The sequence below is a fragment of the Corynebacterium sp. UMB6689 genome (genome assembly GCF_030215295.1).
Lineage (GTDB): Bacteria > Actinomycetota > Actinomycetes > Mycobacteriales > Mycobacteriaceae > Corynebacterium > Corynebacterium aurimucosum.
Window position 1 is genome coordinate 1 of the sequence record NZ_JASOLS010000007.1, and the last position, 115,343, is coordinate 115,343.

Here is a 115,343-nt window from a genome sequence, read left to right on the forward strand (position 1 = left end):
ATCGCTGGTTGGCTACGTACGGAAGGGATAACCGCTGAAAGCATCTAAGCGGGAAGCCTGTTTTAAGATGAGGTTTCGTATTTGAGGTCCCCCACAGACGATGGGGTTGATAGGCCAGACCTGGACGCACCGCAAGGTGTGAAGGCTACTGGTACTAATAGACCAAAACAAACACACACACTCCTTTTCGAGTGTGGAAACAACAAACACAAATAAAGACACAATTATTCACACTGTCGCTTCGCGTCCACTACACAGTATCTGACACAACACACGCAACCAGGCATCAGATTGCCTCGAGTGTTTGTCGGTGGCCTATAGCAGCAGGGAAACGCCCGGACCCATTCCGAACCCGGAAGCTAAGCCTGCTAACGCTGATGGTACTGCAACCGGGAGGTTGTGGGAGAGTAAGAAACCGCCGACACCAAACAAAACAAACAACTCAATACAACCCTTCAGGGCCCTAGACAACACCCACTGTCTAGGGCCCTAAAGGCGTTTTCCAACCCTCATAAAACCCAGCCGCACCAACTGTAGCTACCGGCCAGAGGATTCTAAAACTACAGACCCGAAAGTACAGACCCGCTAGTCGCAACCAAACACAGGCCCGGGCCTGCTGATCAGTCACGCTGCAGGTATGTACTTCCACGTCTGCACTTATAAAACACGCAACAACCAAGCCCAAGTAGCCAAGCACAGGCCCGGGCTCTTCCACCAAAACCCCGCCGAAAGCGGCCGAGCCGTCCTCAACAACAACGCTTACCCTGCCATCTAAGACACAACCCCACAACCCCGAAGTTGAGAACATCAAGCACCAAACTGCTTTCCAGGGTTCAGGCCATAGCCACTGCTCAGAGGCGATGTTATTTTCGTTTATCTATTTATGGATTCAATAGATGATAGGTCTGTAATGGTAATTGTGATGAGAATTCACGGTCGGCACCAGTTAAGGGGTCAACAAATGAAATGTGCGTTGCCGTCAAATGCATTGGTATCCGCATGTCTTCGGCCTCGGCAGGGTAAATGACCGGGTATATGGGGTCGCCAATAATGGGTGCTCCGGCTTGGAGCATATGGAGCCGTAATTGATGAGTCTTCCCGGTCTGTGGTTTGAGTGTGTACTTCGCTAGCTCAGGTAGTGCTCCGTGGATAGCTTCGTACGGGGCCTTATCTACTGGCTCCACGCCGGCGACTTCGGTGATGGCGTTGACTTCACCTTCGACGATGCGTCCTTGTAGTTCCCCCGGGGTCTTCTCCATGCGGGAGCGCCAGACGGTGCCGGGGGAGACGTCGGCAAGCGGCGCGATGGCTGCGTAGGTCTTGGTGACGCGGCGCTCGGCAAACAGCGTTTGGTAGGCGCCCCGTATGGAGCGGTCCTTGGTAAAGACGAGGATGCCGGAAGTGAGACGGTCGAGGCGGTGCGCGGGGGATAACTCGTTGTTTCCGGTTTTCCGACGCAGGCGCACGGTGGCAGTCTCCGTGATGTGGCGGGCGCGGGGCATGGTGGCCATGAAGGGCGGCTTGTCTACGACCAAAAGGCGTTCGTCTTCAAAGAGAATCGGTATTTCGTATGGGACGGGCGTTTCTGGTGCCGGCATGCGGTAGAAATACACCACGGCGTTGGAAGCCAGGATGCTGTCGGGGCGTAGGGGTGAAGCGTCTTGGCGTACAACTTCGTTGGCATCGAAGCGTGCCTGTAGCGCGGCCTCGTTGTCTTCGGGGTGCCGGTGGCGCTGCGTGGTGATGAGGTTGTGTACGAAGTCCCACGCAGTGATTGGCCCGTCGGATACGCGAGCGTGAGTGGGGTTTAGTCCATCGCGGATAGGAAGTGGTGTTGCGCCACGCCTTTTTTGCGATATTCTTTGTCCCATGGATTTCAACTCTATTCTCGCACCCGTCATCGATTTCTTCTCTAATGGTATCGGTGCCGTCATTCGTGACATTGTCGTGGCCGCCTACAACATTCTCTTCCCTGCCAACGCAGATGCTGCGACCACCCCACAGGTCTAATAATAGGTATTAGACTGGAAGTGTAAGCACTTCGAAAGGAAAGGTCATGGCAAAGGAAGACATTGTCGTCGTAGCCGTCGATGGTTCGGAAGCGTCGAAGAACGCCGTCCGCTGGGCTGCCAACACTGCGGTGAAGCGGGGTATCCCACTGCGTATCGCATCGAGTTATACGATGCCGCAGTTCCTCTACGCCGAAGGCATGGTCCCGCCGAAGGAGCTTTTCGATGACCTCCAGGCGGAAACCTTGCAAAAGATTGAGGAGGCCCGCGCCGAGGCCCACAAGGTTGCCCCGGATCTGAAGATTGGCCACACCGTGGCTGAAGGTTCCCCGATCGATATGCTGTTGGAGATGTCTAAGGACGTCACCATGATTGTGATGGGCTCCCGCGGCATGGGCGGTCTTTCCGGAATGGTCATGGGTTCGGTTTCTGCCTCCGTGGTCTCCCATGCCTCCTGCCCGGTGGTCGTAGTCCGTGAGGATAACCACGTCACTGAGTCCACCAAGTACGGTCCTGTCGTCATCGGTGTCGATGGCTCCGAGGTCTCCCAGAAGGCAACTGATTACGCCTTCAAGGAAGCGGATGCCCGTGGCGCAGAGCTGATTGCTGTTCACACGTGGATGGATATGCAGGTTCAAGCTTCCCTGGCTGGCCTCTCGGCAGCCCAGGCGGAGTGGGCTGAGGTGGAGAAGGAGCAGGCAGAACTGCTGACCGAGCGCCTTGCAGAGTTCCAAGAGAAGTACCCGGATGTACAGGTGAAGAAGGTTATCGCTCGTGACCGTCCTGTCCGTGCGCTGACGGAAGCTTCCGAGGGCGCTCAGCTGCTCGTCGTGGGTTCCCACGGTCGAGGTGGCTTCAAGGGTATGCTGCTTGGTTCTACCTCCCGCGCGTTGCTGCAGTCCGCTCCCTGCCCGATGATGGTGGTACGTCCGGACTCCGAGTAACCTTCGCATAACTCCGCTATAACGATTCGGGCCCATTTATTGGATAAATGGTGGGCCCGGGTCGTTTTGATGTTTTAACGCGTACGGTGGGAAGTGCGTAAATAAAAGCTATTTACTGTTGAGAGAAGGAGTGAGTGACATGGGACTTGGTCTCGGTTTCTTTGGATCGATTGTTGTTGGCATCATTGCGGGTTGGCTCGCAGAGAAGATTATGAAGCGTGACCAGGGGCTGTTCACCAACCTCATCGTTGGTGTTATCGGCGGCCTCATTGGTGGCGGTTTGCTGGCGCTGTTTAATAAGGATGTCGGCGATAGCTGGTTCCTGATGATTATTACTGCGACCGTCGGTGCTTGCATCCTGCTGTGGATCGTGGGGGCCATTACGGGCCGCAAGAAATAATAATTCGCATACATACCGGTTTGTCTATATTGTATAGATGAACCGGTTTTGTCATGTGAGGAGAAGAAATGGCCGAAAAGAAGTCGCGCCGTAATCGCCCGAGCCCGCGTAGCCGACTACTCGAATCCGCCACGCGGCTCTTTACCACCGAAGGTATCCGCGTCATCGGAATTGACCGCATCTTGCGCGAGGCAGATGTGGCAAAGGCTTCGCTCTATTCTCTTTTCGGCTCCAAGGATGCCCTCGTCATCGCCTATGTCGAGGCCCTCGATGAGGAATACCGCGCAGATTGGCAAAAGCGCACCGAAGATGCCACTGACCCGGAGAACAAGATCCTGGCTTTCTTCGACAAGGCCATCGAAGAGCAGCCAGCCATGGAGTTTCGCGGCTCGCACTTCCTTAACGCGGCTGGCGAATACCCACGCCCAGAGACAGACGCCGAGCGGGGCATCGTGGCCGCCTGCGTGGAGCACCGAACGTGGATTCATTCCACCATCACGGCACTTCTTAACGCCAAGAATGGCTACCCCTCAGAGGAGCAGGCGAGCCAGATTCTTATCTTCCTTGATGGTGGTCTCGCCGGCGCCCGCCTGACCCGTGACGTCGCCCCGCTCGTCACCGCGAAGCAGTTGGCTATTCAGCTTCTGTCGGCGCCTCCGGCCGATTATTCGATTTAAGAATTTTGCGTGCCTCCGCCACAATCGCAGAGTGGCGTTTGCGGGCAGCAGCCAACTCCTCCTTGTACGCAGGGTTGTCCTTGAGGCGCTGTTTGGCGGCTTTCTTCTCTTTCTTCTTTTCCTTAGCCCGCCAGCGTCGAATGCTCTCCCGCCGCTGTTCGTGGACAGCTTCCGGTAAGGGATAGCGCTTGTGCAGGATGAATTCGTACGCCAAAGTCTGTAGCAAGGTGAAGAGGTAGGAGCAGCCCCAGTAGAAAATGATGGTCACGGGGATGGGACCGTTCCACGCTACCGCCCACAGCATCCAGGGAATGAGAAAGACCGTGAGCGCCATGAACCACAACAAGCGGCGCGGAATCTTCTGATCGAAAAGAGTGGTGAGGTAGCCGCGGTAGAGCGTGATAAGGGTGTTCAGCGAGGTGAACGCGAGTGCCGCCACGAGCATCGGCAGGATCAAGTCGTGATGCTCGCGGGCGAAGTCGGTGAGGGGGACGCCGAAGACGGTGGAGGCGCGGAAGGAGGAGACGTCGTCAAGCGTGAGCATTCCCACCGGTTCATTCGCCGAGCCCGAGACCCTAAGGACCACCTGGTAGAGGCCGATGAAGGCTGGGAAGATGAGGAAAACCGGGAAACAACCCACCATGGGGTTGTGCTGGAAGCGTTCCTTAAGATCGCGCTGCTTGGTCAGGATAGTGACGGCATCATCGACAGAATCGGCCTGCTTGAGTCGTTCGTTGAGCTCGGTCATCTCCGGGCGCATGAGTGCGCCGATGCGGCCCTGCTTCACGGAAAGCCAATTCAGCGGAGCGATGATTCCCCGGACTGTGAGTACCAGGAAGACGATGGTGAGGATCCACGCCATCGAACCGTCCAGGAAAGAAGCAAATAGCAGGTGCCAGAGTTTCATGATTCCGGAGACCGGGTACATGAAGATGCTGATCATCGCCTACTCCTCTTCCTGCAGGGTGGTGGGGCACTTACACGTTACAGGGAGTCTAAGATGCTGGTATGCCTCACCCCACTGCACGCACTCGACCGACCGTAGGTACCGTCATCGGTGAGCTCATGCTGACGGCCGGCGTGCTGCTGCTGCTTTTCGCTTTCTATGAGTCCTATTGGACCAACATCAAGTCTGGCCAGATGCAGAACCAAGCCAATGAGACGCTGCAGGAAGAATGGCACAACCCGCGAGGAGGGGGCCACGCCCCGAAACTTGGTGAGGCCTTTGCGCGCCTCTACATACCGGCCTTTGGATCGGATTTCGCTTTCGCGGTTCTGGAAGGCACCAACGAGGATGATCTGTTGCGCGGACCAGGGCGCTACACGGAGACACAGATGCCCGGTGAGCCGGGAAATTTTGCCGTCGCCGGGCACCGCGTGGGCAAGGGCGCTCCCTTTAATGATCTGGGAAACCTGGATACCTGTGATGCCATCGTCATCGAAACCGAAACGGAGTGGATCACCTACCGTGTTTTGCCCATTGATGGTGTCCCGGGCGGCTGTTTCAGCCCAGAGCAGCAAGCCAAACCGGAGTACCATTCGGTGCAGGGCCGCCATATCACGCTGCCGGGCGATGTCAGTGTGCTCCACCCCGTCCCCGGTGCGGAGGGGGTTGAGCCCAGCGAATCCCTACTCACCCTCACCACGTGCCACCCGCAGTTTTCCAATGCGGAGCGCATGATCATTCACGCGATGGAGACTGACCGGGAGGCCAAAGCGCCCGGCACGGATGACAATGACCGCCCTGCCGTCTTGGAGGAGAACTAATGTATCGCGCACTCTGGAACTTGTTGCCCGGCCCTACCGCGGTGAAGGCGGTGCTGGCGCTGGCGCTGGCTGTGGGTGTTTTCTTCCTGCTCATGGAGGTTATTTTCCCTTGGGTGGCAGCGCAGATGCCCTATAACGACGTCGCCGTTTAGGCTTTTACACGCTTAGGTCTTTATAGACCTAAGCTCTTGATGGCTTCCTGGGCTATGAGCTGGGGCTTGAGGGTCTGCAGCTGGTTCGACCACACCACCACGGCGTGGTTGTCCTTCTGCACGGCAAAGACCGTGTGGTCCTCAAAGACGCCGCGCCCACCTGACCAGCCATCGAATTCGGCCAGCTCCGTGTCCTCTACCGGTGCGGCCCAATCCACGACGGCCCGGGCCTCCTCCACGCTGGGCATCTGGCGAACCAGGACGGTGGCCTGTGGATCCTCGGGGTAGGACCAGAACACGCAGGCGGGGGTGCTAAAGCGCTTGTCGACGCCCCACCGGGTCATCCTCTGCCCGTTGGTATCGGCCACCCATTGGGTATCCAGATAGGGGCAGTCTTCCCAGTCGCTGACTTCAGCCGTGGCGTCGATAGGTAGGCCATCGCCTGCGTCGGTGTGTGGCACCGAACTTACGACTGGGGTGCTGGGCGTGGGGTTGGATGCATCCGAGCATCCCGCGACGGCGAAGCCGATGCCGATCAGGCAGGCAGTAAGCGAGGGAAGTAGGCTGTGGCGCATGACGTCCACACTAGACCAGCGCTCGGTTGAATCGGATGCCCTGCGCAACGGTATCCACGTCCTGACAGCGACGCTGCTGGTGGTGGCAATTTTTACCACGGTACGCCTTCCTCTGTGGCAAGGTGTGTTGAACCTTTTGCTCTTGGTGTCCTTTGCCGTGGTGTACTTCGGGGGCTCCGCCTACTTAGAGACCCTGCCGCGCATCGCGCGTTATGGCTGGATAGTCATTCTCACGGTGTTGTGGCTAGCGGATATGGCGGTGGCGCCCGCGGCCATCTACCTGGTGTTTTCCCTGTACTTTGTGTACCTCTACGTACTGGAGATGATCCCCGGCATCATCTGCGTTATCGCGGCCACGGTGATGACCGTGCTGGTGCAGATACCGGGTGGGTTGTCCTTCGGCGGCATCATGGGCCCCGCGGTATCGGCCTTGGTGACAATCGCGATTACCTACGCCTTCCGCGCGCTGAGCCGTATGAACCAGGAATTGGTGAAGACCCGTTCGCAACTTGTAGAGTCTGAGCGCACGGCAGGCATGACGGCTGAGCGCCAGCGCATCGCCCACGAGATCCACGACACCCTGGCGCAGGGCCTGTCCTCCATCCAGATGCTGCTGCATGCCGCTGACCGAGACCTCGACCAAGAGAATATCCCCAAAGCACAAGAGCGCATTGAGCTCGCGCGGCGCACCGCAGCGGATAACCTCCATGAAGCGCGCGCCATGATTGCGGCACTTCAGCCGGCGGCACTCTCGGAAACTTCCCTGGGAGCTGCCATGACGCGGATGGCGGATAATTTCGCGGCAACCGGTGGGGTCGACGTGTCTGTGGACGTTGAGGGCGATACGCAGCAGTTGCCCATGAAGGTGGAAGCAGCACTGTTGCGGATTGCGCAGGGGGCGATGGGGAACGTCGTCAAGCACGCTCACGCCAGCAAGGCGCGGGTCACCGTGACCTATGCGCCGGATGAGGTGCGCGTGGACGTCGTGGACAATGGAGAGGGCTTTGATGTCGCGGCGGTGGAGAATAAGCCGGCGGGTTTGGGCCATATTGGTCTATCGGCGATGCGCAGGCGCGCAGAGGAGCTCGGCGGAGAAGTCGTGATTGAATCCACGCCAGGCAGCGGCACGGCGGTCTCAGTTAGTGTGCCCTTAGATAACGATGTAGATTAGGAAATTGTCCACACTGTACCAATGAGGAGGAAGCCCGTGATTAGGGTCTTGCTTGCCGACGACCACGAGATCGTACGCCTAGGTCTACGCTCGGTGCTCGAGGGAGCAGAGGATATCGAGGTCGTGGGCGAGGTAGCTACGGCCGAGGCCGCTGTTTCCGCGGCACAGGCGGGTGGCATCGACGTCCTCCTCATGGATCTGCGTTTCGGCGCGGGCATCGAAGGCACGCGCGTCATGGGCGGCGCGGAAGCAACCGCTGCTATCCGCTACTCCATGGAGAATCCCCCCAAGGTGCTCGTGGTGACCAACTATGACACCGATGCGGATATCCTCGGAGCCATCGAGGCCGGAGCGGTGGGCTACCTGCTGAAGGATGCGCCACCGGTGGAGTTGCTCGCGGCGGTACGTTCGGCGGCCGAAGGAGATTCGGCACTCTCGCCCGTGGTGGCCGATAAACTGATGACCCGCGTGCGTACCCCGCGCACCTCCCTTACCCCGCGCGAGCTTGAAGTATTGAAGCTGGTGGCGGCGGGTTCCTCCAACCGTGAGATCGGTGTGGAACTGATGCTGTCAGAGGCGACGGTGAAGTCTCACCTAGTTCACATCTACGACAAACTAGGCGTGCGCTCCCGCACCTCCGCCGTGGCTGCTGCCCGCGAGCAGGGCGTTCTTTAAAGATTGTTGGCGTTGCGGTACGCCAAAATCACCTCGTTGGGGATCTTGCCGCGCTCAGCTACCTGGTAGCCGTGCTTGGCGGCCCACGCGCGGACATCGGCTGGCTTATAGCGGCGGGTGTCCTTTTTAACGGGGTGGCGGGCCGCCTTGATGAAGGGGTCCAGCGCAGCGTGGAATTTGTCGGCGTTTTCTTGGGATACGTCGAGAAGATAGTCCTTACCGTCAACGCTGAAGCGGATGACGATCAGTTCTTCCTCACTGAGGGGCTTGTTATCGATATCATCAAAAAACTGAGTGATTTCGCGGCGGGCCATGAATCTCCATTCCGGCTGAACGATGTGGATACGCGACGAGTGTCCTCCCCGCTTGGGGGAGGGTAGTGCGGCTTGAAGGGTAGACGTCTGCGCGCTGAGAGGCTAAGCGCCCAGCTTGGCCTGGATTTCGTCGTTCAGTGAGTCAATCTCGCCGGAAATAGAGCGGTGCGCGCGCTGACGCTGCTGATCAGTCATGTACTCGGCATTGTCAATCGCGGAGTCAAGCTCGTTGAGGCGCTCCTTGACGTCGCGCTTGAAACCAGCGGGAAGCTGCGCGTCCTTGAGAGAGTTGCGGATACCCGCGGTGCGGGCCTTGAGCGGCGCGCCGTGGCCGGAGAAGGACGCCAGCTGTTCGGCGCTGACACCGGCTTTCTGCGCGCGCTTCTTTTCCACCTCGCGCTGGGCGGCAGTGATGCCGCGGTAGATCAAGGGCAAAAGAAGCGGTGCTGCGGTGCGCAGGGCACCGGCATAGCGCTTGACATTGTCCTTATTAAAACGGCCCTGCTTGATGCGTTCGAGTTCTTTCTTGGCCATTTTGTACTCGTGTTGGCGGCGCTTCTTTAAGCCCTTTTCCTCAGACTTAATAAGTGCCTTTTCTTGCTTGGCCAGCAGCTTCTGCTGGCGGTGCTTGGCCTTATCTGCAGCCTTGACCTCTGCCTTTGCGCGGGTCTTAGCGGCCTTGATCTCAGCGCGGGCCTCACGGCGGGCCTTGCGGATTTTCTTCATAATGCCCATTGAAACGTCCTTTTATTAATCTATCTTTAGGGTCTCGCTACAACTCTAGCAAGGTGGTCTACTAAGCTCACCTGCTGTGAAGGATGTGCTCGTTGCCACGGATCTTGTGGGCTGCCGTTATCGCTTAGTGCAGCGCCGCGCGCATCCCGAGATCCCACGCACCGCGGTGAGCCAAGCCCGCGCGGAGCGCCACGCGGCCGCCATCGATGCTGCGCTCAGCCGCCTTCCCAAGAAGGGGCCGGGGCGTTTCCGCCGGATTGACCTGGAGGGGGATGATTTCGAGCGAGCGCTTGCCACACTGGAAGCACTTGTTCACGGCTATACGCACATTACGAACGCTGTGTTTTCTACTTCCGAGTGGATGGTGCGCGTGGAGCTCCTAGTGCGGGATGGGGACAAATACAGTCCTGTCATCGTTTCTGATCACCGCGTGGCCCGCCCGCACGAGAGCTCGCGTACGCTGGTTGTGCCTACCCATCGTTTGGGGTTGAGTGAGCCGCTACCGGCAAAGTACAAGATTCGGCACCATGCCGTCGATGGCTACCGGTTGGCCTTGGCCGCGCGGGGCTTGGAAGAAGTAGGCCTGAATTCCGGCAGGGGCGCTGCGATTGGCCAGGATCGCAGCCAAGCTTTTGTTACGGATACCTCGCGTTTTGCCATCGATGAGGCGTTGGCGCAGCCACTACCAGCGGGCCCACGCCGCGTTAAAGAGTGCGCCTCCTGCCGCTTTTGGCCTTTGTGCCGGGAGGAGCTGGAAGCCCGCGATGACATCTCGCTCTTTCTGCCGGGCGACCGCGCGAAGCCCTATCGTGAGCGCGGTATCACGACAGTGCAAGGGCTTATTGATGCCTCCCTCGGCACCCCTTCCGCCCTTGCCGCTGCCTGGCGTGAAGGCGTCCCACTGTTGCGCCGTGACCGGGTCAGCGTTCCCCGCGCGGATGTCGAGGTTGATGTGGATATGGAGGCCTACCTGGATCAGGGGGCCTACCTGTGGGGTGCGCTACTGGACGGTGAATACCATTCCTTCGTGACGTGGGAACTGCTCGGTGGCCGCGCGGAAGCGGAGAATTTCGCTGAGTTCTGGGACTGGCTCATGCGGGTGCGCGCTGAGGCACATGAGGCAGGAAAGACCTTCGCAGCCTACTGCTACTCCGCCCATGGTGAGAACCATTGGATGCGCAGATCCGCCCAACGTTTTTCTAAGCCCAGTCTCCAGGAGGTGGAAGAGTTCATCTCCTCGGAAGAATGGGTGGATATGTTCGCCCACGTCAAGCGCAGTTTCGCTGGCACTGCGGGGCTGGGCCTGAAGACCGTGGCCCCCGTTGCGGGTTTCGAATGGCCGGAAGAGTTTGATGGTGAGGAATCCGTCAATGCCCGCCGCGCCGCCGTTGCCGGGGATGCCGCCGCGCGGGCGCAGATTCTGCGCTACAACGCGGGCGATGTGCGCGCTACCCACGCCGTCCGCGAGTGGATGACCGATGGCGCGCCGGGAGTGTCCCCCCTCGAGCCCTAGCTTCTCTCTGCCTTCCTGTGTGCAAGGCCCCAGACTTGAAACCCGCAACCTGCAGGTGGGCGTCGCCAAGCGCTTGCCGACGCCCACCGCTCACCAGGAGGTTGCGGGATCGAGGTCTGGGGATCTACAGGATGAGGCTGAGTCCGCCGAGGATGATGAGTACTGCAAGGGCCACCCACGCCTGGTCCCAGTCTGTGGTGGTCGTCGGGGCTGGGCCCTCGGCCCTCTTGAGCAGCACGGCTTTCTGGGCCTTGACCGCGCGGGCGGTGAGGATGGGGAAGCTGGCCATGGAGCCGAGGCAGAGCAGCGAGGCGGCAACCATGATGAGGGAATTAGAGGTGGCCAGCCACAGGGCGAGCCCGCCGTTGACGAACGCAGAGCGCCCGAGCCCCCAGCGGTTGTATTCGCGCAGGCCAGCCCGCACCGCTGAGGGGCCGCCGCCCATAGTGGTCGGCAGCATATAGCCCATGACGCCGATGAGCAGTTGGGCGCCAAAGCCCACGACGAGCGCGAGCATAGGAATCTTTGGCTCGCTGGAGAAGAAGTGCTGGGTGGTGTAATAGATCAGACCGCCGAGCAGCCAGAAAGAGGAAAAGAGCACGGAAAGTGCCGGGAAGCTAATGCGTCCACGCGGATTACGCACCACGGTGAGGACGTTGACGAGCCAGCCCTGCAGGCTGAGCGCCCAGCCCACGCAGTAGAGGATGAGGCCTACCTGCGGAACATTCCAGATGCTGCCCACCACAGTAGCGATGACGCCTAGGCCCAGCAGGGTGAAGCTTAAGCTCATGCGCGGATTGATTCCTTTGGTGCGCCAGATGGAGGGGAACAAGATGGTCAGTGAGCCGGCTGCCGCAAGGCCCACGAAGCCGCCAATATTGGCGGCCACGTGGGCGATGAGTAGGCGCGGATGGGAGGGATGCGTCGCGAGGAAAGCGCCCAGGGTGGCGCCCACGGCAAGAAAGAAGGCGGAGGCCACATAAGCAGCAACGACAGGGCGGAATCGTTTGGATTCCGCGCGGCGCCATAAGGCAAAGAGGGCCGCGCCGTGCCAAGCCACGGCAGTCGCAACAAGTGTGGCACCCACCTGCGTAAGTAGCCAGTGCCGTTCCCAGGCTTCGACGAGCATCTGACCTACGAGGGTGAAAACGACGCCTGAGTTCAGCAGATAAATGCGTGCGAGCTGCCGGGGGCGGGCAGAAAGAGGTACTTTGAGCTGCACGAACTTCTCGGTGAGATGTTGGGACCACACCACGATGCTGTTGCTGAGGATGCCGAGCGTGAAGAGGTGGATGAGGACCCAGCGGTAGTTCGGAATAAAGGTATGGGTCGCGCCCGCGATGAGGAAGACCATCATCCACAGGCTGACTGGGCGGGATGCCTTCCGGTGCCATGTACGCGGTGACCACTTATCCATAAAACACGATTTTATCCGGTTTTTCTCACGGCCCAACTCAGCGCCGCGATACCCGCTGCGAGGGCTGCGTAGACGGTGATGAAGCCGGTCCACGACAGGGAGTCAAAGAGCACGCCGGCCAGCGCGCCCAGGATAGAACTGCCCAGGTAGTAGAAGAAGACATAGAGGCTGGAGGCCTCCGCGCGGTCGTGGGTGGCAATGTGTCCGACCCAGCCCGAGGCAGTGGAGTGCGCCGCGAAGAAGCCGATGGTGAAGAGCACGATGCCCAGCAGGGTGGGGATCAGCGAACCCATGCACAGTGCGATGCCCACGGCAAAGAGCGCGCAGGAGAGCAGAAGCGTGTTGGCGTGGCCCACTTGGGTCACCAGCCGGCCTGCGCGCGCCGAGGACCAGGTTCCGGTGAGGTAGAAGAGGAAGACCAAGCCAGCCAAGCCCGGTGAGAGGTGGAAGTGGTCGATGAGCCTAAAAGCCAGGAAGTTATAGAGGGAGACGAAGGTGCCCATCGCCACGAAGGCCACGATGAATAAGGGGATCAGGCGTGTGTCCCGGGCATGGCGGAAGATGGCGCGCAGCTCCGAGCGGAAGTGGATCTCCTTCGGGGTGAAATTCTGTTGGTAGGGCAGCAAGATCGCTGCGATGATGGCCAGGATGAGTGTGACCAGGCTGGAGCCTGCCAGGGCCCAGCGCCAGGACGTGAGCTCGAGAAGCCCAGTCGGGATGAGACGGCCGGTCAGTCCGCCGATGGTGGTGCCGGCGATGTACAAACCCATGGCGCGGGCAACGTAGGAACTTTCTAGCTCCTCCGAAATCCAGGCCATGGCGGTAGCAGGTGCGCCGGCGATGACGGCTCCCTGGAGCGCGCGGGTGGCGATGAGGATTTCTGGGTTGGGGGCCAGCGGAACGAGCATGCCGATGAGCGTGGCCGCGATGGTGGACACAAGCAGCAGTTTTCCGCGTCCGATGCGCTCGGAGATGATGGACACGGGGATCACGCAGATGGCCAGGGCACCCGTGGCCGCGGAGATGGTCATGGCGGCTTCCGTGGGGGACATGCCCATGTCCTCCACCAAGGTGGGCAGCATGGCTTGGGTGGGGTAGAGGCAAGAAAAAATTGCCAGGCCCACGAAGAGCATGGCAATGGTGGCGCGCCGCGTTCTGGTCATGCACCAAGCATGGCCTAGCGCGGGTTATGTGTAAAATGTCTAAAAGTTACATAAAGCATGCGAGGTGTGCATGAATCTGGAGGATGTGCGCGGCGTCGTCGCCGTGGCCGACCATGGCCTCGTCGGCGCGGCTGCCGACGCTCTCGGGCTCTCCCAATCCGCGCTGACCCGCCGCGTGCAGCGCATCGAAGCCGAAGTGGGGGCCAGCCTGTTTGAGCGCAGCGGCCGGCGTCTGCGGCTCAATGCGCGCGGCCGGGCCTTCGTGGAACACGCGCGGCGGATGCTTTTGTCGGAAGCCGCTGCGCGCGATGCTGTGTCCCGACTTATGGATCCGGAGCGCGGTACCGTGCGCCTCGATTTCATGCATTCCCTGGGCACGTGGATGGTCCCGGAGCTACTCAAGGCTTATCGCGCTCAACACCCGCACGTGGATATTCGCCTGCACCAGGGGGCGGCCCGGGAGTTGGTGGACAGAGTAGCAGCCGGCGAGTCCGACTTAGCGCTGGTTGGTCCCCGACCTATAAGCCCAGGCCCGCTGGGTTGGCACCAGCTCAAGCTGCAACGACTGGGGCTGGCGGTCCCGGAAGGGCATTGGGCGGCAGGAAAAGGCAATGTGCGCATGGAAGATTTTCGCGACGAGCCCTTCATCGGCATGCTGCCGGGTTATGGAACGCGCATGCTTCTGGATTCCCTGGCAGGCGAAGCCGGTTTTAGCCCCCGCCTGGTCTTCGAGTCGATGGAGCTGACCACCGTGGCCGGCCTCGTGGCCGCCGGACTGGGATCAGCGTTGCTGCCGCTTGATGACCCGTACCTGAAAGCCCGCAACCTCATTCCCTTAGAACCGGAGGCCTACCGTGAGCTGGGTTTGGTGTGGCGCGAGGGCGATGATGCCCCGCCGGTGGAGCACTTCAAGGATTTCGTTGTGGCACGCACCGCTGACTAGCTATCGAACGGCAGCGCGGCCGCCAACGCGCGGAGCGCTTCAGGGCTGGAGACCTCGTGTGGCAGCCTGGCACTGGTGCTCCCAGGCGGCAGAGTGTCTTAACGGATAGGCCAACTGCCCAACATGACGAAGATCCCTCTCGGATCTGCAATGACGGCGCATAACTTTGGCAGATCAGGCAGTTGTGGTCTGGATATCGGGGTTGGGTGGTCCTCCGCAAAGCCTGTAGAGGGAGTCACAACGCGAAACCGCGCTGAGCCTCAATGAAGAGGACCCAGCGCGGTCAGCTATGTGGCCTTAAATGAGGCCAGAGTGCTTACTTGGTGGCAGCAGCGTAACGCTCAGCAACGTCATCCCAGTTGAAGACGTTCCAGACAGCCTTGACGTAATCAGCCTTTACGTTCTTGTACTGGAGGTAGAAGGCGTGCTCCCACATATCCAGCATCAGCAGCGGGGTGAAGTTCACGGAGATGTTGCCCTGCTGATCAGTCAGCTGCTCAATAATCAGGCGGCCAGCAACATGGTCATAACCCAGAACTGCCCAACCGGAGCCCTGCAGGCCGGTAGCAACAGCGGAGAAGTGAGCCTTGAACTTCTCGAAGGAGCCGAAGTCACGGTTAATAGCCTCAGCCAGCTCGCCGGTGGGCTCGCCGCCGCCGTTCGGGGAGAGGTTCTTCCAGAAGATGGAGTGGTTGGTGTGGCCACCCAAGTTGAAGGCAAGGTTCTTGGACAGGGCGCGGATGGCGTCAGCGTTAGCCTCGCCGTTGCGCTGCTCCTCCAGAGCCTCGAGCGCAGCGTTAGCGCCAGCAACGTAGCCAGCATGGTGCTTGGAGTGGTGCAGCTCCATGATCTCAGCGGAGATGTGCGGCTCCAGGGCATCGTATGCGTAGTCGAGTTCCGGAAGTTCGTAAACAGCCATTTGTTTCATCCTTTCTTTGGGGTACGAGGCCCCATGGTAGGGGCCGGATGAGAATTTGGCCACAATATTTTTTCTATGGGAGCTGCCGTGAACAAAAACCTGGATTGCAGGCAATGCAGCGGAGTATAAGGGGAGGACAACACTAAGCGAAGGAGAATCCAGCATGTTTCTTTTCAGGCCAGAGCCCACGCTGGTGGCGGCTAAGGACGCCCTTCCCGGGCGCGCGGAGCCCGTCTTAGAGGCCCCACAGCCCCACGCGGTGTTAGACACTCCGATTACCGGCCCGTGGAAAGAGGGGCAGAGGTCCCTCATCATCGCCATCGGCTGTTTCTGGGGCGCGGAGAAGATGTTCTGGGAAACTGAGGGCGTGGAGTCCACGTCCGTGGGCTATGCGGGCGGCACCACGCCGAATCCCACTTATTATGAGGTCTGTCGCGGGCTGACCAACCATGCGGAGGCTGTCCAGATTACGTATGATCCGCAGCGCGTGAGCTTGCGCGACCTCGTGGTCAAGGCCTTGGAAGCCCACGATCCGACCCAGGGATTCCGCCAGGGCAACGACGTGGGCACGCAGTACCGCTCGGCTTTCTACCCCGAGACCGAAGAGGAACGCGCGGAGATCCAGCAGCTTGTGGATTCCTACGCAGGCAAGCTTGCCGACGCCGGCTTCGGCGCCACCACCACCGAAGTCACCCTCCTCAGTGAGACAGACTCGGGAGAGTACTACCTAGCCGAGGACGAACACCAGCAGTACCTGCACAAGGTGCCCAACGGCTACTGCCCGCACCACAGCACCGGCGTGAAGTGCGGCTAGTGAAGTGAGCGCACTGGCCGGCGGCTAGAGCTGTTTGCGCACATGCGTGCGGAAGTCGGAAGGTTTGCTGAGCTGGTCGCGCTCCACAAAGGCCCGCATGCGCTCAGCTAGCTCCGGAGTGAGCTGGGTGCGGGTTTGGGATCCGAGGACGGAATCCCAGTACCAGAAGGTTTCCTCGAAGTAGTTGTGCCCGTGGCCGCCCGGCACGTTGAGCGAGTTGATCTGGTCCAGTGCTACCTGCCAGAAGGTGATGAACGGATGCCAGCGCAGGTTGTTAAAAGTATCTGCGTACAAGGTCTGCGGGGTGGGCTCGTGGATCCAGTTGGGACGAGCATAAATGAGCTTGCTATCCCACCACACGATGGCGTCGGAGGCGTGCTGCCCTACCGCTACCCGCGGGCGCTCCCAGGGGCCATAGGGCTCGCCGAAGGCATCGTGTTCCATGTGGGCGGGGACAGCGGCGAAGCGGAGGTGCCGGCCGCCGTCGATAAGCGGCAAGCGCTCCAAGGAGCCGCGTTCACGGTGCAGGCGGCGCATGAAACTGGTCATCCGGGGCGGCCCAGTGAATACCGCGCCATCGCACGCCGCGAGCAAATCTTCGACCGTCTCATAGTTTTCCACGATGGCATAGCAGCCCAGGGATTCGCCGCTTAAGTACAGCTTGGGGCGGTTGTCCTCGGGCAAGAGCTCGAGGCGGGCGTGAACAGCGGCGATGAGCTCGCGCGCAAAAGTGCGGGAGAGGTTTTTATCCACCAGGTAGGAAAACATGGAGGGAAGATAGTCGAATTGCAAGGCCACGGTGGCGCAATTGCCGCGCGTGAGGAATTCATAGCCACTGACCGAATAATTATTGATCCAGCCTGAGCCGGAGGGCATCTGCAGCACGATGGTGTCGCGGTGGAAGGCCCCCGTGCGGTCCATCTCCGCCACCGCGTGGCGGGCGGCGGCGTGCGGACCACGGCCGCGGATGAGGCCGATGTAAATGCGTATTGGTTCGCGCGCTCGGTCAAAGTGCATGACCTCTTTGATGTCCTGGGCGCGGGGGCCACGGTCGAGAAAAACGCGGCCCTGTGAGCCGACAGCCGTCCACTGCTCGTGGGACCATGGGCTGCCGGAGCGTTCCGGTTCCCACGGCATGACAGATCCCGGATAGACGAGCTTGTTGAGGGCAAGGCCCTGGATAGTGGCTTTGTGGAGCAGCCGGCGCCAGACCATGCGGTCGCTGGCCACGGCCGCGGCGAAGCCCACCGCGCCGCCGGCTAGGGGCCAGGCAATCCACCGGGGCAGCCAACGCTGCACCTGGAGAGAAAGTTGAGTGACGGTAAGCTGAGCCGCCTCCCCTACGATGAGCAAGGCGCCGTAGCCTGCGGTACCCACCATCATTCCTAGTGCGGCGGATTGCGGGCCGCGGTCATTGAGCTTGCCCACGAGGCGGGCCTGCTCTGTTTGGTTGCGCAGGGAGCGTATGCCTGCGATGAAGGTTCCGAGCCCCAGCAAGTAGTAGGAATAGCGCCGAGTGGTGGGGCCGACCCGATCCTGGGGGCGCCGGCCCGCGTGGCGTAGAGCGCGCTTCGCTGCGAAAGCCGCGGTGGTGGCGGCGAGATGTCCCGCGCCTTGGCCGATGGCCACGTTGGCAGCGGTAACCCACCACGGGCGTGGCAATAGCGACGGGGAGACGGCTGCCCAGGTCGCTACTTCGGCGCCGAAGAGCCCGGGCCACATATTTTGCGGCAGGCGCCGCCTGCCGGTCATGCGCATTCCGGGGGTGAGATCACTGATGAGCTCCAAGGAAAAGATGGCTGCCTGAAGTCCCGTGCGGGCGGTTTTGAGGGCGATGCGGCGCGCAAGTTGACGCATGCTGGCCATTGAACCAGCTTTGGGGTGGACGTGCAGCGATGTCACCGATCAGACCCAATCGGGCATAAAAATGTGAGATCGGACTACTTAACCTGTGAATTCGGGCGCATAACGAGCAAAACTCGGACATGAGGGGCACAATAGGAGTCATGGGAAATCATGTTGGAAACAAAGTAGTACTCATCGGCGCTGGCGACGTTGGAGTTGCTTACGCCTACGCTCTGGTCAACCAGGGCACTGTTGATCACCTGGCCATCATCGACATCGACGAAAAGAAGCTCGAGGGCAACGTCATGGACCTCAACCATGGCGTCGTCTGGGCCCCGTCCCGCACCCGCGTGACCAAGGGCACCTACGAAGACTGCAAGGACGCCTCCATGGTCGTCATCTGCGCCGGTGCCGCACAGAAGCCCGGCGAGACCCGCCTGCAGCTCGTGGACAAGAACGTCAAGATCATGAACTCCATCGTGGCGGACGTCATGAAGAATGACTTCGACGGCATCTTCCTGGTCGCCTCCAACCCGGTGGACCTGCTGACCTACGCAGTGTGGAAGGCCTCCGGCTTCCCGCACCAGCGCGTCATCGGCTCCGGCACCGTCCTGGACTCGGCCCGCTACCGCTACATGCTCTCTGAAATGGATGACGTGGCACCGACCTCCGTCCACGCCTACATCATCGGTGAGCACGGCGATTCCGAGCTGCCGGTCGTCTCCTCCGCCAACATCGCAGGTGTCTCCCTGTCCCACCGTTCTGAAAAGGACCCGGGCTACAACGAGCGCATCGAGAAGATCTTCGAGGACACCCGCGACGCTGCCTACCACATCATCGACGCTAAGGGCTCCACCTCCTACGGCATCGGCATGGCCCTGGCCCGCATCACCCGCGCGGTCATCCAGAACCAGGCCGTCGCTCTCCCGGTCTCTGCCTACCTGCAGGGCGAGTACGGCCACGAGGATGTCTTCATCGGCACCCCGGCCATCGTTGACCGCTCCGGCGTCAACCGCGTTATCGAGCTGGCCCTCGATGACCACGAGAAGGAGCGCTTCGAGAACTCCTTCAACACTCTCAACACCATCAAGGAAGAAATCTTCGGCTAGTGAAGATTGTCGCCCACAGGGGATACTCCGGGAAATATCCGGAGCTATCCCCTCTTGCCTTTGAGAAAGCGCTCGAGCTTCCCATCCATGGTATCGAGTGCGATATCCGCCTGAGCAGCGACGGCAAGGTGGTGGTTCATCACGATCCCACACTGGACCGCACCACGAATGGCTCAGGCCGAGTGTCTCGGATGACCTGGGAGGAGCTGCGCCGCCTGAAGATTGGCGGCGGCCAGCGCATGCTGCTTCTCGACGAACTCCTCGACATGCTCGGGGATAAGAAACACCACCTCTACATTGAGACCAAGCATCCCTCGGGGCAGGGCGACATCCTCGAAGAACAGATGGTGCTGCGGCTGCGCTACGCAGGGCTTCTCGACGACCCCCGGATCCACATGATTTCCTTTTCCCACCGGGCCATTCGTCGAATGGCAGCGCTTGCCCCGCACGTCGACCGCATCTACCTGCGCCGCGATTGGGAGCGCCATTTTAACCGCCCGGATATCCTGTTATCCCAGCCCACTGGCTTAGGCATGTCCCTGTTGCGCGGCAAGCTGCAGCCTGACGCGATCGGCGCGCACGGCTTGCCCACGTACATGTGGACCATCGATAAACCCGCGGACATGAAGTGGGCGTGGGCCAACGGGGTAGATATTCTCGCCACGAACCAGCCGGAAGTGGCCCTGCATGCCATTGAGCTGTAATGAACAGGTAAGTTGTTCAGTATGGCCAAGAAGAAAAAGAAGAACGAACAGCTGCCGGAGGGCATGTCCCGCCGCCAAGCTAAGCTCGCTGCCCGCGCCGCCGAGCGCGCTGCCCTGGAAAAGGACCCTCGCCCCTTTGGTGGGCTGGCCGCTGAGGCTAGCCTCGTCGCCCTGCAGGAATTTGTTCCTTCCGCAACGGCGAAGCTGTCCGTCAAGGGCTTTGACAAGGACGTCTACGTCGCCACCGTGCTGCCCGGTGCTACCGCGGCGCTCATCCGTGATGAGGAATCCGGTGGTGAGGCCTTCGTGGGACTGCAGGTGCAGTCTCACACGCACAACCCGGGCCGCGACCTGGCTTTCGCCCTGAACTGGGTGAAAAACAACGCGCCGGGTTCCACCCTCGAGTCCACCGCTGCTGATGGCTCCCAGCCGGAGCTCAAGGAGCTGCTGGAGGAGGACGCCGAGCTGGAGATCAACGTCTACCAGGACTTCGCGTGGTGGATGCCGGAGGGCGCACAGGTTCCTCCACAGATGGCACAGGCACTGCAGCGCGCCAATGATTCCGTCATCGAGTCCTACCAGGTGGGCCAGGAGGCCGAGGGCTTTGTCGGCACCGCCTTCTGGGCTAATGCCGGTGGCGGCAAGGCGCATATCCGCTGGGTCCGCCCGTGCGATGACGAGAATGCTTTCCTTAACGCCCTCGCGCGCATCGCCGCTCGCGGTGAGCTCAACCTGGGAGAAAACACCAAGTTTGCCGGTGTCTTCCGTACCCACGGCCTCATCGCTCCGGTCTTCGACCTCGACCCAGAGGTCGCGCACGATTCTTACGAGTCCGAGCTGTCTCGCGTGAATAAGGCGCTGGAAGAGGAGATTTCCAACGACGCCAACCTCGATGCCGATGAGCGCAAGCAGCTGCAGAACATTAAGTCCCGTCAGGTGACGCTGCGCTAGTTCCTGGGTGCTTTAGCCCCAAAGCTTAGGTACATATCGATCAATTAAGGCTCCAAAACCTCAAGGCGGTTTTGGAGCCTTAATTGATCGAAACGACCGGTCGAAGCCTTAGCGCATGGAGTCCCAGAGCGCTTGGGCCTCAGCGTCATCCCAGAGGACGACATTGCCCACGACCGTGTCCTGGAAACCGCCGATGGGCACCGTCGTCGTCTCCACGCCTGAGGCCATCGACAGCGCCACGCGGGCAAGATGCCACACGTGGTCCTTCTCGTTGACGATGAAGGAATCCGTGGTGTGGTTGACCAGGGAGACGGCCTTGAAGGGGTTGCCAATGGTGGAGAAGGACGTTGCCTTATCCAGCAGCGCTGCGAAGAACTCGCGCTGGCGCTCGACGCGGTCCAAGTCACCCATCGCGGTAGCGCGGGTGCGCACGTAGCCAAGGGCATCTGGGCCGCGGAGCTTCTGGCAGCCCGCTTGAAGGTCGATGCCCGCGAGCGGATCGTTGATGGGCTCCTTGACGCAAATCTCCACGCCGCCCACGGAATCCACGACGTTTGCCAAGCCGCCCATGCCGATCTCCGCATAGTGATCGATGTGGAGGCCGGTGGCTTGTTCCACGGTGTGGGTCAGCAGCTGGGGCCCACCGTAGGTGAAGGCAGCATTGACCTTGTCCATGCCGAAGCCGGGCACGTCGACGTAGCTATCGCGTGGAATGGAGACCAGCTGGGCCTTTCCGGAGCTGGGGATGTGCAGAAGCATGATGGTATCGGTGCGGCCGACGCCTACATCGCCACCGGTACCTAGCTCCGCTTGTTGTTCCTCGGTGAGGCCCTGGCGGGAGTCCGAGCCCACCAACAGCCAGTTCGTCCCAGAGGTCGGCGCCACCTGTTCGGTGGGCAGGGCATCGATGCGGGTGAGGCGTGAATCCGTCCACAAGGTGAAGGCCACCATGAAGACGAGGGCGATGACGATGAGCCAGCCCAGGCAACCGAAAGCTTGCTTGACCGGGTTGACCTTCTTGCGGCGGCTATGTGGGCGTCCTGCGGCACGCCCGCGGGAGGGTGCCTGTGGGGAATAGCTGCGTGGCGGTGCGTCGGGACTTCGCCGGTATGCGCCGGCGGCAGGTTCCCGGGTGGGCGCGCTCTGGTGGGGCGCTGTGCGCGCGGGGGAGTGCTGGGCCATGTAAGCATCGACGTCGAAGCGGGTTTCCTCCGGCCGTGAGCGACGCGGGGTGGGACGCTGGGTGCGTGGGGAATTTTGAGACGGCGTGCTGCGCTGTGTGGATGGACGGCGGCGCACCGGACGGCCGTAGCGATCACGCAAGGGCTGCCCATCGGTACCAAGGACAAATTCGCCCGCGTCCTGGCCGGACGCATGTGAGGCGTGCGGGCCAGCCGGGTCGTAGGGGCGGGAAGGCCTCGCAGAATCAGCGGAGCCCGCGCGGCGGGGAGTGCCGTGGGGCTCGCCAGCACGGCGAGCTTCGCGCTCGGGATCGCGTCCTTGGTAGGTCATGGGGAACACTGTACCGCGAAACCACTTGCGCCCCACCTATCCCACAGGGCGCGGTGGTGGTCTTTTCGGCGTCCGGGCACCGCTTAAGCACCGAAGAGCAGTGCGTAGCCCACGAAAGCGACGGCGTCGATCAGAAAGTGCGCGATGACCAGAGGCCATACCTTCCCGGTGCGGTGGAAATACCAGCCATAAAGCAGGCCCATCATGATATTGCCAAAGCCGGCGGAGACTCCCTGGTAGAGGTGGTAAGAACCGCGCAAGATAGAGGAGGCGGCCAGCGTTGCGGGTAAGGCCCACCCAGACTGCTTGAGCCTGGTCATGAACCAGTACACCACCACCAGTTCCTCCGCCCAGGCGTTGGCGAAGGATTTAATCAGCAGCACCGGGATCTCAATCCAGCTATCGAAGGCCCCCGGCACCACCTCCTTGGTCCAGCCGAAGTGCAACGCCACGTAATACAGCACCAACCCGGGAAGCCCAATAACCGCCGCCAACGCCGCGCCGTGCAGGCCGTCCCGCCACTGTGGGCGGGGCGGAAAAGAAATCAAATAAAGGGCAAGCGCTCCCCAGGCACACAGCACGGCAGCACTGCAGAGCTGGAAGGCAAGGTCCAGCAGCGAAGTCGCCGACTGCGAAGCGTTGATGGTGACCGACTGCTCGTTGAGCGGGGCCGGGTTGAGCAGAGAATCGGTCAGGCGTAGCACGGCGCGAACACCAGAGATTCCAAAAGTGATGGTGAGGACGATGAGGATTTCCGCGCGCAGGCGTGAGCGCGCGGTCATGGGTGAAGCACCTGGGCGAGGCCGAGAAGGGAGGACTCGTCAAGCGTGAGTGAGCCTAACTGCACGCCTACCGGCGGGTGATCGCGCACCGGCCAGGGCACAGAAATAGCGGGCAGCTGCGCCACGTTGAACAACGATCCCCACGGCGACCACCGCGTTTGCTCATCGAAGCTGGCCTGGTGCTCCCGTGCCAGGAAGTGCCCGCGCCGGGGTGGATCGAAGGCCAGCATGGGGCTCAAGATGGCGTCGACTTCCCACTCTTGTGCCAGCATTTCCGGTAGCTGGGCGGCGTGGGCGCGGGCCGCGGCGAATTCGGAGTCCGTGACGCGCCGGCCCTTCGCACGGATCCACTCCGCGTAACCCTCCGCGAAGTCAAGGCCAGCCAGCCGGCGACTAAAGATGTGCTGGAAGGCCTCAAAGGTGCGGGCGGCCTGGGGATAGGGGGAGATAGCCACGGTTTCGAAACCCGCGCCTTCAAAGGTAGCGGTGGCCTCTGCGACCGCGCGCAGCATGTGCGGGGCCACCTCAGCTTGAGCGAAGAGGGGATCCGTCAGCACGCCGATGCGGGCGCGCCGGGCACGCGGGTTAAGGCCATGCAGAGTTGCGGTATCGGCGATGCTGCGCGTGATGAACCCCTGCACCGAGAGGTCCTCGCCGGCGGGCTTAAAGCCGACGACACCGCAGGCAGCGGCCGGCACGCGAATGGAACCGCCACCGTCGGAGGCATGCGCGGCGCGCATGAGGCCCCGGGCCACCTGGATTGCCGCCCCGCCGGAGGAGCCACCCGGGGTATGGCCTGGGTAGAGCGGATTATCGGGGTGGGGCAGGCCGACAGGTTCGGTGTCGACACGCAGGCCCAGCTCGGGTGCGGCGGACTTGCCGACGACTCGCGCGCCGGCGTCGATAAGCTCCTGCACAAAAGGATCAGTCTCCTCCGCCACGTAGGCACGCTCGGCATGGCCGAGCGTGGTGGGCATGCCGGCGACGTCGTTGAGATCCTTGACCGAGAGAATCCACCCGCTCAAGCGCCCGTGTGCCTGTGGCCGGCGCTCGAGATCGAGATACGTGAAGCCGTGCTCAGCAGGGCTCAGGCCCGCTAGATCCTCGCGCAGCTTGTCCAGTGTGAACTCGGTTCTCTCCATGGCGGCTCAGTCTAGTAGTTGAGTGGGATAAAGTTGCTGCCATGAGCACCACCATCGCATTCCTCGGGCCCGCCGGAACCTTCACAGAAGCGGCGATGCAGCATTTTGCCGCTGACTTTGACTCCCCCGAGGGCCTTCCGGTGAGCTCCCCGGCCGAGGCGCTGTCGGCGGTGCGTTCCGGTGCGGCGGATTATGCCTGCGTGGCTATCGAAAACTCCGTGGACGGGCCGGTTACTGCCACCTTTGACGCGCTTGCCGACGGCTCCCGGGTCCAGATCTACCGCGAGGTAGACCTGCCGGTGTCCTTCTCCATTCTGGTGCGCCCCGGCACTACCGCAGAGAATCTTCGCACCTTCTCTACGCATCCCGTGGCCTACCAGCAGGTGCGCGGTTGGTTGAAGCAGAACTTGCCGGACGTGGAGTATGTTCCGGCGGCGTCGAATGGTGCGGCGGCGCAGGCCGTGGCGCGCGGGGAGGTGGATGTCGCTGCCGCCCCTGCCCGCGCAGCGGAGGTCTTCGGACTGGATTCTATTGCGGAGAATGTGGCAGATGTCGCGGGGGCCACGACTCGTTTCGTCCTCGTGGGACCGGCCGGAAAGCCGACCGAGCGGACCGGCAACGACAGGACGTCCGTCATCTTCACCCTGCCCAACGAGCCGGGCTCCCTGGTAGGGGCCCTACAGGAATTCGCGCACCGCGGGGTGGACCTCTCCCGCATCGAATCCCGCCCGCTGCGCACCGTCTTCGGTAACTATCGCTTCCACGCCGATCTCATCGGACACATTGAGGACCAGCCGGTGGCGGAGGCTCTGCGGGCACTGTGGCTGCGGGCGGAGGACGTCGTGTTCGTTGGTTCCTGGCCTTCCGCCACGGCACTCGGGGAGGGCCCGCGGGATCTGGCGCGGCTGCAAGAAGCCGATGAATGGGTAGCGCAGGCGCGCACCGGCCAATAGTGTGGTGAAGCATGACCGGAAGAATCATCCTGCTGCGCCACGGCCAGACCTTTTCCAATATTGACCGCGTTATGGATACCCGGCCCCCAGGTGCCGAGCTCACCGAGCGCGGCCGCGGCCAAGCGGAAGATGTCGGCCGCGAGTTAGCTGAACTGTGCGCAGGGCGCCGTGTGCGCTTTGTGTGTTCCATTGCCTTGCGCGCTCAGCAGACCGCGATGCTGGCCGCCCGTACCTTCGGCGAGACCGCCGATGAGCGCACTGTTCCCGTGGAAGTGCGTACAGGCTTGCACGAGGTCTTCGCTGGTGAACATGAAATGAGCGGCAGCGAGGACACCCACCGCGAATACATGGTGGCACTGCGCGGCTGGCTCGACGGTGATGAGTCCGCCCGGATGCCTGGCGGTGAGAGCTACGTGGATGTGCTCGAGCGCTACCAACCGGTGTTGGAGGATCTCGCTGCGGAGCTAGAGGATGATGAAGACATCGTCGTCGTCAGCCACGGCGCCGCCATTCGCGTAGTGACGAGACATGCCTGTGGTGTGGACCCAGACTTTGCTTATACCGGCTACATGCCGAACTGCCGCTTTACCCTCATGGAGCCGCAGGGCCAGCCTTTTGGCCAGTGGACGCTCAAGCGCTGGGCGGATACCGAAGTCTAACCCGCTGGGCGCCTACCCCCAGCCGAGCTCGTGGAGGCGCTCCTCCTCGAAACCGAAGTAATGCCCGACCTCGTGGAAGACGGTCACCATGACTTCGTGGGCGAGCTCTTCTTCCGAGTTGCTGATGGCTTGGAGAGGCTGCCGGTAAATGGAAATGGTATCCGGCAGGTAGCCGGTGTGTGAAGCGGTGCGCTGCGTGAGCATGACGCCCTCATAAAGCCCCAACAGTTCAGGGTTCTCCGGGTGCTCTTCCTCGACGAGGATGACCAGGTTGCGCATCTGATCAACGAAGCGATCCGGAATTTTATCCAGGGCCTCGCCGACCAGTTCCTCGAAGCGTTCCTCGCTGACCTCGTACATGTGATTTCTTCCTGTTTGATGACCGGAGCCTAGAGGGCCGGAGCCGCAGCCTCGGGGGTGGCGGGAGCGGCGTTCGCACCAGCTGGCTCGGCGTTCTCGCCGCCCGGCTGAGCATTCGGGTCACGCAATGGGTTGCGCTTCGGCTGCTCGGTCGGCGGGGCGCCGTTAATGCTCAGGGCCTCGCGTCCCCCTGTGGCAGAGCCGGTGATCTCGGAGAAGTGACCGTCCTTGATGTGGATCAGCGAGCAATTCACCGAACGGGATCCGCTCTCCCAGGTCTCGCGGCTCATCGCGCCCCAGAAAGGTTGCAGCGTGGACTGGTAGAGGTTCTCCTCGCCGCCCAAATAATCCATGGCATTTTGGGTGCAGGTCTCGGAGAGGAACTTATCCATGTCCTCATCGCTGGGGTAACCATTGGCGAATTTTTCGGCCAGGTTGATGACGGACACGGTCTCCATCTGGTGCGGTTCCTGGCAGGGAACGGTATTGAGTACCTGTTTATCATCCACCTTGCGGCATTCGCCGGGCTTGGCGACGACCGCCTGGTCCACCTCGCTGACCTTGCCGGTGGATTCCTGCGGTACGCCGTTGGCGTCGGTAGTCTGCAGGCCACACAGCAAGGTACGGTCACCCTGATCCCAGGATGCGGCCGGGGGCAGGATGGAAGCAATGTCATAGCGCCCGTTGGGATCCCACTTGCCATTCAGGTAGCTCACCGTGGGTGCCTCGCACAGCTCATCGCGCAGGGCGTTTTGGCGTGTGATATCGGGGCGCGTGGCGTTGGGACCGAACTCGCTGGTGGGGTAGGTGCTGAGATCCTCGCGCGCCGAGACTTCGAAACGGTGGGGTTTATCGCAGCTGATCTGCTCAAAACCAGTGGCGGTGCCGTCGGGGGCGATGTCCCACGTCACGCATGCCCCAGCGGAGGCGGTGGTGAAGGGAGCAGCTTCGCCGTCGGCGGCAGAAGGATCGGCGGCCTGACTGCCGTCGGCGCTGGAGCTAGCGGAGCCATGTCCGGCCGAATTGGTGCCGGTTGGCTCGCCACTAAAGAGGCCGTAGGAGGCCATGAAGACGGCCGCGGCCACGGCTGCAACGAGGACGACGCGGATGGCGGAGGCGGAGCGCCATGCAGATGAAGTGCTCATAGAACTCCTCATACTACTCCCTTAGCAGCCCTGGCTTCTAGCCCGCCCGGCGCCTTTCGGGGCGAGGGCGCGGTTAGATACGCGTGCGGGAGACGTGGGTTGTGAGGCGGTAGCGGTCGGTGCGGTAGACCGAGGAGCACCATTCAACCGGCCGGTCTCCAGAGCGGGCGAGGCGGGTGATGTGGAGAAGTGGGGTGTTCGGGGGGACGTCGAGAAGCTCGGCGATGTCCTCCTCCGCCGCCACCGCGGTGACCGTCTGCTCGGCCTCGGTGATGGGGACCTTAAAGGTGCTATCCAGAATCGCGTAGACGGAGTTATAGATGTCATTTTCTAGCAGCGTCGGCGCGAAGGCGGAGTTATACCAGCCATCGTCTATGGAATAAGGCTCGCCATCGCCCAAGCGCAGGCGCCGCAGGTGGGTGTGTGCAACCGTGGACTCTGTGCCGAAGAAATCACAGACCTCGCTGGGCGCGGTGCTGCGCTCGCCCAGCAGGATTCTCGAGGAAGCCTGTACCTTTTGGTAGCCCATCTCATCGGAAAAGGATGCCAGATGGAGCCGGGAGACCAGTGGGTTCGGAGCCACGAAGGTGCCCTTGCCTCGCACCCGCCGCAGGCGGCCTTCGGCCACTAAATCACCGATGGCGCGGCGCACGGTGATGCGGGAAACTCCGTAGGTTTCTTCGAGAATGCGCTCGCCGGGGAGGATGTCACCGGGTTTGAGGGTGGTTCGGCAGAGCTCGGAGAGAATATCCCGCAGCTGAGCGTGCTTGGGCACGGGGCCGTCGGTAATAATGTGAGGTGCCATGATATCCATGATAATGCGCTGGTTATGACCAGCGCAAAGGTATGGCCGTGCGCTAGACTATCCGGCGTGATTGATCTCAAGTTTCTTCGCGAAAATCCCGATGTCGTCCGCGCCTCCCAGGTAAACCGTGGGGAGGACCCCTCTTTGGTGGACCAGCTGCTCGCCGCCGATGAACAGCGCCGCGCGGCCATTGTGAAGGCAGACCAGCTGCGCTCGGAGCAGAAGGCCTTTGGTAAGAAGATTGGCCAGGCCTCCCCCGAGGAGCGCCCGGCGCTGCTGGAAGGCTCTAACGAGTTGAAGGAGAAGGTCAAGGCGGCCGGCGAGGAAGCGGCCGCGGCCGAGGCCAAGGTAACGGAGCTGCAGTATCAGCTTTCCAACGTGGTGGAAGGTGCTCCGGCGGGTGGCGAAGATGACTTCATCGTCCTCGAGGAGGTCGGTGAAAAGCCGCAGTTCGACTTCGAACCGAAGGATCACCTGGAGCTGGGTGAGACGCTGGGGCTTATCGACGTCAAGCGGGGCGCCAAAGTCGGCGGCGCGCGTTTCTACTACCTCACCGGTGATGGCGCCTTCCTGCAACTGGGTATGTTGATGTTGGCTGCGCAGAAGGCTCGTGAGGCAGGCTTTAAGCTGATGATTCCGCCGGTGCTCGTGCGCCCGGACGTTATGCAGGGAACTGGCTTCTTGGGTCAGCACTCGGATGAGGTTTACTACCTGCCGGCAGATGACCTGTATCTGGTCGGCACTTCAGAGGTGGCTCTGGCCGGCTACCACAAGGAAGAGATCATCGACCTGTCCAAGGGGCCGCTGCAGTATGCAGGCTGGTCTTCCTGCTTCCGCCGCGAGGCAGGTTCGCACGGCAAGGACACCCGCGGCATCCTGCGCGTGCACCAGTTCGACAAGCTGGAGATGTTTGTCTACTGCAAGCCGGAAGACGCCGAGGAGATGCACCAGAAGCTCCTGAACATGGAAAAGGACATGCTGGCGGCGATGGAACTGCCCTACCGCACCATCGATATCGCGGGCGGAGACTTGGGCTCCTCTGCGGCGCGCAAGTTCGATAACGAGGCGTGGGTGCCCACCCAGGGCACGTACCGCGAGCTCACCTCGACCTCGAATTGCACCACCTTCCAGGCGCGCCGCCTGTCCACGCGCTACCGCGATGAGAACGGCAAGACCCAGTACGCCGCCACGCTCAATGGCACCCTGGCTACCACCCGCTGGCTCGTGGCCATCCTGGAGAACCACCAGCAGGCAGATGGCTCCGTGGTGGTTCCGGAGGCCTTGCGCCCATTCGTGGGCAAGGACGTGCTGTACCCCGTAAACTCCTAGAAGAACGCGGTGCGCGGGGCTTTGCGCGCCGCCCTCTCTTGTCCCTCCTCGCTGCTCTCGACGGCGGGGTCTTAGCTGTTTGGAGCACCATGAGCGCTGTGACTAACTTCCTCTACCGGCAGATCACACACATCGGCCGCGGGGTGACTCTGGCCCAGGGGCTCAAGATGCGCTTGTCCGGGGAGGAGAATATCCCGGATAAGGGTGGGGCCGTCATCGTGTGCAACCACACGGGTTACATGGATTTCCTTTTCGGGGCCTTCTTGGCTTACCGCAAGCGCCGTTTGGTGCGCTACTTGGCTAAGGCCTCCATCTTCCAAGCGCCGGTGGCCGGGCAGCTTTTTCAGGTCATGGGGCATGTCCCGGTGGACCGTATCGATGGCGGGGCGTCGATTGTCAAAGGCATCGAACTAGCCAAGAGTGGGGAACTCGTGGGGGTCTTCGCGGAGGGAACGATTTCCCGCAGCTTTGAAATTCGCAGCATGCGTAACGGTGCGGCGCGTATCGCGCATGGTGCGGGCGTGCCGATTATTCCGCAGGTTATCTTTGGCTCCCAGCGTATTTGGACGAAGGGGCAGAAGAAGCACTTGGGCCGCACGAAGACGCCGGTGCTGATTAAGGCTTTGGAGCCTTATTACACGACGGGCGATTTTGACGCGGATATCGCGGAGGTGCGCCGTCGGATGCAGGAGGCCCTGGAGGGCCTGTGGGCGGAGTATGAGGCGGAGTTCGGACCGATGCCAGCCGGGGAGTTCTGGGTGCCCGCCCGCAAGGGTGGTGGGGCACCAACGCTGGAGGAGGCTGAGGCCCAGGACTCCGAGGTGGAGTCTGAGCGCTACCGCGTGCGCCGGCTGCGTGATGACCTGACTAACCTCAAGGACCGCGTCTCCGAGGCCACCGTGGAGCTCATGCGGGACCGGATGGCGCTGATGAAGCGGGCTGATTCCGGAGAATCGGGAGCAGAGCTTGGCGACGAGAACGTCGACGCCACGCAAGAAAACGACGGCGCACAAGTTGAAAGCTCAGCTACTGACAAAGGCAAAGAGCGCCCGCGTACTGCTCCAGAGACCCTGGAATGGATCAAGGAGAACCTCAACTCGGTGGTCGAGGAAGCCATGCGCGGCGTCGGGGAAGGCCGCGACAAGGTCACGGAGGTTATGGCGCAACTAAAGTCTGACGTCATGGAGGCTCAGGCCTCCATGACCGCGAGCAGCAAGGAGATTTTTGCCGGTTCCGTGGTGGAGCAGGGTCTACTTTCTGCGGCGACGCAATCGCGCATTATTGTCTCCCGCCTGCCGCACCGCGTGAAGGCTCAATACTCTGAGGTGCCGCGCGTGATTGTGGCTGATCAGAGTGCGCTCAGCATGGAGAACGGGGAAATCTCGAGGCGGCTTCAGGAAGCGCTGGCGCACTTGCACCCACAAGTGGAGGAGTTGGTGGTGCTCTCGCCGCAGGGAGAGGTGCTCGACGCTGCAGCCTTTGGCGACCTCCCCCAATCCTGTTGGCGGATCGCCTGTTCAGAAGGTGCTGACGGGGCACAGTTCAACGATGCTCCTGGGGGCGTAGTAGTCACGGCGTCCTCGCCCGCCGAGGGGCTGGCGGCTGTGGCGAAAAGGATCGGAGTCGAGCCTGCGGACCTTCTATTCTTTGCGAATGAGCCTGGTGATGAAACGTTTGCGGAGGGCGGGGAGGGCGTCGCCGTGCGCATGGTGGCGCTTGAGACTGCGCCCATTGAGGTGATTAAGGCTGCGCAGGCGGTGACGTATTCCACTGAGCGCTACGGAATGGCCGAGGTGCTGGAGGCCATGGCGCGCTTGCAGCAGGAGAAGAAATAAGTCTTGACACCCTAGACTTGAGGAGAGTCCGCCACGCCCGTTAACACCCCCGGAAGGGGGTGTTATTTCATTTTGCTCGTCTATGAAAAGCCTTAAAAGTGCCAGCTTACGGAAGCGGAACCTACGTGTGAGTAGCGTCTCCAGAGAGAAAATCGGGTGATCTATAGCATTGGCGGTGGGAGAAAACTTCTTCTTCATCCGCTATCCGAGCAATTAGCCGAGGAATCGGCACACTGGGTGCGTGGTGGATGAGCACAATATGCTGCGCATACCGTCAACGAGGGCAGGGCTTTCTGACGCCGTGCAGCGAGAGAGGAGACTCGGTCAACAATGACCACGACGAGTATTAACAGCTTCAACCCTGAGTATTTTGAAAAGACATGGAACGACTACTCCACCGAGGATTATGACGTCGTCATCATCGGCGGCGGCTCAGTCGGCGCTGGTGCTGCGGTGGATGCGGCCACCCGCGGTTTAAAGACGGCCGTGCTGGAATCCCAAGACTTTGCGGCAGGAACGTCCTCGCGTTCCTCCAAGATGTTCCACGGTGGCCTGCGCTACCTGGCGATGTTTGACTTCCGCCTCGTTGCGGAGTCCCTCAAGGAGCGCGAGCTCAACATGTCGACCCTCGCCCCGCACCTGGTAAAGCCGCTGAAGTTCATCTTCCCCCTGACTCACCGCGGTTGGGAGCGCGTCATGATGTTCGGCGGCTTTACCCTCTATGACCTCATGGGTGGTGCCAAGAGCGTCCCGATGCAGAAGCACCTCACCCGCAAGGGCGTGCTCAAGGTCACCCCGGGCCTCAAGGAGGATGCCGTCGTCGGTGGCGTGCGCTACTACGACACGCTTGTCGACGACGCCCGCCACACCATGACCGTCCTGCGTACCGCCGCTGAGTATGGCGCAAGCGTGCGCACCGGCACTGAGGTTATCGGTTTCGAGAAGGACAACCGCGGCCGCATCACCGCCGCAAAGGTCCGTGACCTCGAGACCGGCCGCGAGACCACCGTGAAGGGCAAGGTCTTCATCAACGCCACGGGTGTCTGGAACGACAAGATTCAGGACATGGCCGGCGCGGAGGGCAAGTTCACCGTTCACGCCTCCAAGGGCGTTCACATCGTGGTCCCGAAGGATGCCCTCGATGCGGATGCCGCGCTGTGCTTCGTCACCGAAAAGTCCGTGCTCTTCGTCATTCCGTGGGGCGAGTACTGGATCATCGGTACCACCGATACTGACTGGGAAAAGGGCTTGTCCCTGCCGGACCCGGCTCCGACGAAGGCGGATATCGACTACATTCTGGACCAGGTCAACCAGCGCGTGCGCAACAAGATCACTCGCGAGGACATCGTTGGTGTCTACTCCGGTCTGCGCCCGCTGCTGTCCGGTAAGTCCGACTCCACCACCAACCTCTCCCGCAACCACGCCGTTGCCCGAGTAGCCCCAGGCCTCGTCTCCGTTGCTGGTGGTAAGTACACGACTTACCGCGTCATCGGTAAGGACGCGGTGGACCTGGCCGCCAAGGAACTGGGCTTCAAGGTGGCAGAATCCGTCACCGAGCGCACTCCGATCTTGGGCGCGGACGGCTACCATGCTCTGGCCAACCAGGTTCCGGCGCTTGCTCGCCGCTACAACCTCGACGAGAAGCGTATCGAGCACCTGCTTGGCCGCTACGGTTCGCTCATCAGCGAGGTGCTGGCTCCGGCCGCCGAAGATGCCTCCCTCCTTGAGCCGATTCCGGGCGCAGAGAGCTACATCTGGGCAGAGGTGCGCTACGCCGTGACCCACGAGGGTGCACTGCACATCGACGACATCGTCTCCCGCCGCCTGCGCATAGCCATCGAATTCGCCGACCGAGGCGTGGCCGCTGCACAGCCGATTGCTGAGTTCGTCGCGCCGCTGCTGGGCTGGGACCAGAGCGACATTGAGCGCGAGGTTAGCCACTTCAAGCAGCACACCGAGGCGGAGCTTGCCGCCGAGGCTGCCCTCACCGACCGTGAGGCAAATGACATTCTCGAGCGCGCTGGCAGCGCACGAGCCACTAAGGAAGAAGCCTAAGCGTCACGGGGCCCAGCGAGGACGTTTGCTGTCTCTCGCTGGGCCTTTGCCCTAGGCAAAAGAGAAAGGACAAGTTATGACCGGAACTGATGCATTCCTGTGGGAGTTCCTTGGCACGGCAGTGCTGCTCCTGTTGGGTAACGGCGTCTGCGCCACTGTAAACCTCCGCACCTCCGCGGCGCGCGGTTCAGACTGGATCGTTATCGCAATGGGCTGGGGCCTCGGCGTCTACTTGGGTGCTAGCATCGCGGACCCCACTGGCGGTCACCTTAACCCGGCGGTGACCATCATGCTCGCTGTCAACGGCTCTCTTGAGTGGAGCCTTGTGCCTTATTACCTCCTGGGTCAGATCTTGGGCGCCATGCTCGGTGCTTTCCTGGCGTGGGCAACGTTTAAGCAGCTTTTCGATGCCAACAATGTCGACGAAGCCGGCAACGTCACCGGAGCCAACAAGAATACCGGCGGTATTTTCTTTACGAACCCGGCGCACCCGAATAACGGCTGGAACGCAGTGACAGAGTTCATCGCAACCACTGTGCTGCTCATGTTTATCGCCTTCGGTCCTGCCGGCGGCGAGCTCGGTCCGCTGAGCTACTTCGGCGTGGCCTTCGTCATCGTGTCTATCGGTCTGTCCCTCGGCACCCCCACCGGATATGCCATCAACCCGGTTCGTGACCTCGGCCCCCGCATCATGTACGCCTTTGTCCTCCCCATCAAAGACAAGGGCACTGGAAACTGGAGCTATGCCTGGGTTCCGGTCGTCGCGCCGACTCTCTCGGCCGTCGCCGTTGGCCTGCTATCCATAGCCCTTTAAAACACCCCCGACAAGGAGAAAGTTATGTCCACCAAGAGCTACGTTGCAGCGATTGACCAGGGTACGACCTCCACGCGTTGCATCATTTTCAACCACGACGGAGAGCAGGTGTCCGTCGGCCAGCTCGAGCACGAGCAGATTTTCCCAGAGAAGGGCTGGGTCGAGCATGACCCAGAGGAAATCTGGAGCAATACCCGCCGCGCGGTGGGTGAGGCCTTGGCCAACGGCGACATCAACGTTGAAGACATCGCCGCTTTGGGTATCACCAACCAGCGTGAGACCACCGTTGTGTGGGACAAGAACACCGGCAAGCCGGTCTACAACGCCATCGTGTGGCAGGACACCCGAACCACCGACATTTGTAAGGAACTCGCCGGCGACGACGGTGCGGACAAGTGGCGTCGTCGCACCGGTCTCATCATCAATTCCTACCCTGCCGGCCCGAAGGTGAAGTGGATCCTCGATAACGTCGAGGGCGCCCGCGAGCGCGCTGAGGCTGGCGAGCTGCTTTTCGGCACCATCGATACCTGGTTGCTGTGGAACCTCACCGGTGGCGCCGACGGCGACAACGGCCAAGAGGCCCTGCACGCGACCGATGTCACCAATGCCTCCCGTACCCTCCTCATGGACATCGAGAAGCTCGAGTGGGATGAGGAACTGTGCAAGGAGATGGGTATCCCGACCTCCATGCTCCCGGAGATCCGTCCGTCCCTGGGCGACTTCCGCACTGTCCGCGAGCGTGGCTCGCTGTCCGGTGTGCCGATTCGCGCCATCCTGGGTGACCAGCAGGCCGCCATGTTTGGCCAGGGCTGCTTCCGCCCGGGTTCTGCCAAGAACACTTACGGCACCGGCCTGTTCCTCCTGCTCAACACCGGTACCACTCCAAAGTTCTCTGAGAACGGCCTGTTGACCACTGTGTGCTTCCAGCGCGAGGGCGAGCGTCCGGTCTACGCGCTCGAGGGTTCCGTCTCCATGGGTGGTTCTCTGGTGCAGTGGCTGCGCGATAATCTGCAGCTCATTCCGAACTCCGCGTCCATTGAGAACCTGGCGCGCGAGGTCAAGGACAACGGTGGCGTCTACATCGTGCCGGCCTTCTCGGGGCTCTTCGCTCCGTACTGGCGCCCGGATGCCCGCGGTGTCATCGTGGGCCTGACCCGCTACGCCAACCGCAAGCACCTAGCACGCGCCGTCCTCGAGTCCACCGCGTACCAGACTCGCGACGTCGCCGATGCCATGATCGCTGACTCCGGCGTGGAAATCACCGAGCTGCGTGTCGACGGCGGCATGACCATGAACGAGCTACTCATGCAGTTCCAAGCGGACATGCTTGGTGTGGAGGTTCACCGCCCGAAGAACGTGGAGACCACCGCTACCGGTGCGGCCTTCGCTGCGGGCCTCGATTCCGGCTTCTGGGATGACCTCAGCGTGCTGAGCTCCCAGCAGGGTGATTTCAAGGTGTGGAAGCCACAGCGTGAGAAGGAAGAAGTTGAGGCTCTCTACCGCGATTGGAAGCGCGCCATCAAGCGTTCCCTGAACTGGGAAGACGTGGACGATGACGACGTTATCGCTTAAGCCCTAAGCAGGACTCTTCGCACGAAAGCGCGGCTACCACGAGCATTCTCGTGGCGGCCGCCTTCGTCGTTTTCGTGTGGGGAGGGGCTGCGGCTAAACGTGGCGCGATGGTGGGGCTCCATGGCAGCAGTGGACGTTGTTGTGTCTGCCAGCGCTGCGGGGGTGCCTGCCTGACGTAGACTCAGGGCTATGGCCAGTGACGTATTTTCGGACCGCGCTCCGCGCCTCATCATTAGCGATATCGATGGCACCTTGTTGGATCGAAACCACCGGGTGCCCAGGCGAAACCGCGAAGCTGTGGCCCGCGCGGTCGCCGCGGGCAGCGAGTTTGCGCTGGCGACCGGCCGGCCCTTCCGCTGGATCATGCCCGTACTGGAGCAGCTGACCGTGCGCCCGGTGTGCGTGACATCAAATGGTGCGGTGATTTATGACTCGGCAGAAGACCGCGTGCTCTCCGCCCACGAGCTCTCGTCGGAGGCCCTCGCGGAAACCGTAGAGGTGGCCGCGAAGGTGCTTGGACCTCATGGCGGCGTAGGTTTCGGTGCGGAACGTGCGGGCGGCTCGGTTTTGGATCCGGTTGAGGAACTCTTCGTGGTGGAATCACACTATTCGGAGAATGCGCTCTTTGAAGGCTTCGGTCTGGTCAGCGTGGGGGAGTTGGTGTCCCGACCGGCGGTCAAGCTCCTAATTCGCAATACGGCGTTCTCCGCGCCGGAGCTCTACGAGCTTATTGCTCCGCACATCGATCCCGAGCTTGCCCACGTGACCTACTCGATGTCCGAGGGCATCCTAGAGGTCGCGGCCCCCAACGTAACGAAGCGCCGTGGAATTAAGTGGTTGGCCGAGCATCATGGTATCGCCCGCGAAGACATCATCGCCTTTGGAGATATGCCCAACGATATCGAGATGCTCGAGTGGGCCGGGTGCGGTGTTGCCATGGAGAACGCACACCCGGATGTCGTGGCGGCCGCAGATACGGTGACGGTAGCGCACCACCAAGCAGGTGTGGCTAAGGTCCTTGAGCGTTGGTTCTAGCACTGCTGTGCCCCGCCGCGCTGTAGCCGTGAAACCCCGCGCTACCTGCCCTGTTTATAGCGGAGCCTAAGAGTTTTCTGTCTCCGGTTGCGGGGTGGGTGGTGGTGTTTTAGTCTTTGTCGCATGGGGGATTTGGAGACTTATTTCTCCTACCGCAGTTCGGGGTTGGATCTTGTGGGGCTTGCGGTGGGCAGTGTGGATGATTTACGCGCGCGTGGTGCCTCGTTGGCTGATGCTGTGGAGTTGGCCGGGTTGCATGGGGCGTATTTCGGGCCGACGCGTTTTACGGGCAAGCAGCGCCAGGCCCGTGCGGCTGCGGTTGCTCAAAGGCATGATGTGGCGACGTTGAGTTTGATTGAGTCGTATACCGCCAGGGTGAAAAAAGAGTTGGATGCGTGGAATTTGCGTGTCAGGTTGGCGGGGACTCCGGCAGACCGTATCCCGAAGGTGGCGAAGGACCGTTTGAAGCAGTTGCGGCCGCGGCGGGTGCCTGAACCTGGGGTGCGGTTGACGTATCGGAAGGTGGGGCCGCATTCGTTGACGATTACTGATTCAGCCTTGCGCATTAGTGAGATGCGCGGGACTTTGGAGTCGATTAATCCGGCTGATTTGTTGGATGCGGCAGGCCGGGTGTTCTTTGAAAAGTCGCATGGGGGCACTAAGCCTGCGGTGGCGACCAATGTGGTGGTCACTTTGGATGAGTTGGACCAGATTGTGCGGGGTGAGGGCGATGATATTGAGCTTGTGCTGACTAATGGTGGGCGGATGACTGGTCGGGAGTTTGTGACCTATAAATTTGCCGAGGTTGGGTATGTGACGTTGGTGCATCCCACGGTTGGGCCGGTGTGGTTGCATCGGGTGCGGCGTTTGGCGGGGTTTGAGCAGCGGGTAATGGCCAGTGCGGAGCATCCGACGTGTGCGCGTGAAGGTTGTAATAAGCCGGCGGATTATTGTCAGGTGCATCATTTGGTGCCGTGGCAGGCTGGTGGTGCGACGGATCCGCCGAATTTGACGATGTTGTGTGCTTATCACAATGGCATTAATGACGATGATCCGGATAAGCCGACTGGTGCGGGTTATGTCTTTAGGTTGCGGGGCGGGGTGGATTATGTGCCACCCTGGGCGGAGCCGATTACTTCCCAGCCGGCATACCAAGCGGCACAAGCAGCATTGAAGCAGCAGGCCAACGGGGACTTACCAGTACCGCCGGATACCTAAACCCCAATCCCAAACACACGCCGAAGCGGAAGCCACCCGGTGGCTCCCGCTACATTGGCGATCCCACAGACCTGCACGTACACACGGTGCGGCTGGGATTAGTCCGTGAAGACCTGAATCTGCTCAGTCTCCGGGTTGTAGACAATGGATCCGCCCTGGAACTGCACGCGGACTTCCTTGCCGAGGCCGGTGGGGACTTCGTCGGACGTCGGCAAGCCGAGCGTCGCCGAGTTGTTGCCGGACGCCCATTCCTTGGCGATGCGTCCCACCAGAGCGTGTGTACCGGTGTCTTCGGAGCTCAGCACGACGCCGTTCTGGAAGAGCTGGTAGATGATGCCGGCGGACTCATCCGGACCGCCGACCGCCAGGCCCAGCGCCGGGCCGAAGGCATTAAGGACTGCCGTCCACGTTTGCTTCAGGCCCTCGTTCTTGCTCAGGGCCAACACCTTGGTCACGATGCCCGGGATCTGCTCCAGCGGCAGGCCATTGACCGTCTTATCCGTGTCAATCTGCTGGTCCGAGCGGGCATACATGATGGCGAAGAGCGTGCCAGCCAGGCCGACTAGTGCGGTGATGGTGCTCATCGGGATTTCGGTATCGCCCAGCGAGGACGTTGCCTCCTGTGCCGGAGCGGCCGGTGCGGGAGCGGACGGCGCATTGTTTTTCGGCGTGGAGCCAGAGGAGTCTGGCGTAGAGGTATTTCCGCTGCCCCAGTCCGTGGACGTCGAACCAGACGCACCCGACTTGATGGCGAGGTACTTCTTGTGCGCTGCCTGGCGGATAGTCGGCCACTGGGCAATGGTGTATTTACCCGGGCAGGCAGTGAAGTGAACGTCGCTGTGCCCGAAGAGGCCGTAGACCGGGGCAGAGGCGCCTGCTGGGTAGCGCGAACCACCGAAGCCTTCCGAGCGAAGGGAGACGCGGGAGGTCGGATCGACACCGGAAATGGCGCCCTTCCAGCCGGCGAGGTCGGTGACAGATTCCAAGAGGGCTTCCGTCGGCTGCGCAGTCTCGTAGTTGCCGATCATGGAGATACCCCACGTGTTCTTGTTAAAACCGCCGATGTGCGCACCCTGCACAGCTTTAGCGAGACCGCCGTAGCGGCCCTCGTAGATGGTGCCGTATTTATCGACCAGCGCGTTGTATCCGATATCGCACCATCCCAGGTTCTGGGCGTGGTACTTGTACGCGGCGCGCACCTGCGCGGCCGCCTGCGCGCGGGTGTAGTTATTGGAGCCCGCGGTGTGGTGCAGCGCAATGGCCTCCACACCATCATCATAGGTGGGACTCGAGCAGCGGATGCTCTCATCCGCGCCCCAGCCGGCGCGCGAAACCACGCGCGGCATGCCATCGGTCTCAGCGGTTGGCTCGATGACCTCGCCCTCCTGGGCGTTGCCGTCCATGAAGACCGCCTCGAGGCCTTCCACGTCGCTATTGGCGGGAAGCTCTTCGGCCTCAGCGACGGGGGCGATGTCGCCGACGTTGAAGGAGGCGTCGTCAAGCGCGGCGTCCTCAACGGGGGTCTCGGTGAACTCTTCGTCCAAGTTCGACCCAGTCACGAGGTCCACATTGTTGATGGAGACCTGCACGTCGTTGGTATCGCCCACGAAGATGAGCTCGGTGCCGTTCGTGGCGTTCGGATCATCGTTGTTGTAGGACATTGAGTCCATGTCGTACCACTCGGACCAGGACCCGTCTGGCTGCTTGGCGCGGACGAAGGCAGCGACATCGCGCGCGCCCTTCCAAGTCACGGCAAAAGAGGAGAAGGTCTCATCGCGGTGGAATTGCTTGACCGCGCGCGGGCCTTCGCCCTCGCCTTGGGCGGCGATGGCCGGGTCATCCACCACGACCGTTTCGCCAGAACCAAAGGACTCGGAGGCCGAGCTCACTTCGATGGGCCCGCTGCCCGCTTCCTGGGTGTGGATAAGGGTTTGGCCGCCCACGGCTGCGGCAGCAACTACAGCGATCGAGGCGACCGTGGCGATAATCGGCGTGGACCACGTCGATTTCGCGGGAACAAGACGACGTTTGAGGTGCACTGTTACTCCCTAGGATGGTGTGCGCCACAAGGTTAAAAGGAGCGCAAAAAGTTAACTAACGGGACAGATGTTACGTCAGGTGTTGGAGTGAAAGGGGGTGTGACACGCGAGTTTTCTCGCTTGGGTGTCACCCGCCGTTCTATGCGCGTTACTGCTTTAAGCTGATGCCCATGACTGCATATGACCTCATTGTTGTTGGATCTGGATTCTTTGGCCTCACCGTGGCCGAGCGCGCAGCCTCCCAGCTGGGCAAGAAGGTGCTCATCGTCGAGCGCCGCGAGCACCTGGGCGGCAACGCCTACTCGGAGGCTGAGCCGGAGACCGGCATCGAGGTCCACAAGTACGGCGCGCACCTCTTCCACACGTCGAACAAGCGCGTGTGGGACTACTGCAACCAGTTCACCGATTTCACTGACTACCAGCACCGCGTCTTTGCCATGCATGACGGCACGGCCTATCAGTTCCCGATGGGCCTGGGCCTGATTAACCAGTTCTTCGGCCGCTACTACTCCCCGGATGAGGCACGCCAGCTCATCAAGGAGCAGGCTGGTGAGTTCGCCGTGGATGAGGCGAAGAACCTGGAGGAGAAAGCCATCGCGCTCATTGGCCGTCCGCTCTACGAGGCCTTCATCCGCGACTACACCGCCAAGCAGTGGCAGACCGATCCGAAGGAGCTGCCGGCCGGTAATATTACGCGCCTGCCGGTGCGCTATACCTTCAACAACCGCTACTTCAACGACACCTACGAGGGCCTGCCCGTCGATGGCTACGCCGCATGGTTGGAGAAGATGGCGGAGCACGAGCTTATTGACGTCCGCCTCAATACCGACTGGTTCGACGTCCGCGAGGAGCTGCGGGAGGCGTCGCCAAACGCGCCGGTGGTTTACACTGGCCCGCTGGACCGCTACTTCGACTTCGCTGAGGGCGAGCTGGGCTGGCGCACGCTCGATTTCGACATGGAGGTGCTGGAGACCGGTGACTTCCAGGGAACCCCGGTGATGAACTACAACGACGCGGACGTGGACTACACCCGCATCCACGAGTTCCGCCACTTCCACCCGGAGCGCGCCGATAAGTACCCCAAGGATAAGACGGTGATTATGAAGGAGTATTCGCGCTTCGCGGAGAAGGGTGATGAACCGTACTACCCGATCAACACCCCGGAGGACCGCTCCAAGCTGGAGGCTTACCGCAAGCTTGCCGCCGCGGAGGCTCGCGAGAACCAGGTTCTCTTCGGTGGCCGCCTGGGCACCTACCAGTATCTGGATATGCACATGGCCATCGCCTCTGCGCTGAGTATGTTCGACAACAAGCTGGCTCCGTTCTGGAATGAGGGCAAGGCCCTGGAGCAGGAGCGCGGCCACTAAGTTGCGGCGCTGTCCCGGCTGCTCCCCGCAGCGTAGCGTGGCGCGCTATGCTGAAACACCTCGATGGAAGGAGGTGACGGCATGGCTCAGCGCAAGAAGAAACGCGCAGACCGCAGCATGTGGAAGATGTCCCCGGAGCGGCTCGAGGAGCACCTCAAGCTGCGCAGTCGCGCAACGCGCATTCCCGATAAGAAGAAGGAGCAATCCAGGAAGGCCTGCCGGAACACCCGGCAGGCCTTTGGCCTTTCTTTGGTAGGTTTCGCCAGCGCATGGAGCTAGACCAAAGAAATAAAACTTGTGGTCGGGCCAACAATCGCCTAAAGTTAACAGCAGGTTAACAATAGGCGAACAGAAAGTGAGTTTAGAGATGACTTCCCCGAACGCCCGCCGTTTCGATACGTTGCGCCAAGACTTGCATGCCGATTATGGCCACGAATACACCGCGCAGGAGATTGATTCCTTCCTCGATGCCACCATCGCGCGTCACGAAGCTGGTGCGACTTTAGAAGAATTCATTCCCGTGATGGTGGAGCGCGAGGTGCGCGAGCACTTTGGCACCCACCGCATCCACGTGCGGTTTGCCGCGGGCACCGACCACGCCTTGGCGCAGGCTGCTGTGGCGCTGACGAAGAAGTACGCTGGCGAGGCCCTGCTCGTCGATGCCGCCGTAGCCCACCCTGAAAATGATCCCGATTCCCACATGGCCCACGTGCTCCAAGAGCGCGGCATGGCGAAGCACCCGGACCGCTACGTCGAGGACCTACGCTTGGTCACTATCCCGGACATCATTGTGTACCTCGGCCGCGAAATCCCGCGCGATGAGGCCGGCAAGGACATCAAGATTTGGGATATCGCTACGGCAGAAACCGTCGAGGAGACCCGCGAGCTGGCCGATGACCTCGGAGCCCGCGTGCTCTACATGCTCAACCGCCTGGGCATCGAGCCTATCTCGGAGGATGCCGCTGTCACGACCTAAATCAGCTGGATAAAGACTTCCTCAACGCGGTCGACACTGCGCAGGGAATCTGGAAGGTTAAGACCGGCATGGGCGATGACGTAGGCGTCGCGTACATCGGTCTTGGAGTTGCCGACGTGGATGCGAGAGAGCTGCCGCATCGCAAGCCCTGGTAGATGGCGAACATCTGCCCCCATGTCTTGGGCGACTGCGACGGTTAATCGGCCGATGTTGTTTGGCTGATCGACAATGACAAGGGCCGAGGCGTTGTCGGCGAGGAATTGGCCGAAGAGCTTGCGTAGCGAGCCTTCATGCTGATTGATGCGTTTGGACAGGACTTGCCTGCCTTGGGGATCGAGGACGCAGGCGTGGTGGAAGTATTTGCCGACGTCTACGCCAATGACGAAGTCATAGGCCATCGGTGTATGCCTCCTAGCGATGAATTAGAAGTTGGACTATTTAAGCTTCATCGCTGGGGTTGTCGGACATGCTTGCGCTGGCATCCACATTACTGTGAGACCTCATACCACCTGGGCTGGGTCGGGTTCCTATTAGCAGTTTGAGGATGTCACTGTCTTCGGCGGCATCACCCCCGGATCATTTTCAGACAGGGGCGGGAACAAGCCATACCGAAGCCAGCGACTAGTTCCACTGTCCTTTCAGACGGAGGGACCGGAAATAAACATAACCAGCCCAATCGGGTGGACAGGCTATGAATCTTCGGTGCCCTGAGGTGGAACTGCTAACAACGTAATGGGGGGAAGCGGGGGCAAAGTCAATAATTCGAGTCTGGCATAAGTTGATAAGGATTGCCTAACCTAATACTGTTTCAAGTTATGTTCCGATCGGGAATCGGCAACGGAAGCGAGGCGGCGACGATGAACAGAAAACGTGGATCGACCAGAGAACCCCTCTCCGGAGGGGGAGTCGGGGACGCGGGCCCGGACGGGACGGGCGACGGCGACGCGGTGGCGTCGCAGACGGACGACGGGCGGTTGGTACACGTCGCACCGGTCGCAGCGGGTGGCCGACCATCCACCCGCGATATGCTCGTCGCCGCCGCGATCGGCGTCGCGGGGTCTCTCGTCGTCGTGCCCCTGACCTACCTGCAGGTGTTCGCCGGCATCGCCCACGTTTATCTCGTCGCGGCGACGCTCGGGTTGTGGTTCCTGCAGTGCGTCGTTCCCCTCATCGTCGTCCGCAAGCCTGGCGCGAGCCTCATTGCGTGCCTTGCCATGGGCGTCGTGTCCGCGGCGACCACCCCGTTCGGCGTCGCCGCGATCGGGGCGCTGATCATGGAAGGATTGCTCATCGAGCTTCCATTCATGGTCACCCTGTACCGGCGGTGGACGCGTACCCAGTTCGTGGCGTCGGCGATGTTGTTCTCCGCGCTGATGGGAACGATGGCCCCGCGCGCAGTTGGCGTCGACTCGCCGACCACGCCCATGACCCTGATCAGCTTCGCCGTAGCCTTGGCCTCGAGCTTGGTGTTTTTGGTCCTGGGCTTTGCCGTCGCAAAGGGGCTTCGCAGCCGCGGGGTCACCCGGTGACCGGCGGAGCACCCGCGTGCGCCGGTGCGACACGCGGGACGGCCCCGGCCCGGTTACGGGTTAGGGGCGCGGGCGTGCGGCACGCCGATGGGCGATGGGCACCCGACATGGTGGATCTCTCCTTCGATTTCGGCACGATCAACGCCATCACGGGACCCGTGGGATGCGGAAAGACAAGCCTGGCCCACCTCATCGCTGGACTGATTCCCTCGCACATCCCCATCGACCATGCCGGATTCGTGCACATCGTCGATGCCGACGGCACCGAACGCCCCGTGGACGGGGACCGGGTCACCTTCGTCGGGCAAGACCCGGCGACGCAGGTGCTCACGCTCCGAGTCGTCGATGACGTGGCCATGGCCCTCGAGTTTTCCCTCGTGGAAGCCGGTATCGTCGCCAAGCGATCAGCCGAGGCTCTATCGGAGCTCGGGCTGTCAGAGCTCGCGGAGAAGGATCCGTGGGCTTTGTCGGGCGGGCAACGCCAGCGGATGGCCATCGCCGGTGCGGTGGCCAGGGCGCCGGAGGTCATGATCTTCGACGAGCCCGCGGCCCACGTCGACGAGGACGGTCGCCGGTCGCTGTTCGCCGCCATCCGTGATTTGCGGGCCCCGGGGCGCGTCATCCTGCTCATCGAGCACGACCTCAGCCCGTTCGACGGGTGGGTCGACACGGTGACGATCCTCGATGCGGACGGGAGCGTCGCCGCCCACGGAGCGCCGGATGGCATCGCGGTGAAGGGCATTGCGACGACGGCCGCGACCGCCGGAACGCCGGACGCCAGTACGCCGGGCACGGGGGTGCCGGACCGTCCCAATCCGGAATCGGAGGCGGATGCCGTTCCACTGCTGGCCTTGACCGGAACCCACGTGGCCCGAGGCGGGGAGAGGATCCTGAACGGGGCCGATCTGACACTGGAACGGGGCGAGATTCATGCCCTAGTCGGTGCCAACGGAGCCGGTAAGTCCACCTTGCTGGCGGTGCTGTCGGGCCAGATGAAGGCGGGAGCGGACCTCCGGATTGACGGCGCGTCCGCCCGGCGCGTCCCCGACGCCTTCGCGTCGTTGGCGTTCCAGAACCCCGAGCACCAGTTCACCCGCGCGACCGTCGCCGCGGAAATCGACTCCGCGCTGGCCGGCACGGACCCGCACGGACCACTCGGCGCCGATGAGCTGCGGAAACTGCGGGAAGCCTTGTGCCCCCGGGCACTTGACCCCGTCTCGCCGTTCGTCCTGTCGGGCGGACAGAAAAGACGGTTGGGCATCTTCCTGGCGGTGGCGGCCAATCGCCGTTTGCTGCTTCTCGACGAGCCGTTGGCGCATCTGGATTCGCCGAGCTCGCGCATCGTACTGGATGCCCTAGCGGAATACGCAGGGGCCGGCGGAACCGTTGTGTTCACGTGCCACGACCGCCGTGCTGCGCGAACGTGGGCGGATCGGGCGAGCATCGTCGCCGAAGGGAAGGTCGCCTGGTCCGGTCCCGCAGCCGACGTGCCGGCTTCCCCGGAGTCGTCCCGGCGGGATCGCGCACTGCCCGCGGCCGGCGCACGGACGTCCTTGGACGAAAGCCCCTGGACCAGTGGATCCGCCGCTCGAAGGCGCGCGGGGTTGAACGCCATCACGATTGTCGCGGCGGTGATGCTCGTCCTCGTCGCCGGGCTGCTCTCCGGCGGAGACGCCGTTCTCGCTCTGACGGGGGTCGCGTTCCTCGCACTCGCTGCGATCGCGGAACGTGACGTTCGGGCGACGGCGGGGAAGGTCCTCCTCGTCCTGTTGATCGGGGTGTTCTTCGGCCTGCTCGGGTGGCGCTCCGAGTTCTACGGCAGTGGGGATCCAGCGGAGGCTGTCCGCCACGGCATCCATCACGGACTGCTACTGACGGCCGTGTTTGCGGGGACGGTCCTGGTCTCCGCGTGTATGCGCGTCGAGGAGCTTTTCGACGCCATGGTGCAACGCCTCCGGGTGCCCTACACATGGTGCACCATAGCGATTTCCGGGGTGAGCATCGCGGCGTTCCTGCGCAGCGAAATCCCCCAGCTGACATGGGCGATTAGATTGCGCTCGATGCGACCGGGGCAGTCTTTCCGCTCCGGCTTCATTCGCGCGACGACGCCCGCGCGCATCGCCTTTCCCCTGTTCGTCAGCGCCGTGCGCTGCGCCGAAAAGCTGTCCCTGACCCTGGCGATGCGCAACTTCGGCCGCCATCCGCGGCGTACCTTCCGCACCGATCACCCCTGGCGAGTGCGTGACGGTTTCGCGGCCGCAGCGTCCGCCGCGGCCTTCGTTGCCGCCCTGGTGTCCGCAGTGACTTGACGGGCACCCGGAACCGGCGGGCCCGAGCCCGCGAGCGTTTCCGAGCCTGTACGGAGACGCGCCCCACCCAGTTGCTTCAACCCTTCAGACACATCCTCCGGGTCGCGCCATGCGGGCCCGGTCCGCCCGGCACCGGCATGGCGCCGACAACCGAAAGAGGTACCAGTGAACACGATCCGGACCATCAGCGACGTGCCTCGGGACAAGGCCGATGAGACGAAGAAGGGGATCACCTTCGTCGAGAGTCGGCGGGACGTCCTCGTCCCGTACGGCCGGGTCCATGCGGAGGCGGTGGCGGCTGCGACTCGGTTGGCCGAAGCCGGCATCGGCCCGTTCGAGGTGCATGCAGACTCACTCGCCCGTGCTTGCATCGACTCAGGCACCGGGTACATCGACGTCAACGATTCGATCGACGCCCGCCGCGCAATCATGGCCCTCGACGGGGATGCTCGGCGGGAGGGGGTTCCCGTGCTCACCGGGTTCGGCCTGTGCCCGGGCTTGTCGACGGCCCTGTTGATGCTCGGGGCCTGCGCTGCGGGGGCCGAAGAGGTCCGCGATGTGCGGGTCGATCTGCGAATTGGCGCCGACCAGGAATCCGGGGCCGCGTCGGTCGAGTCGATGTTCCGGACCATTCGCGGCGGATACCGCGCGATGCTCGGCGGCGCCATCGTCGAAGTGCGGCGCAACCTGGTGTCGTCGCAAAGCGGAATCGGCTACGAATGCCCGGACATCGACGTCGTACGCGGGGTGTGCCCCTCGATCCTCGGATTTTCCTACCACGTCGCCTTCGATGCTCTCCTCGATGAGTCGGTGGAGAAGATCCGCACGTCGAGACTGTACGCGATGCCCGTCGTCTCCGGTCTGCTCGCCCGTCTCGGGGCGGCCGTGACGTCGCGGAAGGCGCGGGCGAACGGCACTCCGCAACCCGCCGAGCTGGTCATCGCACTGTCCTCCGCCGGCGCGGGCGATGCGGGGTCGGCGGCCGAGACAACCGTCGTCCGGGCGACTGGCCCGGGTTCCTACAAAATGACCGCGGCTATTGCCGCCGCCACCGTTGCGTCGGTCGCGGGGAAGCCGGTCGCGCCGGGGTGCCGGGATCTCGTCAGCCACCCCCGGCTCCTCGAACCGGTCCTCGCCTTCGCCCGCGATGCGGGCATCCATATCGAGGTGCCGCATGACAACCCGACCACGGGGCCGCTGCCGACAGCGGCCCACTGCGATACCAAAGAAAAGGGGAAACGATGACGGATCAAGCTGAACGAGGTGCGGCGATCGTCGTCCGCGACCTCACGAAGAGCTACCCGATTGCGGACAATGCGGGCACCCCGCCCGAAGGCGGGGCAGGTGCCCCGCCGGACGGCGGGCGCAAGGGAAAGCGCGGCGCCCGGATGCGCAAGCATGTGCTCGACGGCGTGAGCTTCACCGTGCCCGCCGGGTCGATCGTGTCGTTCCTCGGCCACAACGGCGCAGGCAAGACCACCCTCATCCGAATCCTGTCGACGCTCATCACCGCAGACTCCGGCGAGGTGAGCATCTTCTCGCGCGATGTGAAAGAGGACCCGGCGGGCGTGCGCGCCGACATTGCCACCACCGGCCAATTCGCGGCGATCGACGAGAACCTTACCGGCCGGGAGAACCTGGAGTTCTTCGGGCGTCTGCGCGGACTCGACCGCGCCGACGCGGCCGCCCGCGCGACGGAACTGCTCGCGCAATTCTCGCTCGCAGACAGTGCCTCGACGCTGGCGTCGGCCTATTCAGGTGGCATGCGGCGCCGCCTCGACATCGCCGCGTCGCTGTGCGTCGTGCCCAGGCTGCTGTTCCTCGACGAACCCACGACGGGGCTGGACCCGGTCAGCCGCGAAGAGCTGTGGGGCTTCATCCGGCAACTGCGGGACGACGGAATGACCCTGGTGCTGACCACCCAGTACCTGGAAGAGGCGGAGGCACTGGCCGACCACGTCCATCTGCTCAAGGACCGCCGCATCGTCGCCAGCGGAACGCCGGAGGAATTGCGCCGCGACTTCGGGTCGCACGTGCTCCGCGTGTCCTTTGCCACCACCGCCGAGGCGGAGGCGTTCGCCCGCTGCCTCGGAGGAACGTGCCTGGACGGCGCCCGCGTCGCGGGGAAGTCGGTCTCCCTCGACGTCGACCCCGGACCGCAGGTCCTCGAGGCGGTGGCGCAGGCGATGGAGGCCTCGGAAGCGTTGCCGGATTCGCTGAGCGTGTCGCCGCCCACCCTCAACGAGGTATTCATATCGATGAACGCAGGGGGTGCGGCGCGATGAGTGCGACGTCGGTCGCGGCGTTCCTCCGTCGGGATCTGCTGCTGTTGCGACGCAACACCGCGTCGCTGATCTCCATGTTCGTCGTTCCTCCCCTCTTCCTGCTGTGCCTGTACGCGGTGTTTGGGTACTCGGCGGGGCAATCCGGCTTCGGGTACCTGCGTTTCGTGCTCGGCGGCTGCCTGTTCCAGGCGGCGATGTTCACCGCCGCGGCGTCGGCGATGGCGGTGGGACAGGACGTCGAATCCGGGCTCGTTGACCGCGTGCGCGTGTTGCCCGGGGCCACAGGCGGCTATGTCGCCGGCAGGCTCGCCACCGATGTGCTGCGGATGTCCGCGTCGATCGCGGCGCTGCTGGTCGTCGCGTGGTCCTGCAGCCTCGACATGGCTCTCGGTGACGTCGCGTGGACAGTCCTGTGGTCACTGCTCGCCGCCGCGGTCCTGTCCCTGGTCACGGACGGGGTGATCCTGATGGTGCCCGCCCCGGTGTCGACAGCCTCATCGATCCAGGCGCTGGAAATGCTGCTGCTCATGTTCTCCACCGCGTTCATTCCGGCGACCGCTTTGGACGGCTCCCTGCGCGACATCGTGCGCCACATGCCTTTTTCGCCGGTGATCGAGGTGATCAGGGCGGCGTCCCCGGGCACCTTCCCGGATCACGCCGGGGAAGAGGCCGCCCTGTGGCTCGGTGTCGCGGCGGTCGTCGGAATCGTCCTGTTCATCCGCCGGTTCACCTTGAGGAGCGAATCATGATCGACGCCATTTTCGTGCATCTGCGGCGCATCGTCCATACTTGGCTGCTGCGCCCTGACTTCTGGTTCATGACGTTCATTGCTCCGCTCGTGTACCTGTTCATCGTCAACCGCATGTTCGGTGGCCTGGTCAGGCAGCTCACCGGAGAGTTCGAATTCCCGAACGCGGTCATCCTGGTCGTGACGACGTGGGCGTTCATCTTGGCCATCACGGGATCGTCCACTGTGTTCGTTGAACGCAGCAATGGCCTCCACGAGCGGTTGATCACCATGCCGGCACCGTACGCGGCCGTGCCGACCGCACGGATCATCGCCGAGTTCATCCGGATCATGGCGATGACGGTCGTCGTCGCGGCGGTGGCCGCCTTGCTTTCCGACAGCCCCCCTGAGGTGTCCTGGTGGTGGAGGATCACGGTGACCGGCGCGATGGTTGCCGCGGCGGCCGCATGCACCGGCACGTACATCGCGTTCTCCATCACCAGCCCCCAGGGATCCGTGGCCCTCATCCCGTTAATCATCGTTGCGATGTTCGTCAACACGGTGCTCATGCCCGCCGACCACTTCCGTCCCCTCCTGCGCGGAATCGCCGGGCACACCCCCGTATCCGCGGCCGGCGAGGCCGTCAACGGCACCGGGGCTGCGGGTCTGGTGGTCTGCGCGGCCTGGTTCTTTGGTATCGCCGTGCTCGCGGCGTGGGGCATCGCCGTGAAAACGAGGCCGGGGGAGTCTGCATGACGGGCACGTCCACGGGGGCATCGCCGCCGACGACGGCCCGCGAATCCGAGCATCTAACCCGAAACCGCCGCGTGGACGCGGCCCACATACCCGGAGACAGAACCAGATGAAGTCGATCGCCCAGATCGTTCAGAACAACCGCAGGCTCCTCGCGGCCTACGAGGACAAGGTCCAGCCGAGGTTCCTAAGCCGCTATGCGCGCGAACCGATGGACGTCGCTGCCGTGTACCGGAAGCTCCGTGCGCTGGATCCCGGGCCGGATGCGCCGGCCCGGGTCCTCGACCTCGGTTGTGGAACCGGGTGGCTCGCCCGCACGCTCGCCGCTGAGTCTCGCTATCGCAGGGCGAACATCGTCGGCTACGACCTGTCGCCCAATGCGATCCGCATCGCCCGCGAACGCGCCGCCGCCGACGGGCTCGGGGCCCGGACGGAATTCCACGTTGCCGACATCCTCACGCCGCTCGCGGGAGAGCCCGGCGGGGCCTGTGAAATCTGGGTGTGTGGCGCGCTCCACCAAATGAAGGATGCGGGAGCCGCGCTCGGCAGGGTCTCCGGGCTGCTCGCCGACGGCGGCATCGCTTACGTGCAGACGTTCGTCGAGGATCCCGACGTGAACGAGCGGGTCGACATGGCCGTCATGGCGAAGATGGGCCACCGGGTGTTCCGGGGCAGCGAGCTCGAGGACCTCGCCGAAGCCAACGGGCTGAAGCTGGACGGAGCCTCACGCGCCGGCATGGTGTATTTCTGCACTCTCGCGAAGAAAAGCGCGATCGGGGAGGCGGGGAAGTGAGCGCCGTGGACGGGACCGTCGGCCCGTGGTCGCTGCTCGCCCCGATCCGGACCCGGATGCGTGCGGTGGTCGCGTTGTCCGTCCTGTCGTCGGTGGCTACCGTCGCTTCGCTGGTCGGCATCATCGACATCGCGATGACGTACCCGGAGGCCCCGGTGCATCGGACGTGGTTGGCCGTGGTTGTCATCGTCGTCGCCGCGACGGTGCGAATGGCTGCGGACGGCGCCGCCGGCATGCTCTCGCACCGGGCGGATAACGACCTGCAGCTCTACCTCCGGCGCCGGTTGGTTGCCCATATCCGGAAGCTGCCGCTGGGCTGGCTGGACGCCCGGCGCTCGTCGGGGATCATCGGGTCGGTTGAGAAGGACGTCGCGGCCGTCCACCAGCTCATGGGCCACACCGTCGGCGAGACCGTGGTGGCGGTGCTGGTTCCCCTGCTTTCCCTCATCGCGCTCGTCGCGGTCGATTGGCGGATCGCGGCGGTGGCGGTCGTCCCAGTGCTGGTCACCTTCGCCCTGATGGGCATGATGATTTCGCGCGGAGCCGATCTTCAGCGCGACTACGAGCGAGCCTCTGAAAAAGTGACGGCTGCGGTCATCGAGTTGGTGCGCGGCATCCCTGTGATGAAGTCCTTCGGACGCGCCAACCAGGGCGCGGGCCGCTACGATGCCGCGGCGTCGTCGTTCGTCCGCGCGTGGTCCGCCTGGTCCCGGCAGTCGAACATCTATCTCGGACTCATCGACGTGGTGACGTCCCCGATCACGGTCCTCGCAGTGGTGTGCGGCGCCGGCCTCGCTTTGAGGGACACCGCGGGCGGCAAACCCGAGGGTCTCGTCGCCGGGCTGGTTCTCGGCCTTGGACTCTCCGCGGCGATCGTGCGGGTGGCCATGAACTCCGAACCCATCATCGCGGGGCTCGCCGCTCTGAAGTCCATTGCGAAGGTGCTGAGCACGCCGCCGATCGCCGAGCCCGCCGATCCGGTGCCCGCGCGCGGGGGCGCGCTCGAGGTTCGGAACCTGGTCTTCTCCTACGGGGATGGGCCGCGGGTCCTCGACGGGATGTCCGCGACGTTCGAACCGGGGACCCTCACGGCGCTGGTGGGGTCCTCCGGTTCCGGAAAGTCCACCGTCGCCCGGCTGTTGGCACGTTTCCACGACCCTGTCGAAGGCTCGGTGCTGCTGGGCGGCGACGATCTTCGCGACATCGCCGTGCGCGACGTGCACCGTTCGGTGTCGGTGGTGTTCCAGGATCCGCAGTTGCTCACGCTGCCCTTGCGGGAGAACATCCGGCTGGCCAGGAGAGACGCCACCGACGGCGAAATCATGGCGGCCGCGAAGCTCGCGAACCTCGATACGGTCATCGCGGCGCTGCCGAAGGGCCTGGATTCGGTGGTCAACGTCGACGTGACCTTTTCCGGTGGTGAGGCGCAGCGCGTGGCCATCGCGAGGTCGATTGTCACGGACGCGCCGGTGCTCATCTTCGACGAGGCAACCGCTTACGCGGATCCGGCTTCCGAGGCCCTCATTCAGTCCGCAATCGAGCGTTTGGCTCGTTCGCGGACGGTGATCGTGATTGCGCACAGATTGAGCACGATCCGCAACGCCGACCGCATCCTTGTTCTCGATGGGGGAGCGGTCGCGGAGGCGGGCACCCACGACGAGTTGCTTGCGCGCGGTGGCCGCTACCGGGATCTGTGGCGCGCGTTCGCGCTCGACGACGAACCATCCGCCCCGCGGGGCACTGAAGCAGACGATGAAAAGGCAGGGAACCGATGATCCGGGACTTGTGGTCGATGACGGATCGGCGCTCGAAGATGACGCTGGCGTGGCTCATTGCGTTGGCCGCGCTTGCCGCGCTGGCACAGGGTGCGGCGTTCGTCGCGCTGCTGCCGCTGCTGTCGGCTCTGGCCGTGGGAGATGATGCGACGGCGTGGCGTTTCACCGGCGTCATCGCCGGCCTCGCGGCCGCCCATGCGGTGCTGTCCCTCGCCGCGGGGACGGTCGGCAGGGCGAATTCCGCAGCGGTGCTGTCGTCCCTGCTGCGTTCCCTGGGCGAACGCGTGCTGACGTTGCCACTCGGGTACGTCACCAAGTCCACGGCCGGCCGCTTTTCGGAGATGGCGTCTTCGGGCATGGCGTTCGCGGCGTCCGTGCCGCACGTGATCCTGAGGCCCGTCATCGCTGCTGTGGTTGCGCCGACCGTCATCGCTCTCGGAATTCTGGCGGTGGATTGGCGCGTCGGGTTGGTTCTCGTCGCGTCGGCGCCGGTGCTCTTCTTCGCCTACCGGGCCATTGGCCGGGTTGGCGGGGAGTCGGACGAAGCGCATGCTGACGCCGTCGCTGCCGTCTCCGGCAGGCTGATCGAGTTCACCCGCGGCCAGCAGGTGATTCGCGCCGCGGGCGACGGTTCGGCGGCGGACGCGATGGTGGATGAGGCGATCCAGGCCCAACACGATGCGTTCGCGAAGGCGACGTCGACGCAAGGCGCGGCCATCGGACGGTTGGGCTCGGTCGTCCATGCGGTGTTCACGGCGGCGGTGGTCGTCGCCGTGGCGGTCGCCGCGACGGGCGGGATGTCACCGGCGCATTTGGCGCCGATGCTCATTGTGGTCGTCCAGTTCACCGGACCGATCACCACGGCGGGAGCGTTGTCCGGCGGTTTCGGCGCGGGCCGCAACACGTTGGCTGCGCTGCGTGACCTGCGGGCGATCCCCGCCCTTCCCGAGCCTGCCGCACCGGAGCTGCCCGACGGGCATGACGTGGAGTTCCGCGGCGTGAGCTTCGGGTACGGGGATAAGAAGGTTCTCGACGGCGTCAGCTTCCGTGCACCTCAGGGAGCACTGGTTGCCGTAGTGGGACCGTCGGGGGCGGGCAAGACGACGGTCATGCGGCTGCTGTCGCGTTTTCATGATCCGGACTCGGGGGAGATCCTCATTGGCGGGGTGCCCTTGCCTCGGATCGGCACCGACGGCGTAAACTCGCTGGTGACCCCGGTGTTCCAGGAGACGTTCCTCTTCGACGCGTCCGTGCGGGACAACGTGGTCTTCGCCGACCCCGGATTCGGTTCCAGGCCCGGCGACGGAGACCGCTTGCGCGAGGCCGCCCGGCGATCCGGGGTGGACCGCATCGTGGAGCTGCTGCCTTCCGGGTGGGATAACCCGGTGGGGGAGGAGGGGACGCTGCTGTCGGGAGGCGAGCGGCAGCGCGTCGCCATCGCCCGGGCGCTTCTGAAGGATTCCCCGGTGGTGCTTTTCGACGAGCCAACGTCCTCGCTGGATGCGGCCACTGAGCGGGCGATTGTCGGCACGATGGAAGCGTTGCGCGGCGATCACACCGTGATCGTCGTCGCCCATCGCCTGCACACCGTCCGCGATGCCGACCTCATCGTCGTGCTTTCGGAGGACGGGACGGTCGCAGAACGGGGCACGCACGATGAATTGCTGGCGAAGGGCGGCCGCTACGCCGAGTCGTGGACGTGCCGGACGGGAGGCTCCCCGGGCGCCTGATCCTCGTCCGTCGAGGACTATCGCTCCGGTCCGGTACCGGTGCAGTGGTCCCGCCACGCCGTCCCGGTCAGCGGGTCCTCGACGATGCCCTGGGCGACAGGGGCGTAATTGAAGCCGTAGTGCTCGGTGCGGTGGGCGGGGCACACGTCTTGGACGGTGATGTTGGTGACGCCGGGTTCCCGCACGAAGGAGTTTTAGTGGGGGAGCACGGCATTGTCGTGCCGCGTGCCCAGGAAGGTGTACCGCACGCTCGGTCGAGTGATGTCGCCGATGGTCAGCTCATTCAGCAGCATGGAACCGGAGATCTGCTGTTCCCAGGCAAGCGCGTTCGTTTTGCCGGCGTTTCGGGAGTATCCGTGGCGCATCTCGGGGTGGACGTCAAAGCGATCGGCTGCGCTGTGCTCCCGGGGCCCGTGGTTCGAGGCACCGGTACCGATGAGCTGTTCGACGACCCGGTCCCGGGAATGAGGATGACGGGCAATTCACCGTCCCGGGGCGGCACCGGAAGTCGTTGGCGCCGGGGGCACCAGACCGGGCTTGGCCATGGACAGGGCCCGGGCGGCCGCGGGTGAGGTTTGCCGGCGGCCGGGCCACCGGTCGGGAAACCGCCGTCCGACAGCGACGAGGGGATTCTCGTCACCTCGTCGGGGGGGTGTTCCTATATAGGTTGTGAACTCCACGGGTGGGCTTGGGGCCTGACCCCCGGAGAGTAGACACGTCGGGGGGTCAGGCCCATCCTTGGTTCCTCATTGGGGCATGTGATGGCGGGGATTTCTCTGAAGGTTTCGTTTTCCCTTGCTGGCGTTCTTTTTGCAGCATTTCTTGTTTGTGCCGGCGTTTATCTCACTTGGGGAGCAGTTGGGAAGAGGTTCGCTAAAGTCGACTCTTTGAGCTGACTGAAATAGGAAGAAAGACACTCTGATCATGTGTTGCTATGAGGAGTATCCTTCTTATTGTACAGAGTTAATAGTTGTCAGTTAGCGAAAAATTAGTCAGTATTGTTCTCTACTTTCTCAATCTCCCTCCGATTCGACACTCTCTTGAGCCTCTGACAATTGCGACCACGAGTTCGTGACCATCGAGGTCGATTTCCTTTTGGCGCCGCACGAAGTCGGCAAGGACATCAAGATTTGGGATATCGCTACGGCAGAAACCGTAGAGGAGACCCGTGAACTGGCCGATGACCTCGGCGCCCGCGTGCTCTACATGCTCAACCGCCTGGGTATCGAGCCCATCTCGGAGGATGCTGCCCTCACGGCTTAACTCGCTTTTCGGTTCGCCTCCTGCCGTTTCGCCGCGTGGGAACTCAGCGCAGCAGTTCTTAAGCACTAATCTTGGTTTCTGAATACTGTCGAAACCTGTGTGGAGAACCGAAAATATCGTGACTGCCAACAAATCTGCTGCGTACGAACCCGTACAGCGCATCCTGCTGCCCAAGCGTGGCGAGCCGGTCGACGTCCGCATGCTCTACCTCATCGAGTCCGAGCAGAACCGCGAGCGCCTCAGCTGGAGCGGCCGCACCTCCGTGACCATCCCAGCCGGCGAGGAGGCCTCCTTCGAGACCTACTTCAACGCCTTCCCAGCCGCCTACTGGCGCCGCTGGTCCCAACTGAAGTCCATCGTGCTGGTGATGGACGTCGAGGGCGAGGCCAACATTTCCCTCTACCGTTCCAAGCAGGACGGCCAGCGCATCGCCGTGGCTAACCACGTGGTGACCACCGGCCACCACGAGTTTGAGCTGCCCCTGAAGAACTTCGAGGACGGCGGCCTGCTGTGGTTCGACGCCTCCGCCGTCAAGGACACCGTGCTTGCCGACGCCTCCTGGTGCGCCCCTCACGCCCCGAACCCGCAGCTCCTGCCGGACGGCAGCGAGTACCCGGCGCAGGAGAAGCGTGTTGCCGTGGGTATTCCGACTTTCAACCGCCCCACCGACGCCGTCGCGGCACTGCAGGCGCTGGCGGAGGACCCGGTGGTGGACGGCATCATCGACTACGTCCTCATGCCGGACCAGGGCAACCAGCACCCGGCGGACGAGCCGGGCTATGACGAGGCCGTGGCGCACTTCGGTGAGCGCTTCCGCGAGTTCCGCCAGGGCAACCTGGGCGGCTCGGGCGGCTACTCCCGCATCATGTTCGAGGCGCTGGAGAATACAGACTCGCCGTACATCCTTTACATGGACGATGACATCGCCATCGAGCCGGATTCCATCCTCCGTGCGGTCCAAGCAGCACGTTACGCAGCCAAGCCCTTCATCGTGGGCGGACAGATGCTCAACCTGCAGGAGCGCTCCCAGCTGCGTACCACCGGCGAGCGCGTCAACCGCGCCGACTTTATGTGGGGTGCGGCCGAGCACGCCGTCTACGACCACGACTTTGCCAAGTACCCGCTGCGCGCCATCGGTGACGCCCAGTCCCACCTCGACCCGAAGAAGTACGACTCCCGCGCGCTGCACCGCCGCGTCGACGTGGAATACAACGGCTGGTGGATGTGCCTCTTCCCGCGCGTCGTCGCGGAGAGCATCGGGCAGCCGCTGCCGCTGTTTATCAAGTGGGACGACACCGAGTACTCCCTGCGCGCCGCCGCCCACGGTTTCCCTACGGTGACCTGGCCGGGCGCTGCCATCTGGCACATGGCGTGGGCGGATAAGGACGATGCCATTGACTGGCAGGCCTACTTCCACCTGCGTAACCGCCTCATCGTGGCGGCGCTCTACCACGATGGCGATGCGCGCGGGATTACCAAATCCATCTTCAAGTCCACCCTCAAGCACACCATGTGCATGGAGTACTCCACCATGGCCATCCAGCTGGAGGCCATGAAGGACTTCCTGGCCGGCCCGGATCAGCTCTTCGACATCCTGGAGTCCTCGCTGCCGCGCATCGCCGCAATCCGTAAGGAATTCCCGGATGCTGTCATTATCGATTCGGCGGACCAACTACCCGCGCCCACCGGCGCGCCGGGCGTGCCGACCCGCAATGTCGGCGGCCGCCTGGGCAAGATCAAGAAGATCCCGTGGCTCATCAAGTCCGCCAAGCACCTGGTCACCAAGGAAGACCCGGCACACCATGAAGCGCCGCAGCTCAACCTCACCCCGGAGGAGGCCCGCTGGTTCACGCTCTCCCGCGTCGATTCCGCCACCGTCTCTACCGCGGGTGGCACCGGCGTGGCCTTCCGCAAGCGCGACCGCGAGCTGGCCCTCGAGCTGGTGAAGTCCACCCGCGAGCTGCTCAAGGAAATCGAGGATAACTTCGATGACCTGCGCGCCGAGTACCGCGCGGCCCTGCCGGCGCTGACCTCCCGCGAGTCCTGGCGAAAGGTCTTCGATGCCCAATAAGCTTTCTGTCGCCGAATCCCACGTCCTTGAAAAGATTCAGGACGCGGCCTTTGATGCCCCCGGCGTTCTGCCCACCGCGCGGGGTTTAAGCCACTTCGGCGAGCACGCCCTAGGGTGGCTGGCGCTCTCCGGCTTAGGTGTCGCCGTGAATTACCAGAATCCGGCGCGTCGCCGCCAGTGGCTAGCCGTCGGTGCGGGTGCTTTCACGGCGCACGCGGCCAGCGTTGTGATCAAGCGCATTGTGCGCCGCAAGCGCCCGGACTATGACTACGTCAAAGTCGGCGTGAAAACCCCGTCTAAGCTGTCTTTTCCGTCGTCCCACGCGACGTCGACAAGCGCGTTCCTCGTGGGTGCAGCGCACGTTCTAGGAACCCCGGCACCGCTCGTTGGTGTGCCGGTCATGATGGCCTCGCGTATGGTGCTCGGGGTACATTACCCATCCGATACGGCGATCGGTGCCCTGCTGGGAGCCGCCACCGCGGAAGCATGTCACCGCTATGAAAGGAAGACCGCATGAGCGAACGACCCAACCGCGTCGACGACGGCGAACAGAGAGTCTTCCACTCTGAGCCGCACACCTCCGGCATCGATACCGGCCGCAAGCGCAAGCCGCCGAAGAACCTCGCCGATGGCATGGTGAAGGCCCTGCGCCCCAAGCAGTGGGTCAAGAACGTTTTGGTCTTGGCCGCTCCTGCGGCTGCGGGCGCGGAGTCGCTGTTTCACACGCGCGTGCTTCTCGACGTCCTCCTCGCCTTCATCGTCTTCTGCATGGGCGCGTCCTCCATCTACCTCATCAACGATGCCCGCGATGTAGAGGCTGACCGCGCGCACCCGACGAAACGCTTCCGCCCAATCGCGGCCGGCGTGCTTCCGGTGGGCCTGGCCTATGTCATGGCGGCAGTGCTCATCATCGGTTCGATTGGCCTGTCCTTCCTGGCCACGGCGGGCCTGGAGCTCGCCATCGTCATGGCCATTTACATTGGCCTGCAGCTGGGCTACTGCTTCGGGTGGAAGCACATGCCGGTGATCGATATCGCCTTGGTGTCCTCCGGCTTCATGTTGCGTACCATGGCCGGCGGTGTGGCCGCGGGCATCGTGCTGTCGCAATGGTTCCTGCTGGTTGCCGCGTTCGGCTCCCTATTCATGGCCTCGGGCAAGCGCTACTCGGAGATCCTTCTAGCGCAGCGCACGGGCGCCAAGATCCGCAAATCCCTGGAGGGCTATACGCCTACCTACCTGCGCTTCGTGTGGACCCTAGCGGCCACCGCAGTTGTCATGTCCTACTCCCTGTGGGGATTCCAGCTCTCCAACGAGTCTGATGGCCCGGCCAGCGTGTGGTACCAAATCTCCATGGTGCCGTTTACCATCGCGATTCTGCGCTATGCCGCCGACGTGGACCGCGGCAACGGCGGTGCCCCGGACGAGATTGCCTTGGAGGACCGCGTCCTCCAGATCCTGGCCCTGCTGTGGCTGGCCTGCATCGCCATGGCTGTTTACATCATGCCGGTAATGGTGGGCTAGCCAGCGCCGATCGGGAACAGGGCAAGGCAAGTGCTAAACTCTCTCCTCATGCGAAAATCCGAATCACGTACCGCGGCGGCGCTCAGCGCGTTGGCCTCGGTCATCGTGATCGGAGTTTTCTCGTTGTGGGGTGGCTTCGCGCGCCGCTGGATTTCCGATGACGGCCTCATCGTCCTGCGTACCGTGCGCAACCTGGAGGAGGGCAACGGCCCCGTTTTCAACGTGGGTGAGCGCGTGGAGGCCAATACCTCGACGCTATGGCAGTACCTTATCCTGCTTGCCCGCTGGGTCACGAACGCCCCGCTGGAGTCCATCGCCGTCAACCTGGGATTGTTTCTGGCGGTCGCGGCCATGATGTTGGGGGCGTGGGCCACAGCCCGGGCCTTCTTCCGCTCGGGCCAGTTTTCTGCACCACTCGTGGCTCCCGCCGGCGCGCTGGTCTACCTCGCACTGCCTCCGGCCCGTGATTTCTTCACCTCCGGGCTGGAATGGGGACTGTCCATCTTCTACCTCGCCGCCCTCTGGGCGCTGCTGCAGCACTGGGCGCAATCCCGCACGAATACTAGTGCTTATTGGCTCGCGCTGTGGGCTGGTTTGGCCTGGCTCGTGCGCCCGGAGTTCGCGCTTTACGGCGGCCTTGCCGGCCTCCTGCTTTTGGCAGCGCACCGCAACTGGAAAGCCTGGCTCTGCATCCTCGGCGCGGCCCTGCCCATCCCCGCGGGTTACCAGTTCTTCCGCATGGGCTATTACGGCCTATTGACGCCGCACACGGCGGTGGCAAAGTCGGCGTCGTCAAGCGCGTGGGGCAGCGGCCTGAACTACCTGCAGGATTTTATAGGGCCTTATGCCCTGTACCTGCCCGTTCTCGTGCTGGCGGGTGCGGCGCTGTGGACCTTCCGCGCCCAGCTGCGCCCGGCAGCCCTGCGCAGTTCCACCACCGTGACCTACCTGATGGTCGGGGCCGCGGCGGTGCACGTGCTGTACGTGCTGCGCGTCGGCGGTGACTTCATGCATGGCCGCATGCTGCTGCTGCCGCTCTTCGCTGCGCTCCTCCCGGTTTTCGTGCTGCCGCTAAAGGAGCTGGTGTCCGCGCTTGCAGCAGTCTTCTGTGCGGTGTGGGCTGTCGTCATCGTGCTGCGCGGGCACCCGATGGACTGGGAGGCTTATGAGCAACCGCTGTCTATCGTGGACGAACGTGATTTCTGGACTTATGCCACCAACCGTGAGGCGGGCTACCCGCCGCGCTCGGCCAAAGACTACCTGGGGATGAAGTTCATGCGCGGCTACGAAGAGGCCGGCGAGAAACTGGTGGACGGAGATGCCCTGGCCACGATCTATGTGGAAGATGAGGAGAAGGACCTTCTCAATTGGCTCACCGTTCCGCGCGAGCCGGGTATGGATGAGCCGCCGACGGTGTATCTGGTGAACTTGGGCATGACGTCGATGAACGCGCCGCTCAATGTCCGAGTTCTCGACACTATCGGCTTGGCCACCCCGCTGGCGGCGCGCATGCCCCGTGAGGAAGGCGGGCGCGTGGGCCACGACAAGCACCTCGACGTGGAGTGGCAGGCTGCGCAGACGGGCGCGGACATCGAGTACCTCCCGCCGTGGTATGACAAGGACAAGACCCGCCAGGCGCGAGCGGCGCTGGCGACGCCAGAGGTGCAGGAGCTCATCGCTTCCTACAGCGAGCCCCTAACGCGGGAGCGCTTCCTCAAAAACCTGACCTTCTCACTGACCTCGGGCCGCACCCTCATGCTCTCCGATGAGCCCAGCGATTATCCTGTCCATTAGCTTGGTGTGAGCTGGGGAGCACCCCCATGGGTAGGCGAAAATTGCCAGGGTGCGTTACGCTACGAAAGATTCCTGTTATTGATCTGTAACTATCGCTGGCGTGTTGGCGATGTACTAGTGGCAGTAAAAACGTTAAGGAGAAACATGAGTTCACTAAGCTCCGGCCTGCGGACTCGGGTCCTCTCAGTGGTGGCAGCCATCGCTGTGGCTCTGGGCCTGGTCGTGACCGCGGGTACGCAAGAAGCATCCGCCGCTCACCGTGACTGGCTGCGTGGCGACGCCACCGGCGCCTGCGAATGGGATCGCGTCGGTTACTGGGTACAGCGCTGCGACGTGTGGTCCCAGGCCATGGGCCGCAACATCCCAGTGCAGATCCAGCCCGCTAAGAACGGCGGCAATGCGGGTCTTTACCTGCTCGATGGCCTGCGCGCTACCGATTTCACCAACGCATGGGTCAATGACGTCAACGCTGCGCGCAGTTATGTAGACCACAACATCACCCTGGTGATGCCGGTGGGCGGCGCGGGCTCCTTCTACGCGGACTGGAACGGTCCGGCTACCTACGATCTGGTCAAGCCGGTCAACTACCAGTGGGAGACCTTCCTGACGCAGGAGCTTCCGGCCTACCTTGAGGGCAACTTCGGCGTGGCCCGCAACAATAACTCCATCGCTGGCCTGTCCATGGGTGCTACCGCTGCGATTACCCTCGCGGGCAAGCACCCAGAGCAGTTCCGTCAGGCGCTGTCCTACTCCGGCTACCTCACCACGACCTTGCCGGGTGCCCAGACCTTCATGCGCCTGGCGCTTCTCGACGCCGGCGGCTTCAACATCAACGCCATGTACGGGTCCATCATCAACCCGAAGCGTTTCAGCAATGACCCCTTCAACCTGATCCCGGATTTGGCTGCGAACGGAACGGATGTCTACGTCTCCGCCGCCTCCGGCATCCCGGGGCCGCTGGATCAGCAGCGCTACCGTCCGGAACACATCGCGGCCGGCGTGGCGCTGGAGGGCTTTGCCAACGGCACCACCCGCCTGTGGGAGTTGAAGGCTCGCGCCATGGGTGTTCGCTTGCAGACGAATTACCCGGCCCAGGGCCTGCACAACTGGGAGCAGTTCGGCTACCAACTCGAGCGCTCCAAGCCGCAGGTGCTTAACGTTATGAACGCCTGGTAAGTACTTACTGTCTCGCCGCCGTGCTTAAGAGCACGGCGGCTTTTTCATTGGTTCGCTGGGCGTGTCCCCCTACCGAAAGTCTCAAGTTAAACTTAAACTTGAGAACACATTAGACCGCTCACCACGCGTGCGGCGGCGAGTTCCGCAGGAGGGGAACCTGCGGAGCCCGCTCGCGGCACCGCGTGCCCTCATCTCGATTTACCCCTACAAGGACTCTTCAATGCCGAACACTGCGTCAACTCAGCCCCGCCGGTCCGCCAAGGCGTCCGGCCTGCGTTCCCCGTCCGCAGCCCGCAAGGGCCTGACCATCGCCGCACTGCCCACCGCCGTGGCAGTGGGCTTTGCGCTGCTGCCAATCGCCAACGCGCAGTCGTCCAGCTCCTCCACCGAGGGCATTACTGATCTCCTAGGCAGCTCCAACCTTTCCGATTCCTTCGCTCCCTCTAATCCGCCGCAGCGTACCCCGGTAGATACCGAATACCCGGAGATTGAGGGCCTGCCGGAGGGCGTATCTGTTTCCCGCGTTGAGTACCTGACCAACCGCCACCTCATGGTCTACATCAAGTCCGCTGCCATGCCGGACAAGGAGCAGGTCGTACAGATCCAGCTCGCGCGTGACTGGTACTCCAGCCCGGACAAGACCTTCCCGGAGGTCTGGGCGCTGGACGGCCTGCGTGCCCGCGATGACGAGTCCGGCTGGACTATCGAGACCAACATCCTGTCCCAGTACGCCGACCGCAACGTCAACCTCATCATGCCGGTGGGCGGTGAGTCCTCCTTCTACTCTGACTGGCAGAAGGAGGACAACGGCACGCACTACATGTGGGAGACCTTCCTGATGCGGGAGCTTATCCCGATTCTGGAGAAGGGCTACCGTTCCAACGGCAAGCGCGCCGTTACCGGTATCTCCATGGGTGGTACCGCCGCCATGAACCTAGCTGAGCGGAACCCGTGGGCCTTCAAGTACGTTGGCTCCTTCTCGGGCTACCTCGATACCACCACCACGGGTATGCCGGAGGCTATTACCGCTGCCCAGGCTGATGCTGGCGGATTCACCTCCACCAACATGTGGGGTGACCTCTACTCCCAGGATTGGATTGACCACGATCCGAAGCTGGGCATCGAGAACCTCAAGGACATGAAGGTCTATGTCTCCGCTGGCAACGGCAAGGATGACTACGGCCAGCTCGGTTCGGTGGCCAAGGGCAAGGCCAACATGGCCGGCGTGGGTCTAGAGGCAATCTCGCGCATGTCCACCCAGACCTTCGTTGACTACGCCAAGCGCGCCGGTGTCGAGCCGGTCGTGAAGTTCCGCCCGACCGGCGTTCACAGCTGGGAGTACTGGCAGTTCGAGATGACCGAGGCCTGGCCTTACATCGCTGATTCCCTCGGCCTGGACAAGAGTGACCGCGGCGCTGACTGCACCCCGATCGGCGCTATTGCAGAGGCTACCAAGTCCGGCATTATCGGTGACTGCGTGAACAACGAGTATGACGTTGCCGATCGCGGCAAGGCCCAGGACTTCCAGGCCGGTACCGCTTACTGGTCCCCGGAGACCGGTGCCCACGCCGTCATTGGCCGCATTGGTGCGCGCTACTCCGAGCTCGGTGGCCCGACCTCTTGGCTGGGCTTCCCGAAGACCGGCGAGGAAAAGACCCCGGACGGCCGCGGCCGCTACGTCCACTTCGAGCACGGTTCCATCTACTGGACCCCGGAGACCGGCGCTTGGCCCATCTCGAAGGACCTCTTCGATGCCTGGGGCAAGAACGGCTTTGAGGGCGGCGACCTCAAGTACCCGGTGTCCGAGCCGCGCAAGGTTGGCGAGGGCGAGGTCCAGGACTTCGAGAACGGCGTGCTGACCCGCAACCCAGATGGCTCCACCCACATCGTGCACGGTGCCATCGGCGCGAAATACAAGGAGCTGAAGGCTGCCGAGTCCGAGCTGGGCTACCCGGTGGGCGAGGAGACGGCCGTCAACGGCGGCTTCTTCCAGGAATTCGAACACGGCAACATCTACTGGTCCATGGATTCCGGCGCGCACTACATCCTCAAGGGCAAGATTTTTGATGAGTGGGGCAAGCACGGCTGGGAGCAGGGTGAGTTTGGCTGGCCCACCAAGGACTACGCCTCCATTCCGGCAGGCGGACTGACTCAGTCCTTCCAGCACGGCGTCATTCGTGAGGTCATGGGCCAGGTCCAGGCGGATAAGAAGTAGGGACTGTCATGCGTCTTTTCTCTGCCCGACCCACCGCAGCAGCTGGTGCGGCGGTGCTGCTTGCGGCCGGCACCTTGCTGAGCGCTTGCGGTTCCGCCACCGTCGACGAGGGTGATGCCACCGAAACCTCCGTGGCTCCGCTGGAGCGCTCCTCGGTGGCGAGTGGTGAATCGTCGGCAAGCAAGGCATCCGAAAGCTCTGCATCCGCCTCGGCCGAGCGAACGCCAGGCGAGGAGCCGGAAGACCGTGGTGCGCGCGAGATCTCCGAAATCCCAACGCCCGCGCCCGCGCAAGGCCCGGACCAGGACTTCCTGGCTGCAGTGGCTGAGAAAGGTGTGAACATCGACGGCGTAGAAGACCAACTGGTGGGGGCTGCGCAAGCTTCCTGCCAGGGCGATGCCGTCACCGTGCCGGCTGTGGCCGGGCAGCTCATCGAGCAGGGTCGCACGGAACTCAGCCACGAGGACGTCGTCCAGCTCATCACCGAGCAGGGCAACAAGCTCTGCGCTCAGTAATGTGGCAGGGATTTTCCAGCCAATCCCGCGCCTTGTCAAGGTAGAAATTTCTTCATGCGTAAAACACTCACCGTCCTTGCCGTCGTTGTTCTCCTAGCCGTGATTGGCGGGGGAGCGGTCCACTTTCTCAATAGCAATGAGGAAGGAGAGCAAGGGAACCTGGCGGAGCCCGCCCCCTCCCAGGAGGAGGGGGACGCGAGCCCCGAGCAACCGGACTGGTGCCCGCGCGTGGAGTTTATCTCCGCTCCGGGAACGTGGGAATCCGCTGCGGACGATGATCCCATTAACCCAGGCGCGAACCCGAACTCCTTCATGCTGTCGATTACGAATCCTCTGAAGGAGGCCTACGTCCCCGAGGACGTCAAGGTGTGGACGCTGCCGTACACCGCGCAGTTTAAGAACATCAACGCGCAGCACGAGATGAGCTACGACGATTCCCGCAACGAGGGAACCTCGCGCCTAGAGGGCGAGTTGACCTACATGCACGAGACCTGCCCGAACACGAAATTCATCCTGAGCGGGTTTTCGCAGGGAGCGGTCATCGCGGGTGATGTGGCGGACCGGATTGGCGGCGGTAACGGTCCCGTGCCCGCAGAAAGCGTGGCGGGCGTAGCTCTCATTGCGGATGGGCGGCGCCAGGATGGCGTGGGCATTAACCCGGGCGCGCACGTCGGCGGTGTGGGCGCGGAGATTGCCCTGCAGCCGGTCTCGACGTTGATTCAGGGTATCGTCCCGGGTGCCACGATGCGCGGTGAGCGCGCCAATGGCTTCGGGGCGCTGGCGGACCGCACCTTCCAAATCTGTGCGCCGAATGACTCGATTTGTGATGCCCCGCTGGATGTCAGCAACGGGCTCGAACGCGCGCGTGATCTCATCGACGCCAACGGTGTTCATGCACTGTATGCCTACAATCCGGACGTCATCGAAGGCACCACGGCCAATCAGTGGGTCACGCAGTGGGCGAAGGACACCATCGACGCGCAGTAGTGCTTGGCGACGCCCCCGCACCCCACCTCCACCGCGTGCCATGTAACGCTCGGCACATCTCTTCTGATATTTTCAATGTCAAAAGTACGTGAAGTAGGGGTGCGTGCCCCTCTCAACCCTACGAAGGAGCTTTCCCACATGGACCTGAAAGCCTTGATCGGCCAGTTCTTCGACGAGAAGGGCAACATTGCCCTACCGCCTCACCTCACATTGGCGGGGCTCGCTGAACACGTCTATGCCGCGGAGCAGCAGGCGGGAATCCCGGATCGCCCGGTCATGCGCCAGTGGGTCTATACCGATAACCCGGAGGGCACCCCTCGTGATATCACCCGCTCCCAGGTCAATACCCGCATCAAGGCGGTGGCAGCGCGCCTGCAGCAGGTGGGCAAGATGGGGGATCGCGTGGCCATCCTGGCGGGCAACTCTCCCGAGTACATTTTCGGTTTCTTGGGCGCGATGTACGCGGGTATGACGCCGCTTCCGCTCTACGATCCGAACGAGCCTGGCCACACTGATCACCTGCGGGCAGTCTTCGGCGATGCCAACCCGTCGATCGTCCTGACCAACAACATTTCAGCTGCGGCTAACCGAGCTTATTTCGCGGACCGCCCGGCGTCTGAGCGCCCGCGCATCATTTCCATCGACTCCCTGCCGGATTCGCTGGCGCAGAGCTGGGTGAACCCGCTGGAGACCGAGGAGGGCAAGGCGGCCCTGGCCGCGTTGCAGACCGCGCCGGTGGACCACCCGGCCTTCCTGCAGTACACCTCCGGCTCCACCCGCACCCCGGCGGGCGTGCTGCTGACCAACCGCAACATCATGACCAACGTGCTGCAGATCTTCACCGCGGTGCAGATCAAGCTGCCGGCGCGCGTGGTGTCCTGGCTGCCGATGCACCACGATATGGGCATCATCCTGGCAACCTTCGTGACTATCTTGGGCCTCAACCTGGAAATCATGACGCCGCGTGACTTCGTACAGCAGCCCAAGCGCTGGATTGACCAGCTCAAGCGCCAGCCCATCGATGAGCAGCTGCAGGGGACCTATGCCGTGGTTCCCAATTTCGCCCTCGAGCTCGCCGCGCGCTACGGCGCGCCGGCAGAAGGTGAAACGCTGGACTTCAGCAATGTCGATGGCATCGTGATCGGATCGGAGCCGGTCACGGAGTCCGCAGTGAATTCCTTCTGGGAGACCTTCGGCAAGGAAGAGTTTGGCCTGCGCCGCGATGCCCTGCGCCCGTCCTATGGCATGGCGGAGGCCTCGTTGATTGTCACCACGCCGCAGACCCTGGAGCGCCCGCTCATTTCCCACTTCGACCGCGAGCGCTTGGCTCAGGGTGAGGCGGTCATCGTGGAGAAGTCCGCGGACTCCGTGGCCTATGCCTCCTGTGGCCAGAGCGTGGTGGCCCAGCACCTGACCATTGTGGACCCGGAGACCAAGGCCGAGCTGCCGGATGGCCGCGTGGGCGAAATCTGGCTCCACGGTGACAACCGCGCCGCCGGATACCTGGACCGTGCGGAGGAAACCACCTCGACCTTCCACAACTCGCTGGGGGAGCGCCTGAAAGAGGGATCCCGCGTGCCGAATGCTCCGGAGGATAACAACTGGTTGGCCACCGGTGACCTCGCGGCAATCGTGGATAACCAGCTCTACATCACCGGCCGCCTCAAGGACCTCATTGTGGTGGCTGGCCGCAACCACTACCCGCAGGACATCGAAGGCACCGTGCAGGAGGCCTCGGGCCACGTGCGCGCGGATTCCATCGCGGCCTTCTCCGTGGAGGGTGGCAGCACCGAGGAGCTCGTTCTGCTCATTGAGCGCGCCGACGGTGCCAACCCAGCGGATGACGCCGCCGCGTCCGAGGCAATCCGCTCCGCGGTCTCCGCGCACCACGGCGTGACGCCGGCCGCCATCCAGTGGTTCAACGCTAATGAGATTAAGCGCACCTCCTCGGGCAAGATTGCCCGCCGCGTGGCGAAGAAGAGCTACCTCGCTTCTTAGGCCCTTCCGAAACCACACCTTTTCGACCCCCGTTTCCGCGCAACCGCGGAGCGGGGGTTGCCGCTGCCTGTGGGTATGTCGGTTATGAAACCCAAGTTAACAAAGTGGGATAATCGTCCGATAACCCCTATAGACGCATCGATGTGCGCGCTTTTGTGCTGCGCAAAATCGACCGCACATTTAGTTAGTTTTAGTCCGCGTAAGAAAGCTAGAGATTTATGACCGTTGAAGAGCTTCGTGGCTGGCTGCGCACTTGGGTTGCGCAGACCACCGGCCTGTCGGCAGAGGAAATCACGGACACCAAGCCGCTGGAGAATTTCGGGCTGTCCTCGCGTGACGCAGTGGTCCTTTCCGGCGAGTTAGAGAACCTCCTCGGCATTAAGCTTGAACCCACCGTGGCCTATGAGTATCCCACCATTGCGCAGCTGGCAGAGCGCCTTGTCAACGGCGCATCCGGCGCCCCGGCAGAAAGCGCGCCGCGTGGGGCTTCGCCGCGTTCTGCTTCCCTCGCGGGCGGGGACATCGCCGTCATCGGCTACGCCGGCCGTTTCCCGGGAGCCAAGAACGTCGACGAGTTCTGGACCATGCTCGTCGAGGGCCGCGCTGGTACCGGCCCGTTGCCCGTCGGACGCTGGTCGGAGTACTCCTCCGACCCAATTACCAGCGAGAAGATGGAGCAGCAAAACACCGACGGCGGCTACATCGAGGACATCGCCTCCTTCGACGCCGAGTTCTTTGGCCTCTCCCCGCTGGAGGCGGCCAACATGGACCCGCAGCAGCGCATTCTCCTGGAGGTGGCGTGGGAGGCTCTCGAAGACGCCGGTCTGCCCGCCAACCAGCTGCGCGGCACCGCCACCGGTGTCTACATGGGCTCCACCAACAATGACTACGGCATGCTGATTACCGCCGACCCGGCGGAGATGCATCCCTATGCCATGACGGGTACGTCCTCGGCGATCATCGCCAACCGTCTCTCCTACGCCTTCGACCTGCGCGGGCCTTCCCTCAACGTGGATACCGCGTGCTCCGCCTCACTCGTGGCGGTCAACCAGGCGGTGAAGGATCTGCGTGTGGGCGCGGCCGATACGGCTCTCGCCGGCGGCGTGAACATCCTGGCCTCGCCGCACGCCTCCATCGGCTTTAGTGAGCTGGGTGTCACCTCGCCCACCAGCGCTATCCACGCTTTCTCCGATGATGCGGATGGCATCGTCCGTGCGGACGCCGCCGGCGTTCTCGTGCTCAAGCGCTTGGAGGACGCCGAGCGCGACGGCGACACCATCCACGCCGTCATCAAGGGCTCCGCGGTCAACTCCGACGGCCACTCCAACGGTCTGACCGCCCCGAACCCGGAAGCGCAGGTTGATGTTCTCGAGCGCGCCTACGCTGATGCCGGCATCCGCCCGCAGGACGTGGACTACGTCGAGGCCCACGGCACCGGCACCATCCTCGGTGACCCCATCGAGGCCACCGCGCTGGGCCGCGTGCTGGGCCCAGGCCGCCAGGCTGCCAACCCGACCCTGCTGGGCTCCGCTAAGACCAATATCGGCCACTCCGAGTCCGCCGCCGGCGTGGTGGGCCTCATCAAGGTCATCGAAGGAATGCGTCACGGCGTCATCCCGCCGAATATCAACTACGCGGGACCCAACCGCTACATCGATTTCGACGCCGAGCACCTCGAGGTGGTCGAGGACCCGCGCGAGTGGCCCGAGTACTCCGGCCAGAAGGTCGCGGGTGTCTCCGGCTTCGGTTTCGGCGGCACCAATGCGCACGTCGTTCTTACGGACTACCGCGGGCTGACCCACCAGGACGCCCCGCAGGTCGCCATCGGCGAAGGCCACCCGGTGGCCCTGCCCGTTTCCGGCCTGCTGCCATCCCGCCGCGCCGCAGCGGCTTCTGACTTGGCGGACTATATCGAGGCAGAGAACCCGAACCTGCTTTCCCTGGCCCGTACCCTTGCGCGCCGCAACCATGGGCGCTCGCGTGCGGTAGTGGTGGCGTCGTCAAGCGAGGAGGCCGTCAAGCGCCTGCGCCAGGTCGCCGAGGGGACCGTCTCCGTCGGCATCGCCGCCGCGGATTCTCCCTCCGTCCACGGCCCCGTCTTCATGTACTCCGGCTTTGGCTCCCAGCACCGCAAGATGGCCAAGGACATGATTGAGATCTCGCCGCTGTTCAAGGAGCGCCTGGAGGAGCTCGACGCCATCGTGCAGCGCGAATCCGGCTGGTCCATCCTGGAGCTGGTGCACGACGACGCCCAGACCTACAACACAGAAACCGCGCAGGTGGCCATCACCGCCATCCAGATTGCGCTGACGGATCTGCTTGGTACCTTCGGCGTGCGCCCGGCCGGTGTTATCGGCATGTCCATGGGTGAAATCGGCGCGGCTTATGCTGCGGGCGGCATCACGGCAGCCGACGCCATGCTCATCGCCTGCCACCGCGCGCGCCTGATGGGTGAGGGCGAGGCTTCGCTTCCCGACGATCAGCAGGGCGCCATGGCCGTCGTCGAGCTCTCCGCCGAGGAGATCGACGCCCTGCCGGGTTCCATCGAGCCCGCCGTGTACACCGGCCCTGGCATGACCACCGTCGGTGGCCCGCGCGAAGAGGTCCTCGCGCTGGTGGAGCGCCTCGAAGGCGAGGGCAAGTTCGCCCGCGCGCTCAACGTCAAGGGCGCGGGCCACACCTCCGCCGTCGATCCGCTGTTGGGTGAGCTCTATGCGGAAATCGCTGGCATCGAGACCCGCCCGCTGCACACGACGCTCTTCTCCTCCGTGGACCGCAGCAAGGTCTACCGCCCCGGTACGGTCCTGCACGATGAGAACTACTGGATCCGCATGACCCGCAAGCCCGTCTACCTGCAAGAGGCGGCGGAGGCGGCGTTCGCAGCCGGCCACATGCAGATCGTCGAGATTTCCCCGAATCCGATTGCGCTCATGGGTCTGATGTCCACTGCCTTTGCCGCGGGCAAGGCGGATGCGCAGCTGCTCTACAGCCTGAAGCGCAAGGTGGACCCCACCGAGTCGCTGTTGGATCTGCTGGGCAAGCTCTACGTCGCGGGAACGCCGGTGGATTACACCAAGGTCTTTGGCTCCGGCGCGCTTGTCGACGCCCCCCATACCCACTTCCGCCGCCAACGTTTCTGGACCAATGCTCGCCCTTCTTCTGGTGTGTCCGGTCTGCCGGGTGCGCGCGTGAGCCTGCCGGAAGGCGCAGTGGCCTTCTCCACGAATGCTGACCAGGCGCCGAGCGCGCTGGCCATCCTGGAGGCAGCCGCCGAGGCCGTCACCCCGGGCGCGCACATCGCGGCGAGCGAGGAGCACCTCGACCTGCCCGCGAAGGGCGAGGTCACCACGATTGTCCGCCGCACGCTGGGCGGACTGTCGGTGGCGGTGCACTACGTGGATGGAGCGACTACCAAGCTCGTTGCGGAAGGTTTTGCCTCGACCCTCAACCTAGCCGAACCCGCTGCGGCCCCGGAGCCGAGCCTGCCTCAGGCCGTGACCGCGCCGCAGTTTGCTGACCCCGACGTGGGCGTCGACGCCGTGCGTTGGGACCCAGCGAAGGAGAGCGTGGAGGAGCGCCTGGCGCTCATCGTGTCGGAGTCCATGGGCTACGACGTCTCCGATCTCCCGCGCGAGCTGCCGCTTATTGACCTGGGCCTGGATTCGCTCATGGGCATGCGCATCAAGAACCGCGTGGAGAATGATTTCCAGATTCCGCCGCTGCAGGTGCAGGCGCTTCGCGACGCCTCCCTCGCCGACGTCATCACCATGGTCGAGGAGGCCGTGTCCGAGCAGCCCGGTTCTGCTGCACAGGCACCGGCCGATGCAGCCGCCGACGCACCTTCCGCGCCCGCCGACTCGTCCGCGGTGAGCGCGAAGGACGCTGCGGAATCAGCCGAGGAAGCGACCGCGGGCGTCGGCGTCGCACCGCGCGATGCTTCCGAGCGCATGGTCTTCGGCACCTGGGCCACCTTCACAGGTAAGGCCGCGGCCGGCGTGACGTCCGCGCTGCCACAGGTCAGCGAAGAGGTAGCTGAGAAGATTGCCGAGCGCCTCACCGAGCGCGCCGGCATCGAGGTCACCGCGCAGCAGGTCCACGAGGCCGAAGCGCTGGAGAACCTCGCGGATCTGGTCCGCGAGGGCCTGGAGACTGAGGTCGAGGGCAATATCCGTGTGCTGCGCGAGGCCGATGGCCCCGCCGTCTTCATGTTCCACCCGGCCGGCGGCACCACCGTGGTCTACCAGCCGCTGACCCGTCGTTTGCCGGCTGATGTCGCGGTCTATGGCGTGGAGCGCCTCGAGGGCAGCCTGGAGGATCGCGCCGCCGCCTACATCGAGGACATCCTGCACTACGCGCGCGGCCGCAAGGTCGTGCTCGGCGGCTGGTCCTTCGGCGGCGCGCTGGCCTATGAGGTGGCCTACCAGCTCCAGGAGCGCGCAGCCCGCGGCGAGGATACTGCTGAGGTTGCCTTCATCGCTCTGCTGGATACCACCCAGCCGGCCCACCCGGCCCCGAAGACGCTGGAGGAGACCAAGGCCCGCTGGGGCCGCTACGCAGCCTTTGCCAAGAAGACCTACGGCCTCGACTTCGAGCCGCCCTACGAGATGCTGGAGACCGTGGGTGAAGATGCGCTCATGGCCATGCTCGCGGAATTCCTCAGCTCCACCGACGCCTCCGAGCACGGCCTGTCCGCCGGCGTGCTGGAGCACCAGCGCGCATCCTTCGTGGACAACCAGATTCTGGGCTCGCTGGATATGGGAAGGTGGGCGTCGGTAAGCGTGCCCGTCATCCTCTTCCGCTCCGAGCGCATGCATGACGGCGCCATCGAGCTCGAGCCTGCCTATGCGGAGATTAACCCGGACGGTGGCTGGGGCGTTATCGTGAAGGATCTGGAGATTGTGCAGCTGCCGGGCGACCACCTGGCGGTTCCCGACGAGCCCGCAATCGGTATCGTGGGCAAGCACATGGAGGAATGGATCGAGGAGAAGATTCGGAAGTGACTAGCACCGCTGACAAGCTAGCGGACCTACGCGAGCGCCTCGAACGCGCCCAGGATCCCGGCAGTGAACGCTCCCGGGCGCGCCGCGACGAGGCTGGGCGTTCGACTCCGCGCCAACGCATCGCCGCGCTTCTCGACGAAGGCTCCTTCGTCGAAACCGGCGCCCTGGGCAAGACCCCCGGTGACCCGGATGCGATTTACTCCGACGGCGTGGTCACTGGTCACGGCCGCATCAAAGGCCGCCCGGTGTGTATCTACGCGCACGATAAGACCGTGTATGGCGGTTCCGTGGGCGTGACCTTTGGTAAGAAGGTCACCGACATCATGGATTTGGCCATCAAGATTGGCTGCCCGGTTATCGGTATCCAGGATTCCGGTGGTGCGCGCATCCAGGACGCGGTGACGTCTCTGGCCATGTACTCCGAGATTGCCCGCCGCCAGCTGCCGCTATCTGGCCGTAGCCCGCAGATTTCCATCATGATGGGTAAGTCCGCTGGTGGTGCGGTGTATGCGCCGGTGACCACGGACTTCATCATCGCCGTCGATGGTGAGGCGGAGATGTACGTGACGGGCCCGAACGTGATCAAGGAGGTCACGGGCGAGGAAATTTCCTCCCACGACTTGGGCTCCGCGCGCCAGCAGGAGCTCAACGGCAACGTGTCTGTCGTGGTGCCCTCGGAGGATGAGGCCTTTGACTTGGTCCGCGACCTGCTGGATCATTTGCCTCTGACCTGCTTCGACGAATCCCCGGTCTTCGATGCGCCTTCTGATGAGGAGGTAGCCCAGGACACCGAGCTGGATTCCTTCATGCCGGATGATACGAACGCCGGCTACGACATGATGGACCTGCTCACGCAGCTTGGCGACGATGAGGATCTCATCGAAATTCAGGAAAACTACGCCCCCAACGTCATCACTGCCTTTGGTCGCATTGATGGCAAGGCCGTGGGTTTTGTGGCCAATAACCCGATGCATTCAGCGGGTTGTATCGATGCGGATGCCGCCGATAAGGGCGCGCGCTTTATCCGTATTTGCGATGCCTACAACATCCCGCTGGTCTTTGTGGTGGATACGCCGGGTTACCTGCCGGGCGTGGACCAGGAGAAGGCGGGCTTGATTCACCGCGGCGCGAAGTTCGCGTTTGCGGTGGTGGAGGCCACCGTGCCGAAGGTCTCGCTCATCGTGCGCAAGGCTTATGGCGGCGCGTATGCCGTGATGGGCTCGAAGAACCTGACCGGTGATATCAACCTGGCGTGGCCGACGGCCCAGATCGCCGTGATGGGCTCGGCCGCCGCCGTGGTCATGATTGCGGGCAAGCAGCTCGAGGCCGCCGAGACCCCAGAGCAACGCGCGATGACGAAGAAGATGTTCATGGACTTCTACGACGAGACCATGACCGCACCCTATGTCGCCGCGGAGCGCGGATACCTCGATGGCATGATTAAGCCCTCCGAGTCGCGCTTGGCCCTGCGCCGCGCGCTGCGCCAGCTTGCCGATAAGCAAGAGAAGGACCTGCCCAAGAAGCACACCATCTCCCCGCTCTAGCGTCCTGGGGGTTAACTGCCTCGTGTTAGCTGCTCCCGGGATGCATGTTCACTGGGCGACCTAAGCCTCCGCCGCGCGCCCCAGGCACGGGGCGTAACGTTTGGGACCGTTTCGTACGATAGGCATAAAGTCTAGGAATTCAATCAAAGGAGAACCCCAATGCTTTCTAGCGCCCTTGACCTCGGTGGCGACATCATCAATCTCGTCATCATGCTGCTCAACCAGGCAGGCGTGAACGTTGGCGCCCTGAGCTCGAAGTAAGCCAGCGCTTCTAGCCCCTCCTTGTGGAGGGGCTTTTTAATCCCAGACCGGGCTGGGGATGGGGATTGGTGGAGCGCCGTCGGGAGGCAGCCATGCCATGCGGCCCTCAACTCGGTCGATGCGCCCGCGATATGTGGGTCGGGCGGGGTCATCGTCATTGATGGCGTTGTGATATTTACATAGCGGCACGAGGTTGTCGAGGTTGGTCGGTCCGCCATCCTGCCAGCGCCTTATATGGTGCATCTGGCACTCCGCGGCTGGTCGTGTGCAGCCGAGCCAGGCGCACGTCGGATGCTCTGCACTGAGCAAAAGCCGCTGTTTATCGTTGGCAAAACGGCTCCCGTAATACAGATTCACCGGCCCCTCGACCGGGTGGAAGAGCGAGACAAAGCCTCGCTCGGCAAACTGCGTGCGGAGAAATTCAGCGCCGGTCATGGTGCCGCCGTCAGTTGCTTGCAGAATAATATCGTCGCCCTCACCGCGCACAATCTTGTCCAGCTGCTCTAGTCGCACAATCACGTGCGCATGCAAGGCTGGCTTCGGTGCGCCGCCGCCGGAAAAGACTTCGTGGACGGCCTTCAGCAGGTCGTCGGAGGTGGCCTTAAGCGTGCCCACCAGATTGGCAATCGCGCGCGGACGGTCCGTGATGATGAGTTTGTGCATGCCTCCCGCACTGCGTCGCACGCGGACGCCAGGAGTGGGCTCGGGCTTGAGCTCCGCGAGCCTGCGCTTCGCCACGCCCGCAATCTCACCCTCGGGTGTCCCACACAACTCCACTCGCAGGTCCCATGCCTGGCGCGAGTTCTTGACGCGCGACACATGCCGTTCAATCTGTAACAGCGTATCCAGCGCATGGTCAGTCTCCCGGGCGCGGCGCTGCTTGGCAGTGAAAGCAGTCTGGCCAAAATAAACGCGGTGAAGTCCTTCGAGCTGCCGTGCCATGCGCGGCGTCGCGCCAAGCGCCAGCATCTCCTCACGGGTGTGGCCAGCGCACAAGGACACGACGTGCATGCCGCGAGCGAGTACCCCGAGTAAGTCCCCCAACTTCATGCCCCACACACTAAACCGGCCCGAAGCACCCCGCAACCGGAACGCTAAACTCCCAGCTCAAAGAATCTTTAGGCGCGGGAGCGGGACGCAAAGGCCGCGATGGCGCGCCAACCAAAGAAGAACAGCGCCGACATCACGGTGGCCACGATGAGGAAGGACCAGTGCGGCAGGCGCCCGTTGACCAGCATCCACAAAGCCATGCCGCCAATGATGGCGCTCAGCCACACGACGACGCCCTCCTTCCACAGGCCGCTCAGCTTCGCCGCCATGATGATGACCCAGCCAACCAACGCGCCCACGGTCCACGGCCAGAAGGCATCAACCCACGAGCTAAAGCTCAGGCCACCGTGCGCCAGGCGGGCGAAGATGGCGAAGAGGGCGAGAGCGAGGACGTCGATAAGCGGGGCGACGCGCATTTAGGATTCCTTCCGGTTCAACGCCGCGTAAGAGAAGCCATCGCGGGCGTAATGAGCGAAGTAGATGACCCATCCAATGATAGTGATGAGCGCAAAGGAAATAAGCCGGTAGATGATGGCGGCGGAGGTGGCGTGCACCACGGTCAGGCCCGTGGCCACCAGCGGGGTGATGAGCGCGGCCTCCACCGTGCCCACACCACCCGGGGTGACCTGCGCGGAGCCGGCCAGCTTCGCCGCGAGGAAGGCTAGGGCAACACCGGCCAGAGTGGTGTCATCGGCACCGGCGCGCAGCCACGGAATCTCCCCGGTCACTGCCCACACGGATGCCCACAGCGCTGCCATATCGGCCAGGCGGTGAACCAGCGACGCCCCAGCAACCACAGCAAAGGGGCCGCGCGAAAGGTGGACCTCGCCCAAGTTGCGCACCTCTTGAATCGCACGGTCCCGCTTCGGGCCGGACCGCAGCTTGCGCAGCCAGCGCTCAAGGGTCACCGGGTGCGAGGTCAGCCAGAAGATGCCCCCGAGCGCCGCGAGCATGAGGACAACCGTGGTGATGAGCGATCCCAGAGCCATATCCGCGTTGAGGAAAAATACCCCGCCCAAGCCAATGAGCGCGAGGAACATCGAGCTAATGATCGAGGATAAAAACAGGAAGTAACTGCACAGCGCCACCGACGCACCCCAGCGGCGCTGCACCTGGAAGGTGAGCAAAGCCGAAAAGGCGGGGCCCGCCGGCAGAGTCGTGGACCACGCATTGGAGGCCAGCGTGATGGCGTAGGTCTCGCGCAGCGGCACCTTGACGCCGCCCGCGCCGATGAGCCGCTTCATCACCTCCGCCATGCCCGCGATGGAGAGCAGTGCGAAGAACACCACCAGCACCACGGGGAAAGGTTCAGCGTGGCGCAGGCGGCGCAATCCCTCGGAGATGAAGTCCAGCTGGTCGCGGAAGAACCACGCTAGCGCGGCCAGAATCAGCAGGGAGATTATCCAGGTCAGCCAGTTCTTCTTCATCGACCATCCGTGGACTTAAGGCGCTTGACCAGCTCGGAGAAGGGGATGAGCTCCGCGTCAGTGTCGGCGCTGCGGTCCCCGCGTACGGCGGCTTCGCTTGCCCTGCTTGCCGACGCCGCCTCTACCTCGACCTGTTCCGTCGGAGTCGTGGGGGAGTGGTGCGGTTCTGCCGACTTGGTAGGACCGGCCGAAGAACGCGGCTCGTCCCGCTCGGTAGTTACGGTGGTGGACGGCACAGCCTGTTTAGCCGGTGCGGCCTCTTCGTTGTTCAGCGCTGGGGCGGTGGGCGTTGGCGCGGCAGCGGATGCGGTGGCTAGGTCCGGCTCGGCAGCTGGAGTGTTGTCGCCGCCGAGGCGATGGGTCAGGCGGGTGAGGAAGCGCGGGGCCCACCAGTTGTCCTCGCGCAGCAGGTGCATGACGGCGGGGACGAGGAGCATGCGGACGATGGTGGCGTCGATAAGCAGGGCGAAAATCATGCCGAAGGCGATGTACTTCATCATCACGATGTCGGAGAAGCCGAAGGCTCCCGCCACCACGATCATGATGAGCGCGGCCGCCGTGATGATGCCGCCCGTGTGCGCGGTACCCGCGGCGATGGCCTCGTCCGTGGAAGCGCCGCGGCGGCGGGCCTCGACCATGCGCGAGACCAGGAAGACCTCGTAGTCCGTGGACAGACCAAAGACGATGGCGATGATGAGCACCAGAATCGGGCTCATCAGCGGGCCGGCGGTGAAGTTGAGCAGGCCGGAGCCGAGGCCATCGACGAACATGAGCGTCAAGATACCCAGCGTGGCACCCAGCGAGAGCAGCGTCATGATGATGGCCTTCAGCGGCAGGATGAAGGAGCCGAAGACCAGCGCCATGAGGAGGAAGGTGGCCAGCACCACGTAGAGGGCCATCCAAGGGAGGGTCTCAAAGAGCGCGTCGAGGGACTCGACCTCCATGGCCGGAGTGCCGCCGACATACAGCTCCACGCCCTCCGGTGCCTCGATGTTCTCGAGTTCGTGGACGATGCGCCCGTAGTCCTCGCGGTCCTGGATGCCGGCGCCGAGGATGGTGGTGCCGTCGACGGTTGCGGTCTTCGGGCCCATCGGCTCGGTAAGGCCCTGGATGGAGCGGGCTTGCATGACGACGTCGACAAGCTGCTCATTGGTCGCGTTCTTCACCACGAGCTTGACCGGCTCGGTGCGGAAGGAGGGAAATTGCTCGTTGAACTGGTCCTGCGCTACGCGCGCGTCCTGGTTGGGCGGCAGGTAGGTCTCATTGATGCCGCCGAATTTCACGCCCAGCACCGGCAAGGTCAGCGCGATGAGCAGCGCGCAGATGGCGGTGGTCATCACACCCGCGCGGCCTATGGCCCAGCGCGGCATCCGGTACCACCACGTGTCCTCGATGCGGCGCCCGCGCCGCGAGGTCTTGCGCACGGTCCACTTATCGATGTTGGGGCCCAGCATGCCAAATAGCGATGGCAGCACCGTCACCGACAGCAGAGCGGCCAGGCCGACGGCGGAGATGGAGCCGTAGGCCACGGATTTGAGGAAGGCCTGCGGGAAGAGGAAAAGCCCGGAGAGGGATACGGCCACCATGGCGGCGGAGAAGACCACGGTTTGGCCGGCAGTAGCGGTGGTGATCGCCACGGCCTCCTTGGTATCGCGTCCCTTGTCCAGCTCCTCACGGAAGCGGGAGACCATGAACAGGCCATAGTCGATGGCCAGGCCCAGTCCCAGCAGCGTGACGACGGCCTGCGCGAACACGTTGACCTGCTGGAAGCCAGCCAGGATGGAAAGAATGCCTAGTGAGCCCAGGATGGACAGCCCGCCCACGACGAGCGGCATGAACGCCGCCACGACGGAGCCGAAGACCACGAGGAGCAGCAGGCCGACGAGCGGCAGGGCGGCCTTCTCCGCGCGGGAGATGTCTTTGGACATGCCTTCATCCAGTGCGTCGGCCACGGCGGTGGCACCCGCGACCTGCACGGGCAGCCCACTGGAGTGCAGGGAATCCTCAATGGTGCGGAAGTCCTTGAGGGTCTGCTCGCCGTCACCTTTGAGCCCGATGGCGGCGAAGGCCGTGGAGTGGTCCTGCGTGATGAGGTTCGGGTTGCGCTTATCAAAGTAGCTGGTGACAGAGTCAATCTGTTCCGGATGCTGAGCCTTGAGGTCATCCAGAAAGGCCTTGGCCTCGGCGGCGTGGGCATCGGGGTCGTCGAAAAGCAGGATGACGTCGCCGGAATTATCGCGGCCGAAAGTCTCGAGCTCGATCTGTGCAGCGCTTGTCGACGCCGCCCCCGGGTCCTCCCAGCCCTCCTGACTCATGCGCTCCTCGAGGCGCGTGCCGAAGCCGAAAAAGAGGCCAAGGATGAGACCCACGATGATGAGCGGGATGACCTTGCGGTGGGCATAGGAGAAGCGGCCCCAAGAATAAAACATGCGGCTCCTAACTGTGCTCGGGCGCGCGGTCCGGAAGCAGCGCGGACAGCGGGCGGAAAGGCTGCAGCCAGGCGCCGCCTGGAGGCAGATTATCCAGGTTAACGCGCGGCAGCGGCTCGCGGAAGACCCCCTCGATGTCTTCGAGGTCGACGAACTCAATCTCCGGATGGGTCACAGCCCAGGAAGCGTGCTCGTGGAAGCCGAGGACGCACGTGGGCAGGCCGGAAGCAGAGAGCTGTTCCAGCAGGTGCTGGAAGTTCTGGCCGTCGGCCGAGGCCACGATGACACCGGAGAGGTTCTCGCGGTTGGCCTTGATGTATTCGACCATGTCGGGGTCGACGTCATCGTCCTCGTGGAGCTTCGGCTTGGCAAAGACGGCAAAGCCGACGTTGCGGATGGCCTCGACCCAAGGGCGGATGACGTCGGCGCCGCCGGGAGTGACGTTGGTGAAGACGGCGGCTTCAGGGGTGGCGTCGTTGTCGAAGGCCAGCTCCACCAGCCAGCGGCCAATCGCATCAAAACGCGGGCGGTGTGCGGAGGTGGGTCGCCCGCCGAGGATGGCGCCGAGCCCCATATCCATGTTGGGCGCATCCCACACCAGAAGATAGGTGCCGGCCATTACTTCTTCTCCCACAGGCACTCGGTGATGACGTGTTCCTTATCCAGGCCCTTGCCCTCAAACTTGGTGATGACCTGGCGGTCGGTGAGGATGGGGCACTCGGGCCAGGGCCAGCCCTTGTAATCGAGGGAGGGCTCGACCTCGACGAGCTCATCAATCCACTCGGCGTAGCCGGCGTGGTCGGTGGCCACGTGGAGCACGCCGCCGGGCTTCAGGCGGGAGGCGAAGAGGTTGAGCGTGCCGGATTGGATGATGCGGCGCTTGTGGTGGCGGGCCTTGGGCCACGGATCCGGGAAGAAGATGCGGATGCCGTCGAGGGACTCGGGCGCGAACATGCGCATGAGAACTTCGATGCCATCGCCGCGGACCATGCGGATGTTCTCAATATCGTTGCGGACAATGGAGCCCAGCAGCTTGGCTAGGCCTGGCTTGTAAAGCTCGACGGCAACAATGTTGGTGTCCTTTTCCAACGGGGCCATCGCAGCAGTGGAGGTTCCGGTGCCGGAGCCGATTTCCACGATGGTCCTGGCGCCCTCGCGGTTGAACCAGGCGGGGATGTCGAGGGGTTCGTCGGCAAGCAGGCGTCCCAACTGAGGCCAGTGCTCCTCGAAGAGGGCGTTCTGGTTGTCGGTGAGGGTGCCGCGACGGAAGGTCACGTTGCCGAGGCGTGGGTAGTCCAAATCATTGTTGAACTCGGCGTTGAAATCCGTCTGGAGGCCGCGGCCATGAGGCATCTGCGCGGCGGGATTCTGGGAGGAGTCTGCACTATTCATCAGTTGACATTGTTCCCTTAAGCAGGGGTGAGGGGCAACGTGCCGCGCCGTGGAGGGTGGAGGGCGCCTAGGCGGAGACAGATCAGGGCTCCGCGGGGGTAATAGGACGGGCGTACTGGATGAGTGATGCTTAGAAACAGAGCCCCCGTATGGGGGCGATTGGGGGCGGTGGGTGCCATATTTCACACTTCGCTGTCCTCGACATAGTCGACATGAGCTGGGTGGATATAACCGGGGTGGCGGGCATTACACGTTCTGTTATCACCAGTATCCGTACTCTGGTTGGTGAAACGTCGATAGGGGAAACCTTCGGCGATATAAAGCACCCTGGCCACACCGACCACAGGAGAATGTGAGATGACCGCAACTATTAAGGGCCTTGTAGGTGAACTGCCCACGAAGAACGAGAAGCTTATTTCGTGGATCAGTGAGAGCGTCGAGCTCTTCCAGCCGGAAGAAGTCGTCTTCGTAGATGGCTCCCAGGAGGAGGCTGACCGTCTCGCCGCTGAGCTCGTGGAGAAGGGCACCCTGATTAAGCTCAACGAGGAGAAGCGCCCGAACTCCTACCTGGCGCGCTCGAACCCGTCGGATGTCGCGCGCGTGGAGTCCCGCACCTTCATCTGCACTGAGACTGAGGAGGACGCAGGCCCGACCAATAACTGGGCCCCGCCGGCGGCCATGAAGGAAGAGATGACCGAGGCCTTCCGCGGTTCCATGAAGGGCCGCACCATGTACGTGGTGCCTTTCTGCATGGGCCCCATCAGCGACCCGGACCCCAAGCTCGGCGTGCAGCTTACTGATTCCGCTTATGTTGTGCTCTCCATGCGCATCATGACCCGCATGGGTCAGCAGGCTCTGGATAAGATTGGTGAGAACGGCGATTTTGTCCACGCCCTACACTCCGTTGGTGCTCCGCTGGAGCCGGGCCAAGAGGATGTCGCGTGGCCGTGCAATGACAAGAAGTACATCACGCAGTTCCCGGCAACCAAGGAGATTTGGTCCTACGGTTCCGGCTACGGCGGAAACGCCATCCTGGCCAAGAAGTGCTACGCGCTGCGTATCGCTTCCGTCATGGCAAAGGAAGAGGGCTGGATGGCAGAGCACATGCTCATCCTCAAGCTCACCAACCCGGAGGGCAAGAAGTACCACATCGCGGCCGCCTTCCCGTCTGCCTGCGGTAAGACCAACCTGGCCATGATCACCCCGACCATCCCAGGCTGGAAGGCTGAGGTTGTGGGCGATGACATCGCCTGGCTGAAGCTGCGCGAGGACGGCCTGTACGCCGTCAACCCGGAGAACGGCTTCTTCGGCGTTGCGCCGGGCACCAACTACGACTCCAACCCGATTGCCATGAAGACGATGGAGCCGGGCAACACCCTGTTCACCAACGTCGCGCTGACCGACGACGGCGATGTCTGGTGGGAGGAAATGGGCGAGGCCCCAGAGCACCTCATCGATTGGCACGGTAACGACTGGACTCCGGCTTCGACCACCAAGGCTGCGCACCCGAACTCCCGCTACTGCGTGCCGATTACGCAGTGCCCGTCCGCTGCGCCGGAATTCGATGATTGGAAGGGCGTCAAGATTGATGCCATCCTCTTCGGCGGCCGCCGCGCGGATACCGTTCCGCTGGTGACCCAGGCCTTTGACTGGAACCACGGCACCATGATCGGCGCCCTGCTGTCCTCCGGCCAGACCGCTGCCGCTGAGGGCAAGGTCGGCACCCTGCGCCACGACCCGATGGCCATGCTGCCGTTCATGGGCTACAACGCCGGTGACTACCTGCAGCACTGGATTGACATGGGCGAAAAGGGCGGCGACCGTATGCCGGCCATCTTCCTGGTGAACTGGTTCCGCCGCGGTGAGGACCGCCGCTTCCTGTGGCCGGGCTTCGGCGAGAACTCCCGCGTTCTCAAGTGGATTGTGGACCGCATCGAGGGCAACGTCGACGCTGTTGAGACCGTCGTGGGCCACACCGCTCGCCCGGAGGATATCGACCTTACCGGCTTGGACTTCGACATCGAGGACGTCCGCGAGGCACTTGCCGTGAACCCGGCCGATTGGGCTGGCGACATGGAAGACAACAAGGAGTACCTGACCTTCCTGGGCTCCCGCGTTCCGTCTGAGGTGTGGGACCAGTTCTCCGCGCTCAAGCAGCGTGTTGAGTCTGCCAGCTAGTCTTCGCATCTAAAGAATGCTCCCCTGCGGGGGAGCATTCGGCGTTTTACGGGGGGATTAAGCGCGTAGGACGAGGACCAGGTTGGAGGTGAGGAACTCGCGAAGCACCGGCACCTTGGTCACCCACCAGGCCCAGGCAGGGTGGTAGCGCGGAAAGGCTGCGAGGAGCTGCGAGCCTTGCGACGTCACGCCCCGCGCCCAGTCCAGACCTTCGCGTGCGGAAAGCGCGAAGAGCGAGGTGCCGAAGACGTTCTTCGGCGGGTGGCCGTGGCGGCGGATATAGCGGTCGCGGGCGAACTCGCCGCCCACGTAGTGCTCCCACAGGCCGGTCTCGTGCCCGCCGAAAGGTCCCAGCCACACCGTGTAGCTCAAGATCACCAGACCGCCGGGTTTGGTCACGCGCAGCATCTCCTCGCCCATGGCCCACGGGTGCGGGATGTGCTCGGCCACGTTGGAGGAATATGTGATGTCGAAAGTGTTATCCGCAAAAGGCAGGCACGTGCCATCGCCGCGCACTGCTTGGGCCACTGAGATGCCGGCGGCGGCTATCTCACCCACGTCCGGCTCCAGCCCCACATAACTGGCACCGCGCTGGGCAAAGGCGGAAGCGAAATAGCCGGGCCCGCCCCCGACGTCGAGCACGCGCGCGCCGGTGAGGGACAAAGAATGATCGCGGGAGAGGGCGTCGACAAGCGCGGCGGTGTCCTCAGCCAGACCGCCATAAAAGATCGCGGGTGCTGTCTGCTCGAAGCGGAAGGAGCGCAGCAGCCGCCAGGAGCGGCGCAGGGTGGCCAAGGCGCGGGTGCGTTTCATAACCCACTAGGCTAAAGCATCGTCATGAAAATCCTTCTTTTATGTTGGCGCGATTCCACCCACCCGCAGGGTGGCGGTTCCGAGCGCTACCTTGAGCGCGTCGGCGAGTACCTCGCTGCCCAAGGCCACGAGGTGGTCTTCCGTACTGCGCGCCACATGAACGCCGCCAAGCGCGAGCGCCGCAACGGCGTGCTCTATTCGCGCGCTGGGGCCAAGTTCAGCGTCTACCCGCGCGCGTTGGTGGCGATGTTGTTCGGGCGCCGCGGTTTCGATGTCGTGGTGGATACCCACAACGGCATCCCGTTCTTTGCGCGCCTGGCCACCCGGGCGCCCGTGGTGATCCTGACGCACCACTGCCACCGCGAGCAGTGGCCGGTGGCCGGGCCCGTGCTGGCGCGGCTGGGCTGGTTCCTGGAATCTCGCGTGGTCCCCGCGCTGTATCGCGAGAACACGTGGGTGACGGTCTCGGAAGCCTCGAAGCGCGATTTAGAGAAACTGGGGATTCACGGTGCGCGCATCATTGAGAACGGCCTTGATCCCCTGCCGCAGCACGTGCCCACCTTGGAGCGTGAGGCCGATATCCACCTGGTGACACTGTCGCGCCTAGTTCCGCACAAGCAGATCGAGCACGCCATGGACACCGTGGCGCGGATTCCGGGGGCGATTCTCGACGTCATCGGTTCCGGCTGGTGGGAATCCCAGCTGCGTGAGTACGCCCGGGCCCACGGGGTGGAAGACCGCGTGCGCTTCCGCGGTCAGGTCACTGAGGACTATAAACATGCGCTCCTCGCGCGCGCCGACGTGCACCTTATGCCCTCCCGCAAAGAAGGCTGGGGTTTGGCAGTCATGGAGGCGGCCCAACATGGGGTTCCCACGGTAGGTTATGCCTTCGGCCTGCAAGACAGCGTTATCGCCGGTGAGACTGGTGTGCTGGTGCAGCGCGAGGAGGAGTTCGCGCAGGCGGTGCGCACGCTTGTCGACGACCCCTCCCTCCGCCACCGTTTAGGCAACGCGGCGCGCGAGTTGGCGGCTACTTTTTCGTGGGAGAAAACCGGCGCGCGCTTCGAAGAGTTGCTAGAAGCGGAAGTGCGCACCAAGCGGCGCTAAGAACCCACGGGGCGGGTGTCGGTTGGGCGTTCGTGGTGGCGACGACGCTTCCCGCTTCGACGACTGCACCCACGCCGAACTCTTCTAGCCGGTTGAGGTCGCGGTTGGTCCAGGCTTCGGCGGCCGCGAGGTAGCGCGGCGATGGCTCATCCACTGTCACACCGTCGACGGTGAGCTCGCCGGAGTCGAGCTTGTTCGCGGCCTTGGAGTAGGGGTCGAGGGCGATGCCGCCGCCGACTACGACCATGGCGGGGCGGTCGGCGAAGAAGGTCAGGTGCCCGTCGAGCTCTTCGATGAGCTGGCGGTCGATGCCCGTCTCACGCGGCTTCAATACGGCGAGCTCCCGCGGGGCATCGGGGGCTTGGAGCAGGCAGGCGCACAGGGCGAGCGCTGCCGGAAGCTGGCGCAGAGACGCGATGCCCGCCACGGCCAGCGGCAGGGCGAGCAAGGTGAGCTTGGAGGAATCGCGCAGCAGGCCCGCGCCGGGCATGTGCTCGATGGCGAACGCGGTAAGCCCGGGTGCTAGCGCGCCGAGGATAGCCAGGCCCATCCCAACCACCGCCAGGGCCGCTAGCGGGCGCAGCTCGCGCCGGGGCAGGCGGGCAGCGCCCAAGACGGCGAGGGCAGCGACGGCTAGCCCCGCCACGGCGAAGCCGTGCTCGCGGGACGCCGGCACCGCGGCGGCGTTCCAGATGCCACCGAAACCGAGCAGTGAGCCGACCGTGCCCACGTAGGCCTCTGCGCGCGGGGCAAAGGCCGCGGCCTGGGCGGCGGGGTCGCCGTGGACCATGGACACGCCGGCCGCGAGGCTTGGAACCAACCACGGCAACCACAACAAGACTGAGCCGCCCGCGAAGAGCCAACGCCTTTCGCGTTCACAGGCAACTGCGATGAGGCCCCCGAAGAGCCCGCCGGTGGGCGTCAAGGACGCGGCCCACAGCGCCAGCCACGCCACGCGCGGGTGGCAGTTTAAGCACCCCCACGCGATCACGGGCGCCAGCCAGGCCGCGACCGCCAGCGACCACTGGCCCTGCAAGAGGCGCTCGATGACGAAAGGATTGGCCACCGCGCACGCCATCGCTGCAGCTGCTGCCCACGGGCTGAACTGTGTGCGCTGGCACGCCCATAGACCCGCTACCCACGCCGAGGCACTCGCCGCACCGAGGATAAAAACCCTGGCCAGCCACGCCCCGCCGACCATCGCCAGCACGCCGTCCTGCGGAGCATTGCGCGCAGGCAAATCGCCGGCGCCGAAGGCAGAGGCGGTGAACGCTGGGTGCTCAAGCAACACCATGTCGCGCCACAGGAACTCGCCGGGCAGCGCAAAGGGCCAGCACACGGCGATCACGAGTACTAAACCCCATGCGCAGAGGGCGGCGCGCATCGCAAGGGAGGCCCGGGACGTAGTCACGGGCGCCTACGCGCTTTGCGCCGAATGACGGCGCATGAACATCGCAGCCGCCACTGCCAACAACACCACGCCGATGGCCTTGCCCAACCAGCCCACGAGGCTCAAGATCTTGACCGTGTCGATGACCCCGCGAACCGAGTCGAGGCGTTCGGTGCGGGTGGAGTCGGACCAGGAGAGGGGGACGTCGAGAAGCGCGCGCTCCTGTGTGTCATCGGCGTCGACCATGGCCTGGGCCTGGCGCGCGTCGGTGGCCCAGAAGATGCGCGGGTGTTCCTCCTCGTTGACGATGGTGCCGGTCGTGGGCTCGACCCACACGGTGCGGCTCACCGCGTAGAAAGGCTCGAGGATGACGTGCGATTTCGGCTTGAGGTTGTAGCGCTCCAGGGACTCCGGGGAGTAGAAATCCCGCGCCGGGCCGGAGCGCTGGTTGTCGAAGGCGAAGACTTCCGCTAGGGGGACCGGCGCGACATCCTGGTGGAAGACGTAGGTCGGGATGCCGTCGAGCTTCTCATCGCGCAGAAAATCGATGGGCTCCGTGTCCTGGGTGAGCGGATCGAAGAAAGGGTAGGAGCGCTGCTCCGCGCCGGCGGGGAAGAAGTAGCTTATGCCATCGCGCTCAACCCGGTCCTCCATCTGCGCGTCGAAGGCAGAAAGCTCGATATTCTGTGTCGTGTTCGGCCCCGCCAGCGGGTAGGTGGACTCGCGGTTGAGCAGGGATTCCTCGGTGATGTGCGCGATGGTCTCGCCGTTTAAGGTGAGGTCAGTGGTGGACTGCGCGCGGGCCACGGAATCCTTCATCGCGGGGGCGGTGGTGGTGTGGCGGGTAAACGTGACTCCGTCGTGCTCCGCGTGGATCTCTAGGTTGAGGTCCCTGGGCAGGGGGCGGGACTGGTTGTTGTACAGCGGCGGAAGGATGGACCCGAGTATGAGGAACACCGCGGCGGCAATCGTCACCTGCGCTAGGCGGGAGCGAAGGAACACGTCAGCTCCGATCGGTCGAGGGATTCACTGCAGAAATAGTATCGTAGTGGGCCATGCGCTTTCTCCCTGAGCTCGAAGGCGTGCGTGCGCTGGCAGCGCTGGCGGTCGTGATCACGCACGTGTCCTTCCAGACGGCCACCGGCTGGGCTTGGGCTGAGCGCTTGGATTATGGGGTGGCGGTCTTCTTCGTGCTCAGCGGATTCTTGCTGTGGCGTCGACGACATGCGCATACGGCGGGGCAGTATCTTCTTTCCCGCGTGGCGCGTTTGGCACCGCTGTATGTCGTGTGCGTGGTGGCGGTACTCGCCTTGCTTCCCGACGCCTCCCCCTTAACCCTCCCGCAAGTCATCACCAACCTGACCGGCACGCAGCTCTATATTGCTGACGGCCTGGTTCCCGGGTTAACGCAATTGTGGTCGCTGTGCGTGGAGTTCGCCTTCTACGCGGTGTTGCCGTTGTTGGCGTGGGGGTTGGATAGGTTTTCTGCGCGTTTAAGGGTTGTGCTTCTTGCGGTTGCTGGCGTACTGAGTTTGTTCTGGGGCTTCCTGCCATTCGTAGCCGGTTATGAATCCGGGGATGTCAATACTCAGATTTGGCCGCCGGCGTATTTCTCGTGGTTCGCGGTGGGGATGCTGGCCGCAGAGGCCGAGGCCGCGCAGGTACGCCTGCGCGCCGGGCGGATTGTGCGTCCGGTCTGCTGGGTGGTGGCCGCGGGCTGCGTGTGGCTGGCGAGCCGCGAGTGGTTCGGCCCGCAGGGGCTGGTGCATCCTGAGCCTGGCGAGTTTGCGCGCCGCATCGCGGTGGGTGCTGTGTGCGGGGCCTGCATCGTGGTGCCGGTAGCGCTGTCGCCGCGGGAAAGCTGGCTGGCCTCCGAGTGGATGCGGGCGCTGGGCCGCTGGTCTTATGGGGTTTTCATGTGGCATGTGGCGGTGCTGGCCATTGCCTTCCCGCTGTTGGGTGTGTCTGCCTTCTCCGGCTCAGTGTGGGATTTCGTGGTGGTGCTGGCTTTTACGGTGGTGGTCAGCTGTGTGCTGTCTGCCGCGACCTATGTGCTTGTCGAGGTCCCCGGCCGCGACCTCATCCGCTCTCTCGCCTTTACTCGCGGTCGTATCGCCGTCCCGCGTTCGCTGCCGCGCCTCGCCTCCGATTTCGCAGCAGGCATCTGACAAAAGGCATCTTGTAAAAGGCATCAGTCAAAAGGCGTCTTTGCTCTTAAAAACGCCATTTGTCCCTTCTAGATGGCGTTTTTAGCGTTGAAGATGCCTTCTGTGGGGCACCTTCTGTGAGATGCCCTTTGAGAGGTGCCTTGTGCGGAGCACCATGCGTAGCGGGTCCGCGTCGAAAGCAGCGGCCCGGAAGGAAGCAGCAGGGGCGGACAGCTATGTACGGCGCGCCTGCGTCCCTAAGAGGTGCGGCGGGGTGGGAGGCAGGCGCACGTGAGAGCCGCGACGCACAGCAGTTGCACGAGCAGCGAATCGCCGGCGTAGCCCTCTGCGGGCCAGGGTGCGCGGGCGAGCATCGCGCCCGCGGCCAAGGTGAGCGCGCCCGCCAGGTAGTCGGGGCGCAGCGTGGTCCAGCGAGTGATGGCCCACGCCGCGGCAGCGGCGGCAACACCGGGAAGACCCGCGACGAGCGCCATCGTTGCCGCGATGAGTAGTGCCAGAAGGACACGCGCTGAGAGAGACGAGTGGGCAACATGGGCGGGGAAGGCCGTTTGGGAATCCGTGGAGGATGCCGGGAGGGCGGCATCGGCGACTGGGCCGGTTGCGGCTGAATCGTGTGCTGCGTAAGTCGCGGATGGGGCAGTGGCTTGGGAACGGGGACCGCGGGCCATGACGAGCAGGCACAGCGCGGTGGTCAGCGCGGCGAGCGCGCCGCCGAGGCCCAAGCCCACGCGATAAGCGCGGTCAGCCGCGAAGGACATGTGGAAGGTCCCGGTAGCGCCGGCGGGAATGTGGAAAGCTTGCGTGTCCGCATCGATGGAACGCGGTTCGAGGGCCAGCGGTTCCGAGCTAGTGGCCGGCGTCGAGGCCGGCGCTGAGTTTGGTGCCGAACCTGGTGTCGAGACCGCGGCTGTGTTGGGGGAGCGCAGCTCGCCGCGCAAGCCCTCGTTGAAAGCACGCCCGGTGATGAGAAGGCGGTCGTGGTCGGCAGGCTCGATGGGCTCGTCGGAGGCGAGCGGGGTATAGACAGAGTCGGTGGAGGGCCCGGCTGCGACGGCTTCCTGGTTAGAAGAAGCGGCTGAGTCCGCAGAAGATGCGTGAGAGGAGGCGGGGAGGGGATCGGGCAGGGAAGACACGGTATCGGTCAGGGCTGCCCAATCGCCGGTGGTGCGCAGGAGGTGCTGTCCCGCGGAGAGGTTGAGGGTGGTGTTGGGGGCGTGGGGGGAGCCGTCGATAAGCACTGTCTTCTCGCCGGAGACCCGCACCGTCATATCGCGCGGGGCGGTGAAGGAGCGGATGAGGATGTGCTCGTTGTCCTGCTGGAAGAGGAACTGCTCGGCCTCCGGCGAGGTATCAGGCACGGTGACGAGGCGCCGCGGGGTGGGCTGGTCCACGATGGACGCCTCCGCAATTCCGGTGCGGCGCTGTGGCTCGATGCGGATGGTGGAGGCCTGCGCGCCGGGCACACGAATATCGCGGGCGCGGTAGGCCTCCATGGTGACCATGACCTTGGAATCGCCGTTGTGGATGGTCACCTCAGTCGTGCCGGTGGTCATCAACCGCAGCGTCGGCGAGGACCACGGAGACGTAGAATGCAGCTCCAACCAGCCAGAATCACCAGGCGCTGGCCACCAGGCGGTGGAGTTTTCGTCGTCGACGGCCGCCGTGAGAGAGCGCGCCGGGTTCGCGCCGCCGAAGGCGGAGGCATCTGCGGCAGACGATGACGCGGTGACGCGGCCATCGTGCTCCACCACCTGGGTCAGCGGGCCGGCAGAGGGATAATCGCGCAGTCGGTTGCGCACCGTCGATGGGTCGCTAGAGGCCAACGGCGCGGACACTGGGCCGGAAAGCGTGCCGTAGTTGCGGTCACGCAATGCGGGCGTGTCGGTGACGATATCGGCGTTGGCGGCGACGAGTTCGTGGGGGCCGGAGAGGAGCGCGAGCGATTCCCCACCGCCCGCCACGCGTGGCGGATCCGCAGGCGCCAGGTTCATGGAGAGGTCGGGGTCGAAGACGACGACGTCGACCTCCCCGAAGGTGTGGACCTTGCCTGGAATATGGGCCGAAGAACCAGAAATCAGGTCGTGGCGCACCGCGACGGCCCCGATACCGAGGCGCTGCAAAACCACGGGTGCTGTGGCAGGGTCGCGGGAAATCTGCGCCATCGCACCGTCCAGGCCACGGATGGCCTCGGGCGGGATGAGAGGAACGGCGTCGCGGACGGCCCAGGGGACGTCGAGAAGCGGCTGCGCCGGCTCATCGCGCGTCCACCCCCAGTCCTGCCGCGCAAAGGAAGCCGGCGGGTAGATGAGCACGCGCGTACCCAGGCTGTTCATGAAATCGGCGGCCTCGTGCCAATAGGCGGGCACCTCCTCGTACGCCCCCTTCGGCAGCAGCCGGCCCGCCCAGGCGGGGGCGGTCGCGCCTACCACCACGAGGCACACCAGAAGGCCCGCTGCTTCACGACGCCCCGGGGACAACGTCCGCGGCAACCTCACCCGGGCGGCAATCGCGGCCACGCCGAGTACCAGTGGGATGCGCACCAGCGGGTCGAATTTATGCACGTTGCGCAGCGCGGCCAGCGGGCCATCGAGCGCGTCGAGGTACCACGCGGCATGCGTGCCTAATATGGCCACGCCCACGAGCAACATCGCAGGCCACAGGCGCGGCAGGCGGGCCAGGCCCATAAGACCCAGGGCGGCCACGGCCACGGTGACAAGCACGAAGACCGGCTCGGTGGCCAACTCATTGCCAGCGACGCGTTCGGTATCCACGAACGGCGCCCAACTGGTGGTGCCGCGCAGGATTTCCGCCAGGTTGAGCCAGCGCGTGGTCACGCCAGCAGATTCGATGAATTCCGTAAAGGGCGGGGCATAGCGGCCCAGGATGAGCAGCGGGGTAATCCACCACGCGGACACCGCAGCGCATCCGGCCAACCACACCAGGCCGGTCTTGCCCGCGCGCCGCCACAGCAGAATCAAGCCCGCTGGCAGGCAGGCAGCCAGCGTGGCTGTGGCGTTGACCGCGCCCATGCACGCCACCGCCACTACTGAGGGCGCGGCGTCCCGCCAGCCCAACCGGCCCTGTCGCAGGAAGGGAAGCAGCACCCAGGGGGCGAGCATGACCGGCCAGGTCTCCGAGGAAATCGCGCCCAGCGTAGTCAGCGTGCGCGGGGAGAGCGCATAGAGCAGACTGCCCATCAGCGCGGCAAAGCTAGGGGCAGCGGGAAGCACCGTGCGGGCTAAGCGGAAGAAGCCCAGAAAGCCCACCGCCAGGACCAGGAACCACCAGGCACGCTGCGCTATCCAATCCGGAAGTGGATCCGCCAGCAGGAAAAACAAGCCCTGGGGGAAGAGGTAGCCATAGGCCTGGTTTTGCAGCTGTCCCAGCGTGAAGGTGTCGGTATAAGCATGCAGTGCGCCGGCCAGGAAACGCGCCGGGTTGGCCGCCAGATCGTGCTTGGTATCAGCGGCGGTCAGCCCCCACGGCTGCACCAGAACCACGAGGGCTAAAAAGAAAAGCCCCCCGATGCGTGCGCGCACGCTACTCGCGGGAGCCGTACTCCGGCCCGCCCATCACGGCATCAGAGGCCTTGACGGAATTATCGTTCGGCACGGCATCTGCCTGCGAGAATTGGGCAATGCCCAGGATGGTCACGACCCCCAACGCCACGCCGACGACAGCGCTGCCCAGGGCCGGGCCCAGGGTACGCTTGTTGAGGGAATCGCTGTCGAATGCCATGGCGCCAGATTCTAGCAGCTAAAAGCTGCCTTTAGGAGTCGCTTTCTTCCGCGTCGTCCTCATCATCGTTCTCCGGTGGCACGATGAAGACCGGCAGGCCCGCATTGCGCACGATGTACTCCGCCGTGGAATTAGTCCACAAGGAGCGGAAGCCGGTGAGCGCGCGGGTGCCGGTGACGATGACGTCGATGTCGAGTTCTTGGGCGGCGTCGACAATCGCGCTCTGAATCGTCGTCACGGATTCCACCAGGTGGGCATGGCCCCGCAGCCCCAAGGTCTCCGCCTTGGCGATGCCCTGGCGGCAGATGGCGAGGGCCTCCTCGTAGGCCGGATCATCTTCCACGCTCTCCGGCGAGACCGTGGACTGGTGCAGCCCGGTGCGGCTGACGGCGCGGGCGGCCTGGCGTGCGGACGGCTCCCACGCGGTGAGGATTTCGACGTCGGTGGGGCGCAGAAGCCGCGCGGCGTACTCGAGGGCGCGGTCGGCGCGGTCGGAGCCGTCATAGGCAATGAGCATGGTCTCTCCATTATTCATGTGGCCATCCTAACAACCAGATGTTGCCCGCGCGGGTGCTTCAGGCACACTGGTGGGCATGAGAAAAGCAATGCCCGCCCTCCTGTTGAGTGCTAGCTGTGCGCTGAGCGCGTGCAGCGAGGAATCCGTGCTTTCCGACGCCCCGCCGAGCGAAACCCGCGCCGCGCCCACTAGTGCCGCGTCGGGCGATGTGGCGCCGACTAGTGCCGCGTCGGGAGACGCGGCACCACCGGATGTCGCGCCGGAAGACGTCCGCGTCCGCGCCGCCGCCAAGCTCATGCCGCCGGCGCTGAACTACGAGGATGCCCGGGCGAAGCTCGAAGCCGGCGTGGGCGGGCTCTTTATCCCGAGCTGGGCCGACCCGGAACTGCTCAGCGATGGCCCGCGGGGAGTAAACGCTTTGCGCGAGGAAATGGGCCGTGACTTTGAAGTTTCCATCGATTTCGAGGGTGGGCGCGTGCAGCGCTTCTCCGAAATCTTGGGCGACTATCCCTCCCCGCAGGCCATGGCGGAAGGCCATAGCCCGGACGAGGTCGAGGCCCTGGCTACGGAGATCGGGCACAGCCTGCGCGCCCACGGCGTGACGGTGGACTTCGCCCCGGTGCTCGACGTGGATGGGGGAGACTTGGAGGTCGTCGGCGACCGCGCCTTCTCCACCGACCCACAGGCCGCCGGCGAGTATGGCGCGGCCTTTGCCCGCGGGCTGCAGGCCGCCGGCGTGAAGGCCGTGTTCAAACACTTTCCTGGCCACGGGCGCGCCTCCGGGGACACGCACCTGGGTGAGGCCGTCACCCCGCCCCTGGAAGAACTGTACGGACACGAGTTCGTGCCTTTTCACACAGCAATCCCGCAAGCCCCGGAAGCAGCGCTCATGATGGGCCACCTCGTGGTGCCTGGGTTAGGGGACGAACCCGCCTCCCTTAACCCGCGGGCCTACCAATTAGCCCGCGAGGAACTGGGTTTCGAAGGCACCATTTACACCGATGACCTGGGTGGAATGGCCTCCATCTCGGAGAACTTCAGCGTGCCGGAGGCCGTGGCCGCGGCGCTGGCCGCCGGGGCCGATATGCCGCTGTGGTCCACCGACGAGGACATCAACGCGGTCATCGACGCGGCCGCGGAAGTCGTGGCCCAGCAGGAGGGCGACTAGTAAAAACTAGCTGGCAGACGTTAATCTCGTACACGTGAAAAAGGCAATCGGACACAGGCAGCAGCGGCGCAAAGGGCTTCACGTCACCCTTGGCGTGCTCGTCGGCCTGATACTCATCGCCGGCATCGCCTATGCGTGGGATGTGATGGCCAACCAGCACAAGGTTCCGCGCGCGACGTCGGTTGGCGGCGTGGACATCTCCCGCATGGAGCGCACTGCCGCAGTGGAGAAGCTGGAGCAGGAACTCGGGGACGTCGCAGCCCAGCCCGTGGATATCCGTGCCGGGGAGAAAAGCTCGCAGCTTATCCCCCAAGACTCCGGCCTAAGCCTGAATTATCAGAAAGCCGTCGACGGCATTCCTGACGCTTCCCTGAACCCCTTCTCGCGCCTGTACAGCTTCATTAAGCCCACCCAGGAAATCCCTGTGGCCGTGGACGTCGATGAAGATCAGCTCTCCGGGGAGCTCGAGCGCGTTGGCAACGATCTGAAGATCGAACCGGAAGATGGAAACTTGGAGCTTATCGATGGCTCCCTCAAAGAGACCAAACCCAAGCTCGGCCAGGCGGTGGGAGAGGGGGAGTTGCACGAGGGCGTCGTAAAGCACTGGCTCGACCCCGAGGGCGTAGACGTCGAGCCGATGGTGGTGGAGCCTCAGATTAATGATGAGGCGATTGAGGCCATGCGCACCGGGGATGCCGCCCGCGCGCTGGATAACCCGCTCACTCTGAAGGGCGAGAACAACACCGCCGGCACCCTGCGCAAGCCGGAGATTTCCCAGTTCGTATCCATCGCCGCCGAAGACGGCGAGCTGCGCCTCAAGGTGGACAAAGACCGCGCGCGCGAGCTCTTCCAAGAGCGCATGCAAGGCTCCGAGGTGCCCGGCACCAACGCCAAGATTTCCTTCAGCGGAAATGACAAGCAGATCACGCCCTCGGTGGATGGCTCCATCATCGACTGGGAGAAAACCCTCGAGGGCTTCGAGGACCGTGTGAGCAGCGAGGACGACCGCGAATGGGACGCCGATTACAAGCCGGACCCCGCGGACTTCACCACGGAGATGGCGGAGAAAGCCACCTTCGATGAGACCGTGTCCGAGTTCTCCACCGGCGGTTTCTCTGGGGCCTCCGGCACCAATATCCGCCTGGTGGCCCAGCAGGTCAACGGTGCCGTGGTCAACCCGGGCGAGACCTTCTCCCTCAACGGCTACACCGGCCCGCGCGGTACCGCGCAGGGCTACGTGGAATCCGGCATCATCATCGACGGCCATGCCGGCAAGGCCGTGGGCGGCGGCATCTCTCAGTTCGCCACTACGCTCTACAACGCCGCGTACTTCGCCGGCATGGAGGATACCGCGCACACCCCGCACTCCTATTACATTTCGCGTTACCCGGCTGGCCGCGAGGCCACCGTCTATGAAGGTGCGATTGACCTGCAGTTCAAGAACACTTCGAACCACCCGGTGCGCATTGAGACCGACTTTGGCAACGACATCACCGTGCGCTTCAAGGGCGTGAAGACGGTGGACGTGGAGTCCGTCAACAATGGGCGCTGGGCCAAGACCGAGCCGCAGCGGAAATCGGTGAGCGAGGATTGCTCGCCGTCGTCCGGCGCGCCGGGCTTTACCACCTCCGATACGCGTATTATTAAGGATCTTTCCGGTAAAGAGATTTCCCGGGAAACCACCACCACGGTCTATGACCCGCAGCCCATCGTTACCTGCGGTTAAGCCATGACCCGGCCGATGCACACCGCGGTGAAGGACCCGGCGGACGTCGATCAGCTGGCCCAGCACCCAGTGAAATTTGTTCGCGTCGCCGGCCTGTTCGCCCCGCACCGCGGCACGCTGCTGCTGGTGGTAGCGCTCATCATTGCGACTTCTGGGCTGACCGTGGTGCAGCCTTTCCTCGTGCGCCGCACCGTGGACGAGGCGATTCCTGAGCACGACACCACGCTGCTGTTGTGGTTGGTCGGCGGCATGCTGGCCATTACCGTGGTCTCCCAGGCCATTGGCGTTATCCAGTCCTTCCTGTCGGCGCGGGTGGGGCACACCATCATGCACGAGCTGCGCACGCAGGTCTTTGCCAACCTGCAGCGCCAATCGCTGCAGTTCTTCACCAATAATCGGGGCGGTGAGATTCAGTCGCGCCTGACCAATGACATCGCGGCGATGCGCGGCATGGTGACCACCACGGCGACCTCCGTGGCCAGCAACCTCACCATGACGGTGGCCACGTTGGTGGCGATGGTGGCGCTTTCGCCCACCCTCTCGCTGTTGTCCCTGGTGGTGCTGCCTCCCGCAGTGTGGCTCACCCGCCGCGCCGCCGTTCTGCGCCGCAGCCTCATGGAGAAAAACAGCCGCGCGCAGGCAACGCTGCAACAGACCATTTCGGAGAATCTGTCCGTTTCCGGCATGCGTCTGGCGGCCACGTTGGGCGCGCAGGAACGCGTCTATGACGGGTTTGAGAAGACCTCGCGCTCCCTGATCCGCCTAGAGTTGGAATCGCAGCTGGCCGGGCGATGGCGCATGGCGCTCACCCAGATCATTTTCGGGGTCATGCCGGCGCTGATTTACCTGGTTGCCGGCCTGCGCCCGGGGATTACGATTGGCACGCTCATCGCCTTTTCTACCCTGCAAACCCAGATTTTCCGCCCCATCACCGGCCTGCTCAACGTGGGCGCGCAGTGGGTGGCGTCCATGGCGCTGTTTAGTCGCATCTTTGAGTACCTGGACCTGGAGCCCGAACTCAAGGAGGCCACCGAGCCCGCCCAGCTTGCCGACGCCTCCCTCACCCTTAGCCACGTTTCCTACCGCTACCCCGGCACTGACGCAGACGCGCTTTCCGACGTCTCCCTTTCCATCCCGGCCCACACCACCACCGCACTTGTGGGGCATACAGGCTCCGGCAAATCCACGGTGGCCTCCCTTCTAGCGCGCTTGGCGGATCCGACCGAAGGCTCCGTGCTCTTAGGCGGAGTCAACCTGTGTGACATTCCTGCCGAGCAACGCTCGGCGGTTATCGGCGTGGTTTCCCAAGAGACCTACCTCATCCACGGCACGGTGCGGGAGAACCTCCTCTTTGCGCAGCCTGATGTGAGCGAGGAAGAGATGTGGGCGGCCTTGCACGCCGCCCGCGTGGATGAGGTCATCGCCGCGCTTCCCGAGGGACTCGATACTCTCGTAGGCTCGCGTGGTTACCGTTTCTCCGGCGGGGAGCAGCAGCGCCTCTCGCTCGCGCGCACGCTGCTGCGCCGGCCACAAGTGCTCATTCTGGACGAGGCTACCTCGGCCCTCGACAACGAGACGGAGCGCGCCATCCAGGAGGCAGTGCTTGGCGCGGATGCTACCCGCTTGGTCATCGCCCACCGCCTGTCCACTATCCGCGATGCCGACCAGATCATCGTCCTCGACGCTGGCCGCGTGGTCGAGCGCGGCACCCACGCCGAGCTGCTTGCGTGCGGCGGTGCCTATGCGGCGCTTCTTCGTGCTGTCGACGAGGCTCAGAGTACGTAGAGAGCTCTTGTCAGGAATCTTAACGCTATTAACTCTTTGGTACGTGGGCTGTTGAAGGCTGAGAATCTAAATGAGTTCAGGGTACCTTGAGCGCTCTTGGTGACGCTTCCTTTTATGGGTCATCAAAGGGGATGTTCTACCTGGTGGTATTGGCAGCATATATGGTTCGTTTCGTCGTCGTTGGAAGGTGCTCTCTGGGAAGCTACTCTCCTGCGTGAAGCTTGCATTCTATGTAACGGGTGTAAAATCGAGCAGGCTTACCCCCTTAAAGGGGCAATTTGTTCAGTTTCACACAAAACTAGATGACGTCTCGAAAGCATTAGTTGAACTGCAGAAGGAGTCTTCACGTTTGGGTGGACCGTGCGGATTCTTGAGAAGTTTAGCCGGTTTTGCGGGGGGGGGAACTTTAGTCGGGGACTTTGCCCAACACGCTGGGGTAGAATCTAGTTATGTAATCCACAGGCTATCGTTAGTTAAGGTTGGGGCCTGCGTAGACGTTTCCACCTGAAAACTACTCTCGGCAGGCGAAAGATTCTTAGCAACGAGTCAGGTCATGGTGCGTGAACCGTGGGGAATGGATTGCACACAGCCAATGAGGCGCGGTGCCTCATTTCAGAACTCGTGTAAAGGACCAGTTTCCGTGAACAAGATCTCTCGTACCGCTCGTTCGGTTACTTTCGCTGCCGTCGTTGGCCTCTCTATGGGTATCTCCGCTCCGGGGGCCCTGGCGCAAGACGGTGCTGTCGATGCACAGCCTGCTGCTGAGCAGGGCGCCGTGAACAAGGCAAACATCAATTTCAACCAAAAGGGCTCTATCACCCTCTTCAAGAAGAAGGGTGCTGAGTCTGGTACTGCGGCTACCGGTAAGGAAATGGCAGGCGTTCCGGGTGAGGCTCTGTCTGGCGTGACCTACAAGATCACCAAGCTCGATTACGACCTGCAGAAGGATGATTGGGCGGCGTTCCCGAAGTCGGCTGCTGACGTCAAGGACGACAAGAAGACTGCGGAAACCAAGGAAGAAACCACCGGCACTGATGGCAAGGCAGCTTTCACTGATCTGCCTTTGGGCATCTACTTGGTAGAGGAAACTAACGCTCCGGACGGCATCGTTGCCGGTGCTCCGTTCATCGTGTCGGTGCCGATGGTTAACGAGGCATCGGATGCCTGGAACTACGACGTCATCGCGTACCCGAAGAACACGGAAACCAAGACCGAGAAGACTGTCAAGGATGCAGATCAGAACATCCAGGACGCGTACACCTACACCATCAACGCGGATGCTCCGACCTGGGGTGCGGGTAAGAGCCTGACCGCCTTCCGCTTCGAGGATCAGCTGGACCAGCGTTTGGACTTCCAGAAGGTCACCGAGGTCAAGGCTGGAGAGACCGCTCTGGGTGCCGGTGACTACGAGGTCAACAATCCGGCTGAGAACGGAAACAAGCTCGTCGTTAAGCTGACCGACCAGGGCCTTGCCAAGGTTAAGTCCGGTGACAAGATGTCTCTGACCTTCGAGGTCAAGCGCAAGGAAGTGGGCGACACCACTGAGCTGAAGAACCAGGCTGACGTCATCTTCAACAACCCGAACACCGGCAACGAGGTCAAGAACAAGACCAATGAGGTCGTGACCTACCACGGCAAGCTGAAGGTTGTGAAGAAGGACGGCAAGGAGGACGGTAAGGTCCTGGAAGGTGCTGAGTTCGAGCTATACCAGTGCACCGCGGCAAATAAGCTGGGCGGTAAGTTGACCGTCAAGGAGCAGGACAAGTGGACCACCGGTGCTGACGGCACCATCACCATCGACGGACTGCACGTCACCGACTTCGCAGATAACGCACAGGTCACCGACATCAAGAAGTTCTGTCTGAAGGAAACCAAGGCTCCAGCGGGCTACGCACTGCCGGAAAACCCTGTTACCGAAATTGAGTTCACCCGCGAGAACATCGCGAAGACTGGTGAGCTCGAGGGTGACGACGCCGTCACCCTTGTTTCTGAAATTGAAAACATCAAGCGCGACACCCCGAACCTGCCGATGACTGGTGGTGCCGGTGTGGGCATCCTGGCTGCTATTGGCGCAGCGATTGTTGCTGCTGGTGCTTGGTTCGCTCGTCGTACCGCGCGCAACTAATAGCCGGGCATAGTTCCGGTGGCGCAGACTGTCCATGATGGTCTGCGCTGCGGGTCGGGTAATCAAAATATGGTGCTCGACCCAGTGAGGGGACTGGGCTAGGTATAGACTTCAGTCCCCTTCATTCTCTTTCGTTGTAATCCCGGTCGCGCTGCGCTAGCGCGTGGGACATTCTTTTGGGTGGTGCGGGTCGTTGACTACGGTGGTAGGCCAAAATGCAGGCCGACGGCACAGGCGCCGTGGAGGCCTAGTCCTTCCGGCGGTAGTCGTTGTCGTCGGGTTGTTGGTGATGCTGTACCCAGTGGTCTCGACCGCATGGAACAATTGGAATGCCTCAAGGGTGGCGCAGGAATATGCGCGACTGGATAAAGAGACACCGGCGCAGGTTCAGGATTCGGTTTGGGATGCTGCGCATGCATACAACGAGGAGCATACGTCGGGTCCGATTCTGGATCCGTGGCTGAACCGTATCGGGGTAGACAATCCCGACTATGAGGCTTATCTGAATCAGTTGGGTGAGAACGAAGCGATGGCCCGCCTCGTGTTCCCGGAGGTAGACGTTGATCTTCCGGTATTTCATGGCACCGCAGATGAGACACTGCAGCGTGGACTGGGACATTTATATGGTTCTGATTTGCCGGTAGGCGGATCAGGAACCCACTCCGTCATTACGGGGCATACGGGTCTGGCAAATTCGACGATGTTTGATCACCTCGACTCTGCCACCGAGGGAGACGTGTTCTACATCCAGGTTGCTGGCCACAAATTGAAGTACGTCGTCGACAGCATTCAAGTGGTTCTGCCGAGTGAGGTTGATGGTCTACGGCCAGTCGCCGATCAGGATTACGTCACGCTGATTACCTGCACCCCGTACGGGATCAACACACATCGCTTGTTGGTACGTGGCCATCAGGTTCCTATGGAGCCGGGGGAGGAGTCGGTATTTGAAGGCTCCCACGGCCCGGGTTGGCAATGGTGGATGTACGCACTGTTGGCTGCGGTGATTGTCATTGGTTGCTGGCTGGTGTGGTGGCTGCGACGGCAGAAGGCGGCCGGAGCGCAAGAAATTATTGGTGAGGAAAGTAGCGTGCGGGAGTAAGGCGATGAAGAGGTTGACAAATACTTGGTCGGCCCGAATGGTTGCCGTCGGAGTAGCGTGTGCAATTGCGTTCGCTGGGCCGGGCATGGTTGCTGCGGGTGCGGTACAGGTTGTCGGGCAACAGACTACTGGTGCGGAACGCACCGTAGATACGGATACGGTGACTGTTCGGCTTACGCAGGGCAATCCCGACGACGATGGGCAGGCACCTTCGGGAAAGATTCAGGGAGTCACGATACATCTGGCCCGGCTCGCCGGCCTAGATCCAAACAACGCTGACGATGTAGCACGCGTGCAAGACGCGGGTCTGGCCGAGGTTCGTGAATGGCGTACCGACGTGCACGTGGACCAGGTCACCGATGCCAATGGAGAAGTGACCTTTGACGGTCTAGCGGATGGCTTCTACGTAGTGACGTCGTCGGCGCCAGATAACTCCTACCGGGAGATCAACCCATTTGTGGTAGCGGTTCCATTCCACACTGTGGCGGACAATCCGAAACCAGTGCCAGGAGTAATTGTGGCCAAGACTCACAAACCGGGTGAAACACCAACGCCGCCCACGACGCCGACTACTCCGCCGTCGCATCCGAATACGCCGCAAACAACTCCAAACTATCCACCGACTAAGCCTGGGAATCCGCCACACCAACCCGAGACAACACCGTCGAGTACTCCAGGTGCAGGTAAGACCTCCACTCCGGCAGCTCCGTCGGGGAACAGTGGCTCATTGGCGATGACCGGTGCACAGGTACTCGGTGTGGTTGCCGCAGCGATGGTGTTGATCGCCACTGGTTTCGTGATGATTGCCTTTAGTCGCAGGAAGAATTCAGAAAGCGAGGGACGCTAATGTCCTGGACAGATGCTCACCCGGCCGAGCCGGTAGTGTACCGCTGGCGAGCTTTTGCGGCGTTCATTGCTGCACTGGCTCTCATTGTTGGTGTTGCTGCACCGGCTGCTCTGCCCGGAATCGTTGGTGCCGTCGCCGAAGCACAAACCACGGCTCTGCGCACCGAGCTCGATTCTGCAGACCAGCTGAGCCTGACTGCTGGCGACTCCGCAACATTTGAAGGCCACTTTGTTGACGCCGGAACCGTGGAGGAGTTGGAGTTCACTGTTGAGACTGCAGGACTGGAGTTCGAAGGCTCGGCCTACACACTGACTATCGACGGCGAAGAGATCCCCGTCCGCGAAGGAGACAACCTCGTTGTAAAATCAACCAGCTCTTCAGTGACTTTCCGAATCACTGGCCTTTCTACTGACGTGCCAGCAGGAGCAGCTTTCTCATTGAAGACCCCAGCGGTCGCAGAGGATTCCGAACTTAGTGGGATGTCCGTCGATGTGCGGGGAGTAGCCGAGGAGACGCCCAGCACGTCTTCAACGGAATCCAGCGAAACCCCAGAAGCTCCTTCGGAAGTGACTGAGCCGCTGGAAATTGCTGACGTTGACGAGGCTCCAGCTCGCCTGATGGCAGCACCGAACATTACCCCGTACGCTGCAGGCGACCGAACCATCACGATGCAAAACGATGGTTACGTGCTCAAGGGAAGCCGCTATATCCCGAACTTTAAGATTCCGTCCGGTGAGCTTTTTGGCGGCCAGCTGTCCATTCCGCAAGGCACGGTGGTTACCCTCAAATCCAGTGTTAACAGTTATTTATCGACTAACGATGAGGACCTGACGATCTATTACACAGGTGCCAACGGAGGTTGGTATGAGGCGAAGGTGACCTACAAAAGGATTAGCGCCAAGGAATACCAAGTCACCCTGCCGCAGATTACTATTGGTGGCACCGCACAGATTCAGTTTAAGGGTGTTCACCGCGGGCCAGCCAATACAGTGTTTACAGCTTCCTTCACCGTTCCTGCGAAAGAGGAGTGCCAAGATCCGGTTACAAGCAGACAGCCAAAGCGCGATCTCACCCCAGCTGAATTTGCCGACGGTAGCCCTGTCTACGTTGTAACCAGTGAACCTAAGGATCTTCGCCGAGACACTTCCATTCTGAGCCGTCAAGTCAACCAAGGCCGAGACTTTCGCCAGGTGGGAGAGTCCACTCCCTGGGTGTACAATGCTCTAGCCTTTGATTCGAGTGATAACTGGCTCTATGCGGTGAGCCAGAGTCGCGGCCGAAATGGTGATCCTTGCTACCCGGCAGGAAATCTCCTTCAGATCAATCCGGCAACCGGTGAAGTATATAATCTTGGGCCTATTTTAAAGGCCGGAAGTACCGGTACCCCGTTTGAAACGAGCGGCGACCGGGATGTCCTCAACGCTGGCGTGTACACCAGCGAGGGATTCTTTGTGGGCAACACGTCCACTTCTGGTAGCCGTCACCTTTATAAGGTCGACGTCGACAAAGTCACGGCTCAACGCGTGCTAGGAAGCCAGAAGTCCTACTCGGAGGACTGGGCGGTGCTCCCGCAGGCCCAGAAGTATATGTGGGGTTTCCAGAGTAAGGCTCAGGCAGGCGACAAGCTTATCCTTGAACGCATTGACACACAGACCGGCGACATCAGGACCTGGGATCTCACCGGCATCAAGACCTTCGATGGGCGCACGATCTCGAACCCCTCTGCTTCTTGGGGCAAGGCGTGGACCTACTCCAATGGAAACCTGGGCTTTGGCTCGGGTAGTGCGAATGCGAATCAGCTGGGCTTTGAGCTAAAGATCACCAACCCAGATGATGATAGCCCGAAGTTCGAGCTGGTCAACATAATGAACAACCTGCCTGCTTCATTTAACACGGACGCGGCCTCCGACCTAGTTCCGCCACCGCCAGGGCTGCAATCAAACATTGCGGTGAAGAAGCAACGCTCGGAGACCAAGGTGGTAAACGGCGAGGTGCGTACTTTCTGGACCATCTCCGTGGAAAACACCACGGATAACACCAGTTCGGGCGGCACATTCTGGGAATACCTACCAACGGATACTCACTATGGAGTGAACGCTTCCGGTCCCACTGCGAAATTCGAGGGATTTGGAGCAGGATCTACCGAGGTCAACGGTCAAAAGCCCGGGCCTGATCAGATTGCGCCGGGAACTGGTATTTATGCAGGCATGATTGTCCCATCCGGAGCGGACGGTGAGTCCCGATACATGATGGGCTATGTTGGTACTCTTCCAGGGCACGCGAAGGTAGAGTATGTCGTCTCTGCGCCGGTGCGAACAGATGAATACGGGAACCTCAAGACGGTATGTAGTCCGAACAAGGTTGCTTTCCAGGCTACGGACGGGGAGTCTAGCCCGGCTGAAGATGACAACGTCGCTACTGAAGCCTGTTTCAATAAGGTTGCCGTCGACAGCACACCGCAACCTGTTCCTGGTGCAGCGAATGAATATACCGCGAAGTACAACGTCGTAGTTGAGGCACCGGACGCACCTGGCTTCGACACCAACGACGTGATCTACGGCAAGCTCACGGACACCCCGAGGTTTGTTGGTGCTGCCACGGTTACTGGGGCCACTGTGATCTTCAAGGACGAGTTCAACAAGACCAGCCAGCCGCGTGCGTACCAAGGTGCCGGCCCCTTTGAGCTCAACAAGAATGACACTCCGAAGATCATTAAACCCAAGGGTGTTGATGGAAGCACTGGGCAGCACGTCTACGAGGTAACGATGCGTTTCAAGCTGGATCGTTCAAAGCTGGACAGCACCTCTGTACCCGCCGGCTACCCGAGCCAACCTTCAGGAAACACCCGCTGCTACACCAAGGGTGGCCTGTACGAGCCTAAATTTGGCCTCATGAATGAGGCAGAAATGGGCGGCTGGAAGGATACTGACTGTATCCCGCTGGAGACCAAGGAAACGATGGACGTCCTGCTCGAAAAGGCGAGCTATAACCCGGACAACCCGGACGAGATCCAAACAGACGAGTTGCTTGACGGCGCGCAGTTCACAGTCCACCGCGGTGACGCTGACGGAAACCTTAGGCTGAACGCAGATGGCAGCGTTAACACTGATGCTAACCCCGTGGTGAAGCAATCCACGACCACCACCACGGGCCGTGTGAAGCTCGAAGGCTTGGATGCCCCTGGCGTTTATTACCTCATCGAGACGAAGGCGCCGAACGGCTATAACCTGCTGCCCGCGCCGATCAAGTTCTCGACGGAGTGGGATCAGAATGGCAATGCAGTCATCAAGGTGCTCTCCGGAGGGACCGCGATCACGAGTAATAGGTGCGCTGAGTCTGACACCGCTGCCAACTGTGTGAAGAAGATCGGCGTCCTTCAGGTCGCTGACATCACCAAGGGTGCACTGCCCAAGACCGGTGGTGAGGGCGTAGGCCTGTGGGCGCTCGCTGGTGGCGCGATTGTCGCGGCAGGGTGCCTCGCTTTGCGACGTCGCCCGGCATAGAACCACCGCTTGCGGCAACTTTAGAAAAGGCCCGCTCTTCCAATAACCAGGGAAGGGCGGGCCTTATTGCATGCTCATTGTCGGTTAGGAGTCCTGCGGGTCGTCGTCAATCACGGTGTCCTTGGCATTGCTGACATATTTGCGCCACCAGTAGATGAGAAGAAGCACGATGATGGCAGCGGCAGCCAGAATGGCCCACATCCACCACTGCCAGTGAATACCAGAGCTGTTGAATGCGGCCTCGTCTTCCGGATCCATTGGCACTCGGTGGCCGGTGACGAGCAAGCGGTGGGTATTTACACCGTAGGGGGTGCAGGTAATGAGCGTAACGAGGTCCTGGCCTGGCTCACGGTGGAGCGAGCTGGTGTCCGCAGGCTCGACGACCCGAATATCGTGCACCTCGTACTTGAGCTTCTCGCCGCCGGCGGCGATGTAGAAAGCATCGCCCTTCTTGACCTTGGTGAGGTTGTCCCACAGCGTGGCATTCTGTAGACCCGTGTGAGCAGAGAGCGCTGCGTGCCTGCCCTCGCCGTTCCCCACGCCACCGACAGGTAGGTCCGTGCCGTAGAGGTGGCCAGCGCCGCGGGAGAGTGCTCTTTCTGAGGTGCCGTGATAAATGGGCAGATCGGAATCAATAGAGGGGATGACGATGCGACCCATGGCATCGGTCTCTGACAACACAGACAGGTATTGGCGGTAGCGCTGGTACTCGGGAGAGTTCTCGTCATCGGTGGTGGTCCAAGCGTCTTCCACACTGATTTGGCCCAGCTGGGCGTTGTAGGCCTGTGCCTCCTCCCAGGCGGTGTGCAGTACTTCTGGCGGGGCTTGCTTCTCCAGCTTGGCGTATTCCTCGGCGGCGCGGGATTGGGTGTGGTTGTTCCACTGCGTGGCCACGACGGGGTAGAGCAAGACACCGAGACCGACGAGGATCAGAATTAACGCAATGATGGCGTTGGGGTTGACGCCCTTCTTCTTGGGTGCGTCGCTGATTTCCGCTGGTTCGTGCTTGCCCATTGTGTCCTGCCTGTGGGGTTTGTTACCGCACGCCCTGGTATTGACGTGGGGGTAATTTTTGAATCTCAGGCTAGGGACGATGTAGCTCTGAGAGAAAACGTGTCTGTCTAGTCGCCGATAACGAAGCACAGGGCTTCATACCGATTCAGAGTGGCCTCGTCGATGGCTAAAATTTGATCAACCGCGCGCTGTTCGCGGAGCTCATCGATTGTGCGGGGCGCAAGATCTTGAAGTACATGCTCACGTTCAGCGCGAAGCTCCGCTGTGGTTTTGGGCGTGAAGATAGGGGCTGTCATGGTCCATCCTGTAGGTATGAAATTAGTCCATGAACTGGGAAAATACGTGGAGCCGACGACGGGAATCGAACCCGCGCCAGCAGCTTGGGAAGCTGCAGTTCTACCATTAAACTACGTCGGCGCAATGCAGAATGTGCATCGTCGTAAAGCTTAGCACCGCCGCCGCCCGAGGCCATAAAAGGCCCAGTGGGGAGGTAGACTATCAACCGTGCTTCTTTCTGATCGTGATATCCGTGCCGCTATTGCCGCTGATGCTCCCGAGCGTTTGAGCATCGAGCCTTTCGACGCCGAGATGGTCCAGCCTTCGTCCATCGATGTGCGCTTGGACAAGTTCTTCCGCGTGTTTAATAACTCGCGCTACACGCATATTGACCCCAAGCAGGAAATGCCGGACCTCACCAGCGAAGTGGAGGTGGCCGAAGGCGACGCCTTCGTGCTGCACCCCGGTGAGTTCGTGCTGGGCGCCACTCTGGAGAAGTTCACCCTGCCGGCTAACCTGGCGGGGCGTTTGGAAGGCAAGTCCTCCCTGGGTCGCCTGGGCTTGCTGACGCACTCCACGGCAGGCTTTATCGATCCGGGTTTCTCCGGGCACATCACGCTCGAGCTGTCCAACACCGCGAACCTGCCCATTTCACTGTGGCCGGGGATGAAGGTGGGCCAGTTGGCCATCTTTAAGATGTCCTCCCCAGCAGAAGCTCCGTATGGTTCCGGCGCGTTGGGCTCGAAGTACCAGGGCCAGCGTGGACCGACGCCGTCGAAGTCCTATCTGAACTTCCGCTAAACTTTTCGTTCTCGCCGCGCGCTTCAGGTCAACCGCGCCTAAAATTCCCGGTTATGCGTATGACTGTGATTGGTACCGGCTACCTAGGCGCGACGCACGCCGCTTGCATGGCGGAGCTCGACCACGAGGTGCTCGGCGTAGATGTTGATGAACACAAGATTGAAGCTCTCAAGAACGGCCGCGTGCCGTTCTACGAGCCTGGCCTGCCAGAGGTACTCGAGCGCAACATCGAGGCCGGCCGCCTAGACTTTTCCACCAGCTATGACGACGCCGCGGAGTTCGCCAACGTGCACTTCCTCGGCGTTGGCACCCCGCAGACCCACGGCTCCTACGCCGCGGATCTCACCTACGTGAAGTCTGTCATCACGGAGCTCGTACCGCGCCTCAAAGGCGAGCACATCATCTTTGGCAAGTCCACCGTCCCGGTAGGTACCGCGGCAGAGCTGCAGCAGATGGCCGATGAACTTGCTTCAGGGGGCACCAGCGTGGAGATTGCCTGGAACCCGGAGTTCCTGCGCGAGGGCTACGCCGTCAAGGACACCATCACCCCGGACCGCATCGTTCTCGGCGTCGGCGAGGCAGGGCGAGCCGACGGTGAAAGCAGTGCCGAAGAGGTCGCCCGTGAGGTCTATGCCCAGCCATTGGCGCAGAACACCCCGTTCATCGTGACGGACCTGCAGACCGCCGAGCTGGTCAAGGTCTCCGCCAACGCCTTCCTGGCCACCAAGATCTCCTTCATCAACGCCGTGTCTGAAATCTGCGAGATTGCCGGTGCGGACGTGGTGAAGCTTGCCGACGCCATCGGCTACGACGAGCGCATCGGTCGCAAATTCCTCGGAGCTGGCCTGGGTTTCGGCGGCGGCTGCCTGCCCAAGGATATCCGTGCCTTCATGGCGCGCGCCGGCGAGCTGGGTGCGGACCAGGCGCTGACCTTCCTGCGCGAGGTCGACGCCATCAACATGCGCCGCCGCGACCGCGTCGTGGACCTGGCCAAGCAGGCATTCGACGGCTCCCTTTTGGGCCACCGCGTTACCGTGCTGGGCTGCGCTTTCAAGCCCAACTCCGATGATGTCCGCGACTCGCCAGCACTCTCCGTTGCCGGTTCGCTCTCCCTGGCCGGTGCCGCCGTGACGGTCTATGACCCGCAGGGTATGGAGAACGCGAAGAAGGTGTTCCCGACGTTGAATTACGTGGCGTCGGCAAGCGAGGCACTCAAGGACACCGAGCTGGTCATCCTCGCTACTGAGTGGCAGGAATTCCGCGACCTCGACCCGGCTGAGGCCGGCGAGCTCGTGGCCCGCCGCCACATCATCGATGGGCGCAACGTGCTCAGCGTCGATGCTTGGCGCGAGGTTGGCTGGACCGTCGAGGCGCTTGGTCGCGTCCTTCCGGCACAGTAAACGCCGCAATCGCGGTGGTCAGTGGCACCGCTAGTGTCAAGGCCATCGCGCCCAGAAGGGAGCGCAGAACCTCCGTGGCGACGAGGTCACTGGAGAGGATCTGCAGGGCTGGGCGCTGCGCCGCCGTGATGAGCATGAGCAGGGGCAGGGCCGCGCCGGTATAGGTCAGCACGATGGTATACACCATGGAAGCGATATGGTCGCGGCCCACCTTCATGGCTGACAGGAAAAGCGCGCCGGGCCCGGCTGCGGGGTCGGCGGCGTGGAGCTCGCGCACGGTGGAGGCCTGCGCCACCGCGATGTCGTTGAGGCTGCCGAGCGCACCGATGATGAACCCGCACAGCAGCACGCCCACCACGGAAACCCCAGGCATGTAGAGCAGCAACTTGAGGTTATCCTCCGAGCTCGAGCCTGTTAACGCGGTGCTGCTTATCGACGCCCACCCCAACGCCCCCGACAACGCTAGCGCCACCAATGCGCCTCCCAGGGCGGAGGCTGATTTCCAGTTCACGCCGTGCACGAGAGGAACGGCGAGGAAAAGGATGGCCGCGCAGGTCACGAGCGCTAGTGGCAGCGCCGAATGGCCCTCAATGAGAGAGGGGATGAGGTAGAAGAAGACGATTGCCAAGCTGATTACAAGGCCCACCAATGCGCGCAGTCCGTGCCAAGCGGCGAAGCCGACGATGACAAGGGCCGCGATGATAGCCCACAACGCAAGGTTTCCATTGCGCTGGAAATCAGCGAAGGCATAGGTGCCGTCGCTGGAAACTGTCAGAATTACCTCGTCACCGGGGTGGAGGGTCGGGTCACTGGCCACGCCATAGAATACGAGCTGCGTCTTGCGGCCTGCGTCTGCGCCGGAGGTCAGGTCAATGAGGGCGCGGGAGCAGGAGGTGTCGTCGCCCTCGGCGGGGATGAGCGGGGCCTCATCGAAGGCGCGGCCCGTGTGGGGATCGGAGCACAGGTGGTTATCCACGGTCTCCACGGTGCCTTCGACTTGTGGATGATTGAGGGCGTAGGTGGTGGAAAAGTCCGGGCTGGTGTGCTCAGTGAGCGCGCTGGTGGGGCGGAGGATGAATAGTCCCGCGAGGGTTGCGAGGGCCGTGATGGCAAGAAATCCTAGGAGCCCCGTGCGCCACGGGCTGAGGTTAGTCATGCCTACTATTGTGAATGAGATTCATAATAAAGAAAACTATTGATGACGCGATCAACAAGTTATCCACAGGCTGGCGGCGGTGCCGTTGTGTGAGGCGGGTGGGGCGTTTAGCGTTGCTGGCATGAACCTCGTGGAAGCGCATCTTCGCAGCCAGGCGGCGGGCATCGAGCTCGTCGCCGGCGTTGCGGGGCTCAGCTTCGAGCAGCTGCGGGCATGGGGTCCGGAGTCTGTGGCGCGTTCCTTGCTGGCGCTTTACGACGTCTACTTTGCCTCCACCTCCTTTAACCGTAAACAAGCGCGTGCCGTTTCGGCGGCGCGCGCTAATGGGCACGACCTGCCCACGCTGCTGCTCATTGAACGCTTCGCAGGAAGGCTGAAGAAGCAGCGTGAGGCGTGGGATTTGCGCATTGAGTTGTGCGGCATTGCTGGTGATGAAAAGGCCGTGGCCCGCTATGCGCGCAAGCGCATTGCTGAGCTCAACCCGCCGCCCGCGCCGAAGCCGGGCGTGACAATTCGCCGCGGCAAGGAACTGTCGAAACTCACGCTCACGGCCCCGGCCGCGCTCATCGAGGACCTGCGTCCCAACATCGACGAAGACGATCCCGTCGGCTCGTTTACGGCTGCGTTTCGAGAAGGCCGCCTCGCCCGCCCCGTACCCCAGACCCTCGCCGTCATGGAGCTTCCCGAGTACGCCACAATCTTGGGCCGCTTGGGCGACCCGTCCACCCCGCGCCCCGACTCCGCAGAATCGAATGCGCCTTCCTCGGCACCTCTTTCCTGCACAACAGCGTCTTCTGCAGCCACAACTCCTGCTTCCAGCCAGCCCGCCGACGCATCACCGCCTAATGATTCTGACGAGCCTGCCATCGGAGAGACATCCGGCCACGACACCACAGCGTCCGGTGAGCCCGCAGCGCCGGACCTTGGGGATATCGTGATTCAGCTATCCAACGGTGCCAAGATCACGGGCAAAGAGCTCATCGAGCGGGAGCTCGCGGAAGAAGGCCTCGTCATGCTCGTCGACCGCGTCAAAGGCCCCGTCGAACTCCACCGCACCCAGCGCGTTGCTTCGGAGAAGCAGCGCATCATGGCCAGCGGTGAGCAACCCACCTGTGCCTGGGGCCGTTGCCTGTGCGGCGCCGACTATTGCCAGATACACCACATCCAAGAATGGAGACACGGCGGCGAAACGAATCCTGAAAACCTCACCCCGCTGTGCAAATACCACAACGCTATTAACGGACTGCCGGGTCGTGGCCGCATCGTGCGGGAAAACGGCAAGGTTAAGTGGGTGCCGGCTGGTCCCCGCGATCCGCGGGAACCGGTACATCCGCACCGCGCACCACGCGCCCAGCGGATTCACGAAAACCGTCAAGACACAGTAAGCACCGTTGCGGTGCCTAGCACAAGCCGTCGCGCCCAGACCGCAAAGCCGGCCGAATCACCGACATCCACACGTTCTGAGCCGGGAAGTCCCGCCCCACCCGACTGCTAGCGTTTGAGCCAAGAGGCGCCTGAATGCTTCTGGCAGCGAGGGCGCCTCTTTACGCCTGCCCGATCGTGGGAAGCAGGGCTACTGGCGGTAGCTCACCAGGAAGTTGCCGAGCCGCTCAATCGCGTTCTCCAGCTGCGATGCCCACGGCAGCGTAACCACGCGGAAGTGATCCGGCGTAGGCCAATTGAAGCCGGTGCCTTGCACCATGAGGATCTTCTCGGCGCGCAGAATGTCGAGCATGAGCTTCGAGTCATCGTGGATCTCATAGACCTCTGGGTCCAAGCGCGGGAAGCAGTACAGCGCGCCCATCGGCTTTACCACGGACACGCCGGGAATCTCGTTGAGCTTCTCGTAGGCAATATTGCGCTGCTTGAGCAAGCGCCCGCCCTCACCGGTGAGCTCATAAATGGACTGCCGCCCACCCAGCGCCACCTGGATCGCGTGCTGTGCCGGCACATTTGGGCATAGGCGCGTGCCCGCCAGCAAGTCCAAGCCCTCGATGAAGCCACGCGCATGGGACTTCGGGCCCGTGAGCACCATCCAGCCGGCGCGGTAGCCGGCCACGCGGTAGGCCTTGGACAAGCCATTAAACGTGATCGTCAGCAAATCTGGGGCCAGGGAGGCGATGGAAATGTGCTTCGCACCGTCATACAGAATCCGGTCATAAATCTCATCCGCCAGAATCAGCAGGTTATATTCGCGCGCTACATCCACGATTTTCTGCAGCGTTTCACGCGAGTACACGGCACCCGTCGGGTTATTCGGATTAATGACCACAATGGCCTTGGTCTTCTCCGTTACTTTCGCGCGAATATCTTCAATGGAGGGATTCCAATCGTCCTCCTCATCGCACAAATAGTGCACAGGCGTGCCACCCGCCAGCGACGTCGCCGCCGTCCACAGGGGGTAGTCAGGGGCGGGGATGAGAACCTCATCGCCGTCGTCAAGCAGCGCCTGCGTCACCATCGAAATCAGCTCGGACACGCCGTTGCCCAAGTACACGTCATTGACGTCGAAGCTGGGGAAATCCTCCAGCTCATAGCGGGTTACAATCGCGCGCCGTGCCGGGATAATACCCTTCGACGTGGAGTAGCCCTGCGAGGTCGGCAGCGCCGCAATCATGTCGCGCATGATGACATCCGGCGCATCGAAACCAAACACCGCCGGGTTGCCGGTGTTGAGCTTCAGAATGCTGTGCCCGTCGAGCTCCATGCGCTCGGCCTCCGTAGAAACCTCGCCGCGAATATCGTAGGCAACGCCCTGTAGTTTGGTGGATTGATCAAAAATCCGGTTCTGAGTCATGCCGGATATGTTACTTCTGGTTCCACTGTTCCAGCTTGCGTTTGGCCAGATTCATCGCATCCCCAGTAATTTCACTTGCTTGGCGACGCCTCTCCGCCCACTGCGCCTGCTCCAACGCCCGCATCTGCGCGCGTTCTTCAGCGCCGGCGGCTTTCAGCTCGCGCATGCGCTGGCGCTCGATCTGTCGCGGCGACGGACGGTGCCAGGACTCCGGCCCCACCTTGGCCACGTAGAGCATGATCCACAACGCGGGGATGAGGAAGAGCAATCCGGTGCCGGTGAGTGCGGCGGTGACGCCGGACAGAGCAGCGAAGGATGCAATCGAGCCGAAAAAGAGCCCTAGCGAGCCAACCAACGCGGTGGCCAAGCGGGGTTTCCGGGTTGATTGGTAGGCGCGGGCGACCTCACCTTGGGAGTAGATCTTGAGCTCGCTGCTGGCCTTGGTGGGGATATCCATGAAGACATCTGCCAGTTCGCGGCGGGTCGTTGCCTGCATCACCGCGTCGGTGCGCTCCTCAAACTCATCCATGGTGAGGCGACCTTCACCCAACGCCTGGGCGAGGTCATTGACGGCGTCGGTCCGTTCGGCGTCGGAAAGCCGCATGCTGAAAGGATTAGTCACATTGGCTATTTTAACAGCCTTAATCCTCTGCCTTTGCGGGTTCCTTTTCGCGCACAAGGCCGGAGAGGAACGGGAAGATTGCAACGGTGAGCGCGCCGCCGGCGATGAAGATCGAGGCGATCTCAGAATCGACGATGCCCGAATCCACCGCTAGCGTCATCACCGCCACGATAATGGGCAGGCCGGTCGCCGCGTAGAGGGCAACCTGGATGCGTTCGCGGGTGGTTTCGACGTTGGAGCCGGTTTGGTGAAGGTTTTCGCGTAGGAACACCGGCAGGCCGCGGGTCACCAGGATGAGCAGCGGGATGCCGAGGACCTTGATGGGTTCGTCCAGGATGACGTTCCAGTCGATTGCCATGCCGGAAACCACGAAGAAGACGGGGATGAGCATGGAATAAAAAACCACGTCGAGGCGGTTTTCCAAGCCTTTATGGAACTCATCGGGAATGATGCGGTTGAGGATGATGCCCGTTGCAAAGGCGCCCAGGACGATGTCGAGTTCGAATACCGCCGTCACTGCCATGAGGATGGCCAACATCAGGATGATGAGACGCATGATGGTTTGGTTGGTGGAGCCCGCCCCGGAGATGAAGGCATCCTTGAACCACGGCATGAGGGTGGTAATGGCGAAGGGCATGACGGCCACGGTGACCGCGATTGCGATGAAGGCGAGAAGAATCAGCATCGTTGTCCACGTGGAGCGCGAGCCCAACAGGAGTGCCATTGCAGTAATTGGCGCGACCTCACCGATCGCGCCGTGGATGACCACGGAATCGCCCACTCGAGTGCCCAGGAGTTTGTCCTGTTTGAGCATCGGGGTGATGGTGCCCAGTGCAGTCGAGGTCAAAGCGATGGCCATGACGATGGCGCTGGGGATGTCATCCATGAGGAAGTAGGCGCCGACGCCACACGCCACCACGCAGATGAGCCACGTGGATAGCCCTGTGGCGGCTTCCTTCGATTTCAGGGCGGCGAGGTCAATTTCGAAACCCGCAAGGAGGAACAGCGCGCCCACGCCGAGCTCCTTGAGCATGCCAATGCCGGGGTCTTCGTGCGCCAAGCCCAACATCGAAGGGCCGATGAGCATGCCGAAGAAAATAAGCAGCGCCACGGCCGGCATCTTCTTGCCTAGGGCATGGGATACCAACGGTGCTAGCAGCGCTACCGCCATGATCCATGCGAAGGACACCAGCGAGTCGGTGTAATTGCTTTCGCCCGAGGCGAGGACGTAGGTCACGTCAGTGTGCATGGAGTAGAGCGTACCTGTGGGGTATCAGGCACGCCTACCTTGCGCGGCGTTGATGTGGCCGACGTCGCACTAGTCCTTGCTTTCCGACGCCCCTTCCTCCGGAGCCTGCGGCGCAGCCGGAGCCTTCGGCGGGGTAATCGGCGCGGACGGAGCGGCGGGTGCTGCTGGCGCAGTCGGAGCTTTCGGCACCGAAGGAGTATCCGCGGGTGCTTGCGGTGCCGCGGGCGCTGCCGGAGCTACGGGTGCTTGCGGTGTGTTTGGCGTTGTTGCAGCCTTGGGCGCCGCCGGGGGAATTGCTGGCGCTGCCGGAGCGCCGGGAACGTTTGGTGTTGTCGTAGCTTTGGGCGCCGCCGGGGCAGTCGGTACAGCGGCCGCGTTTGGCGTCGATGGTGCACCGGGTGCCTGGGGTGCGGCAGGTGCTGCGGGGGCGTTCGCTGGTGCCTGGGGCGCGGCGGGTGTGTTCGCTGGTGCCTGCGGTACAGCGGTTGCGTTCGGTGCCGGAGTGTTTGCAGATGGAGCCCCGGGCGCGTTCGGTGCGGGCGGTGCTGCAGGTGCTTTGGTAGCACTTGGTGCCGTAGGAGCAGTTGGAGCTCCTGCCACCTGAGGCGTAGTTGGGGCCTGCGGGGCACTGGGAGCCGTTGGCGAAGCCGCGCTGGGTGCAGTCGGCGTTGATGGCGCCTGCGGTGCGCTCGGCGCGGCGGGTGCTTGCGGTGCGCTCGGCGCGGCGGGTGCTTGCGGTGCGCTCGGCGTGCTGGGGGCAGATGGCGCTGCGGGCGTGCTCGGCGCGTTGGGCGCGGATGATGACGCGGGCGTGCTTGGCGCTGCGGGTGCTTGCGGCGCGGTGGACGGGATGCTGGAAGCCTCCTCCGAGGCGGGCTTTTCTGGGACGGGTTCGCGGCGGGGCGTATCGAGGAAGGCCTTCTCG

97 protein-coding genes, 1 tRNA gene, 2 rRNA genes and 1 pseudogene (1 of these 101 running past the window's edge) are annotated in these 115,343 nt (G+C 62.9%); 62 read left to right on the forward strand and 39 right to left on the reverse strand.

The annotated features are described in order from the left end of the window. Positions 1–179: ribosomal RNA gene (locus tag QP363_RS05245) — 23S ribosomal RNA — on the forward strand; the annotation flags it as partial. 127 nt (positions 180–306) lie between these two features. Continuing rightward, positions 307–424, forward strand: a 5S ribosomal RNA gene (rrf, locus tag QP363_RS05250). Between the two features lie 457 nt (positions 425–881). Here the strand turns inward: rrf and QP363_RS05255 are convergent. Further along, entirely contained in the window at positions 882–1,934 is a 1,053-nt protein-coding gene (locus tag QP363_RS05255) for a pseudouridine synthase (protein ID WP_083311465.1), read from the reverse strand. On the opposite strand from QP363_RS05255, the gene QP363_RS05260 reads away from it, so the two are divergent. The 4 genes from QP363_RS05260 to QP363_RS05275 all read left to right on the forward strand — a co-directional run bounded on the left by QP363_RS05260 (position 1,870) and on the right by QP363_RS05275 (position 4,030). After that, on the forward strand, positions 1,870–2,010 hold the full coding sequence (locus QP363_RS05260; RefSeq protein WP_168160887.1) for a hypothetical protein: 141 nt from the start codon (positions 1,870–1,872) through the stop codon (positions 2,008–2,010). The genes QP363_RS05255 and QP363_RS05260 overlap by 65 nt on opposite strands. 46 nt (positions 2,011–2,056) lie before the next feature. Then, a complete protein-coding gene (locus QP363_RS05265) occupies positions 2,057–2,953 on the forward strand; it encodes a universal stress protein (protein WP_070443215.1) in 897 nt (298 codons plus the stop codon). A 139-nt stretch (positions 2,954–3,092) separates the two neighbouring features. Next, positions 3,093–3,353 carry a GlsB/YeaQ/YmgE family stress response membrane protein gene (locus tag QP363_RS05270; RefSeq protein ID WP_070443217.1) on the forward strand — a complete coding sequence of 87 codons (261 nt, stop codon included), beginning with the start codon at positions 3,093–3,095 and terminating at the stop codon, positions 3,351–3,353. A gap of 68 nt (positions 3,354–3,421) precedes the next feature. Next, positions 3,422–4,030, forward strand: a complete 609-nt coding sequence (locus tag QP363_RS05275; RefSeq protein ID WP_070443219.1) for a TetR/AcrR family transcriptional regulator — start codon at positions 3,422–3,424, stop codon at positions 4,028–4,030. Here the strand turns inward: QP363_RS05275 and yidC are convergent. After that, complete coding sequence (gene yidC, locus QP363_RS05280) at positions 3,987–4,973, reverse strand: membrane protein insertase YidC (protein WP_070443221.1); 987 nt, start codon at positions 4,971–4,973, stop codon at positions 3,987–3,989. The two genes, QP363_RS05275 and yidC, sit on opposite strands and share 44 nt — an antisense overlap. Before the next feature lie 65 nt (positions 4,974–5,038). Between yidC and QP363_RS05285 the strand changes: the two genes are divergently transcribed. Together QP363_RS05285 and QP363_RS05290 are read left to right on the forward strand one after the other, a co-directional pair. Next, entirely contained in the window at positions 5,039–5,797 is a 759-nt protein-coding gene (locus QP363_RS05285; protein WP_070443223.1) for a class E sortase, read from the forward strand. Next, a complete protein-coding gene (locus QP363_RS05290; RefSeq protein ID WP_010188461.1) occupies positions 5,797–5,949 on the forward strand; it encodes a hypothetical protein in 153 nt (50 codons plus the stop codon). Before QP363_RS05285 ends, QP363_RS05290 begins: the two co-directional genes overlap by 1 nt. Positions 5,950–5,969: 20 nt before the next feature. Here QP363_RS05290 and QP363_RS05295 read toward each other — a convergent pair whose 3' ends face one another. After that, positions 5,970–6,533, reverse strand: a complete 564-nt coding sequence (locus QP363_RS05295; RefSeq protein ID WP_141754775.1) for a DUF2020 domain-containing protein — start codon at positions 6,531–6,533, stop codon at positions 5,970–5,972. On the opposite strand from QP363_RS05295, the gene QP363_RS05300 reads away from it, so the two are divergent. Both QP363_RS05300 and QP363_RS05305 read left to right on the forward strand, forming a co-directional pair. Beyond that, on the forward strand, positions 6,523–7,695 hold the full coding sequence (locus tag QP363_RS05300) for a sensor histidine kinase (protein WP_070718820.1): 1,173 nt from the start codon (positions 6,523–6,525) through the stop codon (positions 7,693–7,695). The two genes, QP363_RS05295 and QP363_RS05300, sit on opposite strands and share 11 nt — an antisense overlap. Positions 7,696–7,731: 36 nt before the next feature. Continuing rightward, positions 7,732–8,370, forward strand: a complete 639-nt coding sequence (locus QP363_RS05305; protein ID WP_010188464.1) for a response regulator transcription factor — start codon at positions 7,732–7,734, stop codon at positions 8,368–8,370. On the opposite strand, the gene QP363_RS05310 is transcribed toward QP363_RS05305, so the two are convergent. Together QP363_RS05310 and QP363_RS05315 are read right to left on the reverse strand one after the other, a co-directional pair. Further along, positions 8,367–8,684 (reverse strand): Lsr2 family protein, encoded by a 318-nt coding sequence (locus tag QP363_RS05310; RefSeq protein WP_070644472.1) that lies wholly within the window; start codon positions 8,682–8,684, stop codon positions 8,367–8,369. The two genes, QP363_RS05305 and QP363_RS05310, sit on opposite strands and share 4 nt — an antisense overlap. 102 nt (positions 8,685–8,786) lie before the next feature. Beyond that, on the reverse strand, positions 8,787–9,419 hold the full coding sequence (locus tag QP363_RS05315) for a DUF6474 family protein (RefSeq protein WP_070443229.1): 633 nt from the start codon (positions 9,417–9,419) through the stop codon (positions 8,787–8,789). Between the two features lie 76 nt (positions 9,420–9,495). On the opposite strand from QP363_RS05315, the gene QP363_RS05320 reads away from it, so the two are divergent. After that, complete coding sequence (locus QP363_RS05320; RefSeq protein WP_284763207.1) at positions 9,496–10,932, forward strand: TM0106 family RecB-like putative nuclease; 1,437 nt, start codon at positions 9,496–9,498, stop codon at positions 10,930–10,932. A gap of 124 nt (positions 10,933–11,056) precedes the next feature. Here the strand turns inward: QP363_RS05320 and QP363_RS05325 are convergent, their stop codons facing one another. Continuing rightward, positions 11,057–12,349 carry a copper oxidase gene (locus QP363_RS05325; protein WP_144656421.1) on the reverse strand — a complete coding sequence of 431 codons (1,293 nt, stop codon included), beginning with the start codon at positions 12,347–12,349 and terminating at the stop codon, positions 11,057–11,059. Positions 12,350–12,360: 11 nt separating this feature from the next. Further along, positions 12,361–13,512, reverse strand: coding sequence for an MFS transporter (locus QP363_RS05330; protein WP_284763210.1), 1,152 nt, complete (start codon positions 13,510–13,512; stop codon positions 12,361–12,363). A gap of 70 nt (positions 13,513–13,582) precedes the next feature. On the opposite strand from QP363_RS05330, the gene QP363_RS05335 reads away from it, so the two are divergent. After that, positions 13,583–14,455 carry a LysR substrate-binding domain-containing protein gene (locus QP363_RS05335; RefSeq protein WP_284763212.1) on the forward strand — a complete coding sequence of 291 codons (873 nt, stop codon included), beginning with the start codon at positions 13,583–13,585 and terminating at the stop codon, positions 14,453–14,455. A gap of 316 nt (positions 14,456–14,771) precedes the next feature. Here the strand turns inward: QP363_RS05335 and QP363_RS05340 are convergent, their stop codons facing one another. Then, entirely contained in the window at positions 14,772–15,374 is a 603-nt protein-coding gene (locus tag QP363_RS05340; protein WP_046647628.1) for a superoxide dismutase, read from the reverse strand. A 163-nt stretch (positions 15,375–15,537) separates the two neighbouring features. Between QP363_RS05340 and msrA the strand changes: the two genes are divergently transcribed. Continuing rightward, positions 15,538–16,188, forward strand: coding sequence for a peptide-methionine (S)-S-oxide reductase MsrA (gene msrA / locus QP363_RS05345; protein ID WP_070718828.1), 651 nt, complete (start codon positions 15,538–15,540; stop codon positions 16,186–16,188). 24 nt (positions 16,189–16,212) lie between these two features. Here msrA and QP363_RS05350 read toward each other — a convergent pair whose 3' ends face one another. Next, the gene (locus QP363_RS05350) at positions 16,213–18,054 is read right to left on the reverse strand and encodes an alpha/beta-hydrolase family protein (RefSeq protein WP_144656467.1); all 1,842 of its coding nucleotides are present in this window, start codon (positions 18,052–18,054) and stop codon (positions 16,213–16,215) included. Positions 18,055–18,194: 140 nt separating this feature from the next. Between QP363_RS05350 and QP363_RS05355 the strand changes: the two genes are divergently transcribed. Genes QP363_RS05355 through QP363_RS05365 form a run of 3 tightly spaced genes read left to right on the forward strand, consistent with a single transcriptional unit; the run spans position 18,195 to position 20,797 of the window. Then, positions 18,195–19,142, forward strand: coding sequence for an L-lactate dehydrogenase (locus tag QP363_RS05355; RefSeq protein ID WP_070443241.1), 948 nt, complete (start codon positions 18,195–18,197; stop codon positions 19,140–19,142). After that, positions 19,142–19,846 carry a glycerophosphodiester phosphodiesterase family protein gene (locus tag QP363_RS05360; protein ID WP_049156880.1) on the forward strand — a complete coding sequence of 235 codons (705 nt, stop codon included), beginning with the start codon at positions 19,142–19,144 and terminating at the stop codon, positions 19,844–19,846. The genes QP363_RS05355 and QP363_RS05360 overlap by 1 nt, the downstream gene beginning before the upstream one ends. A gap of 21 nt (positions 19,847–19,867) precedes the next feature. Continuing rightward, positions 19,868–20,797, forward strand: a complete 930-nt coding sequence (locus QP363_RS05365; protein WP_070644477.1) for a DUF5926 family protein — start codon at positions 19,868–19,870, stop codon at positions 20,795–20,797. A 108-nt stretch (positions 20,798–20,905) separates the two neighbouring features. On the opposite strand, the gene QP363_RS05370 is transcribed toward QP363_RS05365, so the two are convergent. The 3 genes from QP363_RS05370 to QP363_RS05380 form a co-directional block, all read right to left on the reverse strand. Next, complete coding sequence (locus QP363_RS05370) at positions 20,906–22,309, reverse strand: LCP family protein (protein ID WP_284763221.1); 1,404 nt, start codon at positions 22,307–22,309, stop codon at positions 20,906–20,908. Positions 22,310–22,392: 83 nt separating this feature from the next. Continuing rightward, the gene (locus QP363_RS05375; RefSeq protein WP_070443245.1) at positions 22,393–23,091 is read right to left on the reverse strand and encodes a CPBP family intramembrane glutamic endopeptidase; all 699 of its coding nucleotides are present in this window, start codon (positions 23,089–23,091) and stop codon (positions 22,393–22,395) included. Further along, positions 23,088–24,233: an amidase gene (locus QP363_RS05380; protein ID WP_284763224.1), complete on the reverse strand. Its 1,146-nt coding sequence runs from the start codon at positions 24,231–24,233 to the stop codon at positions 23,088–23,090. The genes QP363_RS05375 and QP363_RS05380 overlap by 4 nt, the downstream gene beginning before the upstream one ends. Before the next feature lie 41 nt (positions 24,234–24,274). Between QP363_RS05380 and pheA the strand changes: the two genes are divergently transcribed. Further along, a complete protein-coding gene (gene pheA / locus QP363_RS05385; RefSeq protein ID WP_284763226.1) occupies positions 24,275–25,186 on the forward strand; it encodes a prephenate dehydratase in 912 nt (303 codons plus the stop codon). Positions 25,187–25,197: 11 nt separating this feature from the next. Further along, on the forward strand, positions 25,198–25,845 hold the full coding sequence (locus QP363_RS05390; protein ID WP_284763227.1) for a histidine phosphatase family protein: 648 nt from the start codon (positions 25,198–25,200) through the stop codon (positions 25,843–25,845). A 12-nt stretch (positions 25,846–25,857) separates the two neighbouring features. Here QP363_RS05390 and QP363_RS05395 read toward each other — a convergent pair whose 3' ends face one another. From QP363_RS05395 to QP363_RS05405, 3 genes are all read right to left on the reverse strand, one after another. Further along, positions 25,858–26,205 carry a metallopeptidase family protein gene (locus QP363_RS05395; RefSeq protein ID WP_070443252.1) on the reverse strand — a complete coding sequence of 116 codons (348 nt, stop codon included), beginning with the start codon at positions 26,203–26,205 and terminating at the stop codon, positions 25,858–25,860. A 29-nt stretch (positions 26,206–26,234) separates the two neighbouring features. Then, positions 26,235–27,350 carry a septum formation family protein gene (locus QP363_RS05400; protein WP_284763229.1) on the reverse strand — a complete coding sequence of 372 codons (1,116 nt, stop codon included), beginning with the start codon at positions 27,348–27,350 and terminating at the stop codon, positions 26,235–26,237. 73 nt (positions 27,351–27,423) lie between these two features. Next, positions 27,424–28,155 (reverse strand): GntR family transcriptional regulator, encoded by a 732-nt coding sequence (locus tag QP363_RS05405; protein ID WP_284763230.1) that lies wholly within the window; start codon positions 28,153–28,155, stop codon positions 27,424–27,426. 66 nt (positions 28,156–28,221) lie between these two features. On the opposite strand from QP363_RS05405, the gene serS reads away from it, so the two are divergent. From serS to QP363_RS05440, 7 genes are all read left to right on the forward strand, one after another. Next, positions 28,222–29,484, forward strand: coding sequence for a serine--tRNA ligase (gene serS, locus QP363_RS05410; protein WP_284763231.1), 1,263 nt, complete (start codon positions 28,222–28,224; stop codon positions 29,482–29,484). Between the two features lie 89 nt (positions 29,485–29,573). After that, positions 29,574–31,319 carry a 1-acyl-sn-glycerol-3-phosphate acyltransferase gene (locus tag QP363_RS05415; RefSeq protein WP_284763232.1) on the forward strand — a complete coding sequence of 582 codons (1,746 nt, stop codon included), beginning with the start codon at positions 29,574–29,576 and terminating at the stop codon, positions 31,317–31,319. 330 nt (positions 31,320–31,649) lie between these two features. Beyond that, entirely contained in the window at positions 31,650–33,374 is a 1,725-nt protein-coding gene (locus QP363_RS05420; RefSeq protein ID WP_070711694.1) for a glycerol-3-phosphate dehydrogenase/oxidase, read from the forward strand. Positions 33,375–33,450: 76 nt separating this feature from the next. Continuing rightward, positions 33,451–34,188, forward strand: a complete 738-nt coding sequence (locus tag QP363_RS05425) for an MIP/aquaporin family protein (protein WP_070443264.1) — start codon at positions 33,451–33,453, stop codon at positions 34,186–34,188. A 24-nt stretch (positions 34,189–34,212) separates the two neighbouring features. After that, positions 34,213–35,760: a glycerol kinase GlpK gene (glpK, locus tag QP363_RS05430; protein ID WP_284763234.1), complete on the forward strand. Its 1,548-nt coding sequence runs from the start codon at positions 34,213–34,215 to the stop codon at positions 35,758–35,760. Positions 35,761–35,949: 189 nt separating this feature from the next. Beyond that, positions 35,950–36,795 carry an HAD family hydrolase gene (locus QP363_RS05435; RefSeq protein WP_284763235.1) on the forward strand — a complete coding sequence of 282 codons (846 nt, stop codon included), beginning with the start codon at positions 35,950–35,952 and terminating at the stop codon, positions 36,793–36,795. Positions 36,796–36,918: 123 nt separating this feature from the next. Continuing rightward, entirely contained in the window at positions 36,919–38,013 is a 1,095-nt protein-coding gene (locus QP363_RS05440) for an HNH endonuclease signature motif containing protein (protein ID WP_284763236.1), read from the forward strand. A gap of 98 nt (positions 38,014–38,111) precedes the next feature. On the opposite strand, the gene QP363_RS05445 is transcribed toward QP363_RS05440, so the two are convergent. Then, the gene (locus QP363_RS05445) at positions 38,112–40,052 is read right to left on the reverse strand and encodes an N-acetylmuramoyl-L-alanine amidase (RefSeq protein WP_284763238.1); all 1,941 of its coding nucleotides are present in this window, start codon (positions 40,050–40,052) and stop codon (positions 38,112–38,114) included. A gap of 170 nt (positions 40,053–40,222) precedes the next feature. On the opposite strand from QP363_RS05445, the gene glf reads away from it, so the two are divergent. The 3 genes from glf to QP363_RS05460 all read left to right on the forward strand — a co-directional run bounded on the left by glf (position 40,223) and on the right by QP363_RS05460 (position 42,395). Further along, on the forward strand, positions 40,223–41,419 hold the full coding sequence (gene glf / locus QP363_RS05450; RefSeq protein ID WP_284763239.1) for a UDP-galactopyranose mutase: 1,197 nt from the start codon (positions 40,223–40,225) through the stop codon (positions 41,417–41,419). Positions 41,420–41,500: 81 nt separating this feature from the next. Further along, a complete protein-coding gene (locus QP363_RS05455; protein ID WP_284763240.1) occupies positions 41,501–41,698 on the forward strand; it encodes a hypothetical protein in 198 nt (65 codons plus the stop codon). Positions 41,699–41,786: 88 nt separating this feature from the next. Next, the gene (locus QP363_RS05460; protein ID WP_284763241.1) at positions 41,787–42,395 is read left to right on the forward strand and encodes a three-helix bundle dimerization domain-containing protein; all 609 of its coding nucleotides are present in this window, start codon (positions 41,787–41,789) and stop codon (positions 42,393–42,395) included. Between the two features lie 2 nt (positions 42,396–42,397). On the opposite strand, the pseudogene QP363_RS05465 reads toward QP363_RS05460, so the two are convergent. Then, positions 42,398–42,793 (reverse strand): annotated as a pseudogene (locus QP363_RS05465) (IS110 family transposase); the annotation flags it as partial. Between the two features lie 627 nt (positions 42,794–43,420). Between QP363_RS05465 and QP363_RS05470 the strand changes: the two are divergent. The 9 genes from QP363_RS05470 (at position 43,421) to QP363_RS05510 (ending at position 54,296) form a co-directional block, all read left to right on the forward strand. Further along, complete coding sequence (locus QP363_RS05470) at positions 43,421–43,924, forward strand: ECF transporter S component (protein ID WP_230307979.1); 504 nt, start codon at positions 43,421–43,423, stop codon at positions 43,922–43,924. Positions 43,925–44,031: 107 nt separating this feature from the next. Beyond that, positions 44,032–46,233, forward strand: coding sequence for an ATP-binding cassette domain-containing protein (locus tag QP363_RS05475; RefSeq protein WP_284763244.1), 2,202 nt, complete (start codon positions 44,032–44,034; stop codon positions 46,231–46,233). Between the two features lie 165 nt (positions 46,234–46,398). Further along, a complete protein-coding gene (locus QP363_RS05480; protein WP_284763245.1) occupies positions 46,399–47,478 on the forward strand; it encodes a saccharopine dehydrogenase in 1,080 nt (359 codons plus the stop codon). Further along, the gene (locus QP363_RS05485) at positions 47,475–48,518 is read left to right on the forward strand and encodes an ATP-binding cassette domain-containing protein (RefSeq protein WP_284763247.1); all 1,044 of its coding nucleotides are present in this window, start codon (positions 47,475–47,477) and stop codon (positions 48,516–48,518) included. Before QP363_RS05480 ends, QP363_RS05485 begins: the two co-directional genes overlap by 4 nt. After that, on the forward strand, positions 48,515–49,267 hold the full coding sequence (locus tag QP363_RS05490) for an ABC transporter permease (protein WP_070525922.1): 753 nt from the start codon (positions 48,515–48,517) through the stop codon (positions 49,265–49,267). The genes QP363_RS05485 and QP363_RS05490 overlap by 4 nt, the downstream gene beginning before the upstream one ends. Next, positions 49,264–50,001 (forward strand): ABC transporter permease, encoded by a 738-nt coding sequence (locus QP363_RS05495; RefSeq protein WP_284763251.1) that lies wholly within the window; start codon positions 49,264–49,266, stop codon positions 49,999–50,001. Before QP363_RS05490 ends, QP363_RS05495 begins: the two co-directional genes overlap by 4 nt. A gap of 106 nt (positions 50,002–50,107) precedes the next feature. Further along, entirely contained in the window at positions 50,108–50,791 is a 684-nt protein-coding gene (locus QP363_RS05500) for a trans-aconitate 2-methyltransferase (RefSeq protein ID WP_070525917.1), read from the forward strand. Continuing rightward, positions 50,788–52,566 (forward strand): ABC transporter ATP-binding protein, encoded by a 1,779-nt coding sequence (locus QP363_RS05505; RefSeq protein WP_143336117.1) that lies wholly within the window; start codon positions 50,788–50,790, stop codon positions 52,564–52,566. The genes QP363_RS05500 and QP363_RS05505 overlap by 4 nt, the downstream gene beginning before the upstream one ends. After that, positions 52,563–54,296, forward strand: coding sequence for an ABC transporter ATP-binding protein (locus QP363_RS05510; protein ID WP_284763256.1), 1,734 nt, complete (start codon positions 52,563–52,565; stop codon positions 54,294–54,296). The genes QP363_RS05505 and QP363_RS05510 overlap by 4 nt, the downstream gene beginning before the upstream one ends. Before the next feature lie 17 nt (positions 54,297–54,313). Here the strand turns inward: QP363_RS05510 and QP363_RS05515 are convergent, their stop codons facing one another. Both QP363_RS05515 and QP363_RS05520 read right to left on the reverse strand, forming a co-directional pair. Next, on the reverse strand, positions 54,314–54,481 hold the full coding sequence (locus QP363_RS05515) for a hypothetical protein (protein ID WP_154736589.1): 168 nt from the start codon (positions 54,479–54,481) through the stop codon (positions 54,314–54,316). Between the two features lie 9 nt (positions 54,482–54,490). Further along, positions 54,491–54,661: a hypothetical protein gene (locus tag QP363_RS05520; protein WP_158013223.1), complete on the reverse strand. Its 171-nt coding sequence runs from the start codon at positions 54,659–54,661 to the stop codon at positions 54,491–54,493. Positions 54,662–55,367: 706 nt separating this feature from the next. Between QP363_RS05520 and QP363_RS05525 the strand changes: the two genes are divergently transcribed. The 12 genes from QP363_RS05525 (at position 55,368) to QP363_RS05580 (ending at position 74,380) form a co-directional block, all read left to right on the forward strand. Continuing rightward, entirely contained in the window at positions 55,368–55,559 is a 192-nt protein-coding gene (locus QP363_RS05525; protein ID WP_284763260.1) for a hypothetical protein, read from the forward strand. A gap of 118 nt (positions 55,560–55,677) precedes the next feature. Further along, entirely contained in the window at positions 55,678–57,630 is a 1,953-nt protein-coding gene (locus tag QP363_RS05530) for a glycosyltransferase (RefSeq protein WP_284763262.1), read from the forward strand. Continuing rightward, on the forward strand, positions 57,620–58,147 hold the full coding sequence (locus QP363_RS05535; RefSeq protein WP_070443283.1) for a phosphatase PAP2 family protein: 528 nt from the start codon (positions 57,620–57,622) through the stop codon (positions 58,145–58,147). The genes QP363_RS05530 and QP363_RS05535 overlap by 11 nt, the downstream gene beginning before the upstream one ends. Further along, positions 58,144–59,151, forward strand: a complete 1,008-nt coding sequence (locus QP363_RS05540; protein ID WP_201828985.1) for a decaprenyl-phosphate phosphoribosyltransferase — start codon at positions 58,144–58,146, stop codon at positions 59,149–59,151. Before QP363_RS05535 ends, QP363_RS05540 begins: the two co-directional genes overlap by 4 nt. A gap of 48 nt (positions 59,152–59,199) precedes the next feature. Then, complete coding sequence (locus QP363_RS05545) at positions 59,200–60,945, forward strand: hypothetical protein (protein ID WP_284763265.1); 1,746 nt, start codon at positions 59,200–59,202, stop codon at positions 60,943–60,945. Between the two features lie 144 nt (positions 60,946–61,089). Continuing rightward, positions 61,090–62,121 (forward strand): alpha/beta hydrolase family protein, encoded by a 1,032-nt coding sequence (locus QP363_RS05550; RefSeq protein ID WP_070443289.1) that lies wholly within the window; start codon positions 61,090–61,092, stop codon positions 62,119–62,121. A gap of 220 nt (positions 62,122–62,341) precedes the next feature. Continuing rightward, a complete protein-coding gene (locus tag QP363_RS05555) occupies positions 62,342–64,336 on the forward strand; it encodes an alpha/beta hydrolase-fold protein (protein WP_070443291.1) in 1,995 nt (664 codons plus the stop codon). Positions 64,337–64,344: 8 nt separating this feature from the next. Further along, positions 64,345–64,851 (forward strand): hypothetical protein, encoded by a 507-nt coding sequence (locus QP363_RS05560; protein WP_070443293.1) that lies wholly within the window; start codon positions 64,345–64,347, stop codon positions 64,849–64,851. A gap of 54 nt (positions 64,852–64,905) precedes the next feature. After that, a complete protein-coding gene (locus tag QP363_RS05565; protein ID WP_070644496.1) occupies positions 64,906–65,838 on the forward strand; it encodes a cutinase family protein in 933 nt (310 codons plus the stop codon). 138 nt (positions 65,839–65,976) lie between these two features. Continuing rightward, the gene (locus tag QP363_RS05570; protein WP_284763266.1) at positions 65,977–67,836 is read left to right on the forward strand and encodes a FadD32-like long-chain-fatty-acid--AMP ligase; all 1,860 of its coding nucleotides are present in this window, start codon (positions 65,977–65,979) and stop codon (positions 67,834–67,836) included. Between the two features lie 218 nt (positions 67,837–68,054). Next, on the forward strand, positions 68,055–72,836 hold the full coding sequence (locus QP363_RS05575) for a type I polyketide synthase (protein ID WP_284763267.1): 4,782 nt from the start codon (positions 68,055–68,057) through the stop codon (positions 72,834–72,836). Beyond that, positions 72,809–74,380, forward strand: coding sequence for an acyl-CoA carboxylase subunit beta (locus QP363_RS05580; protein ID WP_284763268.1), 1,572 nt, complete (start codon positions 72,809–72,811; stop codon positions 74,378–74,380). Before QP363_RS05575 ends, QP363_RS05580 begins: the two co-directional genes overlap by 28 nt. Before the next feature lie 297 nt (positions 74,381–74,677). Here the strand turns inward: QP363_RS05580 and QP363_RS05585 are convergent, their stop codons facing one another. From QP363_RS05585 to trmB, 6 genes are all read right to left on the reverse strand, one after another. Further along, complete coding sequence (locus QP363_RS05585; protein WP_284763269.1) at positions 74,678–75,691, reverse strand: HNH endonuclease signature motif containing protein; 1,014 nt, start codon at positions 75,689–75,691, stop codon at positions 74,678–74,680. 68 nt (positions 75,692–75,759) lie between these two features. After that, a complete protein-coding gene (locus QP363_RS05590) occupies positions 75,760–76,107 on the reverse strand; it encodes a DUF3054 domain-containing protein (protein WP_046647585.1) in 348 nt (115 codons plus the stop codon). Then, entirely contained in the window at positions 76,108–77,118 is a 1,011-nt protein-coding gene (locus QP363_RS05595) for a YbhN family protein (RefSeq protein WP_284763270.1), read from the reverse strand. After that, positions 77,115–79,547, reverse strand: a complete 2,433-nt coding sequence (locus tag QP363_RS05600; protein ID WP_284763271.1) for an MMPL family transporter — start codon at positions 79,545–79,547, stop codon at positions 77,115–77,117. The genes QP363_RS05595 and QP363_RS05600 overlap by 4 nt, the downstream gene beginning before the upstream one ends. 7 nt (positions 79,548–79,554) lie before the next feature. After that, positions 79,555–80,166 (reverse strand): NYN domain-containing protein, encoded by a 612-nt coding sequence (locus tag QP363_RS05605; protein ID WP_070673316.1) that lies wholly within the window; start codon positions 80,164–80,166, stop codon positions 79,555–79,557. Next, positions 80,166–80,939, reverse strand: a complete 774-nt coding sequence (gene trmB, locus QP363_RS05610) for a tRNA (guanosine(46)-N7)-methyltransferase TrmB (RefSeq protein ID WP_284763272.1) — start codon at positions 80,937–80,939, stop codon at positions 80,166–80,168. Before trmB ends, QP363_RS05605 begins: the two co-directional genes overlap by 1 nt. A gap of 357 nt (positions 80,940–81,296) precedes the next feature. On the opposite strand from trmB, the gene QP363_RS05615 reads away from it, so the two are divergent. Continuing rightward, the gene (locus QP363_RS05615) at positions 81,297–83,117 is read left to right on the forward strand and encodes a phosphoenolpyruvate carboxykinase (GTP) (protein ID WP_284763273.1); all 1,821 of its coding nucleotides are present in this window, start codon (positions 81,297–81,299) and stop codon (positions 83,115–83,117) included. 57 nt (positions 83,118–83,174) lie between these two features. On the opposite strand, the gene QP363_RS05620 is transcribed toward QP363_RS05615, so the two are convergent. Beyond that, positions 83,175–83,930, reverse strand: a complete 756-nt coding sequence (locus QP363_RS05620) for a class I SAM-dependent methyltransferase (protein ID WP_284763274.1) — start codon at positions 83,928–83,930, stop codon at positions 83,175–83,177. Between the two features lie 24 nt (positions 83,931–83,954). On the opposite strand from QP363_RS05620, the gene QP363_RS05625 reads away from it, so the two are divergent. Next, positions 83,955–85,037: a glycosyltransferase family 4 protein gene (locus QP363_RS05625; protein ID WP_070644506.1), complete on the forward strand. Its 1,083-nt coding sequence runs from the start codon at positions 83,955–83,957 to the stop codon at positions 85,035–85,037. Here QP363_RS05625 and QP363_RS05630 read toward each other — a convergent pair. After that, entirely contained in the window at positions 84,961–86,448 is a 1,488-nt protein-coding gene (locus QP363_RS05630) for a hypothetical protein (RefSeq protein ID WP_284763275.1), read from the reverse strand. The two genes, QP363_RS05625 and QP363_RS05630, sit on opposite strands and share 77 nt — an antisense overlap. 6 nt (positions 86,449–86,454) lie before the next feature. Further along, entirely contained in the window at positions 86,455–87,429 is a 975-nt protein-coding gene (locus QP363_RS05635; RefSeq protein ID WP_284763276.1) for a DUF3068 domain-containing protein, read from the reverse strand. 53 nt (positions 87,430–87,482) lie between these two features. Here QP363_RS05635 and QP363_RS05640 point away from each other — a divergent pair, with 53 nt between their 5' ends. Continuing rightward, on the forward strand, positions 87,483–88,595 hold the full coding sequence (locus QP363_RS05640) for an acyltransferase (protein ID WP_284763277.1): 1,113 nt from the start codon (positions 87,483–87,485) through the stop codon (positions 88,593–88,595). A 236-nt stretch (positions 88,596–88,831) separates the two neighbouring features. Here the strand turns inward: QP363_RS05640 and QP363_RS05645 are convergent, their stop codons facing one another. From QP363_RS05645 to QP363_RS05655, 3 genes are read right to left on the reverse strand one after another with little or no spacing between them, the layout of a single operon-like run. Continuing rightward, entirely contained in the window at positions 88,832–92,134 is a 3,303-nt protein-coding gene (locus tag QP363_RS05645) for an alpha-(1->3)-arabinofuranosyltransferase family protein (protein WP_284763278.1), read from the reverse strand. A gap of 1 nt (position 92,135) precedes the next feature. Further along, positions 92,136–92,333: a DUF2613 domain-containing protein gene (locus QP363_RS05650; RefSeq protein ID WP_010188604.1), complete on the reverse strand. Its 198-nt coding sequence runs from the start codon at positions 92,331–92,333 to the stop codon at positions 92,136–92,138. Positions 92,334–92,364: 31 nt separating this feature from the next. Next, complete coding sequence (locus QP363_RS05655; RefSeq protein WP_070517712.1) at positions 92,365–92,868, reverse strand: universal stress protein; 504 nt, start codon at positions 92,866–92,868, stop codon at positions 92,365–92,367. Between the two features lie 58 nt (positions 92,869–92,926). Between QP363_RS05655 and QP363_RS05660 the strand changes: the two genes are divergently transcribed. The 7 genes from QP363_RS05660 (at position 92,927) to QP363_RS05690 (ending at position 105,103) form a co-directional block, all read left to right on the forward strand. After that, the gene (locus QP363_RS05660) at positions 92,927–94,018 is read left to right on the forward strand and encodes a glycoside hydrolase family 3 N-terminal domain-containing protein (protein ID WP_284763283.1); all 1,092 of its coding nucleotides are present in this window, start codon (positions 92,927–92,929) and stop codon (positions 94,016–94,018) included. A 34-nt stretch (positions 94,019–94,052) separates the two neighbouring features. Then, positions 94,053–95,744 carry a VanW family protein gene (locus tag QP363_RS05665; RefSeq protein ID WP_284763285.1) on the forward strand — a complete coding sequence of 564 codons (1,692 nt, stop codon included), beginning with the start codon at positions 94,053–94,055 and terminating at the stop codon, positions 95,742–95,744. A 3-nt stretch (positions 95,745–95,747) separates the two neighbouring features. Beyond that, positions 95,748–97,529 carry an ABC transporter ATP-binding protein gene (locus tag QP363_RS05670; protein WP_284763286.1) on the forward strand — a complete coding sequence of 594 codons (1,782 nt, stop codon included), beginning with the start codon at positions 95,748–95,750 and terminating at the stop codon, positions 97,527–97,529. A gap of 640 nt (positions 97,530–98,169) precedes the next feature. Beyond that, positions 98,170–99,654, forward strand: a complete 1,485-nt coding sequence (locus tag QP363_RS05675; protein WP_239235623.1) for a SpaH/EbpB family LPXTG-anchored major pilin — start codon at positions 98,170–98,172, stop codon at positions 99,652–99,654. Between the two features lie 193 nt (positions 99,655–99,847). After that, positions 99,848–100,753 carry a class C sortase gene (locus QP363_RS05680; protein WP_306486443.1) on the forward strand — a complete coding sequence of 302 codons (906 nt, stop codon included), beginning with the start codon at positions 99,848–99,850 and terminating at the stop codon, positions 100,751–100,753. A 4-nt stretch (positions 100,754–100,757) separates the two neighbouring features. Beyond that, positions 100,758–101,600, forward strand: coding sequence for a hypothetical protein (locus QP363_RS05685; protein ID WP_083276507.1), 843 nt, complete (start codon positions 100,758–100,760; stop codon positions 101,598–101,600). Next, the gene (locus tag QP363_RS05690; RefSeq protein WP_284763289.1) at positions 101,600–105,103 is read left to right on the forward strand and encodes a SpaA isopeptide-forming pilin-related protein; all 3,504 of its coding nucleotides are present in this window, start codon (positions 101,600–101,602) and stop codon (positions 105,101–105,103) included. Before QP363_RS05685 ends, QP363_RS05690 begins: the two co-directional genes overlap by 1 nt. Before the next feature lie 84 nt (positions 105,104–105,187). On the opposite strand, the gene QP363_RS05695 is transcribed toward QP363_RS05690, so the two are convergent. The 3 genes from QP363_RS05695 to QP363_RS05705 form a co-directional block, all read right to left on the reverse strand. Next, positions 105,188–106,117, reverse strand: coding sequence for a class C sortase (locus tag QP363_RS05695; RefSeq protein ID WP_070624245.1), 930 nt, complete (start codon positions 106,115–106,117; stop codon positions 105,188–105,190). 107 nt (positions 106,118–106,224) lie between these two features. Then, the gene (locus tag QP363_RS05700; RefSeq protein ID WP_070448130.1) at positions 106,225–106,413 is read right to left on the reverse strand and encodes a hypothetical protein; all 189 of its coding nucleotides are present in this window, start codon (positions 106,411–106,413) and stop codon (positions 106,225–106,227) included. 47 nt (positions 106,414–106,460) lie between these two features. After that, positions 106,461–106,534, reverse strand: a tRNA-Gly gene (locus QP363_RS05705). A gap of 87 nt (positions 106,535–106,621) precedes the next feature. Between QP363_RS05705 and dcd the strand changes: the two genes are divergently transcribed. Both dcd and QP363_RS05715 read left to right on the forward strand, forming a co-directional pair. Continuing rightward, entirely contained in the window at positions 106,622–107,194 is a 573-nt protein-coding gene (dcd, locus tag QP363_RS05710; RefSeq protein ID WP_046645898.1) for a dCTP deaminase, read from the forward strand. Positions 107,195–107,247: 53 nt separating this feature from the next. Further along, positions 107,248–108,594, forward strand: a complete 1,347-nt coding sequence (locus QP363_RS05715; RefSeq protein WP_284763292.1) for a UDP-glucose/GDP-mannose dehydrogenase family protein — start codon at positions 107,248–107,250, stop codon at positions 108,592–108,594. Here QP363_RS05715 and QP363_RS05720 read toward each other — a convergent pair. Next, a complete protein-coding gene (locus QP363_RS05720) occupies positions 108,524–109,750 on the reverse strand; it encodes a YibE/F family protein (RefSeq protein ID WP_284763293.1) in 1,227 nt (408 codons plus the stop codon). The genes QP363_RS05715 and QP363_RS05720 overlap by 71 nt on opposite strands. Positions 109,751–109,871: 121 nt before the next feature. Here QP363_RS05720 and QP363_RS05725 point away from each other — a divergent pair, with 121 nt between their 5' ends. After that, positions 109,872–111,245, forward strand: coding sequence for an HNH endonuclease signature motif containing protein (locus tag QP363_RS05725; RefSeq protein ID WP_284763295.1), 1,374 nt, complete (start codon positions 109,872–109,874; stop codon positions 111,243–111,245). Between the two features lie 78 nt (positions 111,246–111,323). Here QP363_RS05725 and QP363_RS05730 read toward each other — a convergent pair whose 3' ends face one another. The 4 genes from QP363_RS05730 to QP363_RS05745 form a co-directional block, all read right to left on the reverse strand. Further along, the gene (locus QP363_RS05730; RefSeq protein WP_070448124.1) at positions 111,324–112,547 is read right to left on the reverse strand and encodes a pyridoxal phosphate-dependent aminotransferase; all 1,224 of its coding nucleotides are present in this window, start codon (positions 112,545–112,547) and stop codon (positions 111,324–111,326) included. A gap of 10 nt (positions 112,548–112,557) precedes the next feature. Next, positions 112,558–113,169, reverse strand: a complete 612-nt coding sequence (locus tag QP363_RS05735) for a DUF1707 domain-containing protein (protein ID WP_236659372.1) — start codon at positions 113,167–113,169, stop codon at positions 112,558–112,560. 19 nt (positions 113,170–113,188) lie between these two features. Next, positions 113,189–114,418 (reverse strand): cation:proton antiporter, encoded by a 1,230-nt coding sequence (locus tag QP363_RS05740; protein WP_284763298.1) that lies wholly within the window; start codon positions 114,416–114,418, stop codon positions 113,189–113,191. Between the two features lie 69 nt (positions 114,419–114,487). Beyond that, positions 114,488–115,343, reverse strand: the 3' portion of a protein-coding gene (locus QP363_RS05745) for a (Fe-S)-binding protein (protein ID WP_284763299.1). The gene runs 2,015 nt beyond the window's last position; 856 of the gene's 2,871 nt are visible here — the last part of the coding sequence; its start codon lies off the right edge, out of view; its stop codon occupies positions 114,488–114,490.

Excerpts from the sequence above, each read along its gene's own strand:
- QP363_RS05260 (WP_168160887.1), top strand. The coding sequence starts at position 1,870 with ATGGATTTCAACTCTATTCTCGCACCCGTCATCGATTTCTTCTCTAAT.
- QP363_RS05255 (WP_083311465.1), bottom strand. The coding sequence starts at position 1,934 with ATGACGGCACCGATACCATTAGAGAAGAAATCGATGACGGGTGCGAGA.
- QP363_RS05265 (WP_070443215.1), top strand. The coding sequence starts at position 2,057 with ATGGCAAAGGAAGACATTGTCGTCGTAGCCGTCGATGGTTCGGAAGCG.
- QP363_RS05270 (WP_070443217.1), top strand. The coding sequence starts at position 3,093 with ATGGGACTTGGTCTCGGTTTCTTTGGATCGATTGTTGTTGGCATCATT.
- QP363_RS05275 (WP_070443219.1), top strand. The coding sequence starts at position 3,422 with ATGGCCGAAAAGAAGTCGCGCCGTAATCGCCCGAGCCCGCGTAGCCGA.
- yidC (WP_070443221.1), bottom strand. The coding sequence starts at position 4,973 with ATGATCAGCATCTTCATGTACCCGGTCTCCGGAATCATGAAACTCTGG.
- QP363_RS05285 (WP_070443223.1), top strand. The coding sequence starts at position 5,039 with ATGCCTCACCCCACTGCACGCACTCGACCGACCGTAGGTACCGTCATC.
- QP363_RS05290 (WP_010188461.1), top strand. The coding sequence starts at position 5,797 with ATGTATCGCGCACTCTGGAACTTGTTGCCCGGCCCTACCGCGGTGAAG.
- QP363_RS05300 (WP_070718820.1), top strand. The coding sequence starts at position 6,523 with ATGACGTCCACACTAGACCAGCGCTCGGTTGAATCGGATGCCCTGCGC.
- QP363_RS05310 (WP_070644472.1), bottom strand. The coding sequence starts at position 8,684 with ATGGCCCGCCGCGAAATCACTCAGTTTTTTGATGATATCGATAACAAG.
- QP363_RS05315 (WP_070443229.1), bottom strand. The coding sequence starts at position 9,419 with ATGGGCATTATGAAGAAAATCCGCAAGGCCCGCCGTGAGGCCCGCGCT.
- QP363_RS05325 (WP_144656421.1), bottom strand. The coding sequence starts at position 12,349 with ATGGATAAGTGGTCACCGCGTACATGGCACCGGAAGGCATCCCGCCCA.
- QP363_RS05330 (WP_284763210.1), bottom strand. The coding sequence starts at position 13,512 with ATGACCAGAACGCGGCGCGCCACCATTGCCATGCTCTTCGTGGGCCTG.
- QP363_RS05335 (WP_284763212.1), top strand. The coding sequence starts at position 13,583 with ATGAATCTGGAGGATGTGCGCGGCGTCGTCGCCGTGGCCGACCATGGC.
- QP363_RS05340 (WP_046647628.1), bottom strand. The coding sequence starts at position 15,374 with ATGGCTGTTTACGAACTTCCGGAACTCGACTACGCATACGATGCCCTG.
- msrA (WP_070718828.1), top strand. The coding sequence starts at position 15,538 with ATGTTTCTTTTCAGGCCAGAGCCCACGCTGGTGGCGGCTAAGGACGCC.
- QP363_RS05350 (WP_144656467.1), bottom strand. The coding sequence starts at position 18,054 with ATGGCCAGCATGCGTCAACTTGCGCGCCGCATCGCCCTCAAAACCGCC.
- QP363_RS05355 (WP_070443241.1), top strand. The coding sequence starts at position 18,195 with ATGGGAAATCATGTTGGAAACAAAGTAGTACTCATCGGCGCTGGCGAC.
- QP363_RS05365 (WP_070644477.1), top strand. The coding sequence starts at position 19,868 with ATGGCCAAGAAGAAAAAGAAGAACGAACAGCTGCCGGAGGGCATGTCC.
- QP363_RS05370 (WP_284763221.1), bottom strand. The coding sequence starts at position 22,309 with ATGACCTACCAAGGACGCGATCCCGAGCGCGAAGCTCGCCGTGCTGGC.
- QP363_RS05375 (WP_070443245.1), bottom strand. The coding sequence starts at position 23,091 with ATGACCGCGCGCTCACGCCTGCGCGCGGAAATCCTCATCGTCCTCACC.
- QP363_RS05380 (WP_284763224.1), bottom strand. The coding sequence starts at position 24,233 with ATGGAGAGAACCGAGTTCACACTGGACAAGCTGCGCGAGGATCTAGCG.
- pheA (WP_284763226.1), top strand. The coding sequence starts at position 24,275 with ATGAGCACCACCATCGCATTCCTCGGGCCCGCCGGAACCTTCACAGAA.
- QP363_RS05390 (WP_284763227.1), top strand. The coding sequence starts at position 25,198 with ATGACCGGAAGAATCATCCTGCTGCGCCACGGCCAGACCTTTTCCAAT.
- QP363_RS05395 (WP_070443252.1), bottom strand. The coding sequence starts at position 26,205 with ATGTACGAGGTCAGCGAGGAACGCTTCGAGGAACTGGTCGGCGAGGCC.
- QP363_RS05400 (WP_284763229.1), bottom strand. The coding sequence starts at position 27,350 with ATGAGCACTTCATCTGCATGGCGCTCCGCCTCCGCCATCCGCGTCGTC.
- QP363_RS05405 (WP_284763230.1), bottom strand. The coding sequence starts at position 28,155 with ATGGCACCTCACATTATTACCGACGGCCCCGTGCCCAAGCACGCTCAG.
- QP363_RS05415 (WP_284763232.1), top strand. The coding sequence starts at position 29,574 with ATGAGCGCTGTGACTAACTTCCTCTACCGGCAGATCACACACATCGGC.
- QP363_RS05420 (WP_070711694.1), top strand. The coding sequence starts at position 31,650 with ATGACCACGACGAGTATTAACAGCTTCAACCCTGAGTATTTTGAAAAG.
- QP363_RS05425 (WP_070443264.1), top strand. The coding sequence starts at position 33,451 with ATGACCGGAACTGATGCATTCCTGTGGGAGTTCCTTGGCACGGCAGTG.
- glpK (WP_284763234.1), top strand. The coding sequence starts at position 34,213 with ATGTCCACCAAGAGCTACGTTGCAGCGATTGACCAGGGTACGACCTCC.
- QP363_RS05435 (WP_284763235.1), top strand. The coding sequence starts at position 35,950 with ATGGCCAGTGACGTATTTTCGGACCGCGCTCCGCGCCTCATCATTAGC.
- QP363_RS05440 (WP_284763236.1), top strand. The coding sequence starts at position 36,919 with ATGGGGGATTTGGAGACTTATTTCTCCTACCGCAGTTCGGGGTTGGAT.
- glf (WP_284763239.1), top strand. The coding sequence starts at position 40,223 with ATGACTGCATATGACCTCATTGTTGTTGGATCTGGATTCTTTGGCCTC.
- QP363_RS05455 (WP_284763240.1), top strand. The coding sequence starts at position 41,501 with ATGGCTCAGCGCAAGAAGAAACGCGCAGACCGCAGCATGTGGAAGATG.
- QP363_RS05460 (WP_284763241.1), top strand. The coding sequence starts at position 41,787 with ATGACTTCCCCGAACGCCCGCCGTTTCGATACGTTGCGCCAAGACTTG.
- QP363_RS05470 (WP_230307979.1), top strand. The coding sequence starts at position 43,421 with ATGCTCGTCGCCGCCGCGATCGGCGTCGCGGGGTCTCTCGTCGTCGTG.
- QP363_RS05475 (WP_284763244.1), top strand. The coding sequence starts at position 44,032 with ATGGTGGATCTCTCCTTCGATTTCGGCACGATCAACGCCATCACGGGA.
- QP363_RS05485 (WP_284763247.1), top strand. The coding sequence starts at position 47,475 with ATGACGGATCAAGCTGAACGAGGTGCGGCGATCGTCGTCCGCGACCTC.
- QP363_RS05490 (WP_070525922.1), top strand. The coding sequence starts at position 48,515 with ATGAGTGCGACGTCGGTCGCGGCGTTCCTCCGTCGGGATCTGCTGCTG.
- QP363_RS05495 (WP_284763251.1), top strand. The coding sequence starts at position 49,264 with ATGATCGACGCCATTTTCGTGCATCTGCGGCGCATCGTCCATACTTGG.
- QP363_RS05500 (WP_070525917.1), top strand. The coding sequence starts at position 50,108 with ATGAAGTCGATCGCCCAGATCGTTCAGAACAACCGCAGGCTCCTCGCG.
- QP363_RS05510 (WP_284763256.1), top strand. The coding sequence starts at position 52,563 with ATGATCCGGGACTTGTGGTCGATGACGGATCGGCGCTCGAAGATGACG.
- QP363_RS05520 (WP_158013223.1), bottom strand. The coding sequence starts at position 54,661 with ATGCGCCACGGATACTCCCGAAACGCCGGCAAAACGAACGCGCTTGCC.
- QP363_RS05535 (WP_070443283.1), top strand. The coding sequence starts at position 57,620 with ATGCCCAATAAGCTTTCTGTCGCCGAATCCCACGTCCTTGAAAAGATT.
- QP363_RS05540 (WP_201828985.1), top strand. The coding sequence starts at position 58,144 with ATGAGCGAACGACCCAACCGCGTCGACGACGGCGAACAGAGAGTCTTC.
- QP363_RS05545 (WP_284763265.1), top strand. The coding sequence starts at position 59,200 with ATGCGAAAATCCGAATCACGTACCGCGGCGGCGCTCAGCGCGTTGGCC.
- QP363_RS05550 (WP_070443289.1), top strand. The coding sequence starts at position 61,090 with ATGAGTTCACTAAGCTCCGGCCTGCGGACTCGGGTCCTCTCAGTGGTG.
- QP363_RS05555 (WP_070443291.1), top strand. The coding sequence starts at position 62,342 with ATGCCGAACACTGCGTCAACTCAGCCCCGCCGGTCCGCCAAGGCGTCC.
- QP363_RS05560 (WP_070443293.1), top strand. The coding sequence starts at position 64,345 with ATGCGTCTTTTCTCTGCCCGACCCACCGCAGCAGCTGGTGCGGCGGTG.
- QP363_RS05565 (WP_070644496.1), top strand. The coding sequence starts at position 64,906 with ATGCGTAAAACACTCACCGTCCTTGCCGTCGTTGTTCTCCTAGCCGTG.
- QP363_RS05570 (WP_284763266.1), top strand. The coding sequence starts at position 65,977 with ATGGACCTGAAAGCCTTGATCGGCCAGTTCTTCGACGAGAAGGGCAAC.
- QP363_RS05575 (WP_284763267.1), top strand. The coding sequence starts at position 68,055 with ATGACCGTTGAAGAGCTTCGTGGCTGGCTGCGCACTTGGGTTGCGCAG.
- QP363_RS05580 (WP_284763268.1), top strand. The coding sequence starts at position 72,809 with ATGGATCGAGGAGAAGATTCGGAAGTGACTAGCACCGCTGACAAGCTA.
- QP363_RS05585 (WP_284763269.1), bottom strand. The coding sequence starts at position 75,691 with ATGAAGTTGGGGGACTTACTCGGGGTACTCGCTCGCGGCATGCACGTC.
- QP363_RS05590 (WP_046647585.1), bottom strand. The coding sequence starts at position 76,107 with ATGCGCGTCGCCCCGCTTATCGACGTCCTCGCTCTCGCCCTCTTCGCC.
- QP363_RS05595 (WP_284763270.1), bottom strand. The coding sequence starts at position 77,118 with ATGAAGAAGAACTGGCTGACCTGGATAATCTCCCTGCTGATTCTGGCC.
- QP363_RS05600 (WP_284763271.1), bottom strand. The coding sequence starts at position 79,547 with ATGTTTTATTCTTGGGGCCGCTTCTCCTATGCCCACCGCAAGGTCATC.
- QP363_RS05605 (WP_070673316.1), bottom strand. The coding sequence starts at position 80,166 with ATGGCCGGCACCTATCTTCTGGTGTGGGATGCGCCCAACATGGATATG.
- trmB (WP_284763272.1), bottom strand. The coding sequence starts at position 80,939 with ATGAATAGTGCAGACTCCTCCCAGAATCCCGCCGCGCAGATGCCTCAT.
- QP363_RS05615 (WP_284763273.1), top strand. The coding sequence starts at position 81,297 with ATGACCGCAACTATTAAGGGCCTTGTAGGTGAACTGCCCACGAAGAAC.
- QP363_RS05620 (WP_284763274.1), bottom strand. The coding sequence starts at position 83,930 with ATGAAACGCACCCGCGCCTTGGCCACCCTGCGCCGCTCCTGGCGGCTG.
- QP363_RS05625 (WP_070644506.1), top strand. The coding sequence starts at position 83,955 with ATGAAAATCCTTCTTTTATGTTGGCGCGATTCCACCCACCCGCAGGGT.
- QP363_RS05640 (WP_284763277.1), top strand. The coding sequence starts at position 87,483 with ATGCGCTTTCTCCCTGAGCTCGAAGGCGTGCGTGCGCTGGCAGCGCTG.
- QP363_RS05650 (WP_010188604.1), bottom strand. The coding sequence starts at position 92,333 with ATGGCATTCGACAGCGATTCCCTCAACAAGCGTACCCTGGGCCCGGCC.
- QP363_RS05655 (WP_070517712.1), bottom strand. The coding sequence starts at position 92,868 with ATGAATAATGGAGAGACCATGCTCATTGCCTATGACGGCTCCGACCGC.
- QP363_RS05660 (WP_284763283.1), top strand. The coding sequence starts at position 92,927 with ATGAGAAAAGCAATGCCCGCCCTCCTGTTGAGTGCTAGCTGTGCGCTG.
- QP363_RS05670 (WP_284763286.1), top strand. The coding sequence starts at position 95,748 with ATGACCCGGCCGATGCACACCGCGGTGAAGGACCCGGCGGACGTCGAT.
- QP363_RS05685 (WP_083276507.1), top strand. The coding sequence starts at position 100,758 with ATGAAGAGGTTGACAAATACTTGGTCGGCCCGAATGGTTGCCGTCGGA.
- QP363_RS05690 (WP_284763289.1), top strand. The coding sequence starts at position 101,600 with ATGTCCTGGACAGATGCTCACCCGGCCGAGCCGGTAGTGTACCGCTGG.
- QP363_RS05695 (WP_070624245.1), bottom strand. The coding sequence starts at position 106,117 with ATGGGCAAGCACGAACCAGCGGAAATCAGCGACGCACCCAAGAAGAAG.
- QP363_RS05700 (WP_070448130.1), bottom strand. The coding sequence starts at position 106,413 with ATGACAGCCCCTATCTTCACGCCCAAAACCACAGCGGAGCTTCGCGCT.
- QP363_RS05715 (WP_284763292.1), top strand. The coding sequence starts at position 107,248 with ATGCGTATGACTGTGATTGGTACCGGCTACCTAGGCGCGACGCACGCC.
- QP363_RS05720 (WP_284763293.1), bottom strand. The coding sequence starts at position 109,750 with ATGACTAACCTCAGCCCGTGGCGCACGGGGCTCCTAGGATTTCTTGCC.
- QP363_RS05725 (WP_284763295.1), top strand. The coding sequence starts at position 109,872 with ATGAACCTCGTGGAAGCGCATCTTCGCAGCCAGGCGGCGGGCATCGAG.
- QP363_RS05730 (WP_070448124.1), bottom strand. The coding sequence starts at position 112,547 with ATGACTCAGAACCGGATTTTTGATCAATCCACCAAACTACAGGGCGTT.
- QP363_RS05740 (WP_284763298.1), bottom strand. The coding sequence starts at position 114,418 with ATGCACACTGACGTGACCTACGTCCTCGCCTCGGGCGAAAGCAATTAC.